Here is a 115,343-nt window from a genome sequence, read left to right as displayed (position 1 = left end):
ATATGGAAGGGAAAGAGAGCCGTTTTGGCATTCTGGCCAGCAGCTTGTACGCCGTGGTCACCACCGCAGCTTCTTGCGGCGCGGTCAACGCCATGCACGACTCGTTTACCGCGCTTGGCGGCATGATCCCGATGTGGCTGATGCAGATTGGCGAAGTGGTGTTCGGCGGCGTGGGTTCAGGTCTGTACGGCATGCTGCTGTTTGTGCTGCTGGCGGTGTTTATCGCCGGGCTGATGATTGGCCGCACGCCTGAATTCCTCGGCAAGAAAATTGACGTGCGTGAAATGAAAATGACCGCGCTGGCGATCCTTGTCACCCCGGCTCTGGTGCTGATTGGCACCGCGCTGGCAATGATGACCGACGCCGGTCGTAGCGGCATGTTCAACCCCGGCATTCACGGCTTTAGTGAAGTGCTGTACGCCGTTTCATCCGCCGCCAATAACAACGGCAGCGCCTTTGCGGGCTTAAGCGCCAATACGCCGTTCTGGAACTGTTTGCTGGCGTTTTGCATGTTCTTTGGTCGCTTCGGTGTGATTGTGCCGGTGATGGCGATTGCCGGTTCACTGGTAGCGAAGAAAATTCAACCGACCAGCTCCGGCACCCTGCCAACGCATGGCGCGCTGTTTATCGGCCTGCTGATCGGCACCGTGTTACTGGTCGGCGCTTTAACCTTTATTCCAGCCCTGGCGCTCGGCCCGGTGGCGGAATACCTGCAATTTTAAGAGTGGCGGAGACGCGTTATATGAGTCGTAAACAACTGGCGCTTTTCGAACCGAATCTTGTTCGCCAGGCGCTGATGGATTCCGTGACCAAGTTAAGCCCGCATGTGCAGTGGCGTAACCCGGTAATGTTCATTGTCTGGATTGGCAGCGTGTTAACTACCCTGCTGGCGCTGGCAATGGCGACCGGTCATCTCGACGGCAGTGCGTGGTTCACCGGCGCGATCAGCGTATGGCTGTGGGTGACGGTTCTGTTCGCCAACTTTGCCGAAGCGCTGGCCGAAGGCCGCAGTAAAGCGCAGGCCAACAGCCTGAAAGGGGTGAAAAAGACCGCGTTTGCTCGCAAACTTCGTGCCCCGCAGCATGACGCGCAAATCGACCACATTCCGGCGGAAGATCTGCGCAAAGGCGACATCGTGCTGGTGGAAGCAGGCGACATTATCCCCTGCGATGGCGAAGTGATCGAAGGCGGCGCGTCGGTGGATGAGAGCGCGATCACCGGGGAGTCCGCACCGGTGATTCGTGAGTCCGGCGGCGATTTTGCCTCGGTAACGGGCGGTACACGCATTCTCTCTGACTGGCTGGTGATCCAGTGCAGCGTTAACCCTGGAGAAACCTTCCTTGATCGCATGATCGCGATGGTGGAAGGCGCGCAACGGCGTAAAACGCCGAACGAAATCGCGCTGACCATCTTGCTGGTGGCACTAACAATAGTGTTCCTGCTGGCAACGGCAACGTTGTGGCCCTTCTCCGTGTATGGCGGCACGCCGGTGAGTGTCACCGTGCTGGTTGCCCTGCTGGTGTGTCTCATCCCAACCACTATCGGCGGGCTGCTTTCCGCGATTGGTGTCGCGGGGATGAGCCGCATGCTGGGCGCAAACGTCATTGCTACCAGCGGTCGCGCGGTGGAAGCGGCGGGCGATGTCGACGTGTTATTGCTGGATAAAACCGGCACCATCACGCTGGGTAACCGCCAGGCGTCGGATTTCCTGCCCGCCCAGGGCGTGGATGAAAAAACGCTGGCCGATGCCGCACAGCTCTCATCCCTGGCCGATGAAACGCCGGAAGGCCGCAGTATTGTTATCCTGGCGAAACAGCGCTTTAACTTGCGTGAGCGCGATATGCAGAGCCTGCAAGCGACCTTTGTGCCATTCACCGCGCAAACCCGGATGAGCGGAATTAACGTGCAGGACCGGATGATCCGCAAAGGTTCCGTCGATGCGATTCGCCGCCATATCGAAGCGAATGGCGGTCAGTTCCCGGCTGATGTCGAAGCGCTGGTCGAACGCGTGGCGCGCCAGGGAGCAACGCCGCTGGTGGTTGCCGAAGGGGCAAAAGTGCTGGGCGTGATCGCGCTGAAAGATATCGTCAAAGGCGGCATTAAAGAGCGTTTTGCCCAGTTACGCAAAATGGGTATTAAAACGGTGATGATTACCGGCGATAACCGCCTGACCGCCGCGGCGATTGCCGCCGAAGCGGGTGTCGACGATTTTCTGGCCGAAGCGACACCGGAAGCCAAGCTGGCGCTGATCCGCCAGTATCAGGCGGAAGGCAGGCTGGTAGCGATGACCGGCGATGGCACCAACGACGCCCCCGCGCTGGCGCAGGCGGATGTGGCGGTCGCGATGAACTCCGGTACGCAGGCGGCGAAAGAAGCGGGCAACATGGTGGATTTGGATTCCAACCCCACCAAGCTGATTGAAGTGGTGCATATCGGCAAACAGATGCTGATGACGCGCGGCTCGCTGACCACCTTCAGTATCGCTAACGATGTGGCGAAGTACTTCGCCATTATCCCGGCGGCGTTTGCGGCGACCTATCCGCAACTGAATATGCTCAACGTGATGCACCTGCACTCCCCGGCGTCGGCGATTTTGAGCGCCGTGATTTTTAACGCGCTGGTGATTGTGTTTCTGATCCCACTGGCATTGAAAGGGGTGAGCTACAAACCGCTGACCGCCTCTGCCATGCTGCGTCGCAACCTGTGGATCTACGGGCTGGGCGGTTTGATCGTGCCGTTTATTGGCATCAAAGCGATCGACCTTATTCTCACGTTGTTCGGCCTGGTGTAAGAGGAAGATAAAAATGGCTTTATTACGTCCCGCATTTCTGCTTTTGATACTCTTTACCCTGATTACCGGCGGGCTGTATCCGCTGCTGACCACCGCGCTGGGGCAGTGGTGGTTTCACGATCAGGCCAACGGCTCACTTATTCGTGAAGGCGACAATGTGCGTGGCTCACGCCTGTTAGGCCAGGACTTTACCCAACCGGGATATTTTCATGGTCGCCCTTCCGCCACGGCGGACGCGCCTTATAATCCTATGGCGTCCGGCGGCAGTAACCTGGCGGGTAGCAACCCGGAGCTGGATAAAGAAGTGGCGCAGCGCGTCGCACAACTGCGGGCCGATAACCCGCAAGCGGATACGCATGTACCGGTAGAGCTCATTACCACTTCGGCCAGCGGCCTTGATGGGCAGTTATCTCCGCAGGCCGCAGAATGGCAGATCCCGCGGGTGGCGCAGGCGCGCAACCTGCCGGTGCAGGTGGTGGCGAAACTGGTGGCCGAGCATACCTCAACGCCGCTGGTGAATTTTATCGGCCAACCGGTGGTGAATGTGGTGGAACTTAATCTGGCGCTGGATGCGCTCAAGGACAAATAAAGCATGACTGATGAGCCTTTGCGCCCCAATCCTGACCGCCTGCTGGAGCATGCTGCCACCGCACACCGGGGCAAGCTGAAAGTCTTTTTTGGCGCCTGCGCCGGGGTAGGGAAAACCTTTGCGATGCTGCAGGAAGCACAGCGGCTGCGGGCACAAGGGCTGGATATCCTGATTGGCGTCGTGGAAACCCACGGCCGAAAAGAGACCGCCGCGTTGCTGGAGGGGCTGGCAACGCAGCCCGCCCGGCGTATTCATCATCGCGGACGCTTAATTCAGGAGTTTGATCTGGACGCCGCCCTTGCGCGGCGTCCGGCGCTTATTTTGATGGACGAGCTGGCGCACAGTAACGCGCCCGGCTCGCGCCACCCGAAACGCTGGCAGGATGTCGAAGAGCTGCTGGAAGCGGGAATTGATGTTTTCACCACCGTCAACGTTCAGCACCTTGAAAGCCTGAACGATGTGGTCAGCGGCGTGACCGGCATTCAGGTGCGCGAAACGGTGCCGGATCCTTTCTTTGACAGCGCCGATGAAGTGGTGCTGGTGGATTTACCGCCGGATGATCTGCGCCAGCGTCTGCACGAAGGCAAAGTCTATATTGGCGGTCAGGCGGAACGCGCGATTGAACACTTCTTCCGTAAAGGCAACCTGATTGCCCTGCGCGAACTGGCGCTGCGCCGCACAGCCGATCGCGTGGATGACCAAATGCGCGCCTGGCGTGACCGCCAGGGCGAAGAAAAAGTCTGGCACACACGTGACGCGATTCTGCTTTGCGTCGGCCACGGTGCAGGCAATGAGAAGCTGATCCGCACTGCCGCACGCCTGGCAGCAAAGCTCGGCAGCGCCTGGCATGCGGTGTATGTCGAAACCCCAACGTTGCATAAGCTACCGGAACCTCAGCGGCGGGCGATTTTAAGTTCGCTACGTCTGGCGCAGGAGCTGGGCGCAGAAACCGCCACCCTTTCCGATCCGGCGGAAGACCGCGCCATTTTGCGTTACGCGCGCGAACATAATCTCGGCAAAATTCTGATTGGCAGACGCAACAAACGCCAGTGGTGGAGCCGGGAATCCTTTGCCGACAAGCTTGCCAGGCGTGCGCCGGATCTCGATCTGGTGATTATCGCGCTGGAAGATGCGCCAACTCCCCTACCCGCCCGCGCCGGGGATGTGCGACCGTTTATGGATCGCTTTCGCGTGCAGCTTAAAGGCTCCGTTGTCGCGCTTGCGCTTTGCGCCGCCATTACGTTAATTGCCATGCAGTGGCTGACGGCGTTTGATGCCGCCAACCTGGTGATGATCTATCTGCTTGGCGTGGTGCTGGTGGCGCTGTTTTTTGGCCGCTGGCCCTCCGCGTTCGCCACAGTCATTAACGTCGTCAGCTTCGATCTCTTTTTTATTGCCCCGCGCGGCACACTGGCGGTTTCTGATGTGCAGTACCTGTTGACGTTTGGCGTAATGCTGACGGTAGGCCTGGTGATTGGCAACCTGACGGCCGGTGTTCGTTATCAGGCGCGCGTGGCGCGCTACCGGGAGCAGCGCACCCGCCATCTGTATGAGATGTCAAAAGCGCTGGCGGTTGGGCGTAGCAATCAGGATATCGCCGCGACCAGCGAAACCTTTATCCACTCCACTTTTAATGCGCGCAGCAAACTGCTGCTGCCGGACAGCCACGGCCAGTTAGCGGCCGTGACGCAGACGCACGGCATGACGCCGTGGGATGACGCCATCGCCCGCTGGAGTTTTGATAAAGGCCAGCCGGCAGGCGCGGGCACCGATACGCTGCCCGGCGTGCCGTATCAAATTTTGCCGCTAAAAAGCGATCAAAAAACCCATGGCTTGTTGATTGTTGAACCGGCGAATCTTCGTCAGTTAATGATCCCGGAGCAGCAGCGCCTGCTGGAAACTTTCACCCTGCTGGTCGCCAGCGCGCTGGAGCGCCAGGCATTAGCCACCAGCGAGGAGCAGGCGCGGCTTGCCAGCGAGCGCGAAAGCATCCGCAACTCGTTGCTGGCTGCACTGTCTCACGATCTGCGCACGCCGCTGACCGTGCTGTTTGGTCAGGCGGAGATCCTGACGCTGGATCTGGCGAGCGAAGGCTCAGCACATGCGCCGCAAGCCAACGAAATCCGCCAGCATGTGCTGAATACCACGCGGCTGGTGAACAATTTGCTGGATATGGCGCGCATCCAGTCTGGCGGCTTTAACCTGAAAAAAGAGTGGCTGACCCTCGAAGAGGTAATTGGCAGTGCGTTGCGAACGCTGGAGCCAGGGCTTGGCGGCCAGCATATTGCGCTCGACCTGCCCGACCCGCTGATGCTGGTGCATGTGGACGGCCCGTTGTTTGAGCGCGTGCTGATTAATCTGCTGGAAAATGCGGTGAAATATGCCGGGCATCGCGCCGAAATCGGCATTACCGCGCACAGCACACCGGACCAGTTAACGCTGGATGTATGGGATAACGGGCCGGGGATCCCCGCAGGTCAGGAAGCGGCGATTTTCGATAAATTCGCCCGCGGTACTAAAGAGTCAGCCATTCCCGGCGTTGGGCTGGGGCTGGCGATTTGCCAGGCGATTGTCGAGGTGCATGGCGGCACCATCGCCGCCCGTAACCGCCCACAAGGCGGCGCGCTGTTTTGTGTTACACTTCCACGGGAAACACCGCCGCAACTGGATGAATTACCTGAGGATCTGTGATCAACGTTCTGATTGTTGAAGATGAACAAGCTATCCGCCGTTTTCTGCGTACCGCGCTGGAAGCCGAGGGGCTGCGCGTCCATGAAGCAGAAACATTACAGCGTGGGTTAATTGAAGCCGCCACCCGCAAACCGGACCTGGTGATCCTCGATTTGGGGCTACCGGATGGTGACGGGCTCGACTTTATCCGTGACCTGCGCCAGTGGAGCAAGATGCCGGTGATTGTGCTCTCTGCGCGTACAGAAGAGAGTGACAAAATCGCCGCGCTGGATGCGGGTGCCGACGATTATCTCAGCAAGCCGTTTGGCATTGGCGAATTGCAGGCGCGCCTGCGCGTCGCACTGCGCCGCCATGCCGCAGCTACCCCCGATGAGCCGGTGGTGACGTTTTCGGATATCCGTGTCGATCTGGCTAACCGCCGGATTCAGCGCGGTGATGAAGAGCTTCATCTCACGCCGATTGAGTTTCGCCTGCTGGCGGTGCTGCTCAATAACCACGGGAAAGTCCTGACGCAGCGCCAGCTGCTTAGCCAGGTCTGGGGCCCTAATGCCGTGGAACACAGCCATTACTTGCGTATTTATATGGGGCATCTGCGGCAAAAGCTGGAGGTCGATCCGGCGCGCCCTCGCCATTTACTGACGGAAACAGGTATCGGCTACCGGTTTATGCTCTGACGGCGTATCCTTCTGATTTTTGGGAGGGTAATCATGAGTGCCTGGTTAATTTATGCCTTGTTGTCGGCGCTGACCGCTGCGCTGGTCGCCATTTTCGGCAAAATCGGTTTACAACATCTTGATGCTAATACCGCTACCGCCATCCGCGCGGTGGTGATGGCAATTTTTCTGGTCGGCGTGGTGGTGGTTCAGGGCAAGCTGTCGCTGATTTCGACGGTTTTCGCCGATAAAAAAGCGCTGCTGTTTGTGGTGCTAAGCGGCGTGGCCGGTGCGCTGTCGTGGCTGTTCTACTTTATGGCGATCAAAACCGGGAATGTGTCGCGCGTGGCGCCGATTGATAAGCTCAGCGTGGTGTTTGCGGTGATTCTGGCGGTAGTGCTGTTTGGCGAGAAGGTTTCTCTGATTTCTGGCGCGGGTGTCGCGCTGATCACCGCCGGGGCGCTGATGGTGGCGCTGGGGTAATCGCTAACAGGCAGTAAAAAGGCTCCCGAGGGAGCCTTTTCTTTTCAGCACTTAGGCGTTTTTTAGCACTTCGCTGACAATCTCTACCGCTTCTTTTTCGATCTGCTTACGGTGTTCAGCACCGAGGAAGCTTTCACAGTAGATTTTGTAGGCATCTTCAGTGCCTGACGGACGCGCGGCAAACCAGCCGTTGTCGGTCATCACTTTCAACCCGCCAATCGATGCGCCGTTGCCCGGTGCCGCAGTAAGACGCGCAGTGATCGGATCACCAGCGAGCGTGCTGGCGCTAACCATTTCCGGGGAAAGTTTAGACAGTGCCGCTTTCTGTGCGGAAGAGGCAGAAGCCTGCAAACGGTTGTAGCTCGGCGCACCGAAACGTTCTGCCAGCTCATCGTAGTGCTGCTGCGGGTTTTTCCCGGTGACAGCGGTGATTTCCGCAGCCAGCAGACACATGATGATACCGTCTTTATCCGTTGACCACGGCGTGCCGTCAAAACGCAGGAAAGAAGCCCCCGCGCTCTCTTCGCCGCCGAAGCCGAAGCTGCCATCGTGCAGACCATCGACAAACCATTTAAAGCCGACCGGCACTTCCACCAGTTTGCGGCCCAGGTCATTCACTACGCGGTCGATCATCGCAGACGAAACCAGCGTTTTACCAACAGCAACCTCTTTGCCCCAGTGCGGACGGTGCTGGAACAGGTAATTTATCGCCACCGCCAGGTAGTGGTTCGGGTTCATCAGGCCAGCCGGTGTAACAATGCCGTGACGGTCGTAGTCCGGATCGTTGGCGAAGGCCAGATCAAACTTGTCACGCAGCGCCAGCAAGCCCGCCATGGCGCACTCGGAGGAGCAATCCATACGGATAACGCCATCTTTATCGAGATGCATAAAGCGGAACGTCTGATCGACCTGATCGTTAACGATGGTCAAATCCAGCTTGTAGTGCTCAGCAATGCGTTTCCAGTACTCAATACCGGAGCCACCCAGCGGGTCAACACCCAGTTTCAGACCCGCTTTCTGGATAGCCGCCATATCGACGATATCCGCCAGCCCTTCAATAAACGGCTGTACCAGATCTTTTTCCGTCACATGGCCGGACGCCAGCGCGGCATCCAGCGTAATGCGTTTTACGCCTTTCAGGCCGTCTGCCAGCAGTGCGTTAGCACGATCTTCCACCACTTTGGTGACGTTGGTGTCCGCCGGGCCGCCGTTCGGCGGGTTGTATTTGATCCCACCATCTTCCGGTGGGTTATGCGACGGCGTAATAACGATACCGTCCGCCTGCGCGCCGCCGTTTTTGTTGTGAACCAGGATAGCGTTTGAGATGGCAGGCGTCGGCGTGAAGCCATTATTTTCCTGCACGATAATGTCCACACCGTTGGCTGCCAGCACTTCCAGCACAGAGATAAACGCCGGTTCAGACAGCGCGTGGGTATCTTTACCCACATAGCACGGGCCGGTAATACCGTTTTTCGCACGCTCTTCGGCGATAGCCTGAGCGATGGCGAGGATATGTTGCTCGTTGAAGCTGTGGCGACCTGCGCTGCCACGGTGGCCGGATGTTCCGAACTTCACCGCATGTTCTGAATTTCCGACTTCCGGTTTCAGCACGTAATACTGCGCAGTAAGCTGAGCGACGTTGATCAAATCGCCCTGTTGTGCAGGTTGCCCCGCACGCGGATGGTTAGCCATTGCCTGGTCCTTTCAATGCAAGGATTAAATTGTGCCGCAAACTTTTTCAATCAATTCCGCGGGGAACTGCATTGATTGCATGATGTGCTCGATCATGCTGCATTTACGACCCGTATTGGTGTTGGTGATGACCCAGTAAGGGGTGTTCGGCACCTGTTTCGGCTTGGTTTGATTGCCGTTTTGCAAAAGTGTTTGCTCGTTCGCGGCAAAGTATACGCGGGTGCGCCCATGCAGAGACTCGGTGGATTCCGTAAACCCTTTTTCATCCAGTAAGTAGAGTGTAGACAGCACCAGCAGGAAACGATTCACCGCCTTTTTCTGCTCGGCGTATTCATCAGACAGAAGCAGCTCGCGAACGGCACGGACTTTGTCTTTGGCGGTGTTTGTCGGTTTAACCCCTTCAACGGTGGTGACAGTACGCGTCTCTTTTACCGGCGCGAGGGAAGCGGCAGGCTGCGATGATTGAGGAACGGCGGAAAATTTTAACATGCGCCGTAAAATGTCGGATGCGCTCTCGCCAATGTGCTTCGTGTGGCTGGCAATATAACTGTAGAGCTCATCATCAACTTCGATCGTTTTCATCTTAATCCAGTGCGATATCTTATCTGAATACAAGTGTTGGGATTATAAAGTGAAATCTCAACAGCGGATAGCGTCAAACCAGGATGGCGGCAAAAGTAAGAGTAATTCTTAACCTTGCGGCCGGGCGGCAGAATGTTCAACATAATAACCTAACCCGAATCAGTGAAAAAAAGAACTTTGCCATGAAATTGAATACGCGCGCGCAAACTGCGCAACATCCGCACAACAATTCTCCGATCGTCCTTGTTCACGGCCTTTTTGGTAGTCTCGATAACCTTGGCGTGCTCGCCCGTGAGCTGGTTCAGGATCACGAAGTGCTGCAAGTGGATATGCGTAACCACGGTCTTTCAGAACGCGCCTCAGAAATGAACTACCCGGCAATGGCGCAGGATCTGCTGGATACGCTGGACGCTCATCAGCTCGACAAAGCGACCTTTATTGGCCACTCCATGGGCGGTAAAGCCGTGATGGCATTAACAGCGCTCGCGCCGGAGCGTATTGATCAACTGGTGGCGATTGATATTGCGCCTGTGGATTACCAGGTGCGCCGCCATGACGAAATTTTTGCCGCCATCAACGCGGTCAGTGATGCAGAAGCATCCACTCGTCAGCAAGCTGCGGCCCTGATGCGCGAACATATAAATGAAGAAGGTGTCATTCAGTTCCTGCTGAAATCCTTTGTCGACGGCGCGTGGCGTTTCAACGTGCCGGTGTTATGGGAGCAATACCCGCATATTGTCGGCTGGGAAACGGTTCCGGCATGGAACAAATCGGCCCTGTTTGTTCGCGGTGGAAACTCTCCTTACGTCACTGAAGCCTACCGTGACACGCTGCTGGCGCAGTTCCCACAAGCGCGAGCGCATGTCATTGCCGGTGCCGGCCACTGGGTACATGCCGAGAAACCCGACGCGGTTTTGCGCGCTATCCGTCGCTATCTCGCTGAAAAGACGAATTGATTAAAAAGGCGGCGACTGGTCGTTTCAACGCGCCCGGTCGTTGGCGTGTCCGTTGTGCTGATGTATGATGGCGCGCTATTCAGCCCGGGCGCGCCGCCCGATTGCTTGTTTTTCCCGTAGTATGCTTAGACCATGGCTAAAGAACAAACGGACCGTACGACACTAGATCTGTTCGCGAATGAGCGTCGCCCGGGACGGCCGAAGACAAACCCGCTCTCGCGCGATGAACAGTTGCGCATCAACAAACGCAATCAGCTAAAACGCGATAAAGTTCGTGGGCTTAAGCGTGTCGAATTAAAACTCAACGTGGAAGCCGTCGATGCGTTAAACGAGCTGGCGGAAGCGCGTGATATGAGCCGCAGCGAGCTTATCGAAGAGATGCTGCTGGCGCAGCTGAAAGCATTGCGCGGCTAGCGAATCCTCCGAAACATCATCGAAATAACACTTTCATGTGTCATACAGTGCAGTCCGACGCGATAGCAGTTTCCGCGTGCTTCCCTGTTCTGCTATGATTGCCCTTATCTGTGGGCGTAGCGCCACCACCATACTCATTAAGTTTCAAGAGGTTATTTTACTCATGGCAATTACAGGCATTTTCTTCGGCAGCGACACCGGCAACACCGAAAACATCGCGAAAATGATTCAGAGTCAGCTTGGTAAAGACGTTGCCGACGTACATGACATTGCCAAGAGCAGCAAGGAAGATATCGAAGGGTATGACATTCTGTTGCTCGGCATTCCTACCTGGTACTATGGTGAAGCGCAGTGCGACTGGGATGACTTTTTCCCGACGCTGGAAGAGATCGACTTTAACGGTAAATTAGTTGCGCTGTTCGGATGTGGCGACCAGGAAGATTACGCGGAATATTTCTGCGATGCGCTGGGCACCATTCGCGATATCATCGAACCGCGCGGCGCGACCATCGTTGGTCACTGGCCGACTGCGGGCTACCATTTTGAAGCCTCTAAAGGTCTCGCCGACGACGACCACTTCGTTGGCCTGGCGATTGATGAAGACCGTCAACCCGAGATGACCTCAGAACGCGTACAGAAATGGGTAAAACAGGTTCGCGAAGAGCTGCACCTGGACGATATCATTAACGCCTGATTTTTTACGGCGTAATCTGTGGGTTACGCCGTATTGATAGATAAAAGCAATGGAAATAATTGCTACAAATTTTTAACTTTTTTCTCCATCGCTGTACAATGAGCCCTGCTAAACTGGGTGCCGTCGTAAAGGACTTTGCTGGCGACACCACGTTTTATAAGCTTACTTTACTTGAGGGCTTGCAGTTTTCATCCAGCCATGGCAGTTCTATAATGAGACGCATTACCCCAGGTGCATTCCTTATAACTTCCGCTAAGGAAGTGAATCGTATAGCAACAGGACAGATTCCGCATGACTGACAACAATACCGCATTAAAGAAGGCCGGCCTGAAAGTCACGCTTCCTCGGTTAAAAATCCTTGAAGTGCTTCAGGAACCGGATAACCATCATGTCAGTGCGGAAGATTTATACAAACGACTGATCGACATGGGCGAAGAGATCGGGCTGGCAACGGTTTATCGTGTACTGAACCAGTTTGATGACGCCGGGATTGTGACCCGTCATAACTTCGAAGGCGGCAAGTCCGTTTTTGAACTGACTCAGCAACATCACCACGATCACCTGATCTGCCTCGATTGCGGCAAGGTGATTGAATTCAGTGATGACTCCATTGAAGCGCGTCAGCGTGAAATCGCCGCGAAACACGGCATTCGCCTGACTAACCACAGTCTTTACCTTTACGGCCACTGCGCCGAAGGTGACTGCCGCGAAGATGAACACGCGCACGACGCGAAATAACAGCTTTTGAAGCCTAAAAAGCCAACCTGACGGTTGGCTTTTTTTTGCCTGCAATACCGGCTCTGAAAGAAAAACCCGGCAAGCTCGCGCCGCCGGGTTTAATCACTGCCTCACATTACGCTTTTACGCTGTCGACACGGCTAAAGCGTTTGCCGTCCGGGCTGGCAGTGCGCACCTGCACTTCCCCGCTCACTTGCGGACGCGCTTTATCATCGTAGCGCTGCCAGTTTTTACCGCCGTCGGTTGAGAACTCAACCATCATGCCAGGGAAGCTGGTATTGGCTTCAAGTTTCCCACCAACCACGCGCGCGCCCGGTACTGGCAGGCGGTAATGAATACCAGCCTTATCCAGTTTCGCCAGTTCGCGATGACCTAACAGGTTCGCAAAGCGTTGCCAGTCACGCTCCAGCGCTTTCACATCCACCAGATGTGTTTCGCCGCCTTTGTATTCACGCCCGGCTTTGTAATCCTGCTCCCAGCCCGCGCGGTGCCATGCACGTTCAGCCACCGAAACCATACGCGGATAGATCATGTACTCCATCTGGTTATCGGTGCGCACCACCTCGCTCCACAGCTGCGCAGAAAGGCCATACGCGCCCGGCCACGGTTTGTCGGACTTCGCGCTAAACGGGTTGCCATCGCGATCGAGCGAGGTTTCCGCGTTCTGCGGCATGTTGTCCGGGGCGAAGCTGAAAATCTTACGTTCATCGCTAAAACGCGTGCCCCAGTAGTAGCCGCTTTCCGCCGGGTTGACCTCATTCGGGAAGTCAAGATACACGTAATCAGGGTTGGAGACGACAACACGGAAGCCTTTGTTCGCCCAGTCATTGACCGAGTCAAAACCGCCCCAGTAGAGCGTATCCCAGAAGTTAACATTGACGTGATCGGTGGCGAACACCGACGCGTCTTTGGCATCTTTCAAACCGTCCTGCCACGCCTGCATTGTGCCGATACCGTGCGCTTTCACCAGCTTGCTGACTTCCACGCCGAAATAACTGGAGAGATGTTCAACATCGGCTACTTTGCCCTCTTTGATCATCGCCTGGCAGGCTTGCGATTTCGCCCACGGCTTATCCTGATTGCTCTGATCGATAATCCCTTTGCCCGCTTCCGGTTTTTTCTGATCCGTATAGCCTGCGCCCAGATAGATGTTTTTCGCTTCGTCACCGCCAAAATGCCAGGTGTTTAGCGGCAGCCCGGCTTCTTTATGCATCTGCTGGATTTCGCCAATCACTTTGTTCACAAAGTTACGCGACGAATCAAGGCACGGATTGAGATAGCCGGTACGGTTATAGAACTGCACACCGGTGGTGTTCGAGGTGTCAGTAGGATCCAGCAGGCGATATTGCTGCGCCTCTTTCTCTTTGCCCGCATTCATCAGACGCTCGTATCGCGCTTCCATTGAGATCACCGCAGCACGTGCATGGGCAGGCATATCGATTTCCGGGATCACTTCAATTTGTCGCGCTTTGGCATATTTGAGGATCTCGATGTAATCCGCACGGCTAAAGTGGCCGCTGCCGTTGTTATTGCTGTCCGGCCCGGAGCCCAGCTGTGGCAACAGGCACGTTTTCTCACTCAAATCATGACAACGTTTGCTGCCGATATCGGTCAATTCCGGCAGGCCAGGGATCTCAATGCGCCAGCCTTCATCATCCGTTAGATGGAAATGGAATTTGTTCAGTTTGTACGCCGACATCTGATCCAACAGGCGCAGCACCGCCGCTTTACTGTGGAAGTTGCGCCCGACATCCAACTGAATGCCGCGATAATCAAAACGTGGCGCATCTTTCGCTTCAAGCGCGGCAATTTTCATCTCGCCCGTGGCAGGGATGAGCGACAGCAGCGATTGCAGACCGTAGAACACCCCCGCCTGATCGTAGCCAGTCACTACGGTTTCTTTCGCGCCAATGTGTAACTGGTAAGCGCCAGAAACCGCCTCGTCGCCGCTAAAGGCGTTGCTGGCAATTTCAGTCCGCAGCGGATAACTGCCCTCTTTCACCCCCAGCAAGGCAAAACGCGATTTCACCGCATCTTGCGCATCGGCACTGAGTGCTGAGAGATCCAGCTTCACGCCCTTACTCAGATCGACATCCTGCCCGTGGATGTTAACGTGCTGCGGCGTTGGCACAATCTGGCCACGCAGCGACGCGAGATTTAGCGTTTTCACATCGCTATTTTTCTCAAAGCGCGCCTCGGCAGTCATCAGGATATTTTTGTCGTCCGGCGTACGTTTCCACTGGTTATCAAGCGGCGTAACGAAGCGGGATAAATCTTCCGTGTCCGTATTGGCAATGACTTTCGCCGTCGCGCCGTCGGCGGTGACGTACCAGCGCGGCAGCACGTCGGTGATAAACAACTGCCAGTATTCATTGATAATCGGGATCTCTATCGCCTGCTTCGCCGGGAAACCGGTAAATTTGCCGGTCGGCTCCAGCTTATGCAAGTCGCCCATAATGTGGGTCACTTTGAACTGATCGTTTGCTACCTCCAGCACCGGGCGAATGCTGTGAAAATAGATGGCCCACGCGTTGTCGTTTACCGCGTCGCCATTATTGGTCAGGGTGATCACCGCTTTGTTGCAGGAAGCCCAATCCGCGCCGAGCTTCGCGCAGTCAACGCCGTGTTGCGCGGCGAAATTATCTTTCACCGCATAGTTAAGATGAAACTGGCTGATAGCATCCACGGTACTCTGATTCGCCAGCGCCGCAGTGCTGCCCAGCATCGCCAGTACGGCACTGGCGAGCATACTTAAACGAACTGTTTTCATTACGTATTCCTTGTAGTTTGCCGGGCCGAACCCGGCATGCGCTCATCAGAAAATGGTAAACGGTGCGATAACCATAAACTTCACATCGCGCTCGTCCTGGAAGATGTTGCCATAACCGCCGCTGTAGCTCGGGATGTCGGAATGGTTGTCGTACTGGGTGAAGTGCAATTTGAACATCGTGCCTTTCGCACGCCCTTCCTGCAGAGTGTAAATTGCATCGAGGCTGTAAGAAGACTCTTTCAGGCGGTAGTTCGGATCGTAATAGGCATCTGGCGTTGCCATGTCTGCGGGTTTCGCATCCCAGGCGTAAGCGTAAGACGCACCCACCGTCCAGCCCGGCAGGTTCCAGTTTTTCAGGTCGTACATCGCACCGAAAAACACCGCTTTTTCACCGTTGGCGTTAAAGTCAGAGCGGTTATCCCACCAGATATCCAGCCGACCGTTGGATGAAGCATACGTAGGCGTCATACGTTGCAGGAAGTAGCCCTGCTGACCATCGGCTTTTACCCACGTGCCTTCCAGACGCAGATCGACCTGACCGACTTTGTAGCCAAATGTCAGCGCTTGCAGCCATGCAGTGCCGTCATAAATATCGTTTACGCCGCCATTACTCACTTTGTCGCGCGTGCCGTAGAACTGGTAACTGGTGCTCAGCGGGCTGCCGGCGATATCGAATTTGTAGCTGGCTTTGGCAAAATATTGATCGACATAACCCTGAGCCTGCCCAAACGCCGCTTCCAGGATCAGATCGTTTTTGAAGTCATACTTCGCACCAACCGAATGCAGGTAATCAACTTTGGTTTTTTTATCGTTTTGATAGAACTTGTCCATCTCGATATGCCACGGCGATTTGTACTCGTTGGTCCACATATAGGAGAAACTCAACGCCCCGGCATCGCCGTAGTCAAAATTCGCCCCGGCTTCCGCGCCCTGATAAGTGCCTGGCATAAAGCTCCAGTGCGGGGCTAACAGCGTCTGACCGGTTGGCTGGATGTAACCCGCGCGCGCCCATACCGGGCCATATTTAAATTTCGCCGCGGCTTTATACAGGCTGACCCCGCTCTTATCACCTGACCAGTCTTCTTTGTAGGCTTTATTGCTGGAGGAGAAGGCGATTTCGTTCGGGTGCGCGCTGTCGCCGTTTTCCGCCATTTCAATGGCGGTGAAGGCCGCAATATCCAGCCCAAACATATCGGCGGCATAACCAGACTGGAAATCCAGATTCGCGTTCCATGTCGAGTGGGAAAGGTTGGTTTTGTATTTATCTTCCAGAACATCTTTGCGGTCACGTTCACGCTGCCAGTAATAGATACCGCCCGTGAGCGTGGAATCATCGATAAAGCCTGCTGCATGAGCCTGTGGAGAGACAACCCAGCCCGACATTGCTGTGACACCGGCGATTGCCAGCGCCAGCGTACTACGTTTGCCACTAAACGTACGCATGTGTGATTCCTTCTAGACGTATTAAAAAAATCGCCGGAGATGACGAAAAAAGGTCAAATAGTTTAGGTAGTTACGAAAACCCCCGAATTCACTACCGGCTTAAGACTATTTTTCGCGACGCGAATTATCAATGTTTTTCAGTGGCAAAATGACAGGATTATGACGAAGAGCACATATTCAGTAGTGTTTTGAAACATGTTACATAAAAAAGACAAAAAGATAATAAATACAAATAAAATAAAGATATTAATGCTGATTGATAGCGATTACACACTAAAATCAACTTTTAAAACCACGAAAATGATTTTCGGGCGTTCAATAAGCGCATCAATGAGAAGACACATTAATTCGCGACGCGAATGTATATAAAGTGTAACAACCTAACGGATAAGCAAAAAAAAGCGCCGCTGAAAGCGACGCTTTAAACTAATTGTTTCTGGTTGACTTACTTAGTCACCGATTTTCGCCCAGGTATCGCGCAGACCCACGGTGCGGTTGAAGACCAGTTTGGAAGCGGTTGCATAACGGCTGTCGAGGCAGAAGTAACCTTCCCGTTCGAACTGATACGCTTTACCCGCTTCTGCTTCTTGCAACGACGGTTCAGCATAGCCTTGCTTGATCACCAGCGATTCCGGGTTGATGGTTGCCAGAAAATCTTCTGCAGCCCCCGGATTCGGTACGCTGAACAGACGATCATAAAGGCGGATCTCAACCGGCAGCGCATGTTGTGCGCTCACCCAGTGAATAACCCCTTTCACTTTGCGACCATCGGCCGGATCTTTGCTCAGCGTGTCCGCATCGTAAGAACAGAAAATAGTGGTGATGTTGCCGTCTGGATCTTTCTCCACGCGTTCTGCTTTGATGACGTAAGCGTTACGCAGGCGAACCTCTTTACCCAGCACCAAACGTTTGTACTGTTTGTTGGCTTCTTCGCGGAAGTCAGCACGATCGATCCAGATTTCACCGCTAAACGGCACGTCACGCGTCCCCATTTCCGGCTTATTCGGATGGTTCGGCATGCTAACGATTTCGCTGTCGCCCTGCGGGTAATTTTCGATAACCAGTTTCACCGGATCGATAACCGCCATTGCACGCGGTGCGTTTTCGTTCAGATCTTCACGAATGCAGGACTCCAGAGACGCCATCTCAATGGTGTTGTCCTGTTTGGTGACGCCGATACGTTTGCAGAACTCACGGATAGAGCCAGCGGTGTAACCACGGCGGCGCAGACCGGAGATGGTCGGCATACGCGGATCGTCCCAGCCTTCAACATGCTTGTCAGTCACCAGCAGGTTCAGTTTACGCTTGGACATCACGGTGTATTCCAGATTCAGGCGCGAAAACTCGTACTGGCGCGGGTGAACCGGAATGGTGATGTTATCCAGCACCCAGTCATACAGACGGCGGTTATCCTGGAACTCCAGCGTACACAGCGAATGAGTAATACCTTCCAGCGCATCGCTGATGCAGTGGGTAAAGTCGTACATCGGGTAGATGCACCACTTGTTACCGGTCTGGTGATGTTCAGCAAATTTAATGCGGTACAGCACCGGATCGCGCATCACGATAAACGGCGACGCCATATCGATCTTCGCGCGCAGGCACGCTTTACCCTCTTCGAAGCCACCCGCACGCATTTTTTCAAACAGCGCCAGGTTCTCTTCCACGCTGCGATCGCGATACGGGCTGTTTTTACCCGGCGCCGTTAGCGTGCCGCGATACTCGCGGATCTCATCAGCGGAGAGCTCGTCAACGTAGGCCAGGCCTTTGTTGATAAGCTCAATCGCGTATTCGTACAGCTTGTCGAAATAATCCGAGGAATAGCAGATGTCGCCAGACCAGTTAAAGCCCAACCATTGCACGTCGTTCTTAATAGATTCAACGTATTCGATGTCTTCTTTTGCAGGGTTTGTGTCATCGAAACGCAGGTTGCACTGCCCCTGGTAATCTTGCGCGATACCAAAGTTCAGGCAGATCGATTTCGCGTGGCCAATGTGCAAATAACCATTTGGCTCCGGCGGAAAACGGGTATGGACGGTAGTGTGCTTACCACTGGCCAGATCTTCATCAATGATCTGGCGAATAAAGTTAGTCGGGCGGGCTTCTGCCTCACTCATCACAGGTTCCTCAAGGCGTAAACAACGTATAACGGCATATGATCTAATAAGAGGACGCAGGAAACAACCTTTACTTATACAAATCACTGATGCCCGGGAGAAAGGTATTCAGCTACGTCCTGCGCTTGTCGGCAGCGTAAATCTTGCGTGGTCGGTTTAAGGATGACCGGGCTCTCAATCTCATCACCCTGTCCGTTTTGCGGAACATAACCCGGCGCTTCTATACACCAGCCCCACGAGTAGAAATTCGTCCCGTGCAAAAAGAAAATCATATTTTCCCACTGGGATTTTTTCTCCACGTCAATATGCCCTCGCCGGTCAGCACGAAACGCTTCCGGCGGCGGATAGTAACCCGGCGGTGAACGCCCGGTGCTGACCCACATCATTGCCGTTGAGATCGCTTCACCGGCTGGATTACGCACATCCACTTCATAGTGTGGGCGCAGCGTGGCGTAACGTGGAATACAGCCGCTTAACATCAGTGCGATACAGAACGCGCAAATTATCCTTTTCATCATCCTCCCCCTAATAAAAGCGACATCAGTATGGCACTGATTAAATGCAAGGCAAAAAAAAGCGGCGGAGGATATTCCCCCGCCGCTTAAGGCATGAAAGCTTACTCAGGAGCCATTAGCCTTTAATTTCATACAGCGGAGTCTGACCAGCAACCACCGCGCCCTGCGCCTTGATAACCAAGCCGCTAAAGTCGTCAATATTACTGACCACCACCGGGCTAATCATTGAACGGGCATTGGCGTTGAGGTATTCCAGATCCATTTCGAGGATCGGCTGCCCCGCCACCACTTCCGCGCCTTCTTCAACCAGGCGAGTAAAGCCCTGGCCGCCCAGCGCAACGGTATCAATGCCCATATGGACAATGATTTCCGCGCCTTTCTCGGTTTCCAGGCAGAACGCGTGGTTAGTGTTGAAGATTTTCACGATGGTGCCCGCCGCCGGAGAAACCACGATTTTATCCGTCGGTTTCACCGCCACGCCGTCACCCACTGCTTTGCTGGCAAAGGCTTCATCCGGCACTTGATCCAGCGCCACCAGTTCACCAGTGATAGGCGATACCAACTCAGCGATGGTTGTCGCGTTCGGTACCGCCTGCGGCTTTACCGTTGCCGCCGGAGCCGCTGCGGGCGCAGCATTACCTGCCGCCGGGACATCGCCTGCCGTTCTCATTGCATCGGCAATTTTTTCCGCGACGAAACCAACGATAATCTGCACACCGGTTTTGTTCAGACGAATAACACCGGAGGCGCCAAGACGTTTCGCCATGGATTCGTTCACCAGCGAAGAGTCTTTCACCGTTAAACGCAGACGAGTGATACAGGCGTCAATGCCGGTCAGGTTAGAAGAACCCCCAATCGCGGCGATGTACTGACGCGCCAGGCCACTCACATCCTGCTCGGTGTTACCGCTGACATTCACATCCTGACCATCCGCTTCATCGCCGGATACAGCCAGTTCGCGACCCGGAGTCAGCATGTTGAACCTGGTGATAGCGAAACGGAAAACCACGTAATAGATAACGAAGAACACCAAACCTTGCGGGATCAGCATCCACCACTGGGTTGCCAGCGGGTTACGCGAGGAGAGCACCATATCCACCAGACCGGCGCTGAAGCCGAAACCGGCAATCCAGTGCATGCTCGCGGCGATAAATACGGAGATCCCCGTCAGCACCGCATGGATCACATACAGTACCGGCGCAACGAACATAAAGGAGAATTCCAGCGGTTCGGTGATACCGGTAAAGAACGAGGCAAACGCGCCCGCCATCATGATACCCAGAACTTTGGCTTTATTTTCCGGACGTGCGCAGTGGTAAATTGCCAGCGCCGCGCCCGGTAAGCCGAACATCATGATCGGGAAGAAGCCGGCTTGATAACGACCCGTGATACCGACCACCGCTTTACCGGCTTCGATAGACTGCGCGCCACCAAGGAAGTTAGGAATATCGTTAATACCCGCTACGTCAAACCAGAACACAGAGTTGAGCGCGTGGTGCAAACCAACCGGAATTAACAGGCGGTTAAAGAAGGCGTAAACGCCTGCACCCACGGAGCCGAGTTTCTGAATGCTCTCACCAAATTCCACCAGACCGCTAAACACGACCGGCCAGATATACATCATGATGAAAGCAACAACGATCATCACAAACGAGGTGAGGATCGGCACCAGACGGCGGCCGCTAAAGAAGGAGAGCGCTTTCGGCAGCTCAACGCTGCTAAAGCGGTTATACAGTTCAGCAGCAATAATCCCCACCAGAATACCGACGAACTGGTTTTTGATTTTGCCAAACGCGGCCGGAACTTGATCCGCCGGGATTTTTTGGATCATTGCCACTGCTGCCGGTGAACAGAGCGTGGTCAGAACCAGGAAGCCGACAAAGCCTGCCAGCGCAGCGGCACCATCTTTGTCTTTTGACATACCGTAAGCGACACCCACCGCAAACAGCACGCCCATATTGTCGATAATGGCGGAGCCGGACTGGATGAAAAACGCTGCCAGTGCGTTTTGCCCACCCCAGCCGACCGGGTCAATCCAGTACCCGACGCCCATCAGAATTGCCGCCGCAGGCAGCGTGGCGACAGGCACCATTAGCGCGCGGCCGATCTTTTGCAGATAACCTAGAATACTCACTTTTATTCCCCCTATGAACCCGATGAGAGCTCACTGAAACAGTCGTTTTTTATTGTGTCACTAACCCTGAAATCACGGCTATTTTCTCACTACCTGACAGAGTGTGTGAAAAATTAATTCGCCTCGCAAATTAAAAGCGTATTTTCTGTGATTAAAATCACTAAGTATCGTCAATCACCCTCCCAATCACTGGCAAAGAGGTAAAACTTATTTTATGATTAAAAATATCAGGACGGATTGCTCCCTTCTCTCTGTCGCGAACCAGGTTACGCTTAACGCTGAGTTAGCACGCATTCCGCCAACTATCTTCATTTAACTTTTGAGGTGAACAATGAGACTGATTCCCCTGGCGACAGCTGAACAAGTCGGCAAATGGGCAGCCCGCCATATCGTCAATCGTATCAACGCGTTCAAACCGACCGCAGACCGTCCGTTTATTCTCGGCTTACCGACCGGTGGAACCCCGCTCACCGCGTACAAAGCGTTAGTTGAGATGCACAAAGCAGGCCAGGTCAGTTTCCAGCATGTTGTCACCTTCAACATGGATGAGTATGTCGGCTTGCCGAAAGATCACCCGGAAAGCTACCACAGCTTTATGCACCGCAATTTCTTCGATCACGTTGATATCCCGGCTGAAAATATTAACCTGCTCGATGGCAACGCGCCGGATATTGACGCAGAATGTCGCCGTTATGAAGAAAAAATCCGTTCTTACGGCAAAATTCACCTGTTTATGGGTGGCGTAGGCAACGATGGGCATATCGCGTTTAACGAACCGGCATCTTCGCTGGCCTCGCGCACCCGTATTAAAACCCTGACCCATGACACCCGCGTGGCGAACTCTCGCTTCTTTGACGGCGATGTTAATCAGGTGCCGAAGTACGCACTGACCGTGGGCGTGGGCACGTTGCTGGATGCAGAAGAAGTGATGATCCTGGTGCTCGGTGGCGTAAAAGCGCAGGCGCTGCAAGCGGCGGTTGAAGGCAACGTTAACCACATGTGGACCATCAGCTGCCTGCAGTTACATCCGAAAGCCGTCATCGTCTGCGACGAACCGTCCACGATGGAGCTGAAAGTGAAAACGTTGAAATACTTCAACGAGTTAGAAGCGGAAAATATTAAAGGTCTGTAAATCAGTTCCCGCTCCGCGAGGCGGATCCTGCGGAGCGGTATACCTAGTTAATCGGGGGTCGTTATGTATGCTTTAACCCAGGGCCGAATCTACACCGGCCATGAAATTCTGGATGACCATGCGTTGGTCATCGCCAATGGTCTGATTGAACGCCTTTGTCCGCTGGCTGAGCTGCCAACAGGAATTGAACAACGCTCGCTGAATGGTGCCATCCTTTCCCCCGGTTTTATCGACGTGCAGCTCAACGGCTGTGGCGGCGTACAGTTTAACGACACCGCAGAAGCCGTTAGCGTAAAAACGCTGGAAATCATGCAGCAAGCGAATGAAAAATCCGGCTGCACCAGCTTCCTGCCGACGCTGATTACCACCAGCGACGAATTAATGAAACAGGGCGTGCAGGTGATGCGCGATTACCTGGCTAAATACCCGCATCAGGCGCTGGGCCTTCATCTGGAAGGGCCGTGGCTGAATATTGTTAAAAAAGGCACGCACAACCCGGAATTCGTGCGTAAACCGGATCCGGCGTTAGTCGACTTCCTGTGCCAGAACGCCGATGTGATCACCAAAGTTACGCTGGCCCCGGAAATGGCGGGCACCGAAGTGATTCGCCAGTTAGCTGACGCAGGCATCGTGGTTTCTGCCGGTCACTCCAATGCCACGCTGAAAGAAGCAAAAGCCGGTTTCCGCGCCGGGATCACGTTCGCCACACATTTATATAATGCCATGCCGTACATCACCGGCCGTGAACCTGGTCTGGCAGGCGCAGTGCTTGATGACACAGACGTTTACTGCGGCGTGATTGCAGATGGCCTGCATGTCGATTACGTTAATATCCGTAATGCTAAGCGATTGAAAGGCGACAAACTTTGCCTGGTAACTGACGCGACAGCGCCAGCGGGGGCGAATATTGAGCAGTTCATTTTTGCTGGCAAAACAATATACTACCGTAATGGACTGTGCGTGGACGAAAACGGAACGCTGAGCGGTTCCTCCCTGACGATGATCGAAGGGGTGCGAAATCTGGTGGAGCATGTCGGCATTGCGCTGGATGAAGCGCTGCGTATGGCAACACTTTACCCCGCTCGCGCCATTGGCGTTGACGAAAAGCTGGGAAGTCTCGCCGCGGGGAAAGTGGCGAACCTGACGGCGTTCACGCGCGATTATAAAATCATCAAGACCATCGTTAATGGCAACGAGGTCGTCACTGCATAAAGAGACGGTATGACATCAGGCGGACAAGCTCAAATCGGTAACGTTGACCTCGTAAAGCAGCTTAACAGCGCGGCGGTTTACCGCCTGATTGACCAACACGGCCCCATTTCGCGCATTCAAATTGCCGAACAAAGCCAGCTAGCTCCCGCCAGCGTGACAAAAATCACGCGCCAGCTTATCGAACGCGGGCTGATCAAAGAAGTCGATCAGCAGGCCTCCACCGGAGGCCGCCGCGCTATCTCCATTGTCACCGAAACCCGAAATTTCCAGGCTATCGGTGTGCGCCTCGGGCGTTACGACACCACACTGACGTTGTACGATTTAAGCAGCAAAGTGTTGGCGGAAGAGCATTACCCGCTGCCCGAACGAACCCAGGAAACACTGGAACATGCGCTGCTCAATACCATCAGCCACTTTCTTGAAACCAGCCAACGCAAAATCCGCGAACTGATCGCGATTTCCGTGATTCTGCCGGGTCTGGTAGACCCGGAAAGCGGTGTCATTCGCTATATGCCGCACATTCAGGTTGAAAACTGGGCGCTGGTGGAAGCCCTGGAAGAACGCTTCAAATTGACCTGTTTTGTCGGGCATGACATTCGCAGCCTGGCGCTGGCCGAGCACTATTTTGGGGCAAGCCAGGATTGTGAAGACTCCATTCTGGTGCGTGTACACCGTGGGACAGGCGCCGGGATTATCTCTAACGGGCGTATTTTTATCGGCCGTAACGGTAACGTCGGCGAAATTGGGCACGTGCAAGTCGAGCCGCTGGGCGAACGCTGTCACTGCGGCAACTTTGGCTGTCTGGAAACTATCGCCGCCAATGCCGCGATAGAGCACCGCGTTCGTCATCTTTTAGAACAGGGCTACCAGAGTCGCCTGACGCTGGAAGATTGCTCGATCAAAACCATCTGTAAAGCCGCCAATAAAGGCGATGCGCTGGCCTGTGAAGTGATTGAATATGTTGGTCGCCATTTGGGTAAAACCATCGCCATTGCCATAAACCTGTTTAACCCGCAGAAAGTGGTGATCGCCGGGGAAATTGTCGAAGCAGAAAAAGTGCTGCTCCCGGCCATCGAGGCGTGCATTAACACTCAAGCGTTAAAAGCGTTTCGCAAAAACTTGCCGGTGGTACCTTCCGCGCTGGATCACCGCTCGGCGATCGGCGCGTTTGCGCTGGTGAAACGCGCTATGCTGAACGGTCTGCTGCTGCAACGTTTGCTGGAAAACTGACAGCATCTATCGTTAATACTTATTTTTTTATCCGGACAGTCCATGACCATTCAGAATGTAATCTGTGATATTGACGGCGTGCTGATGCACGACAACGTTGCCATACCGGGTGCTGCTGAGTTCATCACCCGCATCCTTGAAAAAGGCATGCCGCTGGTATTACTGACCAACTACCCTTCGCAAACCGGCCAGGATCTGGCGAACCGCTTTGTCTCTGCCGGTATTGATGTACCTGCCAGCGTCTTTTATACCTCGGCAATGGCGACCGCCGATTTCCTTAAGCGCCAGGAGGGGAAAAAAGCCTATGTGGTGGGCGAAGGCGCACTGATCCACGAGCTTTACAAAGCCGGTTTTACCATTACCGATATCAACCCGGATTTTGTCATCGTTGGCGAGACACGTTCCTATAACTGGGAAATGATGCATAAGGCTGCGTTCTTCGTGGCGAATGGCGCGCGCTTTATCGCCACCAACCCGGACACACACGGGCGCGGATATTATCCGGCCTGCGGCGCGCTGTGCGCCGGCATCGAAAAAATTTCCGGGCGTAAACCTTTCTATGTGGGCAAACCCAGCCCGTGGATCATCCGCGCGGCACTGAATACCATGCAGGCACACTCAGAACAGACAGTGATTGTGGGTGATAACCTGCGTACCGATATCCTGGCGGGCTTTCAGGCCGGGCTTGAAACCATCCTGGTGCTTTCTGGCGTATCGCGCATTGATGATATCGACAGCATGCCGTTTCGCCCGTCGTGGATTTATCCCTCAGTCGCGGAAATCGACGTTATCTAAATACCACCACGTCTTCGGGCGTGGTTTTTCATTTTTACGCCTGCCAAAAAGAACGCCATTCAATAAAAAGTGCATTATTTTGATGATTCATCAATAACAGCGTCTTATGCATACTCTTTTTTCAGCATTCAATAATCATCATTGCACTTTTTACTTTCAGCGCGGTAAAAGGCTTGCGCACTGCCCCGTTTTTGCGGCATTTTGACTGCAAGCACACAACATTACAGCTTTGCACTCAAGGTTAACGGAGAAGTCTATGTGTTCAATTTTTGGCGTACTGGATATTAAAACCGACGCGGTCGAATTACGTAAAAAAGCGCTGGAATTATCCCGACTGATGCGCCACCGCGGCCCGGACTGGTCCGGTGTTTATGCAAGTGATAAAGCCATTCTGGCGCATGAACGTCTCTCTATTGTCGACGTTAACGCCGGGGCACAGCCGCTCTACAACGAAAAGAAAACACATGCGCTGGCAGTGAACGGTGAAATTTATAATCACCAGGCGCTGCGCGCAGAATATGGCGACCGTTACGCATTCCAGACCGGTTCTGACTGCGAAGTGATCCTCGCGCTGTATCAGGAAAAAGGGCCGGAATTCCTCGACGAACTGCAAGGCATGTTCGCTTTCGCGCTATACGACAGTGAAAAAGATGCTTACCTGATTGGCCGCGACCATATCGGTATCATTCCGCTGTACATGGGCCACGACGAACACGGCAACTTGTACGTGGCGTCAGAAATGAAAGCGCTGGTGCCGGTTTGCCGCACCATTAAAGAGTTCCCGGCAGGCAGCTACTTGTGGAGCAAAGACGGTGAAATTCGCTCTTATTATCAGCGCGACTGGTTTGACTACGATGCAGTAAAAGACAACGTGACCGACAAAGCAGAACTGCGCCAGGCGCTGGAAGACGCGGTGAAAAGCCACCTGATGTCCGATGTACCGTACGGCGTGCTGCTTTCCGGCGGTCTGGACTCTTCGGTCATTTCCGCAATCACCAAAAAATTCGCTGCCCGTCGCGTTGAAGATCAGGAGAAATCAGAAGCCTGGTGGCCGCAACTTCACTCCTTCGCTGTTGGTCTGAAAGGCGCGCCGGATCTGAAAGCGGCGCAGGAAGTCGCCAACCATCTTGGCACCGTGCACCATGAAATTCATTTCACCGTGCAGGAAGGGCTGGATGCGATTCGCGATGTGATTTACCACATTGAAACCTATGACGTGACGACAATTCGCGCCTCAACGCCGATGTACCTGATGTCGCGTAAAATCAAAGCGATGGGCATCAAAATGGTGCTCTCCGGCGAAGGTTCCGATGAAGTGTTTGGCGGTTATCTCTATTTCCATAAAGCGCCAGATGCCAAAGAGTTGCACGAAGAAACCGTGCGTAAACTGCAGGCCCTGCATATGTTTGACTGCGCCCGTGCAAACAAAGCGATGTCCGCCTGGGGTGTGGAAGCGCGTGTACCGTTCCTGGATAAAAAATTCCTCGACGTGGCGATGCGTATCAACCCGGAAGACAAAATGTGCGGCAGCAACGGCAAAATGGAAAAACACATTCTGCGCGAATGTTTTGAATCCTACCTGCCGGCAAGCGTGGCATGGCGTCAAAAAGAACAGTTCTCCGACGGCGTCGGTTACAGCTGGATCGATACGCTGAAAGAAGTTGCCGCGCAGCAGGTGACAGATCAACAACTGGCAACGGCCAGCTACCGTTTCCCGTACAATACGCCAGCATCGAAAGAAGCGTATCTGTACCGTGAAATTTTTGAAGAGCTGTTCCCGCTGGCGAGTGCCGCGGAATGCGTTCCTGGCGGTCCATCCGTTGCTTGTTCTTCCGCAAAAGCGTTTGAATGGGACGAAGCCTTCAAAACCATGAACGATCCGTCAGGTCGCGCGGTAGGTATTCACCAGTCAGCTTATTAATAATTAATGGTTATTCTTACAGGCCCTGCGGGGCCTGTTGTTTTTTGTGCGCTGATTTAATGAATAAAATCTATTTTCGCCCAATAAAGCGTCATGCTGTTCGCAACCTAACCAAACAGTCACATTCCGGCAATTTTCGATGAAAAAGGTATTGACGCTGTAAGGCCCAATACGCATAATGCGCCCCGCAACGCCGATAAGGTAACGCGAAAAAAGATGGCTACGTAGCTCAGCTGGTTAGAGCACAGCACTCATAATGCTGGGGTCACAGGTTCGATTCCCGTCGTAGCCACCATCTTTTTTGCGGGAGTGGCGAAATTGGTAGACGCACCAGATTTAGGTTCTGGCGCCGCAAGGTGTGCGAGTTCAAGTCTCGCCTCCCGCACCATTCCCAAGTAAGCGTTGCACGGATGGGGTATCGCCAAGCGGTAAGGCACCGGTTTTTGATACCGGCATTCCCTGGTTCGAATCCAGGTACCCCAGCCATCTCTTCTTCGACTCCTGCGAAACGCACTAGTCGTTGGGGTATCGCCAAGCGGTAAGGCACCGGTTTTTGATACCGGCATTCCCTGGTTCGAATCCAGGTACCCCAGCCAGTCGATGACTGGGAAAGCAGTAAAACTTGGCTACGTAGCTCAGCTGGTTAGAGCACAGCACTCATAATGCTGGGGTCACAGGTTCGATTCCCGTCGTAGCCACCATATTTAAGGTCTAATGTTAAAACGTTAAGCCTGAAAAAGATTTGTTGGGGTATCGCCAAGCGGTAAGGCAGTGGATTCTGATTCCACCATCCCGAGGTTCGAATCCTCGTACCCCAGCCATCTCAAAGACGTTTGCTTTCGCGAACGCGCTTTTGGGGTATCGCCAAGCGGTAAGGCAGTGGATTCTGATTCCACCATTCCGAGGTTCGAATCCTCGTACCCCAGCCAACAAAACAAAAAAGCTCGCATCGGCGGGCTTTTTTGTTTTCTGCACATCCCCGGATGTTGGTAGTTAATCACTGCATAAAACGTATGGTAATTTACCCGCCATTCTCCTCTGAGTCAGCATGATGAACTATCAAAATACAGCCCTGTTAATTTATGCCCCACTTTATGTACTCTTTGTGGTCACCGGTTTTGGTCTTGCTTTTATGGGTCTCTCCGCGCCGATCTTTTATGGCCTCTGTATGGGGTTGGTCTTCCCGGTTGTCATATCCATGCGTCTGCATACGCTGAGCGAAAGCGGCCAGGCCCTGCTGCTGAAGGAGACAACTCACTGGACGGTGTATGTGCAGGGCATTCCGGTGCAGGAAACACGCTCATCGCTGAAAAACCCCTGCTTCTCAACGCCACAGCGCCTGCAGCAATTCTGTATGCGGACACTGCTCGCCAGGCTCGTGCTGCAAGTTGCGTCTGTCGCGCTACTGGTGCAACAGGCCAGCGCAAACCCGTTCTCCACGAGCTATGGGGCGGCGGCCTTCGTGGCGCTGATTATTCTGCTGGTGCCGCTTTACCGCACAGTGCGGTTGCTGCGCAAAATGCACAATGGCGAATGGGCGCTGCAACAGCTTGAAGGGATTGACGGGTATCAGGCTTTTTTTATCGACAAAAAAGGCGCGCACACGGCACTGGATAAGTTATTGGCAATTATGTGAGTACTGCGGGCGCTGCGCCCGCAGTCCTTTTACAATCCTAATGCGTACTTCAGCGCCTGCCGTTTCAACACGCCAGCGCGTTCCGCCGCCATCAGACCGATATTGCGCAGCAGTCGCACCGGGCCGAGGGAGTTACTAAACCCGGCGTAAAATAGATCCATCCCGCTTTGCATAATAAAGTTATCCGCCATGCGTCGCGTCTGATAACGCTTTAACACCGCGTGGCTGGCCCAGGTTTCCGCCTGCGTACGCGCGCTGGTCAATACATCCAGCAACGCATCCACATCGCGATACCCCAGATTAACGCCCTGCCCGGCCAACGGATGAATGGTATGCGCTGCGTCGCCCACCAACGCCAGCCCCGGCCTGACATACTGCAGCGCATGGCGGCGAGTCAGCGGAAAAGAGGCTGCGGCGACCGGTTTAACGGCACCTAAGCGCGCCGGGAAATGTCGGGCAATCTCTTGCTCCAGCTGCGCCATCGTTAATGTCTGTAACTGGCGGATACGCGCCGGGGTGTCATACCACACCAGCGACGCCCAGTTATCAAACAGCGGTAAAAAGGCATGCGGGCCATCAGGCGTAAAATGCTGCCAGGTGCTGTCACCCGCTTCGTGTTCGCATTGAACGGTGATCAACATACAGGATTGCTGATACTGCCAGGCGTGAATGCCAATCCCCGCCGCTTGCCGTACCCATGAATTCGCGCCATCAGCGCCCACTACCAGCTTCGCCGTTAACGTGTCACCATCCGCAAACGTTAATTGCTGACCTTCGTTGTATGCATGCAATGCAGTTAATTCTTTCGCCGTGAGCAGCGTTACCTGCGGGTGCGCCTGTAACGCCTCCCACAGCGTGCGCTGAAGCACCGTGTTTTCCACCATATAACCGAGCAGCGGCAACTTCAGCTCGCGAGCGTCGAACACCACATGCGCATTTTCCCACTCCCAGGTTTCCAGTTGCCGATAAGGGTGGCAGCGCATGGCCTGAATGTTCTCCCAGACGCCCAGGCCGCGCAGCAACGCCACCGATGCGGCACTGATTGCCGAAATGCGTACGTCCGGCGGCAACGTTGCATCAAACGCCGCGGGTTCCTGTTTTTCAATCACGGTCACGGCAAAACCATGTTGTGCCAGCCCCAGCGCCAGCGCTCCGCCGACCATTCCGCCGCCAACGATGGCAACTTCAGTGGATTGATTTGTCATGGCTACTTGTCCTTCAACGAGAATCCGTTAAGTTTACCGGATTTTTTACCCCTTGAGACTGACAACCGTCATACTGGTCAGCACGCGACCAAAGCATTACAATACGCGGCCTGCAATCCTGGCTGATACCCGTCATACTCAGCGTATACGAACTTAAGCAAGAGCAAGTCGATGACAAAAAAACTCCACATAAAAACCTGGGGCTGTCAGATGAACGAATACGATTCATCGAAGATGGCCGATCTGCTGGATGCCACTCACGGCTATCAACTGACCGAGGTGGCGGAAGAAGCGGATGTGCTGCTGCTTAATACCTGCTCAATCCGTGAAAAGGCTCAGGAAAAAGTCTTCCATCAGTTGGGCCGCTGGAAGCTGCTGAAAGAGAAAAACCCCGATCTGATTATCGGTGTTGGCGGCTGCGTGGCGTCTCAGGAAGGCGATCATATTCGCCAGCGCGCGCACTATGTCGACATTATTTTTGGGCCGCAAACCCTGCACCGCTTGCCGGAAATGATCAACTCCGTGCGCGGCACCCGAAGCCCGGTGGTCGATATCAGCTTCCCGGAAATTGAAAAATTCGATCGTTTGCCGGAACCACGCGCCGATGGCCCGACCGCGTTTGTGTCGATCATGGAAGGCTGTAACAAATACTGTACTTACTGCGTGGTGCCTTATACCCGTGGTGAAGAAGTCAGCCGCCCTGCCGACGACATCCTGTTTGAGATCGCCCAACTGGCGGCACAAGGTGTCCGTGAAGTGAACCTGCTCGGCCAGAACGTAAACGCCTGGCGCGGTGAGAACTTTGACGGCAGTATCGGCACCTTTGCCGAGTTGCTGCGTCTGGTGGCGGCCATTGATGGTATCGACCGCATCCGTTTCACCACCAGCCATCCGATTGAATTCACCGATGACATCATCGAGGTCTATCGCGACACGCCGGAGCTGGTGAGCTTCCTGCATCTGCCGGTGCAAAGTGGTTCCGACCGCATACTGAACCTGATGAGCCGCACGCATACCGCGCTGGAATACAAAGCGATCATCCGTAAGCTGCGCGAAGCGCGCCCGGACATTCAGATTAGCTCCGATTTTATCGTCGGCTTCCCGGGTGAAACCACCGAAGACTTCGAAAAAACCATGAAGCTGATTGCCGATGTTAACTTCGATATGAGCTACAGCTTTATCTTCTCCGCACGCCCGGGCACGCCCGCTGCCGATATGGTAGATGATGTGCCGGAAGAGGAGAAAAAACAGCGCCTGTACATTCTGCAAGAGCGTATTAACCAGCAGGCAATGGCCTGGAGCCGCCGTATGCTCGGCACCACCCAGCGCATCCTGGTGGAAGGCACATCGCGCAAGAACATCATGGAACTTTCTGGTCGTACCGAAAATAACCGCGTGGTGAATTTCGAAGGCAAGCCGGAGATGATCGGTAAATTTGTCGATGTAGAAATCGTTGATGTCTACCCGAACTCTCTGCGCGGCGTGCTGGTGCGTACCGAAGAGGAAATGGGGCTGCGCGTGGTGGAATCCCCGCAATCTGTTATTGCCCGTACGCGTAAAGAGAACGACCTCGGCGTCGGTCTGTACCAACCGTAATGCCATCGGCCTGCCATATCTGGCAGGCCTTGCTTTTCCCCTCGCCGACCCCAACATCTTGCGCAATGCTTGCGACTTCTTTATATGCCGTGAATAATTCCCTAATGGGCATAGCCCTCGACTTATCGAAAAGAGGAACAGTTTGAATATAGATACGCGTGAAATTACCCTTGAGCCAGCGGACAACGCACGTCTGCTAAGTCTGTGTGGCCCGTTTGACGACAACATCAAACAACTGGAGCGGCGACTGGGCATCGAAATCAACCGCCGCGATAATCACTTCAAACTCACCGGACGCGAAATTTGCGTTAATGCCGCCGCCGATATTCTGCGCACCCTGTATGTCGATACCGCCCCAATGCGCGGTCAGATCCAGGATATCGAACCGGAACAGATCCATCTGGCTATCAAAGAAGCGCGCGTGCTGGAGCAGAGCGCCGAAAGCGTGCCGGAATACGGCAAAGCTATCCATATCAAAACCAAGCGTGGCGTGATTAAACCGCGCACGCCGAACCAGGCGCAGTACGTCGCCAATATTCTTGATCATGACATCACCTTCGGCGTGGGTCCGGCGGGCACCGGTAAAACCTACCTTGCCGTCGCCGCTGCAGTGGATGCGCTGGAACGCCAGGAAGTGCGCCGCATTCTGCTGACACGCCCGGCGGTGGAAGCGGGTGAAAAACTCGGCTTCCTGCCCGGCGATCTCAGCCAAAAAGTCGATCCTTATCTGCGCCCACTGTATGACGCGCTGTTTGAGATGATTGGCTTTGAACGCGTCGAAAAGCTGATTGAGCGCAACGTTATTGAAGTCGCGCCGTTAGCCTATATGCGAGGCCGTACGCTAAACGACGCGTTTATTATTCTTGATGAGAGCCAGAACACCACCATCGAACAGATGAAGATGTTCCTGACGCGTATTGGTTTTAACTCCAAAGCGGTGATCACAGGCGACGTCACGCAGATCGACCTGCCGCGCAGCACCAAATCCGGTTTGCGTCACGCCATTGAAGTGCTGGCGAACGTCGACGAAATCAGCCTTAACTTCTTCCACAGCGAAGATGTGGTGCGCCATCCGGTGGTTGCCCGCATCGTTATCGCCTATGAAGCCTGGGAAGAGGCCGAACAGAAACGTAAAGCAGAACTGGCCGCCGAGCGCAAACGCGAAGCCCAGGAGCAGGAGCAGAAATGAGTCAGGTGATCCTTGATTTACAGTTGGCGTGTGAAGATAACAGCGGTCTGCCGGAAGAAGCACAGTTTCAGAAATGGCTTGACGCCGTTATCCCGCAGTTTCAGGAAGAAGCAGAAGTCACCATTCGCCTGGTCGACAATGCGGAAAGCCACGAACTGAACCTGACCTACCGCGGGAAAGATAAGCCGACTAACGTGCTCTCTTTCCCGTTTGAAGCACCACCTGGCATCGAAATGCCGCTGCTTGGCGATTTGATTATTTGCCGCCAGGTTGTGGAACAGGAAGCCCAGGAGCAAGGCAAACCGCTGGACGCGCACTGGGCGCACATGGTGGTGCACGGCAGTTTACACCTGCTCGGTTACGACCATATTGCAGACGATGAAGCCGAAGAGATGGAAGGGATCGAGACAGAGATAATGCTTGCTCTGGGCTATGAGGATCCGTACATTTCCGAGAAAGAGTAAGTTGGCGCGCAGATTGCTGCGCTCCACTCGCCTGAAATGCCGTCCGGCGCTGAGTTTACGCGCGACGAGCGACAGATTAACCAACACGAGAACCCACACGACGCCATGAGCGACGATAACTCACACAGTAGCGACAACACCAACAACAAAAAGGGATTCTTCTCCCTTTTACTCAGCCAGCTCTTTCACGGCGAACCGAAAAACCGTGATGAACTGCTGGAACTGATCCGAGACTCCGGGCAGAACGAGCTTATCGACAACGATACGCGCGACATGCTGGAAGGGGTAATGGATATTGCGGACCAGCGCGTTCGCGACATCATGATCCCCCGCTCCCAAATGATTACCCTGAAACGCAACCAGACGCTGGACGAATGTCTCGATGTCATTATCGAGTCTGCCCACTCGCGTTTTCCGGTGATCAGCGAAGACAAAGATCACATCGAAGGGATCCTGATGGCTAAGGATTTGCTGCCTTTTATGCGCAGCGACGCCGAAGCGTTCAGCATGGAAAAAGTGTTACGCCAGGCGGTAGTGGTGCCGGAAAGCAAGCGTGTCGATCGCATGCTGAAAGAGTTCCGTTCCCAGCGCTACCATATGGCTATCGTTATTGATGAGTTCGGCGGCGTTTCTGGTCTGGTCACGATTGAAGATATTCTCGAGCTTATTGTCGGCGAAATCGAAGACGAATATGACGAAGAAGAGGATATCGATTTCCGCCAGCTTAGCCGCCATACATGGACAGTACGCGCACTGGCGCCGATTGAGGATTTCAATGAAACCTTCGGCACCCACTTCAGTGATGATGAAGTAGACACCATTGGCGGTCTGGTGATGCAGGCGTTCGGTCACTTGCCTGCGCGCGGCGAATCGATTGACATTGATGGTTACCAATTCAAGGTCGCTATGGCTGATAGTCGACGTATTATTCAGGTCCATGTCAGAATGCCGGATGATTCTCCGCAACCGAAACTGGATGAGTAATGTAAATGGTATTTGCCGCATTGTTTGAGCGCCAGCGCATACGTCTGTTGCTGGCGTTGTTATTCGGAGCCAGCGGAACGCTGGCTTTTTCTCCTTATGATTTCTGGCCCGCCGCACTTATCTCCCTGATTGGTCTACAGGGTTTAACCCTGAATCGCCGCCCGTTGCAGGCTGCCTGGATTGGCTATTTCTGGGGGCTTGGTCTGTTTGGCAGCGGTGTGCACTGGGTGTATGTCAGTATCGCCCAGTTTGGCGGCATGCCAGGCCCGGTCAATATTTTCCTTGTGGTACTGCTGGCGGCCTATTTGTCGCTCTACACCGGGCTGTTCGCCGGTATTTTGTCACGTCTGTGGCCACATACCACCTGGTTGCGACTGGCCGTTGCCGCGCCCGTCGTCTGGCAAATCACCGAGTTCCTGCGAGGCTGGGTGCTAACCGGTTTCCCGTGGCTCCAGTTTGGTTACAGCCAGATAGATGGGCCGCTGAAAGGCCTCGCGCCGGTGCTTGGCGTTGAAGCAATCAATTTCTTACTGATGGTGGTCAGCGGTCTGGTGGTGCTGGCGGTAGTGCAGCGTCGCTTGCGCCCGCTGGTTGTCGCCGTCGTGCTGTTCGCTCTGCCCTTCCCGCTGCGTTATATCCAGTGGTATCAACTGCTGCCGGAGCGCACCACTCAGGTATCGATGGTGCAGGGGAACATTCCACAATCGATGAAGTGGGACGAAAACCAGTTGCTCAATACGCTGAAAATCTACAGCGAAGCCAGTGAACAAGTGATGGGTAAATCGCAGCTGATTATCTGGCCGGAGTCCGCCATTCCCGATCTGGAAATTAACCAGCAACGCTTTTTAAGCGCCATGGATAATTTACTGCGGGCAAATAACAGTACGCTTATCACCGGGATTGTCGATGCACGTCTCAATAAGCAAAACCGTTACGATACCTACAACACCATCATTACGCTGGGCAAAGACAACGCGTACAGCTACAGCTCAAGCGATCGCTACAACAAAAATCATCTGGTGCCGTTTGGCGAGTTTGTGCCGCTGGAGTCGATTCTGCGCCCGCTGGCACCGTTCTTCGATTTACCGATGTCCTCCTTCAGCCGTGGCGCTTATGTACAGCCTCCGCTGACGGCGCATGGGCTAACGCTGACGGCGGCAATCTGCTATGAAATCATCCTTGGTGAGCAGGTGCGTGATAATTTCCGCCCGGATACCGATTTCCTGCTGACCATCTCGAACGACGCCTGGTTTGGCAAATCCATCGGCCCGTGGCAGCACTTCCAGATGGCGCGGATGCGTGCGCTGGAGCTGGCGCGACCGCTGTTGCGTAGTACCAATAACGGCATCACTGCGGTCATTGGCCCACAGGGTGAAATCCAGGCGATGATCCCGCAATTTACCCGTGAAGTGCTGACGGCAAAGGTGACACCGACCTCTGGCCTCACGCCGTATGCCCGCACGGGTAACTGGCCGCTGTGGATTATCACCGCGCTGCTGGGCTTTGGCGCCCTGGTGATGGGCTTGCGTCAGCGCCGCCGTTAATCCCTCTCCTCGTTGTTCTGCCCGGTGACGGTCTGCTTACCGGGCATCCTCTCTTCGCTACGCAAAATTTACGATTAAGCCGTTTTTGGCATGCGGTTTGCTTATATCTATCAGGCAGCTATGTAACCCGCTTATGTGCAACTTAGGTCGCACCAGCAGGAAACAGTAGCAGCACCAATCTGGTGCAATGGAAGATTTTTGCCTCTAAACGGTGCGGCGCGCCTCGCAAAAATAAACAATACCGCAGCAAAATCTTTACATTAAGCCAGACTGAATGTAACAAACACACACGACACTGCACGATATTGTCGCAGAACAACAAAAACACAATACACACAATGGGTATCAATACGCGTCTCTGGCGCTGACGATAAAGGAGTCTGGATATGCAATTACGTAAACTGGCCGCCGCGATGCTGGTGATGGGACTGTCCGCCGGTCTGGTGCATGCTGAAGATGCAAAACCTGCCGACGCAGCGCCGGCCGATCAACAAGCTACGCTGGCTAAAATTGCTAAAAACGGCGTTATCGTCGTCGGTCATCGCGAATCTTCCGTACCGTTCTCCTACTACGACAATGAACAAAAAGTTGTGGGTTACTCCCAGGACTACTCCAACGCTATTGTTGAAGCCGTGAAGAAAAAACTGAACAAGCCGGATCTGGCGGTAAAACTGATTCCAATCACTTCACAAAACCGTATCCCGCTGCTGCAAAACGGCACCTTCGATTTTGAATGTGGTTCCACCACTAATAACGTTGAACGTCAGAAACAAGCGGCGTTCTCTGACACCATTTTCGTGGTTGGCACACGTCTGCTGACCAAAAAAGGCGGCCCGATTAAAGACTTCGCCGACCTGAAAGGCAAAGCTGTGGTGGTAACTTCCGGTACGACGTCAGAAATTCTGCTGAACAAGCTGAACGACGAGAAGAAAATGGATATGCGCATTATCAGCGCGAAAGACCATGGCGACTCGTTCCGTACGCTGGAAAGCGGCCGCGCAGTGGCCTTTATGATGGATGACGCCCTGCTGGCGGGTGAACGTGCGAAAGCGAAAAAACCGGATAACTGGGATATCGTTGGCACACCGCAATCGAAAGAAGCCTACGGATGTATGCTGCGTAAAAACGATCCGGAGTTCAAAAAGCTGATGGATGACACCATCGCGCAACTTCAAACCTCGGGTGCTGCGGAAAAATCCTTCGATAAATGGTTTAAAAACCCGATTCCGCCGAAAAACATGAACCTCAATTTCGATCTCTCTGACGATATGAAAGCGCTGTTCAAAGAACCGAATGACAAAGCTCTGAACTAATTACAACCATTAGGGGCGGGTTTACCTGCCCTCTCGATTGTCGAAGTAGCACGGACAGACTATATGCTGAGTGGCCGTTCCCCACTCAACACGAAAACTCGCTCTTCATACAATCTTCGAGGGTAGCGCTGCTACCCTTTTTTTTCCGGAGTAGATTTATGTCCATAGACTGGAACTGGGGAATATTTCTTGAACAGGCCCCGTTCGGCAACACCACCTATCTTGGCTGGCTATGGAGTGGTTTTCAGGTCACCATTGCGCTTTCCGTGACGGCCTGGATTATCGCTTTCCTGGTCGGTTCCCTGTTTGGCATCCTGCGCACCGTCCCTAACCGTTTCTTGTCCGGCATTGGCACCCTTTATGTCGAACTGTTCCGCAACGTGCCGCTGATCGTGCAGTTTTTTACCTGGTACCTGGTAGTGCCGGAACTGCTGCCAGAAGATATCGGCATGTGGTTCAAATCAGAGCTGGATCCGAATATCCAGTTCTTCCTCTCATCAATGGTCTGCCTGGGGCTGTTTACCGCCGCTCGCGTTTGCGAGCAGGTACGCGCCGCGATTCAGTCGCTACCGCGCGGGCAGAAAAACGCCGGTCTGGCGATGGGGCTGACGCTGCCGCAAACCTACCGTTATGTATTGCTGCCTAACGCCTATCGCGTGATTGTGCCGCCGATGACCTCGGAGATGATGAACCTGGTGAAAAACTCGGCCATCGCCTCCACCATCGGCCTGGTGGACATGGCAGCGCAGGCAGGGAAATTGCTGGATTACTCGGCACATGCCTGGGAATCGTTTACGGCAATCACCGTTGCGTATGTCTTAATTAACGCTTTCATTATGTTGGTGATGAACCTGGTTGAACGCAAAATTCGCCTGCCGGGCAATATGGGGGGCAAATAATCATGTACGAATTTGACTGGAGTTCAATCGTCCCTTCGTTGCCGTACCTGGTAGCGGGTCTGATCGTCACGCTGAAGATCACGGCGATTGCGATTGTTTTCGGTATCGTCTGGGGAACGCTGTTGGCAGTAATGCGCCTGTCCACTTTCGCCCCGCTGCGCTGGTTCGCCAAGAGCTACGTTAACGTGTTCCGCTCCATTCCGCTGGTGATGGTGCTGTTGTGGTTCTATCTGATCGTGCCGGGTTTTCTGCAAAACGTGCTCGGTCTGTCACCCAAAACCGATATCCGCCTGATTTCAGCAATGGTGGCTTTCTCGATGTTTGAAGCGGCCTACTATTCAGAAATCATTCGCGCAGGCATCCAGAGTATCTCCCGCGGGCAGTCCAGTGCCGCACTGGCGCTCGGTATGACGCACTGGCAATCGATGAAACTCATCATTCTGCCGCAGGCATTTCGCGCTATGGTTCCGTTGCTGCTTACGCAGGGCATCGTGCTGTTTCAGGACACCTCGTTGGTCTATGTCCTGAGCCTCGCGGATTTCTTCCGCACCGCATCTACTATTGGCGAGCGCGATGGTACGCAGGTTGAAATGATCCTGTTTGCCGGTGCTGTCTATTTTGTTATCAGTTTGAGTGCTTCGCTGTTGGTCAGCTGGCTGAAGAAAAGGACCGTCTAATGATATCCCTGAAAAATGTTTCTAAATGGTATGGTCACTTTCAGGTGTTGACCGATTGCTCCACCGAAGTGAAAAAAGGCGAAGTGGTGGTGGTTTGCGGGCCGTCCGGCTCCGGTAAATCCACGCTGATAAAAACCGTCAACGGGCTGGAACCGGTGCAAAAAGGCGAGATTGTCGTCAATGGCACCAAAGTGAATGACAAGAAAACCGATCTGGCGAAGCTGCGTTCTCACGTCGGGATGGTGTTTCAGCACTTTGAATTGTTCCCGCACTTGTCGATTATCGAAAACCTGACGCTGGCGCAGGTAAAAGTGCTGAAGCGTGATAAAGCCGCTGCAAGGGAAAAAGGGCTCAAGCTGCTTGAGCGCGTTGGTTTGTCAGCGCATGCGAATAAGTTCCCGGCGCAGCTCTCCGGTGGCCAGCAGCAGCGTGTGGCGATTGCCCGTGCGCTCTGTATGGATCCAGTGGCGATGCTGTTTGATGAACCGACTTCCGCGCTCGATCCCGAGATGATCAACGAAGTGCTGGACGTAATGGTCGAACTGGCGAACGAAGGCATGACCATGATGGTGGTAACCCACGAAATGGGCTTTGCCCGCAAAGTGGCGAACCGGGTGATCTTTATGGATGAAGGGAAAATTGTCGAAGATTCAGAGAAGGACGCCTTCTTCGATAATCCAAAATCCGAACGTGCTAAAGACTTCCTCGCAAAAATCCTGCATTAACAGCCTGCGCCTGCCCGCTTCGGGCAGGCGATTTTGGGATTACGGTTCGAACGGGCGGCGCTGGAATTGGTCATGTCCACATTTCGGGCATAACGGCAACACATCCGGCGTGTAGACCGCCAGATGAAAATGACACTTCTCGCAAACCAGATTCCCAAGCCCTACCACTTCGCCACTGTGATACACGCCGTGGTGGTTGAGATCCTGAAACACTTCACGCCACTCAAGCTGCGTTTTATCGGTGATATCCGCCAGCTCCTGCCAGATACTCTCTTTAATCACCCGCATAAATACGCTGTCGGTGACCTCCTCCTGGCTTTCGCTGTAACTGAGGGCGAACTCCTCCAGATCGCGGCGAATTGCGCGCATCAGTTCGTCAACTTCCGTGCGCGTTAACTCGCCGGTTTGCGCCACGCGCAGGCGCGCTTGTTCAACCAGGGCATCAATATCACGCTCTCCATTGCGTAAACGCTCGGTCAACGCCGCCACCAGTTCACGGTAAAAATGAGCAACCTTGTTCATCGTTTCGCCTCCCGGTTCAGTAACTCTCTCTAATGGTAGACGTTATTTCTTGCTCGCTGTGCCGACTCGCCCGCACTGTCGACAAAAAAGTAGCCGCCAAAGGCGGTGGCAATTTCATTCCCGCCTCGCGGAAAGGCTGTTTTGAGAGTGGCGTTTGGGCTATGCTATGCCTTTCGAAAAATCACGTAACAACGCTACATTTGTAGCTGTAGCAAAAACAGGACTACTGGCTGCCATGCAAGAGCAATACCGCCCGGAAGAGATAGAATCCAAAGTACAGCGCCACTGGGAAGAGAAGCGCACATTTGAAGTCACTGAAGACGAGAGCAAAGAGAAATACTATTGCTTGTCGATGCTCCCCTATCCTTCTGGCCGACTACACATGGGCCACGTCCGTAACTACACCATCGGCGATGTGATCTCCCGTTACCAGCGCATGCTGGGTAAAAACGTACTGCAGCCGATTGGCTGGGATGCGTTTGGTCTGCCCGCTGAAGGCGCAGCGGTAAAAAACAACACCGCACCGGCACCATGGACCTACGACAACATCGCGTACATGAAAAACCAGCTAAAAATGCTGGGCTTCGGCTATGACTGGAGCCGCGAGCTGGCGACCTGCACCCCGGAATATTACCGTTGGGAACAGAAGTTCTTTACCGAGCTGTACAAAAAAGGGCTCGTCTATAAAAAAACCTCTGCGGTGAACTGGTGCCCGAACGACCAGACCGTGCTGGCAAACGAACAAGTTATCGACGGCTGCTGCTGGCGCTGTGATACCAAAGTTGAGCGTAAAGAGATCCCGCAGTGGTTTATTAAAATCACCGCTTACGCCGACGAGCTGCTGAATGACCTGGATAATCTGGATCACTGGCCGGATACCGTGAAAACCATGCAGCGTAACTGGATTGGCCGTTCTGAAGGCGTGGAGATCACCTTCGACGTGCAGAACAGCGACCAGAAACTGACGGTCTACACCACTCGCCCGGACACGTTTATCGGCGCAACTTACCTTGCCGTTGCGGCGGGTCATCCGCTGGCGCAGCAGGCTGCCGCGAGCAAACCTGAGTTAGCGTCCTTTATCGATGAATGCCGTAACACCAAAGTTGCGGAAGCCGATATGGCGACGATGGAGAAAAAAGGCGTTGATACCGGCCTGAAAGCCATTCACCCGCTGACCGGCGAAGCCATCCCGGTGTGGGCTGCAAACTTTGTGCTGATGGAGTACGGTACTGGCGCGGTGATGGCCGTTCCGGGTCACGATCAGCGCGACTACGAATTTGCGACTAAATACAATCTGCCGATCAAGGCGGTCATCCTCAACGCAGACGGCAATGCGCCGGATCTTAGCGAACAAGCGATGACCGAAAAAGGTGTGCTGTTTAACTCCGGCGAATTCGACGGCCTTGACTTTAACGCCGCTTTTAACGCCATTGCCGACAAACTGGCGGCCAAAGGCGTGGGCGAGCGCAAAGTGAATTTCCGTCTGCGCGACTGGGGCGTGTCCCGTCAGCGTTACTGGGGCGCACCAATCCCGATGGTGACGCTGGAAGACGGTACCGTTATTCCAACACCGGAAGATCAACTGCCGGTTATCCTGCCGGAAGATGTAGTCATGGACGGCATCACCAGCCCAATTAAAGCCGATCCTGAGTGGGCCAAAACTACCGTTAACGGCCAACCGGCACTGCGCGAAACTGATACCTTTGACACCTTTATGGAGTCGTCCTGGTACTATGCGCGCTATACCTGCCCGCAGCACAACGAAGGCATGCTGGACCCGAAAGCGGCAAATTACTGGCTGCCGGTAGATATTTATATTGGCGGTATCGAACACGCCATCATGCACCTGCTCTACTTCCGCTTCTTCCACAAACTGATGCGCGACGCGGGCATGGTGAACTCCGATGAGCCTGCGAAACAGCTGCTGTGCCAGGGCATGGTACTGGCCGATGCGTTCTATTACGTGGGTGAAAACGGTGAGCGTAACTGGGTTTCGCCGAAAGATGCCATTGTTGAACGTGACGAAAAAGGGCGCATTGTCAAAGCGACCGATCCGGCGGGCCACGAGCTGGTTTATACCGGCATGAGCAAAATGTCCAAGTCGAAAAACAACGGTATCGACCCGCAGGAAATGGTTGAGCGTTACGGCGCGGATACCGTGCGTCTGTTCATGATGTTTGCATCCCCAGCCGATATGACGCTGGAGTGGCAGGAATCCGGTGTGGAAGGCGCGAACCGCTTCCTGAAACGCGTCTGGAAACTGGTTTACGAACACACCGCTCAGGGTGCTGTTGCCGCGCTGGATCTGGCTGCGTTGAGTGAAGATCAGCAAGCCCTGCGCCGTGACGTGCATAAAACCATCGCGAAAGTTTCCGATGACATCGGTCGCCGTCAGACCTTTAACACCGCTATCGCGGCGATTATGGAGCTGATGAACAAACTGGCGAAAGCGCCGCAGGAGAGCGAACAAGATCGCGCCTTAATGCAGGAAGCTCTGCTGGCGGTGGTACGTATGCTTAACCCGTTCACCCCACACGCAAGCTTCACGCTGTGGCAGGCGTTGGGCGGCGAAGGCGATATCGACAACGCACCGTGGCCGGAGGCTGATGAGAACGCGATGGTGGAAAACACCACGCTGGTCGTCGTCCAGGTTAACGGTAAAGTGCGTGGTAAAATTACTGTTGCCGTTGACGCGACGGAAGAACAGGTGCGTGAACGTGCAGGCCAGGAACATCTGGTGGCAAAATATCTTGATGGCGTGACCGTGCGTAAAGTGATTTACGTACCGGGTAAACTGCTTAATCTGGTCGTTGGCTAAGCGCGGGAGGAAGCGTGCGATATCTGGCTACATTGTTCGTATCACTGGCGGTGCTCATCACCGCCGGATGTGGCTGGCATCTGCGTAATACCACGCAGGTGCCAACTGAAATGAAAACGATGTTCTTTGACTCCGGGGATCCGAATGGCCCGCTGAGCCGCGCGATCCGCAGCCAGTTGCGCCTGAATGGCGTCGAATTGTTGGAGAAAACGTCCACTCGTCAGGATGTGCCTTCTTTGCGTCTGGGCGCCGTAACATTCTCTCGTGACACGGCTTCTGTTTTCCAGGATGGCCGAACTGCGGAATATCAACTGGTGCTGACCGTAAACGCCAGCGTGCTGATCCCGGGTCATGATATTTACCCGATCAATACCAAAGTTTATCGTTCCTTCTTCGATAACCCGCAAACGGCACTGGCAAAAGCGGCAGAGCAGGAGATGATCGTTCAGGAGATGTATGACAAAGCAGCCGAACAGCTAATTCGTAAGCTGCCTAGCGTACATACGGCAGACGCGAAAAGCACACAGGACGCCGCCACCTCGACGACTGGCTCCTCTTCCACACAACCGGGTAGCTAATGCTCAGGTTGTATCCTGAACAACTCCGCGCGCAGCTTAATGAAGGGCTGCGCGCGGCGTATTTACTCCTCGGTAATGATCCGCTGCTGTTACAAGAGAGCCAGGACGCTGTGCGTCAGGTCGCCTCTGAACAGGGGTTCATCGAACACCATACCTTCACACTGGATGCCAGCACGGATTGGGATGCGATTTTCTCCATCTGCCAGGCATTGAGTCTGTTCGCCAGCCGCCAGACGTTACTGTTACAGCTGCCCGAAAATGGCCCAAACGCTGCTATCAATGAACAACTGGCAAAGCTGGTTAGCCTGCTGCATGACGACCTCATTTTGACGGTGCGCGGGAACAAGCTGACCAAAGCGCAGGAAAATGCGGCATGGATAACGCAGTTAAATAATCGTGCCGTGCAGGTAAGCTGCCAGACACCGGAACAGGCGAACCTGCCGCGCTGGGTTGCCGCCAGGGCAAAGCAAAACAAGCTGGAACTGGATGACGCCGCCAATCAGTTACTTTGTTATTGTTACGAAGGAAACTTACTGGCACTGGCGCAAGCGCTGGAACGCCTGGCGCTGCTGTGGCCGGATGGCAAACTCACCCTACCCCGCGTGGAACATGCGGTGAACGATGCTGCGCACTTCACCCCTTTCCACTGGGTTGATGCGCTACTTGCCGGGAAAAGCAAACGCGCATTGCACATTCTCACCCAGTTGCGACTGGAAGCGTGTGAACCCGTGATCCTGCTGCGTACCGTGCAACGCGAATTGCTGTTGCTGGTGACGTTGAAACGCCAGTCAGCACATACGCCATTGCGTGCGCTGTTTGATAAGCATCGGGTGTGGCAAAACCGCCGGGGCGTGACGGGCGATGCGCTTAATCGCCTGAGCCTCGACCAGTTACGCCAGGCGGTTCATTTGCTGAGCCGCATTGAGCTGATTGTGAAGCAGGATTTTGGTCAATCGGTCTGGGCCGAGCTTGAAGGGCTTTCTCTGCTACTCTGTCATAAGGCACTGGCAGACGTTTTTATTGATGGTTGATATGAATCAGTTGCAGGCACTGTTTGGCGGTACATTCGATCCGGTCCATTATGGGCACCTGAAACCTGTGGAAGCGCTGGCGAACCAGATTGGCCTTTCCAGGGTGATAATCATGCCCAATAACGTGCCGCCGCACCGTGCACAACCCGAAGCCAGCAGCCAGCAACGCAAAAAAATGGTCGAACTGGCGATTGCCGATAAGCCCTTATTCACCCTTGATGAACGCGAACTGCGCCGCGACACTCCTTCATATACGGCGCAAACTTTGCAGGAGTGGCGGGAAGAGCAAGGTGCGCAGCGCCCACTGGCGTTTATCATCGGTCAGGATTCACTGCTGACTTTCCCCACCTGGCACCACTACGAGTCCATTCTGGATAACTGCCATCTGATTGTCTGCCGCCGCCCTGGTTACCCGCTGACAATGGAGCAGGAAACGCATCAGCAGTGGCTGGAAGCCCACCTCACCACCAATCCTGAAGATCTGCATGTTTTACCTGCCGGACGGATTTACCTTGCCGAAACCCCGTGGTTCAACATTTCGGCGACGCTTATCCGTGAACGGCTGGAGCACGGCGAAAAGTGTGATGATTTGCTCCCCGAATCCGTCATGGCATATATCAACGAGCAGGGTTTGTACCGCTGAGCACCGCCGTCATGGCAGCGATAAGCCGATCATTCTCCCCTTCACTTCGCACCGCCACACGGTGATAGCGCGCATCCAGCCCTGGGTAATTGGCACAGCTACGAATCAAAATGTGGCGGGAAAGCAATGCCTGTTGTAACTCTATCTCCGGCACGTCACAGCGCATAAAAAGATAATTTGCACAACCTGGCCAGACCGTTAACCCCGGCAGCGCGTTCAGCGCGGCGAATAAACGCGGACGTTCTTTATTAAGCCAGTTCCAGCTTGCCTGCTGATAGTCGCAGTCCTGTAAAATCACCTCACCAGCGAGCGCAGCGAAGGCATTGATGGACCACGGCATCTGCGCATCGCGCATAGACCTGACTTGCTGTTCCTTGCTGCCCAGCACATACCCTAATCGCAAGCCAGGAATGGCGTAAAACTTGGTGAGTGAACGCAGCACCCAAACGTGCGGATTCTGTGCCAGATAAGGAATAAAACCTTCGCGTTCGGGAATAAAATCCATAAAGGCTTCGTCGAGGACAAGCGTAATTCCCAGCGCTTTGCAACGTGCGGCAATCGCGTGCAGCAAAGCGTCGTCCGGCAGCAAGCCGGTGGGGTTATTCGGTGTACAGAGAAATAAACAGTCAAGATCGGCGGTAAGGGCGCCCAGCAGCGCATCGCTAAGCTGCCAACCATCAATCTCACGCAATTGATAGTCGCTAATCGTACATCCCACCAACGCCAGCGCCCGGCGGTATTCCGCAAACCCTGGCGTTATCAGCATCGCTTTACGTGGCTTAAGCATGTTGACCAGCGCAAAGATCGCTTCCGTTTCACCGTTCCCGGCAAGTATCCATGAAGCCGGAACCTGGTGATGAGCCGCCAGAGCCTGATGCAAACGCTGATACTCGACATCCGGATAGCGCTCGGCGAGAGACAAATTATTTTGCAACGCATGTTTAAGCGATGCCGGCATGCCAGCCGGATTAATGTTGGCGCTGAAATCAAGCAACTGCTCCGCCGATATCCCCAACAGTTCTGCCGCCTCACGCGTGTTGCCACCGTGCGCACTGTGAAACAAAGCCATCTTCCGCTCCGGTTAAAAGCCGTTATCTTAAACGAAAAAGAGGCCGTGATTCAGGACGCAATGGTAAACTTTGCGCACAAATCCAGACGGGAGATCACAATGCGACTCTGGCTGATACGCCACGGAGAAACCGAAGCGAATGTGGCCGGGCTTTATAGCGGCCATTCACCGACTCCGCTGACACCCAAAGGGCTGGCGCAGGCGGAAGCCCTGCGCGATTTACTCGCGAATGCGCCCTTCGATTATGTGCTTTGCAGTGAACTGGAGCGCGCGCAGCAGACGGTTGCGCACGTGCTGGAATCACGCGCGCTTGCCGTTCATACCACCCCCTTGCTCAACGAGATGTTTTTCGGTGACTGGGAAATGCGCCATCATCGCGATTTAACGCGAGAAGATGCGGAAAGCTATGCCGCCTGGTGTACCGACTGGCAGCACGCCGTTCCTACCAATGGTGAAGGATTTCAGGCATTTTCTGCACGAATTGAGCAAGTTATTGCGCTGGTTGCCGATATAAAAAGTCAGCACAAGAACGTGTTGATCGCCAGTCATCAGGGGGTATTGAGTTTGTTGATAGCCCGCTTGCTCAGCATGCCTGCCGCATCGCTGTGGCATTTTCGTGTTGATCAAGGATGCTGGAGCGCTATTGATATCCATGATGATTTCGCCACGCTACGGGTATTAAATAGTCGCGCAGCATGGCACGTGGACGTTGCATAGCGTGTTTTTCACGCATCCTATTCACGCCGCTGATTCGGCCATTGACACGCCCTCACAGGCTGTTATCCTCCGCGCGCAGAGATTGTTTTACAAAAATGGCAATGCAATCGCGCGCCCGTGATGGGATGATAGCCAACTTTTAAACTTGCCGGGTCTCTCTTACCCCGACAATCGATGCAGTTCAGGTATAATGTCATGCCGTTCATTAACAGTACATTTTTCACTCACCCCAGGGGGAACACTTGCAGGGTAAAGCACTCCAGGATTTTGTTATCGACAAAATTGATGACCTGAAAGGTCAAGATATCGTAGCCATTGACGTTCAGGGTAAATCCAGTATCACCGACTGCATGATTATCTGCACCGGCACCTCTACGCGTCACGTTATCTCTATTGCGGATCATGTGGTACAGGAATCGCGTGCAGCCGGCATGATGCCGCTGGGTGTCGAAGGTGAAAGCGCCGCGGACTGGGTCGTTGTCGATTTGGGCGATGTGATTGTCCACGTCATGCAGGAAGAGAGCCGTCGCCTGTATGAGCTGGAAAAACTCTGGGGTTAATGCGTGAAACTGCAACTGGTCGCCGTCGGCACGAAAATGCCGGACTGGGTACAGACAGGTTTTAGTGAATACCTGCGCCGCTTTCCAAAAGATATGCCGTTCGAACTAATCGAAATTCCGGCGGGAAAGCGCGGCAAGAACGCAGATATCAAACGCATTCTCGATAAAGAGGGTGAACTGATGCTGGCCGCGGCCGGCAAAAATCGTATCGTTACCCTCGATATTCCGGGCAAACCCTGGGATACGCCGCAGTTGGCAAACGAACTGGAGCGCTGGAAGCAAGACGGGCGCGATGTCAGCTTGCTGATTGGCGGGCCGGAAGGGCTATCACCAGCCTGCAAAGCGGCGGCAGAACAAAGTTGGTCACTCTCTGCGCTAACGTTACCTCACCCGCTGGTGCGCGTGCTGGTTGCCGAAAGCCTGTATCGCGCATGGAGTATTACCACCAACCATCCTTATCACCGTGAGTAACGACGAGTCTTGGGTAGATTAAGCAGCGGATGAAATTACAGAATTCTTTTCGCGACTATACGGCTGAGTCCGCGCTGTTTGTGCGCCGGGCGCTGGTCGCTTTTACGGGGATTTTGCTGCTTACCGGCGTGCTGGTAGCCAACCTTTATAACCTGCAAATCGTCCGTTTTGCGGACTACCAGACCCGCTCCAACGAAAACCGCATTAAGCTGGTGCCTATCGCGCCAAGCCGCGGCATTATCTACGATCGCAACGGCACGCCGCTGGCGCTGAACCGCACCATCTACCAGGTCGAGATGATGCCGGAGAAAGTTGATGATGTGCAGCAAACGCTGGATGCCCTGCGCGATGTGGTCGATCTGAACGACGACGATATCGCCAACTTCAAAAAAGAGCGATCTCGCTCGCACCGCTTCACCTCAATACCAGTAAAAACGAATCTGACGGAAGTTCAGGTGGCGCGCTTTGCGGTGAACCAGTACCGTTTCCCCGGCGTTGAGGTCAAGGGCTATAAGCGCCGGTTTTATCCGTATGGTTCCGCGTTGACGCACGTCATTGGTTACGTGTCGAAAATTAACGATAAAGATGTCGAACGGTTGGATAAAGAGGGCAAGCTGGCAAACTACGCCGCCACCCACGATATCGGTAAACTGGGCATTGAGCGCTATTACGAAGATGTGCTGCACGGTCAGACCGGTTATGAAGAGGTAGAAGTCAACAACCGCGGCCGCGTGATCCGTCAGCTCAAAGAAGTACCGCCGCAGGCCGGTCACGATATCTACCTGACGCTGGATTTAAAACTCCAGCAATATATTGAAACGCTGCTCGCTGGCAGCCGTGCCGCCGTGGTAGTCACCGATCCACGCAATGGCAGCATTCTCGCGCTGGTGTCGATGCCAAGCTACGATCCGAACCTGTTTGTCGATGGCATTTCCAGCAAAGATTACGCTTCACTGTTAAACGATCCGAATACGCCGCTGATCAACCGCGCAACGCAAGGGGTTTACCCGCCGGCCTCCACGGTGAAACCGTATGTGGCCGTTTCCGCACTCAGCGCCGGGGTGATCACGCGCAACACCAGCCTGTTTGATCCCGGCTGGTGGCAATTACCCGGCTCGGAAAAACGTTACCGCGACTGGAAAAAATGGGGTCACGGCCACCTGAACGTCACCAAGTCGCTGGAAGAGTCCGCCGATACCTTCTTCTATCAGGTCGCCTATGATATGGGCATTGACCGCCTGGCAGAGTGGATGGGCAAATTTGGCTACGGTCACTATACCGGCGTTGACCTCTCGGAAGAGCGCGCCGGGAACATGCCAACCCGCGAATGGAAACTGAAGCGCTTTAAAAAGCCGTGGTACCAGGGCGATACCATTCCGGTAGGGATCGGCCAGGGTTACTGGACAGCAACACCATTACAGATGAACAAAGCGATGATGACGCTGATTAATGACGGCGTTGTTAAAGTGCCGCATCTGCTGATGAGCACGGTAGAAGATGGCAAGCAAGTGCCGTGGCAACAGCCTGCACAGCCGCCGGTGGGTGATATTCACTCTGGTTACTGGGAGATTGCCAAAGACGGGATGTATGGTGTAGCCAACCGCCCGAATGGTACGGGTCATAAATACTTCGCCAACGCGCCGTACAAAGTCGCGGCGAAATCCGGTACCGCCCAGGTCTTTGGTTTGAAAGCCAATGAAACCTATAACGCCCATCGTATTGCGGAACGTCTGCGCGATCATAAATTGATGACGGCGTTCGCCCCTTACGATAACCCGCAGGTCGCCGTCGCTGTCATTCTGGAAAACGGCGGCGCTGGTCCGGCGGTGGGTACGATCATGCGCCAGATCCTCGATCACATTATGCTTGGCGATAACAACACCGAGCTGCCAACGGAAAACCCGTCCACGGCAGCAGTGGAGGACCAATAACATGACGGATAATCCGAACAAGAAATCGTTCTGGGATAAAATCCACATCGATCCGGTACTGCTGCTAATTATCCTCGCGCTGCTGTTTTACAGCGCGATTGTTATCTGGAGCGCCAGCGGCCAGGATATCGGTATGACCGAGCGCAAAATCGGTCAGATCGCCATGGGGTTGATTATCATGGTTATCCTGGCGCAGGTGCCGCCACGCGTCTATGAAGGTTGGGCGCCCTATCTCTACATTTTCTGCGTCGTTTTGCTTGTCGCAGTGGATGCCTTCGGCGCTATTTCAAAAGGCGCGCAGCGCTGGCTCGATTTGGGCGTAGTGCGTTTCCAGCCTTCGGAAATCGCCAAAATTGCCGTACCGTTAATGGTGGCGCGCTTTATTAACCGCGATGTCTGCCCGCCTTCGCTGAAGAATACCGCTATCGCGCTGGCGCTGATTTTCGTGCCGACGCTGCTGGTGGCGGCGCAACCGGATTTGGGAACCTCCATCCTCGTGGTGCTCTCCGGGCTGTTTGTGCTGTTTCTTTCCGGGTTAAGCTGGCGGCTGATTGGCATTGCCGCCGTGCTGGTGGCGGCGTTTATCCCGGTGCTGTGGTTCTTCCTGATGCATGATTATCAGCGCCAGCGCGTGATGATGCTGCTCGATCCGGAAACCGATCCGCTCGGCGCGGGCTATCATATTATTCAGTCAAAAATCGCCATCGGCTCCGGCGGTCTGAGTGGTAAAGGCTGGCTGCACGGAACCCAGTCGCAACTGGAGTTTCTGCCCGAACGCCATACCGACTTTATCTTTGCAGTGCTGGCGGAAGAGCTGGGCCTCATCGGTATTCTGATTTTGCTGGCGCTGTACGTGTTGCTGATTATGCGTGGGCTGTGGATTGCCGCCCGGGCGCAAACCACATTCGGGCGCGTCATGGCCGGTGGTTTAATGTTGATTTTGTTCGTTTATGTGTTCGTAAATATTGGTATGGTGAGCGGTATCCTGCCGGTGGTAGGCGTACCGCTGCCACTGATCAGTTACGGGGGTTCTGCCCTGATCGTACTCATGGCCGGGTTTGGTATCGTTATGTCGATCCATACCCACAGGAAAATGTTGTCAAAGAGCGTATAAGAGGTGGGCAATGCGTAAGCAATGGCTTGGGATCTGCATAGCAGCAGGATTACTGGCGGCATGTTCGAACGATGATGGTCAGCAGCAGACGACCGTAGCGCCGCAACCTGCGGTGTGTAACGGCCCTGTCGTTGAAATTAGCGGTGCGGAGCCTCATTACGAAGCGCCTGTCGCCACGGCGAATCAGGATTATGAACGCGACGGTAAGCGCTACAAAATCGTGCAGAATCCGGCGAATTTTAGCCAGGCGGGATTGGCTGCTATTTATGATGCCGAACCCGGCAGCAATTTGACTGCTTCCGGCGAAGCGTTCGATCCAATGCAGCTTACCGCAGCACACCCGACGCTGCCCATTCCGAGCTATGCGCGTATCACCAACCTGGCGAATGGTCGCATGATTGTGGTCCGCATTAACGATCGCGGGCCCTACGGCAACGATCGCGTGATTTCCCTGTCACGTGCGGCGGCAGATCGACTGAACACCTCCAATAACACCAAAGTGCGTATTGACCCGATTATCGTTGCGCAGGATGGCTCTCTTTCCGGCCCGGGTATGGCGTGTACGAAAGTTGCACAGCAAACCTACGCGTTGCCTGCGCGTCCCGATCTTGGCGGCGGTCTCGGCAGCGTCTCTTCGGCCCCACAGCCGTTAGAGCCGCAGGGCAATGTGCACGCTATCAGTAACGACACGCTGAAAAGCGACGATACAACCGCGGCGCCAGTGCGTAGCGGCGGCTTCCTGGGCGCACCAACCCCACTTGCCTCTGGCGTGCTGGAAGGAAGCACCGATACTGCGACCGCGACAGCAGCGCAACCTGCTACAGCATCTGTAACGCCAACGGCTACGCCGGCCGCACAGACTGCTCCGGCTGCGCAAACTTACACACCAACGCGCACTTCGCCCGTTACCGCACCAGGCTCAGTACAGGGCAACGTACATACGGCCGCACCAGCCAGCAGCGCTGCGGCAGTAAGCAGCAGCGGTTATATGGTGCAGGTGGGTGCCGTCAGCGATCAGACGCGTGCGCAGCAATACCAGCAGCGCCTGGCGCAGCAGTTTGCGGTTCCTGGCCGCGTCACGCAAAACGGGGCTGTCTGGCGCGTACAGTTAGGGCCGTTCAGCAACAAAGCGGACGCCAGCGCCTTGCAGCAGCGCCTGCAAAACGAGGCGCAGTTGCAGTCATTCGTCACGAACGCCCAGTAACCTTGCTAAGGCGTCTGACTTTGTCAACTTATGTCAGCAACATTAACAAAGTCATGCTGAAAGTCAGATGCCTGCAGGTATAGCTTTTGCTATAGTAAGGCACTTTTTTTAACTCCATCACGGATGTCGTTGTTCGACCATGAAGACCACTTTTTCCGCTCGTTTTATGCAGCGCCTGGCGCTCACCACGGCGCTGGCTGCAGCTTCTCTTTCCGCTGCGCATGCCGATGACCTGAATATTAAGACCATGATCCCGGGCGTTCCGCAGATTGACGCGGAATCCTATATCCTGATCGACTATAACTCCGGCAAAGTGCTGGCTGAGCAAAACGCTGATGCGCGCCGCGATCCGGCAAGCCTGACCAAGATGATGACCAGCTATGTTATTGGCCAGGCCATGAAAGCGGGCAAATTCAAAGACAGCGATCTGGTCACGATTGGTAACGACGCCTGGGCCACCGGCAACCCGGTGTTCCGTGGTTCTTCGCTGATGTTCCTGAAACCAGGTATGCAAGTGCCGGTATCCCAACTGATCCGTGGAATCAACCTGCAATCCGGTAACGATGCTTGCGTGGCAATGGCCGATTATGTGGCGGGCAGCCAGGATGCGTTTGTCGGCCTGATGAACAACTATGTTAAAGCGCTGGGCCTGCAAAACAGCCACTTCCAGACCGTACACGGCCTGGATGCGGACGGTCAGTACAGCTCCGCGCGTGACATGGCGCTGATTGGTCAGGCGCTGATCCGCGATGTGCCGAACGAATACTCCATTTATAAAGAGAAAGAGTTTACCTTTAACGGCATTCGCCAGACCAACCGTAATGGCCTGCTGTGGGATAACAGCCTGAATGTCGACGGGATTAAAACCGGCCACACCGATAAAGCGGGTTATAACCTGGTGGCATCAGCAACCGAAGGCCAGATGCGCCTGATCTCTGCTGTGATGGGTGGTCGCACGTTTAAAGGCCGTGAAACCGAAAGCAAGAAACTGCTGACCTGGGGCTTCCGTTTCTTTGAAACCGTAAGTCCGATCAAAGCCGGTAAAGAGTTCGCTTCAGAGCCGGCATGGTTTGGCGACAGCGATCGCGCTTCGCTGGGCGTTGATAAAGACGTGTACCTGACCATTCCGCGTGGTCGCATGAAAGATCTGAAAGCCAGCTATGTGCTGAACACCAGCGAACTGCACGCACCGCTGCAGAAAAATCAGGTGGTTGGCTCTATCAACTTCCAACTGGATGGTAAAACCATCGAGCAACGCCCGCTGGTGGTGCTCCAGGAGATCCCGGAAGGCAATTTCTTCGGCAAAATCATTGATTACATTAAATTGATGTTCCATCACTGGTTTGGCTAAAAATTGAACACTTGAAAGTGTGATTTCCGTCCCCATATACTTAGCATCTCAGAAAAACTCCTGCCCTTGCGGCAGGAGTTCTTATTTTTTACGCCGGAGCTGACATGAAAACCAATCTTAAAGAACTGCTTGAATTCCCGACTCCCTTTACTTACAAAGTGATGGGTCTGGCGAAACCAGAGCTGGTTGATCTGGTGGTTGAAGTGGTACAGCGCCATGCGCCAGGTGATTACTCTCCGCAGGTAAAACCGAGCAGCAAAGGCAATTACCACTCGGTATCCATCACCATTAACGCTACGCATATTGAGCAAGTAGAGACGCTGTACGAAGAACTCGGCAATATCGAAATTGTTCGTATGGTGCTGTAATTGTTCATCACGTTACCCGGAGCCATTCGGGTAACGTCTTCGCTGTGATATACTCCCCCCACTCTTTTTCTCTCCCGGGGATGCCGTTTTGTCTCAGGACACCATTCTTATCCGCAATCTTGGCTTGCAGCCTTATGATCCTATTTCTCGGGCGATGCATGAATTCACCGATGCTCGCGACGAGACGACGCCGGATGAAATCTGGCTGGTAGAACACCACCCCGTCTTTACGCAAGGCCAGGCCGGCAAAGCCGAACACGTGCTGGCACCAGGCGATATTCCCGTGATCCAGAGCGATCGCGGCGGGCAGGTAACCTACCATGGGCCAGGCCAGCAGGTCATGTATGTATTAATTAATCTGAAGCGGCGAAAAGTGGGCGTTCGCGAACTTGTCACATTGCTAGAAAATACGGTTATCAATACGCTGGCAACACTCGGGATTGACGCACAGGCGCGTGCTGACGCACCCGGCGTATATGTGCAAGGCAAGAAAATCTGTTCTCTGGGGCTGCGGATCCGTAAAGGGTGCTCATTTCATGGGCTGGCGCTGAATATCGATATGGATTTGGCGCCGTTTATGCGTATCAATCCTTGCGGGTACGCGGGTATGGAAATGACCCAGGTCAGCCAACTGGTGGAAAATAGCGATATGGATAAATTAAGGACGATTCTCATCCAACAATTTTTAGCGCTACTAAACAATCCACCGCATCAATATATGAACGCTTAATATATCATGTATAGAAGCCCGCATTTTGTGCGGGTAGTTATTTATTTGGCCTGTTAGCGCTTTACAATAGAAGCCATATTCTCTATTTTCAACCTGCCTGCTTTGTCGGGATAATTAGCATTAAAGCACGTTGCCAGGCTTTGTATACGCGCTCCAGTCCAATCTTTTTTGCATGTATTGTCTGGCCTTGCGATGAAAAACTACGTCATGATGACGAGAGACAGGATGTTTACTCAAGTTAATAATCAACAAAAAAAATAAATTCAACTATCATTCAGTTTTTGAATGAATACGGAGCACAAGCGTGGATAATAATAACCTGCAGGAAAAGCGAATAACCGTGCGCCCCGACGATGATAAGCCGCAAGTCTTCAGAACGCTGCGCAATATTGATCTCAATTTATTGACCATTTTTGAGGCAGTATATGTTCACAAAGGGATAGTCAACGCGGCGAAAGTGCTCAATTTAACGCCTTCCGCAATTAGCCAGTCTATTCAAAAATTACGCGCAATATTTCCCGATCCGCTTTTCATTCGTAAAGGCCAGGGCGTGACGCCTACGGCTTATGCTTCCCATCTGCACGAATATATCAGCCAGGGGCTGGAGTCTATTCTTGGCGCATTAGATCTGACCGGCAGTTATGACAAACAACGTACGATTACCATCGGCACGCCACCATCGATTGGTGCATTAGTTATACCTGTTATCTTCCAGGCAATAAAAGAGAGTTCGCCGCATCTGATGATGCGTAATATTCCCGTTAACGATGCGGAAAGTCAGCTCAGCCAGTTTCAAACCGATTTAATTATTGATACGCACATTGCAGGCTCTCGTACCATTAATCATCACGTTCTTTATAGCGACCGCGTCATGCTGGTATGCCGTAAAGGGCACCCTTGTTTAAATGGGCCAATCAATGAAGAAGTTTTGCAACAGTACGAACACACGCTGCTGATGTTGGAAGGGCAAAATCTCAGCGGGCTTCGCCAACGCGTACAGGATCTTTTCCCGGAGCGTCAGGTAAGCTTCAGCAGTTACAATATGTTTACGATTGCGGCACTGATCGGCAACAGCGATATGCTCGGGTTAATGCCGGCGCGGCTGTTTGAGTTATTCAATGGCTGTTGGCCGCTGGTTGAAATTGATTACCCACCAATCAGTAACGAGCAGCTTGAAATCTCACTCTTTTACAATAAGTTGAGCCTGCGCGACCCGGTACTGGAAAGCGTCATTAATGTTATCCGACGGGCTTTTTAACGCCCGTCCGTGCCTGGCGAAAGCGCTAACCCTTATTGGGCATTCGGCACAAAACAACAACTATTTTACAAATTGCCCCGTTGTCAGGCTGCTTTCTATCCCCCATCAATGGTATACTGCACGCAACTTAATTCAAAAATAGTTGATAAATACAACATTCATTTGAATTGAAATGCTTACTTCGTTATCCGCAACTGGAACACGCACGCTATGAGTAAACCCATTGTGATGGAACGCGGTGTTAAGTACCGCGATGCCGATAAAATGGCGCTTATCCCGGTTAAAAATGTGGCGACAGAGCGCGAAGCCCTGTTAAGAAAACCGGAATGGATGAAAATCAAACTCCCGGCCGACTCTTCCCGTATCCAGGGTATTAAAGCAGCCATGCGTAAAAACGGGCTGCACTCTGTGTGCGAAGAGGCTTCCTGCCCGAACCTTGCTGAGTGTTTCAACCACGGTACGGCAACCTTTATGATCCTTGGCGCTATCTGCACGCGCCGCTGTCCGTTCTGCGATGTGGCACATGGCCGCCCTGTGGCACCGGATGCCAACGAACCGCAAAAACTGGCGCAAACCATTGCTGATATGGCGCTGCGTTATGTAGTAATCACCTCTGTTGACCGTGACGATTTGCGTGACGGTGGTGCTCAGCATTTTGCTGATTGCATTACTGCAATCCGCGAAAAAAGCCCATCGATCAAAATCGAAACGCTGGTGCCAGATTTCCGTGGTCGTATGGATCGTGCGCTGGATATCCTCACTGCCACGCCACCGGATGTGTTTAACCACAACCTGGAGAACGTGCCGCGTGTTTACCGCCAGGTTCGCCCGGGCGCAGATTACAACTGGTCGCTGAAACTTCTGGAGCGTTTTAAAGAAGCTCATCCGGAAATCCCAACGAAATCCGGCTTGATGGTTGGCTTAGGCGAAACCAACGCAGAGATCATCGAGGTCATGCGCGATCTGCGCCGTCACGGCGTGACGATGCTGACGCTGGGTCAATATCTACAGCCAAGCCGCCACCACCTGCCTGTGCAGCGCTATGTCAGCCCGGATGAGTTTGACGAAATGAAAGAGGAAGCGCTGGCGATGGGCTTTACCCATGCAGCCTGTGGTCCGTTCGTTCGTTCCTCTTACCATGCAGATCTGCAGGCAAAAGGCATTGAAGTGAAGTAGTACTTGCTTACACTGCAAACAAAAAAACCGGCTTCTGCGCCGGTTTTTTTTCGCCTGTCAAAGCCGCTGTTACTCTTTGTGAGAGAGTTTTTCTGCTGTGACTTCGTCAGCTTTTTTCGCTGCATCATCATCATTCATGGCTTTTTTAAAGCCTTTGATGGCTGCGCCCAGGTCACCGCCGAGCGTACGCAATTTTTTGGTTCCAAACAGCAGAACAACCAGTGCGGCCACAACCAGCAGTTTGGTAATACTAATCTCACCCATAGATACCTTCTTTCTTAAAACAGGCTGCATAAAACGCCATTATAACCGGACTTCATTAACGGTCATTCGACGCGCGCACACAATAGCAATGTGTAACGAGATGAATCAAGCATTGTTTAAAAAAACATCACAATAAATGCGGTACAGCGAAACGGCGATTGCGTAACACCGGCAGTTTCTCGCGTGTCTGCGCCACGCGTTCAGGCGTGACCTCTGCGAAAATCAGCTGTGGCGCTTCTGCTGCTGCCGCAACCGTCACGCCCTGCGGATCAACAACCCGGCTCTGCCCGATATTCTTATTGCCGCATTCGCCGGCCGCGACAATATAACATGTTGTGTCCAGCGCCCTTGCCGATAGCAGCGTCGACCAATGCTGCTCCTTGAGCGGACCGCGTACCCAGGCAGCAGGCAACACCAGCAGTTCAGCACCCTGCAGCGCCAGCGACAACGCCAGTTCCGGGAAGCGCAAATCGTAGCACGTCATCAACCCGACCTTCATGCCCTCCACATCAATCAACGGAGGAATATCGTACCCGGCGTCCACTCGCAGCGACTCCTGCATATTGAATGCGTCATACAAATGCAGCTTGGCATACTGCGCGATCACCTCTCCACCGCGCAATACCACCAGCGTATTAATTGCCCTGCCTTCGGTTGACGGAACATGCACCGTCAACACCGTCGTCAACGCGTTACGCTGGCTCTCCGTACGCAACAGGCTCAGAAAGCCGCCATCCAGCGTCTGCGCCGATTTGACCGAAAGGTGGGGGTCGGCATCATCTCTTGCCAGTAATGCCTCTGGCAGCACCAGCAGCGACGCCTGACGCGCTGCCGCTTGTGCCATCAACGCAACACACGTCTGCGCATTGGTCCGCCAGTCTGGCGTGACCGCAAATTGCCCGGCTGCAACAATCATCTTTAGTCCTCTCGCTTCGTCACGATAGCCAGAAAATAGCCATGACGCTAAACTCAACACTCTAACAAATCAAATAGCAGGATCTCACGGTGTTACAACTTCTTTTAGCGGTATTTATTGGCGGTGGAACCGGCAGCGTTGCGCGCTGGATGTTAAGCATGAAACTTAATCCGGCACATCAGGCGATCCCTGTTGGTACGCTCACCGCCAACCTACTTGGCGCGTTTATTATCGGTATGGGTTTGGCGTGGTTCAATCGTATGACGCACATCGATCCCGTCTGGAAAGTGTTGTTAACCACCGGCTTTTGTGGTGGGCTGACGACCTTTTCTACCTTTTCCGCTGAAGTGGTGTTTTTGCTACAGGAGGGACGAATTAACTGGGCGCTGCTGAATGTGGCGGTAAACCTGCTGGGTTCGTTTGCCATGACGGCGCTGGCGTTTTGGTTGTTTTCCTCGGTTAACGCAAATTGAAAGCATAAAAAAACCCGCCTTACGGCGGGTTTTGGAATTCTTACTGTACGTACGTAGCTGAATTAAACAGGCATTACGTTCGCAGCAGATGGGCCTTTGGCACCGTTAGTGATTTCAAACTCAACGCGCTGGCCTTCAGCCAGGGTTTTGAAACCATTGCTCTGGATTGCAGAGAAGTGTACGAACACGTCTTTGCTGCCATCTTCCGGAGTAATGAAACCGAATCCTTTGGATTCATTAAACCACTTAACGTTACCTTTAATCTTAGACATCAAAATTACCTTTACATGAAAAATCGACACAAATGCTGTGTCGGGTATCAGTACAACAATTGTGACGACTTTTGTCCAGTCGTTATTCGTGAAAAAGTGATAAATGTCGCTAACTTTTTTGCAAAAGTGAGTTTATTCCGCGTTTTAGGCAATGATTAAAATTTGCACACCGCGTTAACACAGCATTTGCAGTTAAAACTGAAAGCGCATCCAGGCAAAGTAAACGTTACCGTTGTTATAGGTGCCCGGAATGTAGGTCATCTGGAAGGTCGCCGGGCCATAGCCGATAGATGCCAGCGGTAACAACACCGGAATGGGAATGTACTTCCAGTTATCACGCGCGGTAAACCCGGCCGTATACCCCAATCCCAGACGGAAATTATCATCTGCCAGCGGGCGCCATGTTTTTTCCCACCCGTAGCCGCCAATCGGTTCCCATTTGTTATAGGAATCTTTAAACGCCATCAGGTAAAGGCCATGCCAGTTCCCTTTTTCGTCCCAGCGGGACTGACCAAAACCCGCGCCCCACGGACGTTCGTTATAGCGGTCCGTTTTTTCCTTGTCATAGGCGAAACGCGCATGCCAGGTGATAGCAGGAACATAGAGATCATAATGCTCTGGCTGCTGCCAGGTTTGCTTCACATTGTCAGTAAAACTCGAGAACCAGGAGTTCTCTGCAGCAACTGCTGTGGTAACCACCGAAAACGGACAAAACAAAGACAAAAAAATAGCTAAAAACTTCTTATTTACAGACACCGTATTTATTCCATATTACGCAACGACGTTTATTCTTGGGCATGTTATCTGAATAGTTCCTTAACAAGATCGGATTAATTCTGAAAAAATCTACGGAATAATCGCAGTATTACCTCACTTAACACAGAATAGCGTTAGATGCGCCCCATCACAGGGGCGCAAAAAAATGACTAACGTTTGCGATGCAGTAAGAAATAAACCGCCGGAATAACCAACATCGACAGCAAGGGTGCCGTTATCATGCCGCCAATCATAGGAGCAGCGATACGGCTCATCACCTCCGAACCGCTGCCACCGCCCCACATAATGGGAAGCAGCCCTGCCATAATCGTCGCAACTGTCATTACCTTTGGCCGCACGCGGAGTACCGCACCTTCATGGATAGCCTGTAGCAACACCTTATTCCCCCCATCCGGTTCACGCGTGCGATATTTCTGAAGTGCATGATTAAGATAGAGCACCATAATAACGCCGAACTCCGCCGCCACCCCGGCCAGAGCAATAAAGCCTACTGCTCCCGCAACGGACAAATTATATCCCAGCAGCCACAATAACCAGACACCACCAATCAACGAGAATGGCAATGTCCCCATTATTAACAGGGCATCAGATATACGCTTAAAGGTAATAAATAGCAGGACGAAGATAATCATTAGCGTTACCGGCAAAACGATTTTCAATTTTGCCGTGGCGCGTTCCAGATATTCAAACTGTCCGGACCACGAAAGCGTTACCCCTTGCGGCAGTTTCACCTGCTGCGCCACCCGCTGCTGCATCTCATCCACTGCTGATTTCAAATCGCGACCGCGCAGGTCAACGTATATCCAGTTCGAGAGGCGCGCGTTCTCGCTTTTCAGCATCGGAGGCCCCTCTTTCACCACGATATCCGCCAGTTCACCTAACGCAATCTGGCTGCCATTTTCCGTGATCACCGGCAATTTTCGCAAATCATCAACGTTATCACGTATTTCTCGCGGGTAACGCACATTGATGGGATACCGCTCCCGGCCCTGTAGCACTTCACCAATATTTTCTCCCCCCACCAACGTTGAGACCAACGACTGCAACTCTTTTACCGACACACCATAGCGCGCGGCTTGCTGCCGGTTAATGTTGATATCGACGTAGCGCCCGCCCGCCAGACGCTCCGCCAGTGCCGATGTTACGCCCGGCACGGTTTTCACCACCTGCTCGATTTGCTGCGCCACACGTTCAATATCAGCAATATTATTGCCGTTCACCTTAATCCCCACCGGGCTTTTAATGCCGGTTGCCAGCATATCCAGGCGGTTACGGATAGGGGGCACCCAGACATTGGCGATGCCCGGCACGCTAACGGTTTTATCCAGTTCTTCCACCAGCTTTTCTGGGGTCATCCCCGCTCGCCACTGGTCGCGCGGTTTAAAGCGAATGGTGGTTTCCAGCATGGTCAACGGCGCGGGATCGGTTGCACTCTCCGCTCTGCCAGCCTTACCAAATACGCTCGCCACTTCCGGCACACTTTTAATTAGCCGGTCGGTTTGCTGCAATAAATGTCCGGCTTCGCGCGCAGAGATCCCCGGTAACGTCGACGGCATATACAGCAAATCACCTTCGTTAAGCGGTGGCATAAATTCACTGCCCAAACGGCTCAACGGCCATAACGTTGCCAGCAGCAACAGCAGCGCCACCGCCAGCGTCGCTTTCGGCCACGCCAGCACTTTATCCAGCAGCGGCTCATACATGCGGATCAGGAAACGGTTGATCGGGTTGGCTTTCTCATCAGGAATTTTGCCGCGAATAAACAAGCCCATCAGCACCGGAACCAGCGTGATACCAAGCCCGGCTGCCACCGCCATCGCCCAGCTCTTGGTGAACGCCAGCGGCGAGAACATACGCCCTTCCTGCGCTTCCAGCGAAAACACCGGAATAAACGACAAGGTGATAATTAGCAGGCTGCAAAACAACGCCGGCCCCACTTCGACTGCCGCCTGTTCTGAAAAACGCCAGTAATCTGCGCCGGTCGGCTGGCGGTCAGGATTATCGTGCCGCCACTGCTCCATCACCTTGTGCATGTTTTCAATCATCACAATGGCCGCATCGACCATCGCACCAATCGCAATCGCAATCCCGCCAAGCGACATGATATTGGCGTTGATACCCTGGTAATGCATGACGATAAACGCGCCAAGTATCCCCAATGGCAGCGACACAATCGCCACCAATGCCGAACGGAAATGGAACAGGAATAGCGTGCAAACCAGCGCAACAACGATAAATTCCTCAATCAATTTATGCGTCAGCGTTTCGACTGCACTTTCAATCAGTGTCGAGCGATCGTAAACCGGCACGATCGCCACACCGTCGGGCAGCGTTTTTTGCACATCATTGAGTTTCGCTTTCACCGCATGAATGGTATCGAGCGCATTTTTGCCATAACGCATAACGATAATGCCGCCCGCGACTTCACCTTCGCCATTATATTCCGCCACACCGCGGCGCAGTTCCGGCCCAAGGCGCACCGTCGCCACATCGGAAAGCATCACCGGCACACCGTCCCGGCTGGCAATGACTATCTGGCGAAAATCTGCCAGTTGCCGCAAATAGCCAGTGGTACGCACCATAAATTCGGCTTCGCCCATCTCCAGCAACGCGCCGCCGCTCTCCTGATTCGCCGCCTGCACAGCACTGACAATCTGTTCATGGGTGATATTCAGCGCCCGCATTTTCGCGGGATCCGGCACAATCTGATACTGCCGCACCATACCGCCAACACTTGCCACTTCCGCGACGTTCGATACCGTTTTGAGTTCAAATTTCAACGTCCAGTCCTGCAACGCGCGCAAATCCGCCAGATTATGTTTACCGCTGCGATCCACCAGCGCGTACTCATAAATCCAGCCCACACCGGTCGCATCCGGCCCTAACCCAACGCTCACGCCCGCAGGTAACGATGACTGGATTTGACTTAAATTCTCCAGCACGCGAGAACGCGCCCAGTAGAGGTCGGTGTCATCATCGAACAGCACATAGACATAGGCATCGCCAAACATCGAATAGCCGCGCACCGTTTTCGCCCCCGGAACGGAGAGCATGGCGGTAGTCAGCGGGTAAGTGACTTGATCTTCTATAAGTTGCGGCGCTTTGCCTGGATAGCTGGCGCGAATGATCACCTGTACATCAGAGAGATCCGGCAGCGCATCCAGCGGCGCGCGCTGGATTGACCAAATCCCCCAGCCGGTGAGCACCAGTGCGGCCAGCAGGATTAACAAGCGGTTGCGCAGCGAGGCGCGAATGACGGCAGCAATCATTTCATTGCCTCCTGCGTGGGCATCAGATGAGTAATGACAGCGCCCTGTTCATCGTCCAGCGTAAAACTGAACATCACCTTATCGCCCACTTTGATGGCGGGTTCAGGCTGCTTAAGCACGAAATCCATTGTCATCGCGCCCCAGTTCAGCGCCGGGATCGGCTGGTGCGATAACGTGATGCTGCCCGCCTCAATCGCTTTCACCACACCGGTTGCGTCGTAGGTTTGCACTTTCTTCGCGGGAGCTTGCGGCGCCTGTTGGTGCGGCAGTGCGCTACGCAAGCTCGCTTCTGAGTCAATCAGGAACTGGCCAGACGTCACAACGTTATCGCCCTCCTGTAATCCGGACAGCACTTCGGTCCAGCCCTGTGCCGTACGCCCGGTGGTGACGTTAACCGCCTGGAAATGCCCGTCACCCGTCGCCAGTAACACGCGGCTTGCCGCACCGGTTTCAATCAGCGCCTCTTCCGGAACAGCCAGCACGTCAGGCTGCTGCGCCGAAGCAGGTTGCGTGACGGTAAGGAACATGCCGGGTTTGAGTTTTTGCTGCGGGTTATCCAGCACGATGCGGGCTTTCAGCGTCCGGGTGGTGGTTTCAAGCTGTGGCAGCAACTCACTGACGCGGCCGTGAAACTGCTCGCCCGGCCAGCTGCCTGAGGTGGCAATGATTTCACTACCCGCAGTAAGTGCCTGCGCCTGGCTTTGCGGGTAATTAACCACCAGCCAGACAGGATCAAGGCTCGCCAGCTCAAAGAGAACTTGCGTAGCGGCAACTTGCGCACCTTCGCGGGAATCAAGCTTGACCACATAACTGTCACGATCGGCGCGCAGCGTGAGCCGGGTTTGCGGTTTTCCGCTGCGTTCAACGGTGCGAATAATGGCATCTGGCATGAACTGCAACGCCAGCCGCTCGCGGGCAGCCCGCGTCAGTTCACCATCGCCCAACTGGCGCACCGCCAGATACTCTTGCTGCGCCGTGGTCCATTGCGGGATCCACAACTGCGCCAGCGCTTCGCCTTTTTTCACCCACTGCTGTGGCGCGCGGACCAACAGTTTTTCAACCACGCCCGCCGCCGGAGACGGCACGCTCTGAATACTGCGCTCATCGGTGGTTACCGTGGCGAAGGCAGAAAACGCGTCGGCAAGCGCACGTTTTTCCACCTTCGCCGTGGTCATCCCAAGATTTTGCTGCTGCTGCGCACTGACGCTAACACTGTCGCTGGCGGGTGTTTCATCGGCATAACGTGGCACCAACGGCATATCCATAAACGGTGATTTACCTGGCTTGTCAAAACGTTGATCCGGCACCATCGGATCGTACCAGTAGAGCACTTTTCGTTGCGGCGTCGGCTCGCCGGAAGCCGCAGGCGCACTGTGCTGGCGACCAGCGAAATACCCAACGCCCGCCGCCAGGCAAGCCGCAATCACGACGGCTACAATCGTTTTCTTCATTACCTTAACTCCTGAGGGATCAGCCAGCGGATTGCGGCCCATTTCTGCGCCATCTCTTTCTCGGCCTGGTTCGCGGCCAGTTCGCTATCGAGCACATTACGCCGGGCCTCCAGTAACGCGGAGAGATCCGACTGCCCGGAACGGTATTGCGCCGCCAGTAACGTGGCACGCTGGCGAACCAGCGGCAGCACCTCGTCACGCTGGCGCATCCACAGGGTTTGTGCGGCGTTATATTCAGCAACGAGTGAATGCAGTTGTGCGGCGTGATCGCGCTCAGCCAGCGCCAGTTGGTCGTTGGCTTGCATGGTGCGGGAAACATCGGCGGCGTGATCTTTGTCCTGCCGGTGGGACTGGAACAACGGCAAATCGACGGTAAACATTACCCCGGCCATGTCTTCGTACCCTTCGGCGCGGCGTCCGTACCACACTTCTACCTCGACATCCGGAATGGCAGCGATGGCGGATTCAGCGGAACGCGCTTTCGCGCTGTTTGCCGTGCTGGCAGCAGCGATAATGTCCGGATGCTGTGCGATGCCCTGCTCCAGCGTTTTTTCATCCGCAGGCAGACGTTGATACCGTGGAAGCTCGCCGGAAACGGCGCTCACATCCTGGCCGGTCAACTGCGTCAGGCGGGTTTGTGCCAGTTGCACATCGCGTTCGGCAAGTGTGAGCTTATCGCGCATTGCGCTCAGACCGACCCGAAAAGCCAGCACGCTGTCTGGTGCAGCATTGCCAGCACCCACGCTGGCACGCTGCGCGCCTTGCTGGCGTTCGGTTTCTGCCAGCAGTTTACGTGCGGTCTGCAACGCCTGTTGTGAAAGCGCTAAGTCGAGCCACGCCTGGGCAGTGTCGCGCTGTAAGTTGGCGCGCACGACGGCGGATTTGGCGCTGACACTTTGCGCTTCGGCTAACAAGGTATCGGCTTTGCGATCGCGTTTTTCGGCGCTGACATACTGCTGCATGATGCCAATCCGCTGCATCGTCATCCCTTCGCGGGTTAAACGGCGATCGTTGTTGCCCTGAACCGGGACGTTTTCAATACCGAATTTCAGCTTCGGGTCGGGTAACTGGCGGGCAGAATCTGCCATCGCATCCAGCGCCTGCGCCTCATTGCGGTTAGCGGAAAGTTCTGCGGAATAGCGCTCAGCGGCGGCAAGGGTTTGCGTCAGCGTCAGTGACTCCGCCTGCGCGGCGGAGCACATCAGTCCAAGCAACACCCCGCCGAGCCACTGGCTCAGCGAGTAACGTTTCATTGTTGCCCCCGGTTAGCGTTGCGGCGTTAATGAAACGAGCTGGTAGCCGTTTTCGCTTTGCACAAAAGTGAAGTCGACCTTATCGCCCACTTTCAGCGGCGCAAACGTGCTGCCTTTGGCCAGTGCAAACTGCATGGTCATTGGCGGCCAGTTCAATGCGGGAATAGCTTTATGGGCGATCGAAATCGCATCGGGGGTGATTTTTTTGATGACGCCCTGGCTTTGGTAGGTTTGCATTTGGCTATGCATCGCCGGGTGCTGCGACATATCGTGCATACCGTGCATTGCAGGCATATCTTCCGCGTGAGCGGCCAGGGAGAAAAACAGCACGCCAGAGAGCATGCAAAGAAGAGAAGAACGCATAATAAAACTCCTGTTAAACAATTAAATTAATAAAATTCAATGCATTAACAGGTTTTTATTCACGGAACCGGCAAAAACGAATCGTTGCCGGCGGGCCTATCGCAGGAGGGGTTAACGACCATCCGTCATGCGCGACGGAGGCACAAACTGGTTCCGCGACCGCCAGCGTCAGCGAAACGGGCAGCGCCACCAGTGAAGCGTGATCGGTGTCTTTTTGCGCCAGATCCGGAACACAATGTTTTTCGCACAGCGGCGTTTTCATGATGTCCATTTGCGGCGCACTGTCAGACATCGCCATTCGATGGTCCATATGCTGAACCATCACATTTTCACCCTGCACGCTTAAATCACAGTTATGCGAAGCAATCGCCACCTGGCTTTGAATAAGCAGCCAACCAAACGCCATCAGCAGCATCAACAGATGCCGCTTAATAAAGCGTAATCGGTATAGCCAGCCTGCGTGCATAACGTCGCCATGGGGGAAAGAAAAGTAACGGCGAGTATAAGCAGCATCTTTTTTATTTTTAAAGTGTTTTTTAACTAATTTACGTCCGGAAATAAAGCGCAACCGAAACCGTTAAAGTCATTAACTTATAGGCACCTTTTAAATAACAAATTTATCATTTCCAATTAATCCCAATTATTGCTTAAGCAGTATTAATTAAGTGGAGTGATAACAATTTGACGCGATTATTCGCTCAACACATCGCTTTGTTGATTTTAATCATCTACCCGCTGGCTATTATTCGGCACATTGCGTTGCCAGTTTTTTTACTTACTTTTCATTCAGGTCAACCTCCGGGGCCAACAACATGTTATTAACACTCATTGAACTGCTGATAGGCGTGGTGGTGATTGTCGGCGTGGCACGCTACATCATCAAAGGCTACTCCGCCACCGGCGTACTGTTTGTCGGCGGTCTGGCGCTATTAATTGTCAGCGCGCTGATGGGCCACAAAATATTACCCGGCAGCGCCACCAGCACTGGCTATAGCGCTACCGATATTGTCGAATACATTAAAATCCTGCTGATGAGCCGCGGTGGCGATCTCGGCATGATGATCATGATGCTGTGTGGTTTTGCCGCTTATATGACCCACATCGGTGCTAATGACATGGTGGTGAAGCTGGCTTCGCGCCCGCTGCGCTTTATCAACTCGCCTTACCTGCTGATGATTGCCGCCTATTTTGTCGCTTGCCTGATGTCGCTGGCGGTCTCTTCCGCAACCGGCCTTGGCGTGCTGTTGATGGCGACCCTGTTCCCGGTGATGGTAAACGTGGGCATTAGCCGCGGTGCAGCGGCAGCGATTTGCGCTTCTCCGGCAGCAATCATTCTTTCGCCCACCTCCGGTGACGTGGTGCTGGCTGCGAAAGCCGCCGAGATGCCGCTTATCGACTTCGCGTTTAAAACCACCCTGCCTATCTCCATCGCGGCGATTATTGCCATGGCGATTGCCCACTTTTTCTGGCAGCGCTACCTGGATAAAAAAGAACATATCGTCAGCGAAATGCTGGATGTGAAAGACATCACCACCAGTGCCCCCACGTTCTACGCCATCCTGCCGTTTACGCCGATTATCGGCGTGCTGATTTTCGACGGCAAATGGGGCCCCGAGCTGCATATCATCACCATTCTGGTGATTTGCATGTTGCTGGCGGCCGTACTGGAGTTTTTACGTGGTTTCAATACACAAAACGTCTTTTCCGGGCTGGAAGTGGCTTATCGCGGCATGGCAGACGCATTTGCTGGCGTGGTGATGTTGCTGGTCGCCGCCGGGGTTTTCGCCCAGGGCTTAAGCACCATTGGCTTTATTCAGAGTCTTATTTCGATTGCTACGTCGTTCGGTTCGGCGAGCATCATTTTGATGCTGGTGCTGGTCACGCTGACCATGCTGGCGGCAATGACCACCGGCTCCGGTAACGCGCCGTTCTACGCCTTTGTCGAGATGATCCCTAAACTGGCGCATGAATCAGGTATCAATCCGGCTTATCTTTCGATTCCGATGTTGCAGGCGTCCAACCTCGGGCGCACCATCTCTCCGGTTTCCGGTGTGGTGGTTGCCGTGGCGGGGATGGCGAACATTTCCCCCTTTGAAGTGGTGAAACGGACATCGGTGCCAGTGATCGTCGGTCTGATTGTGGTAATCATCGCTACCGAAGTATTGGTTCCGGGTGTCGCAGTACATTAATTTATAAACGCCATTTATGAAAAAGCGCCTGCCCGGCGCTTTTTTTATGGTTTAATAACGCATGGCAATTACCCGGATACATCCATCAGGAACTGATATGTTTATAAAGGGACTCTTCACCTGCGCAAGCCTTGCCGCGACACTGTTCTCCGCCGCTTATGCCGCACCGCTCAAGCCCACACAGTATGGTGACTTTGACCGCTATGTTCTGGCGCTCTCCTGGCAAACCGGTTTTTGCCAGAGCCTGCATGCGCAAGGTCGCAATGAGCCCGATGAGTGCAGGCCGCAAAAAGAACCCGCTAACAAAGCCGATTATCTGACCGTGCATGGTCTGTGGCCAGGTCTGCCAAAATCCATCGCCGCGCGCGGCGTCGACGATCGCCGCTGGATGCGTTTCGGCTGTGCCACGCGTCCGATTCCAAATATGCCTGAGGCGAAAGCTAGCCAAAAATGTGCCGCAGCGGAAACCGGCCTGTCGCTGGAAGTGGCCAACAAACTCAACGCCGTCATGCCGGGCGCGGGCAGCACCACCTGCCTTGAGCGCTATGAATATGCCAAACACGGTGTCTGTTTTGGCTTCGATCCGGACGACTATTTCGGCGCAATGGTACGCCTGGACACCGAAATCAAACAGAGCGCACTTGGCCAGTTTCTGGCAGAAAACTACGGGAAAACCGTCACCCGCGAGGCATTTAACGCAGCCGTCGCGAAAGCGTATGGCGATCAAAGCGTAAAAGCGGTGAAACTGACCTGTAGTGGTAACCCGGCGTGGCTGACGGAAATGCAGATAGCCATCAAAGCCGACGCGATAAACGCCCCGCTCGCGGCAACGTCTTTACTGCCGCAGCCGCATCCCGGCAACTGTGGAAACAGCTTCGTGATTGATAAAGCGGGATACTGAAGAACCATAATTCCGGCAAATGTGCGCAACATCACTTCACAGCACGCTGTCGTGTCAGTATCATCCCTTGTAGACAAACCCTCGCTGCCAGTCGGCGAGGGTTTTTCTTTGGATCAATCACCTGACATGGAGTACCAGATGTCCAGACCTGCCATTATCATTAATGAGCGAGACGCCGAGCGCCTCGACCGTCTGCTTGAGCAGCCCGCTCACGCTAACCTGCCGGTCGCGGATGCGCTAAATGAAGAGTTGGATCGCGCCCAGATGTGCGCGCCAGAAGCGATGCCACACGATGTGGTAACCATGAACAGCACGGTAAAATTCCGTGAACTGAAAAGCGGCGAAGAGCGCGTGCGCACGCTGGTTTATCCGGCGAATGTGACCGACAGCGCCAGCCAGCTTTCGGTGCTTGCGCCTGTCGGCGCAGCGCTGCTGGGCTTGCGCGTTGGCGATACCATCCACTGGGAACTGCCAGGCGGCACCACCACCGACCTTGAAGTGCTCGAACTGCTGTACCAGCCCGAAGCCGCAGGCGATTTCATGCGCTAAGCCCCGCCCTGCGTTGTTGTGCAGAGGATGCGCCCGCATCCTCTTTCCGTTCCCGCCCGTTTATTCTTCAGATTTGCCATCCAGGCAGCAAAATATTCCTCCCGTTTATGATTCAATCAGAAGGACATAACCTACAGGGAGAAGCGTTTATGTATCAGACAATCATTATGCCGGTCGATGTTTTCGAAATGGAGTTAAGCGACAAAGCCGTGCGTCACGCTGAATTTCTCGCGCAGAGTGAAGGCGTTATCCATCTTTTGCATGTGTTACCCGCCTCTGCCAGCCTGAGCCTGCACCGTTTCGCCGCTGATATACGCCGTTTCGAAGAGCATCTGCATCAGGAAGCGCAAACGCGCCTCAGCACCATGATCACACATTTCCACATCGATTCGTCACGCATTCATATTCATGTCCGTTTTGGCAACGTGCGCGATGTGGTCAATGAGTTAGCCGAAGAGTTGAGCGCCGATATGGTGGTGATTGCCTCGCGCAATCCTTCCATCTCCACCCACCTGCTCGGCTCGAATGCCGCGAATATCGTGCGCCACGCGCATATTCCGGTGCTGGTGGTCAGATAAATACGCTCAGGCGTAAAAAAAGAGGCTACCGAAGGTAGCCTCTTTACATTTGCAGGTATTGTTTACTTTCTTATTTTTGCTTACGCAGTTTTCGTGCGGATAAGGTAGTCAAACGAACTCAGAGACGCTTTGGCACCTTCACCCGTGGCAATAATGATCTGTTTGTACGGCACCGTGGTGCAGTCGCCTGCGGCAAACACGCCTTTCACGCTGGTTTCGCATTTCGCGTCGATGATAATTTCGCCCATGCGGTTGCGCTCAATCGCGCCTTCCAGCCAGGTGGTGTTCGGCAGCAGACCAATCTGCACAAAAATCCCTGCCAGCGCCACGCTGTGAACATCGCCGCTCACACGGTCGCGGTACTCAAGGCCGGTCACTTTGCTGCCGTCGCCTTTCACTTCGGTGGTCTGCGCGTTCAGAATAATGTCGACGTTTTTCAGGCTGCGCACTTTATCCTGCAATACCTGATCAGCTTTCATTTCCGGGGCGAATTCGAGCAATGTCACGTGCTCGACAATCCCCGCCAGATCGATAGCTGCTTCCACGCCGGAGTTACCACCGCCGATCACCGCCACGCGCTTGCCTTTAAACAGCGGGCCGTCGCAGTGCGGGCAGTAAGTCACGCCTTTGGTACGATACTGATCTTCGCCCGGCACATTCATATTGCGCCATTTCGCGCCGGTGGCAATGATAATGCTGCGTGCTTTCAGCACTGCGCCGGAGGCGGTTTGGATCTGATGCAGACCGCCTTCCACCGCTGCCGGAACCAGCTTGCTGGCGCTCTGGCTGTCAATCACATCGACGTCGTAATCCGAGACGTGCGCTTTCAGCGCGCCCGCCAGTTTCTGGCCTTCGGTTTTCGGCACAGAAATGTAGTTTTCAATATCTACGGTATCCAGTACCTGACCGCCGAAACGCTCGCCCATCAGGCCGGTACGAATGCCTTTACGCGCCGAATAAACCGCCGCTGCTGCACCCGCCGGGCCGGAACCGACAATCAGCACATCGTAAGCGTCACGTTTGTTCAGCTCTTCCGCCGCGCGTTTTTCCGCGCCGGTGTCGATTTTGGCAACGATTTCGCTCAGCGTCATACGCCCCTGACCGAACTCCTGACCATTCACAAACACCGCCGGAACACCCATCACGTTGCGATCGGTAATTTCGTTCTGGAACGTACCGCCATCAATCGCCGTGTGCTTGATACGCGGGTTCAGCACTGCCATCAGGTTCAGCGCCTGCACCACGTCCGGGCAGTTATGGCAGGAGAGCGAATAGTAGGTTTCAAACTCAAAATCGCCGTCGAGATCGCGGATCTGCTCAAGCAAAGCCTGCGCCTCTTTTGACGGATGACCACCGGTCCACAGCAGCGCCAGCACCAGTGAAGTAAATTCGTGGCCCAACGGCGAACCAGCAAAACGCGGGCCGCTATTCGAGCCAGGGTTGGTAATCAGGAACGACGGTTTACGCACCGCCAGGCTGTTGTCTTCTTTAAAGGAGACCTTGTCTGACAGTTCAGCGATTTCGCCCAGCAGTTCTTTGATCTCTGCCGATTTCGCGCTGTCGTCCAGCGTAGCAATCAGCTCAACAGGCTTGGTCAGTTTCTCAAGATAGGCTTTGAGCTGGGTTTTCATAGTAGTGTCGAGCATAACGTTCTCCCTTAAAACATCATCATGCAAGCCAAATCATTTAAGGCTGCATCAATGCAACTTGCATCATGGTGCTGAATAAAACGGGCACCCAAAAGTACCCGTTAACAATAGTAATTTCCGGAGTATTTCGCGCCAGAGCAAGACGGCTAGCCTGAGAGTCCCCGGGAGCTTACACCAGTAAGTGACCGGGGCGAGCAGGCGACGCCAACACCGCTATGGCGTGAAAGACGACAGGAAATTTAGATTTTACCAACCAGATCCAGGGACGGAGCCAACGTCGCTTCACCCTCTTTCCATTTCGCCGGGCACACTTCACCTGGGTGAGAAGCCACGTACTGTGCTGCTTTGATTTTACGCAGCAGGTCAGATGCGTCGCGGCCGATGCCTTCAGCGGTGACTTCGATAGCCTGGATAATGCCCTGCGGGTCAACAACGAAGGTAGCACGATCGGCCAGACCTTCATTCTCACGCATGTTGTCGAAGTTACGGGTCAGGGCGCCAGTCGGGTCGCCGATCATCGCGTATTTGATTTTCGCGATAGTTTCGGAGCTGCTGTGCCACGCTTTGTGGGTGAAGTGGGTGTCGGTGGAAACAGAGTAAACGTCCACGCCCAGTTTCTGCAGCTCTTCGTAGTGATCAGCCACGTCGCCCAGTTCAGTCGGGCATACGAAGGTGAAGTCAGCCGGGTAGAAGAAGAAGACGCTCCAGCGGCCTTCGGTATCTTTCTCGGTTACTTCGATGAACTCACCGTTTTTGAACGCCTGGTTTTTAAAAGGTTTAATCTTGGTATTAATTAAGGACATCTATACTTCCTCCGTGTTTTCGTTGGGGTGTAAGTTAACGAACTTCGATTGATTGAGCCAATGCGTTTGCTTTATCAAATCAATAAGTGTTAGCTAACAACCCGCAACGAGCAACCTTGTGAACGGCTGAATTGCCAAAAGTAAAAAGGCCACCGCGACGGGTGGCCTCGATACCTGAAATACCCGTGGGTAACTTCAGCGCCAGCAAGCTGGCTTTGCGTTGCGCTCATAACCTGTTGGTCATCAAGCGTTGTTGATTACACCACTGCGGGCACGTGAGAACAATGCCTTACCCGGCGGTCTTACCGATGGTTGTGATAGGTTTTCTCTACCCTTGCTCTTTCCCAATGTTTTTATAAGGATTTTTATGCTCAAGCGCCTGTTAATGCTGACCCTGCTCCCGCTGACTCTGCACGCCGAAGAACTGCCCGCGCCGGTAAAAGCCATTGAAAAGCAAGGCATCACCATCATCAAATCCTTTGACGCACCGGGCGGCATGAAAGGCTATCTAGGAAAATATCAGGAGATGGGCGTCACCATTTACGTCACGCCGGACGGCAAACACGCCATTTCCGGCTACATGTACGACGACGCGGGCACCAACCTGAGCGAAAAGCTGATGGCCAAAGAGATTTACGCGCCGGCAGGCCGCGCGCTGTGGCAGCAGATGGAAAAAGCCGACTGGCTGCTGGATGGCAAAAAAGAGGCACCGCGCGTGGTGTACGTCTTTGCCGACCCGTATTGCCCGTACTGCAAACAGTTCTGGCAGCAGGCGCGCCCGTGGGTGGAATCCGGCAAAGTGCAGATCCGCACGTTGCTGGTTGGCGTGATCAAACCGGAAAGCCCGGCGGCCGCGGCAGCGATTATGAGCGCGAAAGATCCGGCGAAAAGCTGGCACGACTTTGAGCAGTCGAACGGCAAAATGGCGCTGACGTTACCGAAAAGCGTACCGCCGGAAATGACGAAAAAGCTCAATATCAACCAGAAAATCATGGACGATCTCGGCGCAAACGCCACGCCTGCCATCTACTACATGAATGAAGACAATGTGTTGCAGCAGGAAGTCGGTTTGCCGGACGCGGAAAAACTGAAAACGATTATGGGCGAGAAGTAAAAGCAGTCACGGCGGTGCAGCCAGCACCGCCGTTTACGTGTTACAGCTTACACAGGCGCTCTGCCGCCGCCAGCAGCGTCGATTCCTGTTTGGCAAAGCACAGGCGAATCAGCTTGTGCGGGAAGGGATCGGCGCAGAACACCGACAGCGGGATCGCCGCCACGCCTACTTCTTTGGTCAGCCACTGGCAAAAACTCACATCATCCAGATCGGAAATCGCGCTGTAATCCGCCAACAGGAAGTAGGTGCCTTCACACGGCAGAATCTCCAGCTTGCTGTGGCTGAGCGCATTGACCAGCACATCGCGCCGCGCGCGGTAAAATTCCGGTAGCTCACGATAATGTTCCGGCTCGGCGCGCAGCATATCCGCCAGCGCCAGCTGCGCCGGGGTATTCACTGAGAACGTCAGATATTGGTGCACTTTGCGCAGCTCCGCGCTAATAGCGGCAGGTGCCACGCAGTAGCCCACTTTCCAGCCGGTCATATGGTAGGTTTTGCCAAATGATGACACCGCCACCGCCCGCTCGCGCAGTTGCGGATGCGCCAGCACGCTGGCATGGCCCTCTTCGGCAAAACAGATGTGCTCATAAACTTCATCGCTCAGCACATAGATTTCGCGCTCGGCAATCGCCTGCCACAACGCGGCGAAATCCGCCTTTTGCCACACTGTCGCCGACGGGTTGTGCGGAGTGTTCAAAATCACCAGCCGCGTGCGATCGCTGAGCAGCCCCGCAAACTGCTGCCAGTCGATGCGAAAATGCGGCGGTTGCAGCGCAATGCGTTTCAGCACCCCGCCGGAAAGCTCGACCGCAGGCGCATAGCTGTCGTAGCTCGGATCAAAACAGATAACTTCATCGCCCTGGCGCACCAGCGCGGTGATCGCCGCGTACAGCGCTTCTGTCGCCCCGGCGGTAACGGTAATGTCCGTATTCACGTCCGGTTTATGGCCGTACAGCTCGGCTGTTTTATCGGCAATCGCTTCGCGCAGCGCCTGCACACCGGTCATTGGCGCGTACTGATTCGCCCCCTGCGCTACGTGGAACGCTAAACGCTCCTGCAAATAGCGCGGGCCGTCGAAATCCGGGAAGCCTTGCGACAGATTAATCGCCTGGTGCTGCTGCGCCAGGGCGCTCATTTGCGTAAAGATGGTTGTGCCAAGCGCGGGAAGTTTACTTTGTGGAATCAGTGCGTTATTGCTCATTATTATCTGCCTGCCTGTGATACGCGTGTTGCCGCCACTATAACACGATGCTAGTATTTGGCAATCAAGACGCTTAGACGTCTATACGATAACAATATTCCTTATAAGGAAGGGTGATGACAGACAACCTGCAACTCCAACAACTCGTTGCCGCCTGCCACTGGATCGGCGCGAAAGGCTGGGCGCCCGCTACCGGCGGGAATATGTCGGTTCGCCAGGATGCCGACTGGTGCTGGCTGAGCGAATCCGGCAAAGACAAAGGCAGCCTGACCACGGCGGATTTTTTGCAGGTATCGATTGCCGATAACCATGCCCCTTCCGGCCGTAAACCCTCGGCAGAAACTGGCCTGCATACCCTGATTTACCGCCTCTACCCGGACGCCAACGCCGTGTTGCACGTACACACCGTGAACGCGACGGTGCTTTCACGCGTGGAGAAATCCCCTGCTCTGCTGCTGAACGGTTTTGAGATGCAAAAATCCCTGAGCGGTCAGACCACGCACCTGGACACCGTGCCGGTGGCCATTTTCGACAACGACCAGGATATCGACGCGCTGGCTGTTCGCATCGCCGACTATGCGCAGACTCATCCATTGCGCTATGGTTTTCTGCTGCGTGGCCACGGGCTGACCTGCTGGGGGCGCGATGTCGCCGAAGCCCGCCGCCACCTGGAAGGGCTGGAGTTTTTATTTGAATGCGAAATGCAGCGTCGCCTGCTGGAGAGACCATGATCCGCGCTATCGTTACTGATATTGAAGGCACCACCAGTGATATCCGTTTTGTGCATAACGTCCTGTTCCCTTACGCCCGCGAACATCTGGCGGCGTTTGTCACGGCGGAGCAGTACAACGAGCCGGTGAGCACCATCCTGGATAACCTGCGGGAAGAGATCGATCAACCACAAACCACCACCGCCGAACTGATTGACGTGCTGTTTGCTTTTATGGATGAAGATCGCAAATCAACGGCGCTGAAAGCGTTGCAGGGCATTATCTGGCGCGATGGTTATGTGAACGGCGATTTCAAAGGCCATCTTTACCCGGACGTGTTGCCCCAGCTTGAGAAATGGAAATCACAGGGTATTGATCTGTATGTATATTCCTCTGGCTCGGTTGCGGCGCAAAAACTGTTATTTGGCTACAGCGACGAAGGTGATATTACTCCTCTGTTCAGCGGGTATTTCGACACGCTGGTTGGCGCGAAACGCGACGTACAGTCGTACCGCAATATTGCGACGCAAATCGGGCTGCCGCCCGCGGCCATTTTGTTCCTCTCCGATATTCACCAGGAGCTGGATGCCGCCGAAGCGGCAGGTTTTCGCACCACGCAACTGATTCGCGGCGATGATGACGCAGCCAGCCATCATTACCAGGTTCCCTCTTTCAGCAACATTAAGCCGGAGCAGATCCCTTCATGAGCGCACTGACGATTTACACCGATACCGACGCCAGCACGCCGGTGTGGCACAGCACCGACGCCGCAGAGATCCAGCAAAAACTGAACGCCAAAGGTGTGCGTTTTGAACGCTGGCAGGCCGACCGCGATCTCGGCGCAAACCCGACACCGGAAACAGTGATCACCGCTTACCAGCACGCCATCGACAAACTGGTGGCCGAGAAAGGTTATCAGAGCTGGGATGTGATCAGCCTGCGCGCCGACAACCCGCAGAAAGAGGCGCTGCGCGCCAAGTTCCTCAACGAACACACACATGGCGAAGATGAAGTGCGCTTCTTTGTGGAAGGCGCGGGCTTGTTTTGCCTGCACATCGGCAGCGACGTTTACCAAGTGCTGTGCGAGAAAAATGACCTGATTTCCGTCCCCGCAGGAACCCCGCACTGGTTTGATATGGGATCGGAACCGAACTTCACCGCCATCCGTATTTTTGATAATCCCGAGGGGTGGATCGCGCAGTTTACCGGGAGTGAAATTGCGGGCGGGTATCCGCGATTGGCGTGATAATAAGGCTCCTTTCGGAGCCTTATTTTAAGATTTTATGTTGGCTATTTAACCTCAATACAGGCGTGTAAAAGCTCACTTTTCTGTATGTCACGTCGGTCCAATTCCCTACGCAACAGCCGTTTGATCCATCCTGCTTTGTTGTCGTCGCCGTTTTCTTTCATCGCATCAAATGACTGAACGCAAAATCGCCGCAGAAGAGTATCTGATCTAAATCGTACGGCTCCCACTACGCGCAGTTAACGCTTTTGGGAGCCTGCTCGGTTTTTCATTTTCCACGCCTTGCGATACACACCCGTTTTGCGTTGCAATTCGCGCTGTCCAATCTTATCTTTATGTACGGATTAAATCCGTACATACCTGACAAGATTATTGGTAGATCTGCATAAAGCAGACTGCCAGGGAGAGTAACGCTATGCCCGCACTGAAAAAGCAGCGCATCGATCTGCGATTGACCGACGAGGATAAAAAAATGATTGAAGAAGCGGCGGCAATGACCAACCAGACGATCACCCAATTTCTGGTGAGCAGCGCCTCGGAACGAGCCGCAGAAGTGATTGAACAGCATCGCCGTCTGGTTCTGAATGAAGCATCCTGGAACCGGGTGATGGACGCTATCGAAAACCCACCTGCACCGAACGACAAACTTAAACGCGCCGCAAAACGTCTGCAAAACAGGGAGTGAATCGTGGACAAGCTGACCATTGAGTTATTCTCAGGAGAGACAGAGTATGAAACGGGTGGTTTTGATTGTGGTGAGATCTCGCTCAACACCTTTTTAACCCAGCATCTCAAGCGCCAGCACAACGGAAAAATTTTACGCGCCTATATCCTGCAAACCGTAGCCTCCAGGCCGCGCGTTTTCGGTTATTACACATTGTCGGGCGGTAGTTTCGAGAAAGAACAACTGCCAACCAAAACGCAGCAAAAAAAGGTGCCCTATCGCACTGTTCCGTGCGTGATGTTAGGTCGTCTGGCTATCGATAAATCACTTCAGGGAAACGGCTGGGGAGAAATGCTGGTCGCGCATGCCATGCACGTGGTTTACAACGCCTCACTTGCTGTCGGTGTCCATGGGTTATTTGTTGAGGCGCTCACTGACAATGCCAAAAATTTTTATGAAAAACTGGGCTTCATTCCGTTAGCCGCTGGCAACCAGCATTCGCTGTTCTATCCGACAAAATCTATTGAGCGCCTGTTCGAAGAGTGAACGCTCTCCGGCCATAGCGAATTACCCTATACCCTTCACTATCTCTTCTGGTTCCAGCCCTACCAGTCTTGCCAGATGGACAAATTCCACCACATCTAATCTTCTTTCACCACTTTCGATTTTGGCGATGAAAGATTGCGGGCGACCAAGCGCCTCGGCAAGTTTCGCCTGCGTGATACCCCGTGTTTTACGAGCTTTTTTAAGCGCCGTGATAACGCGTCGGTACTCTTGCGCATAGACAGTTGTCATGTGCCAAACTCCTTTTCACACTTTTTAAACGGCTTCTTCGTGTCTCTTTTGCATCGCAACGCTTGCAACCTGTTAACGCTACCTCATTACTCCCCGCCGCACCTTTTTTGCCGCGAAACATTTGTGATCTCTGCGTAATAGGCCGCACCACCCACTGGCAATCTTCCCCGCCACAGGCAACACTCTGTAAGCCGCCGGCACATATAAAGGAGCAAAATATGACGGGTAATTTTTACTGGATTAACGAACCGCAGCAGTGGCGTGAAACGCAAGGCAAAGTGGAAGTGATGACCGATGGCAGCACCGATTTCTGGCGCAAAACCTGGTACGGATTTGAGCGCTTCAGCGGTCACGGTTTTGTGCGCGATGTGACGGGGGATTTCACCTTTCAGGTGCGGATACAGGCGCGGTTTTCCGAGCTGTATGACCAGGCGGGCGTGTTGTTGGTCGCGGACGAGCAGAACTGGCTAAAAGCCGGCATCGAATTTAACGATGGCGCGCCCGCCATCGGCAGCGTGCTGACACAAGGTTATTCGGACTGGGCGACCGGTATTTACGCCGGTGACGCGGGCGATTTCTGGCTGCGCCTGAGCCGCAAAGGCGACGCGCTGCGGCTGCAATACTCCACCGATGGGCGCGTCTGGCCACTGCTACGCTTGTGCCATTTCCCCCACTCGCGTTGCGCCGTTGGCGTGATGTGCTGCACACCGGAACGAGCCGGGCTGGAAGTCGTGTTTTCAGAGGTGGCGCTCACGCGGCTACTGGAGAAAGATCTGCACGACTTGAGCTAGTTTCGCCATGCTTCCACCGAGGATCACCGTTTCGTTTCCCGTTCGGTGACAACCAGCAACACAGGCGACCGAACGAGAAGTGCATATGTTTCGGTTGCCAGAAAACGGGCAGCTCGCACACCATTAGAAATACCGCTTCCCTAATTATTTACCTCATAAGTAATTTGCTTTGCTACATGATATTTCAGCGCAGCTACACCACGCCGTTAAATATTGGTAAAAATACACGATATATTATTTATAACACGCACAAAGAGGAATAAATATATTATATAAAGCTTGCGTTCCATCTTTCATTAAAAACCTTACCGATTGTATTTTATGGTCATTTTTAACGTATGTTAACTGGCTAACCAAAAAACAAAACCCACCTCTCTTTTTATTAAATCATCTATGAAGGTTTCGCTTTAGTCGCCGATAAAAATAGAGTTCACCCTGGATATGGAAAGCACCTGAGGCCGTTATGACCATTTTAAAGAAACTGTTATTTGTATTTGCCATTACGTTTATTGCCATGATCGTGCTCGGTGGTTTAAGCATCCGGGCATTAGATAATGCGCAATCGCGTTTTGATTACGTTATTGAAAATAGTTTACCGAGTATCAGTAAGCTCAGCGAGGCACTCCAGCACCGCGAAGAAGCCCGCCGGCAGATCCTGATGTCCCTGCTGATAAACGATGAAGCCGTGTTCACCAAACATATGGCGCAAGCGAAAGATGAGTTAAATAAAACCAATGAGATATTTAAATATTATCGCGAGCAACTTATTAGCGATGATATTGATGGTCAGTTATTGAAAAAAACACAGGATTCCTTTGATGACTATTTGCAAAAAGCAGAATCCATGGTTGGCGTTTATCATAGCGAAGGTATTGAAGCCGCACGCAAAATGGTGTCGGATGGCGGTATTACTGCCAATGCCTCTGTTGCGCTTAGCGCCAATTTAAAAGAGATGCTGGTGCATAATTATAAAATTGCAGCAACATACGCTGAAAATAACCATACGCAATATATCAATACCTTCTGGTTATTGGTCGGAACCATTATCTTTTTACTGGTGTTAATTGGCGTATTCGCTTCAACGATCCTTGGCTATTTAAATAAAGGTTTAAAAAACCTGCAAAATAGCATGGGAACCATCAGCAGCACGCTGGATTTGACCGTCAAAGTGGATCTCAATAAAAAAGATGAACTTGGCGCTACCGCTGCCAGTTTTAATAATCTGGTAGACAAAATCCGCGAAGTATTAAGCAGCGTGAAAGACGCCAGCAACGAAGTGGATGTCGCGGCCACCGAAATCGCCAAAAGCAATGATGATCTGTCATCGCGTACCGAATCGCAGGCCTCGTCCCTGGAGCAGACCGCTGCCAGCATGAACGAACTATCGGCCACGGTGCGGCACAATATGGACAACGCCAAAGAGGCAAATGCCTTCATTGGTCGTGTGCAAACCATGGTGAATGAAAGCCATCGTAAGTTGAGTTCACTGCAAAAATCCATCGACGATATTTCTGCTTCTTCGGCGAAAATCTCCGAAATCACCGACATTATCGACGGCATCGCTTTCCAGACTAACATCCTCGCGCTCAACGCGGCGGTGGAAGCAGCCCGCGCAGGTGAGCAGGGTAAAGGCTTTGCGGTGGTCGCCGGTGAGGTGCGTTCGTTGTCGCAACGCTCTTCTGTAGCGGCGCGCGATATTCGCGGCTTAATCGACGAGGCGATTAAAAATGTCGGCCAGGGCGTCAGCTATGCGGCCAACGTGACTACGCGGATGAACGAGGCGCTGGGCGCGGTTGATGAAACCACGGTGCTGATAAACCAGGTAAATAACTCTTCAACCGAGCAGAGCCACGGTATTGATCAGGTTAACGTGGCGGTCAGCCAGATGGAGGGCAACTTGCAGCAGAACGCCGCCATGGTTGAAGAGATGGCCACTGCCGCGAACTCGCTCAGCCACCAGGCCGGTAAACTGCTTAACGATGTCAATGCCTTTAAGCTGTAACCCACACTTGTCAGGCAAGCGCACATCCTGAGCACTTGCCTGACAATCTCATCGCTCTCTTCCCTCATAAACCTCAAAAAAATCTATTTCAGATTCATCATGATGATGCTCAGCATCAGTGCCAGACTCTGCTTTTGCAACGAAATACACATTGAAAATCAAAGGAATCTACTTTGATATGGCACGCCAGAAAACGTTGACGGTTTGCGTGGCAAAAACGATCAAATAACTATTTGAGTTAATTCGTAAGTGTGGTTTTTATATGTCTTATAAAGCGAACAGAGAGGATTAACCATCTCCCATGAAAATCATAAAAATTTCACTTCTGACAGTATCGCTATCAATTTGCAGTGCGGGCGCCGTCACGTTTAATTTAGGCAAGGACATTCAGCAATGCCTTACTTTACCTGCCTATGGCGATAAGAAAAACCAGACACAATGCAAAGACGAATTGAAAGAAAAATCAGAAAAATCATTAGAAGAAACAATCACTAAGATAAAGAAACTGATAAACAACAATTATGATACGCCATATCACCTTAATGATCCGGAAGGCAGTGAAATAAAAGATCTTTTTTGGGAGAAATTTAATAAATCTCAACAACTTTGGATCGCATCACGAAATGAGTTCTGCGCAGCGTCAGCGTTATTAGTTGGCGAGTGGGCGGCAAGCCAGGATGATTTACAGACGCAATGCATTATTAATCAAAACAATGATCGCGAGCAGTTATTAAAAGCGACCTATATAAAATAAGCCGCCAGGCACCTTTATGCCGGACTATTTTTTCTGCTGCAGGAAATAAACCCGGTGGTGATCTTCCCGGCTTCTACAGTAAGCCTAACGCTTCCGGTAAATGGCTAACAAACGCGGTTTTATCGGCTGGATAGCGCCGCGATAACTCAATAAATATCGCCGTCAGGTGATGTTTATCATCTGCGTTTAATGTTTGCAGTTCAGCGGCAATCAGCTCCAGCGCGTTGATGGCGGCGTCCTGATCCAATTGGTTTTCACCAGTAAACTCAAGGAAAATAGCTAAATCTGCGACCACTTTCGCCAGCGCAATCTCACAACGTGTTGGCAATTTCACCTCTCCTTATGGATGCATTTTCAGTTGTTTCGGCGCAAATATCACAAAGCGGAACCATCTTCTTTAACGATCAGCGCTTTCATATGTTCAATGCTGAAAACACCCCATTTACCGCCGTAGTCGTTAAAAATTTCCACCGCGAGGCGGTACTCCTCTTCGCTGATGGGCGCGTCTTCTTCGACGATATAATCGCAGATCGTTTCAAATGCTAAACCGCTTTCACCGAAATCGACGTACTCAATAGCAAAGCGCAGTTTCTCAGCGGCAACACGCCCGGCAAAACGCGCGCCAAAGACTTTGATGCCTTCGCGCATTACGATCCTCTCTTCTCCCGCGATTCGTTGACCAGCGCGCAAACCACCGGCACAGATACGGCCAGCAAAAACAGCACGATGCTGGTCATTGCGTTATCGGCGTTTTCACGCCAGTTGCCGAGCAGCGCTGAAAAGAGAAAAAATCCCGCACCGCAGAGCAGCATCGCCTTGCCAAAAAGGCGATTCGCCCGATACCAGGCCGTGTCATCCCGCAAGGTTAGCGCGGTACGCACGCCGTAAAAACGATTGGGTTTAATACGCTGTCGCGCCAGCGGAATGGCGACCGCCATTAACACCAGCATCCCAACGCTGAGGAAGAGAAAGATGTCGTTCATTGCAGGCTCCTTATGCTGAGCAGACACACCCCGGACATTTGTTATGGCAAAACATCATGTTCCCGACAACGGGATAAAGCAACGGCAATCCCTTGAGCGGGATTGCGCATGTGTTTAGCGGAGGGAAAGAAACCCGCACACCAGACGGTGCGCGGGAAAGTGCGTGGTTTAGAAGAAGGTCAACAAGCTGAGGTTAAAGCGATTGTCCTGCGATTCGCCGCTTTGATTGCCGCGCGCGTATTCCAGCGTCAACAAGGCGCTGTTCGGGCTGGCGGCCTGGCTGGCGCTCAGGCGCAAACCGGCACCGTACGCGCTACCGTGCACCTCTTTTTTCTCCAGCGCCGTCGGTTTTGCCTGGCTTACGGAACCCAGTGAACCGAAGACGTACGGCATTACTGCACTACCAAGATCGGGTGCCCAGGAGAATGCGCCCAGCGGCTGCGGCAAGCCAACTTCAGCGCGCGCGGCCAGGGCGCTATCGCCGCTGACCGTGCCGGAATCAAACGCCGAAAGCCAGCTACTGCCGCCAAGTGAGGCCTGCTCAGAGGACGGCAGTGCCTGGTCAAACGAGGTCTGCGCCAGGCCAGAAAGCGAGAGCTGTACTTTGCCATCCACCAGCGGCTGGCTGTAGTTCATGGTCAGCTCCAGCTTCTGGAAATCCGGATCGGCACCGTTTCGGCTCATCGGCAGATCGCTGGTGCCGTGGCGCGCACCCAGGCCGTCGATACCAAAAGAAGCCGTCAGGCTGGAGGCGAAACGCGCGTCAAAATCAGTGGTGTAATCCATCGACTGCGCCAGGCGCACAATGCGCAGACGATCATCGGTGAACGGTACGTCATTGTTATTGAACTGTAAATGCTGGGTTTCGTTTTGCACATCCAGCGACAGCAAGGTCGAGGTGTTGAAATCACGCGCACGCACCCAGTGGTAACCCAGGCGTGTCGACAGGCGCTGGAAATGATCGCGCGACGTCAGCCCACTGTCAGTTTTCGGTTTGGTGCGGCTGTCCACCCCTTCAACGTTCATCCACAAGCCGTCGGTGCCGAGCGGTACGACCACGCCGAGCGCCCACTGGCGGTTACGCGGCTGCGTATCCGTAAATGGGTTATCGCCGCGCGGGTAACCATTCAGGCGCGCGTATACCTGCTCGCCAAAGCCTGTCAGGTTATTAAGCTGCCCGCCAAGCCCGAGTGAGTACTTACCCAGCTCGTCGGAAAGGCCGTTATCAAAGGTCACCAACCCGGCAACCGGATCGTAGCGACCATCAACGATCAGCACCGTTGAGCCCGGTTTACTGCCCGGTTTGAGGGTCGATTTCAGCATCACGCCCGGTGTGTCGCCTGCCAGCAGCAAACGCCGCTCCAGCGCTTTACGGGTTAAATGTTTCTCGCCCACCAGCGGTTGCAACAAGCTTTCCACCCGGCTACGCGCGGTGTCCGGCAGCGCAGAGGCATCCACTTTTTCCACATAGCCGTCGGTTACCACCACGTGCAGCGGCGCACCATCTTTGATCTGTTGCGGCGGCAGGCTGACGCGCGCCAGCAAGTAGCCCGCTTTGATATACGCGGTTTCCAGTTCCTGCGCGGCGGCAAACAAATTCGCGGCAGAGACGCGGCGGCCTTTAACGTGCGATTCAATACGCGCCGTTTCGCTCGCTAATTGTGGAAAACCGCCTTCAACCAGCAGACCGGCTGGTGTGACAAACAGTTTTTCCGCGCCGTTCGGCGCAGTAAGCCCGGTGGTGGCCGGCAGCGTAATGCCGCCGCCGGTGTGCTGCTGAACCGGCGCATAAGAGGGTTGCACCAGTTGGCCCGCGCTGGGCGCCGCCATCACGGCTCCTGCGTGTAAGCTCGTGGCGATACTCAGGCTCAGCAATGTCGGTGCTAAAAGTGAAGATTGTGAAAATAAACGCATGAGTTATCTCTTATTTTTACTTGCCGGAGCAGGAAAGGGCCAAATCGGCACCCATGGAACAAACCGCACCCGCCAGACGAGGATCCGCCGTGGCGATAACCGCGTTATCTGCACTGCCAGCACTGCTGGCATCATGGGTCACCAGCATCGTGTTACCGGTCAACTGACGCGTCACATCCTGCGCCGAGACACGGTTGCCAATGGTGGCGGCTAACGGCGTCGATACCGGTGTTGATGTCGGTGTCGGGGTTGGCGTGCCCGGCTGGTCATTCACCACAAGCGTTCCGTCGATATAGTTGATGGTGTAATTACCCAGCCCGTTACCGGTGGCATTGGCAGCAATCACCGCGTAGCTGCCCGCAATGGCAGATCTGTCTGCGCCGTCACTGGTGACATCCACGTGCGCGATCGCATCGCTGTTCAGCAGGCCATTTGCGCTATAGCCCAGTTGCGCGGTACTACCGACCGTTTTGCTGCCACTATTCGCGGTGATGGTCAGCGCGGCAGGCGTGACATTCAGCGTGCCGTTGTTGTAGCTAATAACGTAGTTGGACAAACCGCTGCCGGTTGCACCGCTACCGTTAATGCCGTAGCTGCCAACGTTGGCAGTCGCCGCCGAACCTGCGCTGTTCAGCGCCACACCGGTCACCGTGTCGCCATTGAGCAGGCCGAGCACGCTGTAATCACTCAGGCTGACAAGGTCGCCGTAGGTTTTGCTGGCGTTGCCCGCGTTGATCACCAGTTGCGCTGGCGTCACGTTCAGCGAGCCTGCGCCGTAACTGATGGTGTAGTTCGACAAGCCACTGCCGTTCGCATTGCTGGCGTTGATGGCATAACTGCCCACGCCGGCGGTGATGGCGGCGCCTGCGCTGTTGAGCGCGACATTCGTTACCGTATCGCCGTTTAACAAGCCCACAATGCTGTAACCACTTAAGTTCGCCGCTCCGCCGTAAACCTTACTGGCGTTATCGGCGGTGATGGTCAGCGTCGCGGGCGTGACGGTCAGATTGCCGTTGTGATAAACAACGTTGTAGTTGGCAAGCCCGGTGCCCGTCACGTTGCTGCCCACAATGCTGTAGCTGCCAACGTTAGCCGTAGTGGCAAAACCCAGGCTGGTATAGGTCAAGCCGTTCACGGAGTCGCCATTGACCAGGCCTTGCGCGGAGTAGTTCACACTTCCCGGGAACTGGCCATACACTTTGCTGGCGTTATCCACGTTGATGGTCAGCGTGGCTGGCGTCACCGTGGCGCCAACGCCCACAACGCTGGCTATCTGCCCGTTAGCTTTAAGCGCGCTGACACCGGTGGTATCCAGCGTATAGCTGCCAACGTTATCGGTGCTCCTAAGGCCGTTCGTCAGGCTGCCGCTGATAGCGTTCCAGAAGCCGGCACCGTAGTAAGTTGTAATCGGATTCGCGCCATAGATGGCGGTTTGCGCCACGCCAACAATGCCGGACACGCCGAACAGCGCCGGCATGGCGGAGCCGGTGGCCGGTGCCCAGGCTTTATTATCCAGCCCGATAAAACTCGCGCTGTTGTTCATTTGCGCAGCGGTTAAACCGGTGATCGCTTCCGCACCGTTCGCGCCGCGCCCGATGCCTGCCGCAACGTTATCACTATTCCAGTAGAGGTTCGTTAGCGTTCCGCTCCCACTTTTGGAACCTACCAGCCCGCCAATCGCGCTGGGTGTTGAATTCACGTTGATGGTGTTGGTTGCAATGCTATTGCTGATCGTTCCGGTGTTACTGCCCGCCAGCCCGCCTGCCTGCGCGTTCAAACCGGCGTTAATCACGCCGGAGGAGTAGACATTGTTGATACTCCCGGCGTTGTTGCCTGTCAGCCCGCCAACATACCCAATCGCACCGCTCATCCCGCTGCCGGTCACGCTACCGGAAACGTAGCTTGCGCTAATCGTGCCGCCCGCCATGTTGTAGCCGGTCAAACCGCCGACATACTGCAAGCCGTTGCCGCTGGTGCCGGATAGGTTCAGGGAGCCATCGAAATAACTTTGCGTAATGTTTTTGCTGTTCTGCCCGACCAGTCCTCCCCAGTAAGACCAGTTAGAGCTGTTCGTCGCGGTAATTGACGCCCCGGAACGACTGTAGGAGATCTGCCCGGCGTTGTTACCCACCAGCCCACCCATATAAGCCGTGGCGTCGGACGAGCGGGTCAATGAGCCAAGCACCGTTGAATAGGCGATAGTGCCGGTGTTGTAGGCCGCCAGCAGCCCGGCGTAGAACGGTGATGTCGAAGACGCGGTAAGCTGCGCCGAGTTCAACCCCATGTTGCGGATGGTGCCGGTGTTATAGCCGAACAAGCCAACGTAGGTATCGGCACTGCTAATGGTCAGGCTGGAGATAGTGTGCCCAAGCCCCGTAAAGATGCCGCTAAACGGCGCACTGGAAGAGACGCCAACCAGTGAAGAGGTGTAGGTGTTGCCAATGGCAAGAATGTTTTGCGCCAGCGCGTATTTGCCGCCAAGCCCGGTGCTGTCAATGGCATCGAGATCCGCCATCGTGCGGATCAGCGTGTAATTCTGCCCGCCAATGGTCAATGAAGCATTCGCACCAGGGATGGTTATCTGTTTGCCCGAGAGCAGCGTGTAATCTTTGCCAATACCGTAGTTCAGCGCCAGGCCCGCATTCGCTCCGGTCGCCGAGATATTGCCGTTGAGAATAATATTGCCTGCCGCCGCCAGCGTTAAGGTGGTGTCTGTCGTCCAGCCAAGGTTCGTGGCAAGCGTGATGTCGCCATTCTGGCTGCCGGTCGAGCCGGTAGAGACTGTGACGTTGGCGGTCGAGAGCGCGTTTTGTAACGTGGTCACGTTAATAACGCTATCGTCCGCGCTGGCGCTAAAGCCGGTACCGCTGTCTGCCGCCGTGGAGATCACCACGTTATGCGGATCGAGCAACAGATTGCCGAACTGGCCGCTTTGTGAAGATAGATCGGTGCTGCCGCTATAGGCGAGTTTGGCTTTACCGGAGACTTCCGCTTCGCCGCCTTTGCCGGTGCCCGCGCCGCGTGCGCTGATTTTACCGCTGAACGTCGTCTGGTTATCTGACCACACCACCACATCGCCGCCATTGCCCTGGGCTGTCGCATCGGCGGTGATACGGCTGGCGCTGTCAATTTGTGTGTTCGTTGCGCGTTGCGTGCTGCCTTTGCCCTGGCGCTCGCCGCCAATGTTAATGTTACCGCCGCCTGTTTTGCCGGAGGCGTCCACCTTCGCACCCGCCAGCGTAATGTTATCGCCGGTGACAGTGATTTTCCCGCCCGCGCCGTCGCTCGATTTCGCGCTCAGCGTACCGGAAAGCGCCACATTACCGCCTTCGCCGCCGCCAATGACGATGGAGCCGTTCTGGCCGCTGACGCTGTCAGCTTCAACCACGCCGCTCAGGTTGATGGCGTTACGTGCCGCATTGCGCGCCGTGGCGGCGGTCATCACCACCGAGCCGCCCTGTGCCGACACGATGCCGCTGTTATCAATTAGCGCCTCTTTCACGCCGGAGTTGCTCGGTACAGCAACCTGCAAGAAGCCGTCGCCGGAGAGATCCAGGGTGGCAGATTCCCCGGCGCCCAGCCCCACTTTGCCGACCGGAACGTTAATTAAGCCGTCGTTTTTGACGTTGCCGCCAATCAATGCCGCATAGCCGCCGCGCCCAACGTTTATCACGCCCGCGTTGCTCACTTCGGCAGACGAACCGTTGCCGGTGAAGACACGCTTCCCTTTGAGGAAGTCTTCATCTTTGATATCCAGCGTCGAAGCAACAAAGCCGCCGCCGGTTTTGACCGTGCCGCTCGGCGTAATGGCGATACCGTTCGGGTTTACCAGATAGACCTGGCCATTGGCGGTTATCGAGCCGGCAATGGTGGATTTTGTTGCACCAGTGACACGGTTAAGAATGGCGGAAGAGCTGCTCGGCTGAACGAAATCGACCGAATTGCCCTTACCGACGGAGAAACTGTTCCAGTTAACAATCGCCGTGCCGGAGTGCTGGTTCACCGTGACGGCGGAACCATTTTGCCCAATGGAGACCTGCCCCGCCGCGACATTCGCGCCGGTGGGCAACTCGCCCGCCAGCGCCGGTGCTGCGCAAAGGGCACTGACAAACAGCGCGATAAAACGTTTTGTAAAAACCGGTGGCGTGTTACTGCCCTGGTGCTGAGCTGAAGAACGGCAAAACGATGATGTCATGTGCATCATTCCTGTGATGGCAAGAAGAGTAATGGGGTGTTTACTCGCAAGTTGCTCTTTGCAAAGCAACGTTACATCCCTTGCAGATCAACAGATCTGAACTGTCGCTATCGCAGAATTATGTAAATGCGCCGTAACAATATGGTTATCGTCACCTTAAGATAAATCTTTATCATTTCGGATATATCTCGTTGCATATTTTCACAAATAAAAATAAGCGGTTGATTAACGAGAAATTTCGCTGGACGGCGACTGACGCGCGATCCGGGCAGGTGCATGGCGCGAACGAAAGAAGGCCAAAGGTAAATTCAACCTGCGTGTTGCTGTCGTCGGAGCTGGCTGAGTTTGCGGTATTTTTGCGGCGGCATACCGACATATTTCTGAAAGGTGCTGTAAAAGCGGCTGGAGGAACCAAATCCGGCGGTGAGCGCAATATCAAGAATGGTCTTGTCGGTATCGCTTAACAACGCACGCACATGGTTGATACGCATGGCGGTGATGTATTGCTTCATGGTCAGTTGCATGACGCGCTGGAAAATGCCCATCGCATAGTTGGGGTTGAGTTTCACATGCTCGGCAATGGCGTTGATTGTCAGCACCTGATCATAATTTACCGCGATAAATTCCAGCATCTGGCTTACGTAAAACTGCGCATGCCGCGAGACGCTATTTTTATGGGTGCGCGAGGTTTTATTCACCAGAATCGGCTGCCAGCCGGAGAGACTAAAACGCTTGAGCATCAGCGCAATTTCTTCAATCGCCAGTTGGCGCAATTGCTCATTGTCGCTGTTGAGTTCGTTTTGCCAGCGCTGTACTTCAAACGCGCTAAGCTGCTGGGCGGCAAGGGATTTTATCACCATGCCATGGGTGACATGGTTAATCAGTTCGCGATCCAAAGGCCAGGAGAGAAACAGGTGCATTGGCAGGTTAAAAATTGCCATCTGTTTGCATTCGCCTGGTCGCGTGAGTTGATGCGGCGTACAGGCCCAGAACAGGGTGATGTAACCCTGCTTGATGCGTACCACTTCGTTGTTAATCAGGTATTCCACATCGCCATCGAACGGCACATTCACTTCAACCTGGCCATGCCAGTGGCTGGCGGACATGGCATGCGGCGCGCGCAGTTCAATCTCCATGCGCTGGTATTCCGAATAGAGCGACAGCGGGCCGCGCGTGGTTTTCTCATCGCCGCTGCACATATCCGCTCTGGGCTTCTCTTTTGCCATTCTTCCCTTCCTGAATCATCACTTTCGCGCTTCGCTTTGCGCCGTCCTGTTCTATTTTAGTTAAAGGTATTGCCGTTAACTCTGCTTAAGCGCGTATTTTTTCCCGGAAACTCAGATCCAGCGCGGCACATTGCGCGATCTGAGTTTTCGGGAATTCCCCGCCGGGAAGACGGCAGATGACGCAGGCGACGCGTGCCACGCTCAGGACGTACAACTACACAGGGAGAACGCACATGTCTGCACCAAAAATCACTTTTATCGGCGCCGGTTCCACCGTTTTCGTTAAAAACATTCTCGGCGATGTCTTTCAACGACCAGCGCTGAAAGCTGCACACGTCGCGCTGATGGATATTGACGCCACGCGGCTGGAAGAGTCGCACATTGTGGTGAGCAAACTGATGGATTCCGTAGGCGCATACGGGGAGATTAGCTGCCATACGGATCAGAAAACGGCGTTGAAAAACGCGGATTTTGTCGTGGTCGCATTCCAGATTGGCGGTTACGAACCTTGCACCGTAACCGATTTTGAGGTCTGCAAGCGCCACGGACTGGAGCAGACCATTGCCGATACGCTTGGCCCCGGCGGCATTATGCGTGCGCTGCGCACCATTCCGCATCTGTGGCAGATTTGCGAGGACATGACCGAGGTCTGCCCGAACGCCACCATGCTCAACTACGTCAATCCGATGGCGATGAACACCTGGGCGATGTATGCCCGTTATCCTCATATCAAGCAAGTTGGGCTGTGCCACTCGGTTCAGGGCACAGCGGAAGAGCTGGCCAACGATCTCGATCTCGACCCGGCATCGCTTCGTTACCGCTGCGCCGGGATCAACCATATGGCCTTTTATCTCACGCTGGAGAAAAAGCTGGCCGACGGCAGCTATGTGAGCATCTATCCGGAGCTATTACAGGCCTACGCCGATCAACGCGCGCCAAAGCCGAATCTGCACGGCAACCCGCGCTGCCAGAACATTGTGCGTTATGAGATGTTCAAAAAGCTCGGCTACTTCGTGACCGAATCCTCCGAACATTTTGCCGAATACACGCCGTGGTTTATCAAACCGGGGCGCGAAGATTTGATAGAACGCTACCGGGTGCCGCTGGATGAGTATCCCAAACGCTGCGTTGAACAGCTGGCGAACTGGCAGAAAGAGCTGCAGGAGTTTAAAACCGCCGACCGCATTGAGGTGAAAGCCTCTCGCGAATACGCCAGCACCATTATGAACGCCATCTGGACCGGCGAGCCGAGCGTGGTTTACGGCAACGTGCGCAACGATGGACTGATCGACAACCTGCCACAGGGCTGCTGTGTGGAAGTGCCGTGCCTGGTGGACGCCAATGGTATTCAGCCGACCAAAGCCGGGAAACTCCCCGCGCATCTGGCGGCAATGATGCAGACCAATATCAACGTGCAGACGCTGCTCACCGAAGCGGTGCTGACGGAAAACCGCGATTACGTCTATTACGCCGCGCTGATGGACCCGCATACCGCCGCCGTGCTGGGTATCGATGAAATCTACGCGCTGGTGGATGACTTAATTGCCAGCCACGGCGACTGGCTTCCCGCCTGGCTGCATCGCTAACGCATAAGCCGGGCCGCGCGCCCGGCGGTTTTGCAACCCTTCCGACACTGAAAGAGGCAATCGGTACCCTATGAGTATTTCAATGACAACAAAGCTCAGCTACGGATTTGGTGCATTTGGTAAGGATTTTGCGATCGGCATCGTCTACATGTATTTGATGTATTACTACACCGATATTGTCGGTCTGTCGGTCGGCATGGTCGGGACGCTGTTTCTGGTGGCACGTATTCTCGACGCGCTGGCCGACCCGATCATGGGCTGGATAGTTGACTGTACCCGCTCGCGCTGGGGCAAATTCAAACCGTGGATCTTAATCGGCACGCTCAGCAACTCGGTGGTGCTGTATATGTTATTCAGCGCCCATCATTTTGAGGGCACCGCGCAGCTGCTCTGGGTCTGGGCGACCTATTTACTGTGGGGATTCACCTACACCATTATGGATGTGCCGTTCTGGTCGCTGGTGCCAACCATCACGCTGGATAAGCGTGAGCGCGAACAATTGGTGCCCTACCCGCGTTTTTTTGCCAGCCTCGCCGGTTTTGTCACCGCCGGGATCGCCCTGCCATTTGTTAATGCCGTCGGTGGCGCAGATCGCGGCTTTGGTTTTCAGATGCTGACGCTGGTGTTAATCGCCTTCTTTGTGCTGTCGACCATTGTGACGCTGCGCAATGTCCACGAAGTCTATTCGTCGGATAAACATCCCAGCGCCGACAGCACTCCAATGAACCTGAAACAGATGATTCAGCTAATTTTCAAAAACGATCAGCTCGCCTGTCTGCTGGTCATGGCGCTGGCTTACAACACCGCAGCCAACGTGATTGAAGGGTTTGCCATCTACTACTTCACCTATGTCATCGGCAATGTCGATCTGTTCCCCTATTACATGTCCTATGCTGGTGTCGCCAATCTGCTGATCCTGATTCTGTTCCCTAAACTGGTGAAGGTCTTCTCGCGCCGCGTGTTGTGGGCGGGAGCATCCGTATTGCCGATTGTCAGCGGCGGCGTGTTGTTGGGGATGGCGCTGATGGGGGCCACCCACGCAGGTGTTATCTTGCTGGCGGGCGTACTGTTCAGCATTGGCAAAGCTTTCTTCTGGGTGTTACAGGTGATTATGGTTGCCGACACCGTCGATTATGGCGAATACAAACTCAATGTCCGCTGCGAAAGTATCGCCTATTCGGTACAAACGCTGGTGGTTAAAGCGGGCGCGGCTTTCGCGGCGTACTTTATCGCCATCGTGCTGGGGGTGATCGGCTATGTGCCGAACGTCGCGCAATCTGCCAGCACATTAATGGGCATGCAGTTGATTATGCTGGCGCTGCCAGTCTGTTTTTTCCTTGTGTCGCTGCTGGTCTATTTCCGCTTCTACAAACTGAACGGCGATATGCTGCGCCGCATTCAAATTCATCTGCTGGACAAATATCGCCATGTGGATAACTCCGCCACACCGGCCTCCCCGCCGGTGATGGCAGATCAGGTACGCGTATGATCACCGGGCAAATCTCCTTGAACCGGCAACACAGAGAATCACCCCCACGGTAATCATTACCATCAGCGGGCTGACGGTTTCATGTAGCAACGAAGCCGACAGCCCGAGCCCGAAAAAGGGCTGCAACAACTGAAGTTGCCCAACGGCGGCAATACCGCCGAGCGCCAGCCCTTTGTACCAGAAGATAAAGCCAACCAGCATGCTGAACAGCGACACGTAAGCCACCGCGCTCCAGGCCGAAATACCGATCCCGCTGACGGTGTGGGGCATCGTGGCCAGCGTAGCAACGAGCATCAACGGCAGGGCAAGAATCAGCGCCCAACTGATCACTTGCCATCCGCCGAGCGTACGCGATAACACGGCACCTTCCGCATAACCCAGGCCGCATACCACCACCGCCGCCAGCATCAGCAGATCGCCTGTGAGTGACGCCGAAACCGCCTGCGACAGCGCAAACCCGATGACCAGCAGGCTGCCCATCACTGAGAAAAGCCAGAATGCCAGACGTGGACGCTCGCCACCACGGAGCACACCAAACACCGACGTCGCCAGCGGTAACAACCCCAGAAAGACAATAGAGTGCGCCGACGTCACCTGTTGCAGCGCCAACGCCGTGAGAAGCGGGAAGCCAATCACCACGCCGATCGTGACCAGCGACAACGAAAAAAGCTGCGCGCGCTGCGGGCGTTTAACGCGAAAAATCACAACCAGCATCAGCGCCAGCACGCCGGCAATCGATGCGCGCAGAAAGGTCAGAAAAAAGGGATCCAGCGCCAGCACAGCGATGCGCGTGGCGGGCAGCGAACCGCTAAAAATTAGCACACCCAGCAGACCGTTAACCCAACCCGATACCGAACCGGACGCGCTTTTGTTATTGGCGATATTTACCACGTTAAACCTCACTGTGCGGGTTAATGACGCAGAGCATTTCCCTGCATTGACGGCGCTAAGCGTACGGGCAACAATCCATGACAATCAAAATATTGTCATGGATACATTGCGTGAAAGCACGTTACAAAGCGATCGTCGACAGTTTCGCCAGCGCCATTCGTGAAGGCCACTTGCCGGCGGGGAGTCGACTGCCCACGCACCGGGCATTATCAGTGGAAAAACAGATCTCGCTGGCTACCGCAACGCGCGTCTACGCCGAGCTGGAATCAATGGGGCTGGTGAGTGGCGAAACCGGGCGCGGCACCTTTGTCAGAGAGATTTCATTGCCCGCCGGGCTTGGAATCGACCAGCAGGTGATTGCCACGGATATGGTGGATCTGAATTTCAATTATCCCGCGCTGCCGGATCAGGCGGAACGGCTGCGCGACGCCCTGCGCCAGCTGACCACCCGTGGCGATCTTGACGCCCTGTTGCGTTATCAGCCCCATGCCGGGAAGCTCAGCGAACGCGCGGCGATCGCCTGTTGGCTGGCGCGGACAGGTTTTACCCCCGCCGCAGATAACGTGTTGATCGTCAACGGTGCGCAGCATGGACTTGCGATTACGGTGATGGGGCTGTTGCGCCCTGGCGATGTCGTCGCCGTTGATGCCTTGACCTACTCCGGTTTTAAGGCGCTGGCCGCGCTGTTTCATCTGGAACTGGTTGCCATACCGGTAACGCCTGGCGGGCCAGATCTCGATTATTTGCAAACACTTTGCCAGCGCAGGCGCGTACGGGCGCTCTATACCATGCCAACACTGCATAACCCGCTGGGCTGGGTGCTTACGCGTGCTCAGCGCAAGATCATCGCCGACATTGCCCGCCTGCACGATCTGCTGATTATTGAAGATGCTGCTTACGCCTGGCTGGTACATCCTGCCCCGCCGCCGGTGGCATTTTTTGCCCCTGAACACACGATCTATGTCACCGGGTTTTCCAAAAACATCGCCACCGGCTTACGCGTCGGCGCAGTGGCCTGCCCGGCGCGACACAAAGCCTCGCTTGAGCGTGCCATTCGCGCCACCAGCTGGAATACCCCGGCGCTGATGAGCGCGATTGTCTGCGGCTGGTTACAGGATGGAACCGTCAGTAAACTGGAAGCCCTGAAGCGCAAAGATGCTTACCAGCGCCAGAAAATGGCCCGCGAATTACTGGCACCGCTGGAAATTATCAGCCACCCGAATGCCTATTTTGTCTGGCTGCCGCTAACAGAAGCGGTACGCGCCGAGCGCGTGGTGCGCAAACTGCTGGCGCACAACATTTCGCTTTCCACCGCCGAGCCCTTTTGCACAACGGACAATGTGCCGCACGCCCTGCGGTTAGCGCTCGGTTCCGTCAGCCTTGCAAATTTGCGTCAGGCGTTGATTACCGTGCGTCAGACTATCGACTATGAGCACAATTTATGAGCAAGCGTCAGCGGTTCAATGCTCGCTTTCGGGATAACGATTGATACCCATCGCCATCACCTGCGCCGGGTCGAACAGCGACAAACTTTCCACCTGCGAGAGCAGCAGCACTTTGCGAAAATCGAGCGCCGAGCGCGGCTCTGAAGCGAGATCGATACCATGCTTGTCGTACCAGGCGCTGTAGTTGTGCTCGACGTGCAGATCGAGCGTACTTTCATCGCGATAGCCGCTGAGCATCGGGATCAGCACAATGTTATTGGCATCGCCGCTGTCAAAGGTGGCGGTGTGGATCATGCCAATGTAAATGCGCTGCGATTTGAGCGTTATCCACGCCAGATCGCCCTTCTCCATACATTGATAAATCAGCCCTTCCACGCCGTTGGCGCGCGAAAGGTGTTTATACAGCTCGCGGCGGCCATTGCTGTCCAGCCTGGCGCTGCCGGACCAGTTCGAGCGCCACAGGCAAAACAGCACCGCAAAGGCGAGCATAATCACCACCGGCGCCTGGATACCTAAAAAGCTCCAGTTCATAAAACTCATGTGCAGGTGGTGCTGTTCCGGGCCAAACACCGCAGGCCACGCGTTCATCACCGCAGAGGTGATCAACAAGCACAGCCACAGTAACCCTGTCGCCAGAATCCCCTGCAATACAAAAACGCAGCCATACAGCGCCACCAGAAAGTACACATCCCAGCCGAAGCTGCGTTTGAATTTAAAACGGGTAGAGAGATCGTGCGAGGTATACCAGTAGCCGCAGACCATCAACACCATAAAGATTGCCGTTCCCATGCTACGCCCTCTTTAACGTGTCGACGTGGCGTTTGAAATCTTCCTGCACGCGCTGGCAATGGATATTCACCGAAGTGTTGCCATCGGCATCGACAACAATACGTTCGCCATCTTCAATCGCGTCCTGAATTTCACTGTGGCTCATCACCTGCAACAATCTGTCCGGGCTTGCGAATATTGAATACAACATTTTTTTCATCTCTCACCTCCGCAGCCAAGTATAGAAACCCTGCGGCGCGTATGGCGTTTTTCATCCCGATTCTTACTGCCGCACGGCTTTTCGCTCAGGTTGTCACTTTTACGCAACAGGTTGTCAGTTATGCGGGCGCAGCGGAGAGTCGAGGCGTGGAAACTGAAGCCACACCCTGCGGAGACCCGAAAAATGTTAACGACCCCTGCTGAAAAATATCAACGCCACACACCGTTAGCGCTGCGCGATCGCCGCTGGCCGGATAACTCGCTGACCCGCGCGCCGCGCTGGCTCTCCACCGATTTGCGCGACGGCAACCAGGCGCTCGCCGAGCCAATGGACGCCGCGCGTAAGCTGAAATTCTGGCAATTGCTGCTCGACTGCGGCTTTAAAGAGATTGAAGTGGCGTTCCCGTCCGCCTCGCAAACGGATTTCAATTTCGTGCGCCAGTTGATTGAGGAGCAACGCATTCCGGACGATGTGACCATTCAGGTATTAACCCAGGCGCGGGAAGATTTGATTATCCGCACTTTTGCTGCGCTGCAAGGCGTGAAGCGCGCCACCGTGCATCTGTATAACGCCACCGCCCCGGTATTCCGCGAGCAGGTGTTTCGCCAGAGCCGCGAAGAAATTATCGCGCTGGCGGTAAACGCCGCACGGCAAATTCGCAGCCTCTGTGAAAACGCGCCAGAAACTGAGTGGGTTTTCCAGTACTCGCCGGAAACCTTCTGTTTTACCGAAGCGGAGTTTGCGCTGGCGATTTGCGAAGCGGTCGCCGATGTGTGGGAACCGGGCGCGACACGGCCGATGATCATCAACCTGCCCGCCACGGTGGAAGTGAGCATGCCGAATGTCTATGCCGACCAGATTGAGCACTTTTGCCGCCACTTCTCGCGCCGCGAGCAGGTGTGCATCAGCGTGCATACCCACAACGATCGCGGCACCGGGATTGCCAGCGCTGAACTGGCGCTGCTCGCCGGCGCGGAGCGCGTGGAAGGTTGTCTGTTTGGCAACGGCGAGCGCACCGGCAATGCCGACCTGGTGACGCTGGCGCTGAATCTCTATACCCAGGGCATCGCGCCGGGGCTGGATTTCAGCCAGATGAAAAAGGTGGTCGAAATCGTCGAAGAGTGCAACCAGTTACCGGTAGCGCCGCGTCATCCCTATGCCGGAGAACTGGTGTTCACGGCCTTTTCCGGCTCCCACCAGGACGCGATTAAAAAAGGCTTTGCCGCGCGGCAAAACAACCCGGCTGCGTTGTGGGAAGTGCCTTATTTGCCGCTCGATCCGGCAGACATTGGCTGTAGTTATGAAGCGGTTATCCGCGTCAATAGCCAGTCGGGCAAGAGCGGCGCGGCATGGTTGCTGGAGCAGAACCACGGCCTGAATTTGCCACGCAAACTTCAGCAGGAATTCAGCCAGCATGTGCAAAACGCGGCGGATGCGGACGGAAAAGAGATGTCGCAAATGGCTATCTGGAACCTGTTTCGCCAGCGCTACGGGCTGGTGGAGCAACCGTCACTGCAACTGATTGAATATGTCTGCACCAACCAGCCGGGGCAGCGCACCACATTACAGGCGGAGATCCTTTGCCACGACAAAAAACTGAAGCTTGACGCCAGCGGCAACGGTTTTCTTTCCGCCGCCATCACCGCCCTGTGCCGCAGCTTGCAGGTGGAGATTAACATTGAGAGCTACCACGAACATACGCTCGGCAAGCACAGCGACAGCCGCTCGGTGGCCTATGTCTGCTGTGAGGATAAACACGGCGCGCGCGCCTGGGGGGTCAGTATCGATAGCGACATTACCCGTGCGTCGTTGCAGGCGGTGTTAAATGCCGCTCAGCCCTTCATTACGAGGTAAAGTAATCGCCGGGCGGCACGCCCATCACCCGGCGAAACATGGCGCTGAACGCGCTGGGATTGGCATAACCGCACTCAAGCGCCACCTGCGTGACCGGCTCGCCATGCGCCAGCCGGGTTAACGCCGCCAGCAAACGCGCCCGGCGTAACCATTCGCTGAATTGCAAGCCGGTCTGCTGATAGAAATGGCGCGACAAGGTTCGCCCGCTCATGTTGACCTGGCGAGCGGCATTTTCCAGCGTCCACTCACCCGACGGATCGCGCCGCACCGCGTCACAAAGCTGTTTTAACCTCGCGGAAGTGGGTTCCGGCAGGCAAAACGGTAGCGTATTCATCAGACGGATTTCATCAAGGATCAGTTCATAAATGCGCTCCGCGCGGCTGCCAGCCTGATACGCCTGCGGCAATTCCAGCGCATTGAGAATCAAGGCGCGCAGCAAATCGCTGACGCGCACCACCTGGCATACTACCGGTAAATCAGCCCGCGCCAGCGGTTCGACAAACACGCCGCGCGCCTGCACTTCACCATCAATGCGCAGCGCATGGGACACTTGCGCCGGGATCCACACACCGCGACCTGGCGGCACAATCCACATGCCCTGCTGCGTTTCCACGCGGATCACCCCGCTTAAGGTATGAATCAGCTGATCGCACGGATGGGTATGCCAGTGCTCATGCTCCCCGTGCCGGTAGTCATGGGCGTAAGGGATCACCGCGCGGTGATAAAAATCGAGGGCGAATGTCTGTTTCACGGCGTGTCCATTGTTATTTTGCAGGGTGACATTACCTTAATCACCGCCGTAGCTGCTGTCATTTATTTCTCCCGGCACAGCGGGCAGTTATGGCAATACTCGACCGGCGTTGAGGCTTTGTAATAAAAACAACAGGTGCGGCGAAAACGCACCATCTTGCCCGCCGCGTTCTTTTGCGCAGGCCGGCGAAAGCGCTTCAGCGGATTCCAGGGCGCAGCAAACAGATCAGATGCGACTGCGTCCAGCAACAACGCGAAAAGCGCGATGCAAAGACAGCAGGAACAAACGCAACACATAAGCAAAATTACTTAAATTTTGTGTAAGCGGTCTACCCTTTAACAAGCAGATCCTGTGGCTTATCCCGCTTGTTTCCACCGAAAGGAAAGACCAATGCAAACACTCTCCGGGCCATCGCGCGCGACGCTTGCGCTTTACGAACTCTTTAACCCGCTGCCCACCGGCTTTTTTGTGGCGGCGTGGATCTTCGATATTCTGTACCTCAAAACCTTTCAAATCATGTGGACCGACGCGGCAAGCTGGCTTATCGCCATCGGTCTGTTGATTGCTATCCTTCCCCGACTCATCAACCTTGTGCAGGTTTGGGTAACGCAGCGCCACAGCGTTACGAACGCGAAAAAAATCCATTTCTGGCTCTGGCTGATAGCTATCGTGCTGGCGATTTTTAACGCCTTTGTACACAGCCGGGATGCGTACGCGGTGGTACCGCTTGGCGTACTCCTCTCAACGGCGGTGGTGATTTTGCTGCTGATTGCCCATGTTCAACTCGCCCTGCGCACGCGCGTCCAGTAAGGAAAAAACCATGAATATGCCTAATCGCTTACTGGCTGTTGGCGCACTCGCCGCCCTGCTCACCGCTTGCGATCAGGGTGCAAACGTAGACCCGATGAAGCAAGTTGGCCCCGATCCTGAGCTACCTAAAGCGCAGAATTTCCTGTTACCGCCGATGCAGGTGCCGGAAGGCGTGGCGTGGAAAGCGGGAGAAACGCCAAAAGTACCAGCGGGGTTAAAAATTGAAAAAGTGGCGGATGGCTTGCTGCATCCGCGCCAGCTGTACGTTCTGCCGAATAACGACATTCTGGTCGCCGAGGCCAATGCCCCGGAAAAACCGACCACACGCCCGAAACAGCTGATTATGGGCCTGGTGCAAAAAGCCTCCGGCAAAGGCGGCCCCGGCGGCAACCGCATCACGTTGTTGCGTAACGCTGGAGGAACATGGCAGAAACACACGTTTATTGAAAATCTGCACTCACCCTTTGGTATGCAGTTGATTGGTAACACTTTGTGGGTCGCCAATGCCGACAGCCTGGTCAAATTCCCGTATCAGCAAGGGGAAACCACCCTCAGCGCGCCGGGAGAAACCGTTACCGAACTGCCCGGCGGGCCAATTAACCATCACTGGACGAAATCCCTGCTCGCCAGCCCCGACGGCAGCAAACTCTATGTAGGCGTGGGTTCTAACAGCAACATCACCGAAAACGGCATCGGCGCGGAATATCGTCGGGCGGCGGTGCTGGAAGTGGATGCCGCCACCGGCGCAAGCCGCATTTATGCCAGCGGGCTGCGTAACCCAACCGGGTTGCAATGGGAGCCTGAAAGCGGTGCGTTATGGGCGATCGTCAACGAACGCGACGAAATTGGATCCGATCTGGTGCCGGACTATATGACCTCGGTAAAAGAGAAGGGTTTTTACGGCTGGCCGTATAGCTACTTTGGACAGCACGTGGACGAACGCGTTAAGCCGCCACGCCCGGACTTAGTGGCGCAGGCCATCAAGCCGGATTACGCGCTTAGCTCACACGTCGCACCACTTGGCTTGTTGTTCTATACCGGTGACAACATGCCGCAGTATCGCGGCGGCGCGTTTATCAGCGAGCACGGAAGCTGGAACCGCACACCGCTCAATGGCTACCAGGTGGTGTGGGTGAAATTTGAGAACGGCAAACCGGTTGGGCAACCGCAGCCGGTCGTGACCGGTTTTCTTACCGATGACCAGAAGCAGGTGCGCGGGCTGCCGGTCGGGCTGGGGATGGATAAACAAGGCGGCGTGCTGATTGCCGACGATGCCGGCAACGCCATCTGGCGAATCAGCGCGCGCTAATCTTGTCGCTGCCTGTTGCCTGCTTTATAACGTTCAGACACGCTTAATGGATGAACACGATGGATAGCAGATTGCAGGCAGCGATTGCGCTGCGCAAACAGGGTCAACACGATAAAAGCCGTCAGGCGCTGCAAGCGCTGGCAGAAGAGCCTGCGCTGCGTGCACAGGCGTTGCTCAATATCGCCTGGTCGTATGATAACGAAGGCAAAGAGCGCGACGCCGAGCCTCACTACCTGGCAGCGCTCGAAGCCGGATTACGCGGCGAAGACAAGTTCGAGGCGCAGTTTGGGCTGGCGTCAACGTGGCGCTGCCTGGGGAAATATGCGCAGGCGAAAACGCTGTTTGAGGAGATCATGGCAAGCTGGCCGCAGGCCACAGAAGTGCGGCCTTTTTATGCCCTGTGTTTGCATAATCTTGGCGAGCACGACAGCGCTATTGCCGTGCTGCTGGCGTCGATTATCCAGCATCCCGACGCCCGCACCGAACCCTACAAAGCGGTGCTGCATCACTACGCGCAGCACCCGCATCAACGCTGGTGATCGGTGTAGCAGTGCCGTTTGCCGCAGTGGACGGCGCGCTGAGGCTAGCTTGCCTGATGGGTTAAACCGTCAATAATCACCTGCTTCATCCCTTGCGAGCAGGGTTCCACGCGCCCGCGCACACCGTACACCTGCGCCAGGCTTTCCGGCGTTATCACCTCTCCCGGCACGCCGTTCGCCACGAGCTCGCCTTGTTTGAGGATCAACACATGGTCGCCGTGGCGCAGCGCGATATTGATATCGTGCACCACCACCACGGTGACGATATTGCGGCTGCGCGTTTCCCGCTTCACCAGATCCATTACGTGGAACTGGTAGTTGAGATCCAGCGCGCTGAGCGGCTCATCGAGCAACAGCAGTGCAGGCTGGCGAATCAATGATTGTGCCAGCCCGACTAACTGCTTCTGCCCGCCGGAGAGCTGGTCGAGGTAGTGCAGCGCCAGATGTTCAATACCGAGCTGGCGCAATAGCGACATCACTTCGGCCTGCTTTGCTGCGCTGTGTAAACCGCCGGAAGCCCGCTGCGCGACGATAATCGACTCCAGCACATGCAGATGAACGCCCGCCGGCAGCGATTGCGGCAGGTAGACGACCTGCTCCGCGCGCCTGGCAAACGGCTGGCTGAGCAGGTCGTCGCCATCCAGCAGCAATTCCCCTTGCGCCTTGTTCAGCCCGGCCATCGCCCGCAGCAACGTTGATTTGCCGCTGCCGTTTGGCCCAAGCAGGATTGTCACTTTGCCGCGCGGCAAATTAGCGATATTGAGATCGCGAATGATCTGCCGCTTGTGATACCCCGCGCCAAACCCGCGCAGGCTCAGGCCGCTCTGGCTCATACACTCCCCCGATGGCGCACAATGATGGTGATAAAAAACGGCACGCCAACCAGCGAAGTGACAATGCCCACCGGAATAATCACGCCATCGATCAGATTTTTGGAAACAATAGAGGCCAGCGACAACACCAGCGCGCCAATCAACGCGCTACCGGGCAGATAAAAGCGGTGATCCTCGCCAAACACCATGCGGGCAATGTGCGGAGCGACCAGCCCGATAAAACCGATCGGGCCGACAAACGCCACCGACAGCGCCGATAAAATACTTATGCGCAACAGCGTCGCCAGCCGCAGGCGACGCACGTTGATGCCAAAACTTATCGCCCGGTCTTCGCCGAGGCGCAGCGACGTCAGCTTCCACGAGCTGAGCATCGACAGCGGCATGATCACCGCCAGCGCCAGCAGCAAAATGCCGAGTTTCTCCCACGACGCGCGGGCAATGCTGCCCATAGTCCAGAACACCAGCCCCTGCAGCGTGTCTTCGTTGGCGATAAATTGCAGCATTGACACCAGCGCGTTAAAGGTAAACACCAGCGCGATACCAAACAGCACCACGCCTGAAGTGGCCACCTGCGTCCAGCGGGTAATGCCGTCCAGCAACAGCGCCGCCAGCAGCGCGAAAATAAACGCGTTCGCCGAGATAAACCACTGCGCCGGAACGCCGGGAATGCCGATGCCAAGCACAATCGCTAATGCCGCGCCAAACGCCGCCGCCGACGACACGCCCAGCGTAAACGGGCTTGCCAGCGGGTTGTTGAGGATGGTCTGCATCTCCGCGCCCGCCAGCCCCAGCGTCAGCCCAACAATGATCGCCATCAGCGCGTACGGCATGCGGATATCCCAGACAATCACCCGCGTTCCGGCATTAGCGCTCGCCGGGTCAACCAGCGTTTGCCACAGCGTCTCCAGCGGCAAGCCGGAGGGGCCAAGAGTGAAATCCAGCAGCATCGCCGCAGCGATGAATACCACCAGCAGCGCCAGCAAACTGACGCGGCGGCGAAGGATCACGCGGTAGTTGAGCATCAGGCTGTCCGCAGCCGTCTCCTGCCTCTGCTCGCTTGTTTCCAGCGTGGTACTCATTTGCCCTGCTGCCAGCTATAGACGAAGTGGTTATCCGGCAGTGTGGTGAAGTTTTTGATGATGTGATGGTAGGTCGCATCCGGGTTCAAATCCGCAAACGCGTGCGGATAGATATCTTTCGCCAGATATTCCATGCCGACAATATTGTACGGATGGTTATAGAAGTGGTGGTAAACGCCATACACACGTTTGGCGCTGACCGCCGGGATCTGCGCGACACCAGTACGTTGCAGCAGCACCTGCGCCTGGTTGTTCACCTCACTTTGCGACACATTCAGACCGAGCGGCAGCACCTGGCTGTTGCCCCGTTTTGAGCCGGTCATGATATAGACATCCGGGTTGATGCTGATGATTTTCTCCAGCGAGATAAACCCGGTTGCGCCCGGCAGCAGTTCCGAGCCAAGGTTCTTCGCGCCGACCGCTTCAACCAGCCCGCCCCAACCGCTGTGGCCGTGGGTAAAGCAGCAGCTATCCGCGTTACCGGCCAGCGCTTCGACAAATACTTTCGGTTTCGGGTTGATGGCCGCCGTTTTCTGCTCAATCGCCGCCAGTTGCTGACGATAATAGGCGGTGTAGGCCGCCGCGTTGCTTTCGCGGTTCATCACTTTGCCCAGCAGATCGATACTCGGTGCGGTGTCTTTTGCCGGGTTCACTTCATAATCAACAAACACCACCGGAATGTGCAGCGCAGTCAGTTTAGCCAGTACGCCACTATCGGTTAACGCCGGTTTCGCGCGCAACTGGGCAATCATCAGGTCCGGCTGTTTTGCCAGCACACTTTCCAGATCAACATTGCCTTTATCGCTAAAGCCCATGTCCATAATGCGGGTCGCTTCCGGCCACTGGGTTTTCAGCATTTCCCAGGTGGCAATATCCTGTTTTTTCGCCAGGTTGTTCCATGCCACCAGCCTTTTAAACGGGTTGTCGCGATCCAGCAGCGCCATCGTCATGATGTCGCGCCCGTCCTGCAAAATAATGCGCTGCGGCTCGTGTTCAATGGTCACGTTGCGGCCATCGAAATCGGTAACGGTGAGCGGATATTGCGTGGCGTGTGCCAGCATGGGGACAGCGAGAAGAGCGGAGAGCGCGAGCGTAAAGATTGATTTCCCTTGCATAAAAAAACAACCCTGCTGATAGTCAGATATTAATGATTTTGATAATTATTATCATGTCAAATTAAACGAAACATATACAACATCAAAAAATATGCTGGCTGCAACCCCGCGTTAACATCCTGATTCGTTTTCTCTTTTGCTGACATCGTTTCTTACGGATTTTCACCGCCGCGATGGATTACCTTCGTGCTTTGCCAAAAACCTGCGGAAACCGCCGATGAAATACTCCCTGCTTCTCTTGCTGATAACCTTTATCTCCAGCGTGCGGGCTGATGATGCCGTCAAACTTTACTGCCCGACACGCGGCGACCTGACGGTCTCTTTTTTTAACTACAACCTGATAACCATGAAGTGGAGCGACCATTTCCAGGTCGCGGCGGGCAAAGAGCGCAGCAAAACCAAAGCGGGCGTGCCATTCTGGAGCACCACGTTTGGCAACGGCGACAACTTAGCCTTTTTCCCGGATTCCGGTCAGTACTATCTGTTTTATGCCGGCGCGAACGCGCCTGAGCAGTGCAGCGAGCTGGGTAGTTTTGTCTATCCGGTGATCACGCCGCCGCGCTATGACAAAAACGCCGCGGCGCCGCAAAGCCAGGTCAGCACCATCGACAAGGATGTGATTTTGCTGCATCCGGCAACATAAATTCCCCCTACCCAATTCTCTAGCCTCCCTTTGTGGCACGCTGCAAGACGTGTATGCTGCCCCGGCGCTAACGCTTACAGGGAGCAACCATGCAAAAGGTTATTGTGCTGCTTTTTATCGTGCTATTGGGTGGCTGCACGACGACGACCCCGATGCCGAAATGGGACAAAATCACTGAACTTGAAGTGCGCCAGGATCGCATCACCGCTTATTCCAGCCATTACGCCTACAACTTCATCCGTAACGATCCCCATGCTGATGCCTACGCCCGGTACGCAGAGTTTTATCAGGAATTTGCCAGCCATGTTCCCGGCGTTGCCGTGAACTTTGTGGTGAAAGATGAAAAGGTGACGGCTGAGTACAAAGCGCTCGTTGATGCCTCAGGCCTTAGTGCCGCGCAAATTGAGCGCCTGCGTTATCACTATGGCGCAAACATTATTGAACCGAATAAAAAGCTGGTGGTGACCTTCAGAGCGCAGGGGGATGTGGTCTATATTCTGCAACACCCGCCCGGCCCCGACACCCGTGCGCTGGAAAAACCGGTGACCGTGACAATTAACGACACCACCGAACAAAATGTCTCGTGGGTGGCCCCCTTACTGATCCCCGCGTTTCCGTTAATTATGATCTACGGCTGCGCCACCGGGCCCTGTGTGTGATCGACACGGTTGATCACATAAGCACCGCCATCTGACAAGCAGACGGCGGTATTGACGCCCGATAACGTTTATCCGGCCTGTCGGTTTACGCTTAGCGTGGCTGGAATATCCCGTTAGCCACATCGGCAGGCATCACCAGGCCGCTGTCCAGCACCCAGCCGCTGATAAGTGCCGCCGGTGTAACATCAAACGCCGGGTTGTAAACCCGCGCGTTTTCCGGCGCCCAGTTCACTGCACCAAAACTCCCGGCCACGCCGGTCACCTCTGCGGCAGCGCGCTGCTCGATGGGAATGACATCCCCGTTCGGGCAGTGCGGATCAAGCGTCGTTTGCGGCGCAGCCACATAAAACGGTACGTTGTGGAATTTCGCCAGCACCGCCAGCGAGTAAGTGCCGATTTTGTTCGCCACATCGCCATTGGCGGCAATGCGATCTGCGCCCACCCATACCGCATCCACCTGCCCTTTCGCCAACAGGCTGGCGGCCATTGAATCGGTAATTAACTGATACGGCACGCCCAGCTCGCCCAGTTCCCAGGCCGTTAGCCGTCCGCCCTGCAACAGAGGACGGGTTTCATCCACCCACACATTGGTAATTTTTCCCTGCTGATGCGCCCGCGCAATAACACCCAGCGCGGTGCCGACGCCCGCTGTCGCCAGCCCGCCGGTATTGCAGTGGGTCAGCAAGCGGCTGCCCGGCATCACCAGTGCGCTACCGGTCACCGCAATGTTGTCGCACAACTGTTTGTCTTCCTCGATAAGCCGCAGCGCTTCGGCAGTTAACGCCGCCACAACGTGCTCCTGCGTAAGCGCCTGTTTCATGCGATCGAGGTTATTCATCAGGTTCACCGCCGTGGGGCGCGCCGCGCGTAACGTTTCCAGCGCCTGCGCCAGTTGGTCGCGGTTGGCGCCCTGCTCTGCCAGCAGCGCCAGTAACAAGCTCGCAGAAAGGCCAATCAACGGTGCTCCGCGCACGCGCAGGGCATGAATATGACCGACAAGTTCTTCTACCGTACTGGCCGGTAGCCACTGTTTCTGCTGTGGTAAGGCCTGTTGGTCGAGAATATATAATTGATTGTCGGCGACTCGCAGGCTGGTGGTCTGTAATGGCTGCATTGCGTTAAATCCCTGTTGCGTTGTTGTAGCGTATTGTGTCAGGATGAATTCCGGATGTATAGACGTCTAAATGGCTTTATTAGCAAAAGAGGATCGAGGCAATGTCGCAATACCGTACCTTCTCCGCCCGCGATGCCGTGGCGTATGCACAACAATTTGGCGGCCTGGACAACCCGTCCGAACTGGTGGACGCGCAGGAGGTGGGCGATGGTAACCTCAATCTGGTGTTCAAAATTTTCGATACCCAGGGCGTGAGCCGCATCATCATTAAACAGGCACTGCCCTATGTGCGCTGCGTCGGTGAGTCCTGGCCGTTAACGCTGGATCGCGCCCGGCTGGAGGCGCAAACGCTGGTGGAACACTACCAGCATAGCCCGCAGCACACGGTGAAAATCCACCACTTCGACCCGGAACTGGCGGTGATGGTGATGGAAGATCTCTCCGATCATAAAATCTGGCGCGGCGAATTGATAAACAACGTCTATTACCCGCAAGCCGCTGCGCAACTGGGTGAATACCTGGCGCAGGTACTGTTTCACACCAGCGATTTTTATCTGCATCCGCATACCAAAAAAGCGCAGGTCGCGCAGTTCATCAACCCGGAAATGTGCGAAATCACTGAAGATTTGTTCTTCAACGATCCCTACCAGGTTCATGAGCGCAACAACTATCCGGCTGCGCTGGAAGCGGAGGTCGCCGCCCTGCGCGATGACGCACAACTTAAACTGGCGGTCGCAGCGCTTAAACACCGCTTCTTCTCCCACGCCGAAGCGCTGTTGCACGGCGATATTCACAGCGGCTCGATTTTTGTCGCCGAGGGTCGCCTGAAAGCGATTGACGCCGAGTTTGGTTACTTCGGCCCGATCGGTTTTGATATCGGCACCGCCATCGGCAACCTACTGCTCAACTACTGCGGTTTGCCGGGGCATCTGGGCATTCGCGATGCGGCCAGCGCGCGTGAACAGCGTCTGGCCGATATTCAAACCGTGTGGACCACCTTCGCCGAGCGCCTTCAGGCGCTGGCGAGTGAGAAAACCCGCGACGCAGCGCTGGCACAACCGGGTTATGCCAGCGCTTTCCTGAAAAAAGTATGGACCGACGCGATCGGTTTTTGCGGCACCGAGCTCATTCGCCGCAGCGTCGGACTTTCGCACGTCGCCGATATCGACACCATTAAAGACGAAGAGATGCGCCACGCCTGCCTGCGCCATGCGATTACGCTCGGCAAGGCACTGATTGTCATTGCTGAGCGCATTGATAACGTCGATGAGCTGATTGCCCGCGTGCGTCAGTACAGCTAGCGCAGCCTCTCCCCCTTACGGGGAAGAGGAAATTGCTACCCCAGATACTCAATCACCGACAGCCCGCCGTTGTAATCGGTGCTGTAGATAATCCCGTTCGCATCAACAAACACATCGCAAGACTGGATAACGCGTGGGCGTGCAGGCCGCGTATCCATCATCTTCGCTGGCGCGGCAGGCACCAGCGCGCCGGTTTCCACCGGACGATACGGGTTGGAGATATCGTAAGCCCGCACGCCCGCGTTCTGGTACGTGGCGAAAATCAGGGTCGAACTGATAAAGCTGCCGGGGCGGTTTTCGTGCAGGTTGTGCGGCCCGAAATGCGCCCCTTTCGCCACATAATCGGTTTCGTCCGGCTGCGGAAAGGTGGAGATGCTTACCGGATTTGATGGCTCACGAATATCAAACAGCCAGATCAGCTTCTCGCCATCTTCCTGATTGTCGAGCACCGCTTCATCCAGCACTACCAGCAAATCCCTGTCCGGCAGTGGCAGCGCGGTGTGCGTGCCGCCGCCAAACGGCGGGCTCCAGTTGCGGTGGCTGATCAGCTTTGGCTGCGTTCTGTCTTTCACATCCAGCAGCGTTAAACCGCCATCGCGCCAGCTACCGTACGCCGTATCCCCGGCGATAATCGCGTGGTGTAACGCATAGCGTTTGCCTTCCGGCCACGCTGGCGTTTCCCCTGCGGCCTGGTTCATACCCGGTAGCCACCAGCGCCCGGCAACCTGCGGTTTGCGCGGATCGGCCAGATCAATGGTCAGGAAGATGTAGTCGGTAAAACCGTCGATCAGCGCCGAGACATACGCCCAGCGCCCGCCCACATACCAGATGCGATGAATGCCGATGCCGTTGAGCGACAGAAAACTGATTTCACGCGGTTTATCGGGCGTGGAGATATCAAAAATACGCAGCCCGGCGCTCCAGCCTTTGTCCTGCACATCGCTAACCGTCTCGCCGACCGAACGGGTGTAATAGACCTTTTCATCGGCAAAGCGCGCATCGGCGAACAGATCGCGGGCGTTGATCACCAGCAACAAGTCGTCGTGGGCTTGCAGATGCACATTCCAGGTGCCCGGCGGTGCCGGTAGGTAACCGGCGGGTTTCGGGTTTTTCGGATCGCGCACATCCACAATCGAAAAACCCTGCGACACCATATGCCCGATATAGGCAAAGCCGCGATGCACCATCAGTTGCACGCCATCCGGGCGACCGCCCTGATCGCTGTGGCCAATCAGCCGCATATTGCGGCTGTATTCGGGACGCGGTAACTCACTCGCCATGTCCGTTCCTTACTTGTTTTTCGCTTCCAGCGTGGCGAACCACGGCGCGATAAAATCTTCCGTCTGGCCCCAGCCCGGAATAATTTTGCCAAGCGACGCCACGTTCACCGCGCCCGGCTGGCTTGCCAGCAGCGCTTGCGGAATAGCAGCGGCTTTAAAGTCATATGTCGCTGGCGTCTGTTCACCGGCAATTTTGTTGGCGATCAGGCGCACGTTGGTGGCACCAATCAGTTTCGGATCCACCGCCACGCTCACTTTCCACGGGCTGCCCGACTCGCGCATCAGTTGCAGATCCTGGTTGGAAACGTCGATGCTGTAGAGTTTGATCTCGGTGCGACCGTTCTCTTTCAGCGCTTTATACGCACCCTGGCTGAACGCATCCCAGGTGCCCCAAATCGCATCGATCTGCCCTTTCGGGTACTTCGCCAGTACCGCGCCCACTTTGTTGGCCGTGTCGCCCTGCACATCAGAAGAGACCGCGCCAATTGACTCCAGCTCTTTAATACCAGGATTGGCTTTTAGCAGCTCGGCGTAGGCGGTCTGGCGACGCTCCATCGGCGGGAAACCGGCAACCCATAATTTGATAATGTTGGCTTTGCCGTTGAAATCTTTCACTAGCTCGCCAAAGGAGAGTTTGGTCAGCGAGGCGTCATCCTGCTGCGTAACCGTCACCCCCGGAATATCACCGTTAACGGCGGTATCAAACACCGCCACTTTGATGCCCGCAGCAACGGCTTTTTTAATCAGATCGGTGGAGTACGGATCGCGCCCCTGCGACAGAATAATGCCGTCATATTTCTGGCTTATCGCCTGGTTAACGAAGTCCTGGAATTTGGCGTCATCGCCGTTACTCAAAAAGGTGCTGATTTTAAAGCCGAGCTTTTTGCCTTCCTGCAACGCGCCGGAGACAAACTGCGTGGTGTTATCGTCCGAACCAAGGTTGCGGATAAGCGCAATGCGTATCGGGCCGTGATGGTTAGCAATGGCGTCCGGCACCGGCGCAGGTGTGGTGGCGTGGCCTGGCAGCGCGCTCAGTAAGCCCAGCGCCAGCAGTGAGAGTGCAATTTTTTTCATCTGTTTTCCCCTGGAGAATTAACGACGCTGGAAGTAAGTCAACGCAAGAGCACCGGCCAGCACCAGCCCCTTAATAATGTCCATCGCGTAATAGGGCACGGAGAGCATCACCAGCCCGTTTTGCAGCACGCCGAGAATAACCGCCCCCACCAGCGTGCCGAGCGCATTCGGTTTGCCGGAACCGGCGAGCGAAAAACCGATCCACGCCGCCGCTACCGCATCCATCAAATAACCGCCGCCGGCGTTGACCTGCGAAGAGCCAATGCGTGACGCCAGCAGAATGCCGCCAAGCCCGGCGAGCAGCGAAGCAATGACATACGCCGCCACTTTGTAGCGCGTGGTGCGAATGCCGGAAAGACGCGCCGCTTCCGGATTGCCGCCAATGGCATACATGCGGCGACCGTGGGTGGTCAGCGACAAACCCAACTGCGCAACCACCGTCACCACCAGCATAATGATCACAATGGTGGGCACCTGGCCGAGCAGGCCAAACGCTGCCGGAATGGTGCCTTCTGCCATCTCCCCGCTCGGCAACACCATATTTTCGGTAATCGAGCCGCCATAGCTGTAGGTCATCGCCACGCCCTGAATGACAAACAGGCTGCCGAGCGTTGCCAGCATGTCCGGGATACGCAGCACCACAATCAAAAAGGCGTTAAACAAGCCCACCAGCGTACACAGTGCCAGCGTGATAATGATCGCTTCGGTAGTGCCGACGCCGTGCCAGACAAACAGCGAAATCACCAGCGCGTTCGCCAGCGAAGCGGTCGAGCCGACCGACAGATCAAACCCGCCGATGGTCAGCGAAATGGAGACGCCAATCGCAATCACCGTAACGATGGCGATCGAACGCAAAATGTTGATGATGTTGAACGGATCGAGGAAGTTGTCCGACGCCACGCCGAAAATGGCGACAAGCGCGACCACGGTAAGCAACATGCCCCATTTATAAAGAAAATCAAAAAACTGCTGGCGGGACGTTACCGCCGCATTGACTGAAAGGGCCTTACTCACGGCGCCGTTCCTCCGGTGGAATAATAAAGAAGCGTCTCTTCGCGGGCATCCTCGCCCTGCACTTCTGCCACAATGCGCCCATCCCACAGCACACAAATCCGATCACACAACCCCACCAGTTCGGCGAATTCGCCCGAGGCGTAAATCACCCCTTTGCCTTCGCGCGCCAGCCCGTCAATCAACTGGAACAGGTCGGTTTTCGCTTTCACGTCCACGCCTTTGGTTGGTTCATCAAAAATCACTACATTGGCGTTACCGCGAAGCCATTTGCCAATCGCCACTTTCTGCTGATTGCCGCCGGAAAGACGGCGCAGCGTCTGCCCCGGCCCGCTGGTGCGCACGCCGACGCGGGCAATCACTTCCTGCGCCCAGCGCCAGGCCTGGCGATGCACAAAAAATCCCCAGCGCGAGAAACTGTTATCCCCGCTGATCGACAAATTCATGCTCACCGACTCATCAATAAAGATGCCCTCTTTGCGCCGCTCTTCCGGCACCAGCGCCAGCCCGCGCATCACCGAATCTGCCGGATCGCGCGGTCGCCACGGCTGGCTATTCAGTTCACCGCGGGTGATACGGCTTTTGCTCGCGCCGAACAAGGCTTTGCACAGCTCGGTTTTTCCGGCCCCCGCCAGCCCGGCGATGCCCAGAATTTCCCCTTTGCGCAGGCGCAACGAGATATCTTTCAGCACTCCTTCGTCGTGCAAACCGTCAATGCTTAACAGCACCTCTTCGCTGTGCGGCGGGCGCGCAGGCGGGTAGATGTCGCTCAGCTCATGACCGAGCATTTTCTCGACAATCTCTTCACCGCTCAGCTCACGCATTGGGCCGGATTCAATTAATTTGCCGTCGCGCAGCACCGTTAAGGTGTCGCAAATCGCTTTCAGTTCATGGATGCGGTGCGAGATAAACACCACGCCAATGCCCTGCTGTTGCAGGCGTTTAACCACGGTGAATAAGCGTTCACTTTCGTGCTGGTCGAGCGGGGCGGTAGGCTCATCAAGAATTAAAAAGCGGCAGTGATGCGAAAGCGCGCGTGCCAGCAAAATCTGCTGCTTTTCTGCCAGCGTGCAGCTATCAATTGAGCGTTTCACATCAAGCTCGACGTCCAGTTGCGCCAGCGCCTCGCGCGCCGATTTTCGAATCTCGCCCCAGCGGTAGCGGTGCCCGGCGTCCGCCAGCGTATCGAGCATGATGTTCTCGGCAATGCTTAAACCGGGGATCAGCGCCACATCGACTTCCTGCTGCACCAGATGAATGCCGAACTGTTTGGCATCACGCGGGGTACGAATCGACACCGCCTGGTTGTTGATGGCGATTTCCCCTTCGTAATGGTCATACGTGCCGCACAGCACCGCCATCAGCGTCGATTTCCCTGCACCGTTCGCACCGGTTAAGGCATGCACCGAACCGCCGCGCAGGGTGAAATCCACATGCGACAGCGCTTTAAAGCCGCTAAAGGCCAGGCTAATGCCGCGCATTTCGAGGTGGTTGCTGCTCATTCGCAAGGTGTTCCTGCAATTAATAGGTTGATTTAACGAATTTTTCACAGCCTCGCTTGACTGGCAACGACAGAAAATGCATAAGATAAAGCTAAAAATTATTAGCCATCCGGATGTCCAGACATAACATCGGGTTAGCGATCACGCACAAGGACACAACACATGAACAGTACTGATATCCGCGTCGTACCCGGCCCGGCCAACTACTTTTCCCACGGCGGTAGCCTCGCGCGGCTGCACGATTTCTTCAGCGAAGAACAACTGGCGCGCGCAGTATGGATCTATGGCGAGCGCGCCTTTGCCGGGGCTAAAGCGTTTTTGCCGCAAGGGTTTAACGCGCCAGGTGCAAAACACATTTTGTTTAAAGGCCACTGTAGCGAACACGACGTGAGCGAACTGGTACAGCAGGCGGGCGACGATCGCGCAGTGGTGATTGGGCTTGGCGGCGGCGCGCTGCTGGATACCGCCAAAGCGGTGGCGCGCCGTCTCGGTTTGCCGGTGGTTGCCATTCCGACCATCGCCGCCACCTGCGCGGCCTGGACGCCGCTGTCGGTCTGGTATAACGATGCCGGCCAGGCGCTGCACTTTGAGATCTTCGACGACGCCAATTTCCTGGTGCTGGTGGAACCGCAAATCATCCTCAACGCACCTGCCGAATACTTGCTGGCGGGCATCGGCGATACGCTGGCGAAATGGTATGAAGCGGTGGTGCTAGCGCCGCAGCCGGAAACGCTGCCGCTCACCGTGCGTCTGGGCATTAACGGCGCGCTGGCAATCCGCGATGTGTTGCTGCAGAGCAGTGAACAAGCCCTTGCTGACCAGCAGCGCGGCGAGCAGACGCAGGCATTTCGCGATGTGGTGGATGCAATTATTGCCGGTGGCGGGATGGTTGGCGGGCTGGGCGAGCGTTACACCCGCGTCGCCGCCGCCCACGCGGTACACAACGGTTTAACGGTGCTGCCGCAAACAGAGAAGTTCCTGCACGGCACCAAAGTGGCGTATGGCATTCTGGTGCAAAGCGCCCTGCTCGGCCAGGACGATGTGCTGGCACAGTTGATTAACGCCTATCAGCGCTTCAACCTGCCGACAACGCTTGCGGAACTGGAGGTGGATATTAATAACCGCGCGGAGCTGGATAAAGTGATTGCTCACACTCTGCGCCCGGTGGAGTCGATTCACTACCTGCCGATGGAACTCTCCGCCGATACGCTGCGCGCGGCGTTTGAAAAAGTGGAAGCGCTGTCGCGCTGATCGTTCTTGCTGGCGTAATGCCACCGGTAAGGAGCTTACCGGCGGCATTTTCTTTTACGCCCGCAGCGGTGTGCCGCGAACCGGGCGATCGCCCGCGACAAAGTAATCCGCATTGCTGCGCGGCAGCGGCGTGCGGCCACGGATATTATCGGCGATCTTCTCGCCAATCATAATGGTGGTGGCATTGAGGTT

General features: G+C 54.7%; 108 protein-coding genes and 7 tRNA genes (2 of these 115 cut by a window edge). 72 read left to right on the top strand and 43 right to left on the bottom strand.

Features of this window, described 5'->3' with window-relative positions; genetic code table 11:
- The 6 genes in view from kdpA to ACFX4U_RS14305 are tightly spaced (at most 33 nt apart) and all read left to right on the top strand, a layout consistent with a single transcriptional unit that may run on beyond the window.
- Positions 1 to 722, top strand: partial view of a potassium-transporting ATPase subunit KdpA gene (kdpA, locus tag ACFX4U_RS14330; protein WP_313510145.1) — the final stretch only. It extends 955 nt beyond the left edge of the window; the window shows 722 of its 1,677 coding nt (coding positions 956-1,677); the start codon falls outside the window, past its left edge; its stop codon occupies positions 720 to 722.
- 20 nt (positions 723 to 742) lie between these two features.
- Positions 743 to 2,791, top strand: coding sequence for a potassium-transporting ATPase subunit KdpB (gene kdpB, locus ACFX4U_RS14325; RefSeq protein WP_313510142.1), 2,049 nt, complete (start codon positions 743 to 745; stop codon positions 2,789 to 2,791).
- Between the two features lie 13 nt (positions 2,792 to 2,804).
- Entirely contained in the window at positions 2,805 to 3,380 is a 576-nt protein-coding gene (kdpC, locus tag ACFX4U_RS14320) for a potassium-transporting ATPase subunit KdpC (RefSeq protein WP_086871568.1), read from the top strand.
- Between the two features lie 3 nt (positions 3,381 to 3,383).
- On the top strand, positions 3,384 to 6,071 hold the full coding sequence (gene kdpD / locus ACFX4U_RS14315) for a two-component system sensor histidine kinase KdpD (protein WP_313510137.1): 2,688 nt from the start codon (positions 3,384 to 3,386) through the stop codon (positions 6,069 to 6,071).
- Positions 6,068 to 6,745: a two-component system response regulator KdpE gene (gene kdpE, locus ACFX4U_RS14310; protein WP_305736734.1), complete on the top strand. Its 678-nt coding sequence runs from the start codon at positions 6,068 to 6,070 to the stop codon at positions 6,743 to 6,745. Before kdpD ends, kdpE begins: the two co-directional genes overlap by 4 nt.
- A gap of 33 nt (positions 6,746 to 6,778) precedes the next feature.
- Complete coding sequence (locus tag ACFX4U_RS14305) at positions 6,779 to 7,207, top strand: EamA family transporter (RefSeq protein WP_017455922.1); 429 nt, start codon at positions 6,779 to 6,781, stop codon at positions 7,205 to 7,207.
- A 51-nt stretch (positions 7,208 to 7,258) separates the two neighbouring features.
- On the opposite strand, the gene pgm is transcribed toward ACFX4U_RS14305, so the two are convergent.
- Both pgm and seqA read right to left on the bottom strand, forming a co-directional pair.
- Positions 7,259 to 8,899, bottom strand: a complete 1,641-nt coding sequence (gene pgm, locus ACFX4U_RS14300) for a phosphoglucomutase (alpha-D-glucose-1,6-bisphosphate-dependent) (RefSeq protein ID WP_313510134.1) — start codon at positions 8,897 to 8,899, stop codon at positions 7,259 to 7,261.
- Between the two features lie 24 nt (positions 8,900 to 8,923).
- Positions 8,924 to 9,481, bottom strand: a complete 558-nt coding sequence (gene seqA, locus ACFX4U_RS14295; protein WP_313510132.1) for a replication initiation negative regulator SeqA — start codon at positions 9,479 to 9,481, stop codon at positions 8,924 to 8,926.
- Positions 9,482 to 9,663: 182 nt separating this feature from the next.
- On the opposite strand from seqA, the gene ybfF reads away from it, so the two are divergent.
- The 4 genes from ybfF (at position 9,664) to fur (ending at position 12,283) form a co-directional block, all read left to right on the top strand.
- The gene (ybfF, locus tag ACFX4U_RS14290) at positions 9,664 to 10,437 is read left to right on the top strand and encodes an esterase (RefSeq protein ID WP_313510130.1); all 774 of its coding nucleotides are present in this window, start codon (positions 9,664 to 9,666) and stop codon (positions 10,435 to 10,437) included.
- 132 nt (positions 10,438 to 10,569) lie between these two features.
- Positions 10,570 to 10,851, top strand: coding sequence for a LexA regulated protein (gene ybfE, locus ACFX4U_RS14285; protein ID WP_017455918.1), 282 nt, complete (start codon positions 10,570 to 10,572; stop codon positions 10,849 to 10,851).
- A 163-nt stretch (positions 10,852 to 11,014) separates the two neighbouring features.
- A complete protein-coding gene (gene fldA, locus ACFX4U_RS14280; protein ID WP_170956365.1) occupies positions 11,015 to 11,545 on the top strand; it encodes a flavodoxin FldA in 531 nt (176 codons plus the stop codon).
- Between the two features lie 291 nt (positions 11,546 to 11,836).
- Positions 11,837 to 12,283, top strand: a complete 447-nt coding sequence (gene fur, locus ACFX4U_RS14275; protein ID WP_007373881.1) for a ferric iron uptake transcriptional regulator — start codon at positions 11,837 to 11,839, stop codon at positions 12,281 to 12,283.
- A gap of 115 nt (positions 12,284 to 12,398) precedes the next feature.
- On the opposite strand, the gene ACFX4U_RS14270 is transcribed toward fur, so the two are convergent.
- The 5 genes from ACFX4U_RS14270 to nagE form a co-directional block, all read right to left on the bottom strand.
- Positions 12,399 to 15,053, bottom strand: coding sequence for a beta-N-acetylhexosaminidase (locus ACFX4U_RS14270; protein WP_313510127.1), 2,655 nt, complete (start codon positions 15,051 to 15,053; stop codon positions 12,399 to 12,401).
- Between the two features lie 45 nt (positions 15,054 to 15,098).
- Positions 15,099 to 16,496, bottom strand: a complete 1,398-nt coding sequence (chiP, locus tag ACFX4U_RS14265; protein WP_020457031.1) for a chitoporin — start codon at positions 16,494 to 16,496, stop codon at positions 15,099 to 15,101.
- Positions 16,497 to 16,945: 449 nt separating this feature from the next.
- Positions 16,946 to 18,613, bottom strand: a complete 1,668-nt coding sequence (glnS, locus tag ACFX4U_RS14260; protein ID WP_349350604.1) for a glutamine--tRNA ligase — start codon at positions 18,611 to 18,613, stop codon at positions 16,946 to 16,948.
- A gap of 83 nt (positions 18,614 to 18,696) precedes the next feature.
- On the bottom strand, positions 18,697 to 19,128 hold the full coding sequence (locus ACFX4U_RS14255) for a lipoprotein (protein ID WP_313511132.1): 432 nt from the start codon (positions 19,126 to 19,128) through the stop codon (positions 18,697 to 18,699).
- 115 nt (positions 19,129 to 19,243) lie between these two features.
- Positions 19,244 to 21,262 (bottom strand): N-acetylglucosamine-specific PTS transporter subunit IIBC, encoded by a 2,019-nt coding sequence (gene nagE / locus ACFX4U_RS14250; RefSeq protein WP_313511131.1) that lies wholly within the window; start codon positions 21,260 to 21,262, stop codon positions 19,244 to 19,246.
- Positions 21,263 to 21,593: 331 nt separating this feature from the next.
- Here nagE and nagB point away from each other — a divergent pair, with 331 nt between their 5' ends.
- The 13 genes from nagB to ACFX4U_RS14185 all read left to right on the top strand — a co-directional run bounded on the left by nagB (position 21,594) and on the right by ACFX4U_RS14185 (position 29,188).
- Positions 21,594 to 22,394 (top strand): glucosamine-6-phosphate deaminase, encoded by an 801-nt coding sequence (gene nagB / locus ACFX4U_RS14245; RefSeq protein WP_017455911.1) that lies wholly within the window; start codon positions 21,594 to 21,596, stop codon positions 22,392 to 22,394.
- 63 nt (positions 22,395 to 22,457) lie between these two features.
- Positions 22,458 to 23,606: an N-acetylglucosamine-6-phosphate deacetylase gene (nagA, locus tag ACFX4U_RS14240; RefSeq protein WP_313511130.1), complete on the top strand. Its 1,149-nt coding sequence runs from the start codon at positions 22,458 to 22,460 to the stop codon at positions 23,604 to 23,606.
- 9 nt (positions 23,607 to 23,615) lie between these two features.
- Positions 23,616 to 24,836, top strand: a complete 1,221-nt coding sequence (locus tag ACFX4U_RS14235; RefSeq protein WP_305736741.1) for an N-acetylglucosamine repressor — start codon at positions 23,616 to 23,618, stop codon at positions 24,834 to 24,836.
- A 42-nt stretch (positions 24,837 to 24,878) separates the two neighbouring features.
- The gene (locus tag ACFX4U_RS14230) at positions 24,879 to 25,631 is read left to right on the top strand and encodes an HAD-IIA family hydrolase (protein WP_131406278.1); all 753 of its coding nucleotides are present in this window, start codon (positions 24,879 to 24,881) and stop codon (positions 25,629 to 25,631) included.
- Positions 25,632 to 25,887: 256 nt separating this feature from the next.
- Entirely contained in the window at positions 25,888 to 27,552 is a 1,665-nt protein-coding gene (gene asnB, locus ACFX4U_RS14225; protein WP_313511127.1) for an asparagine synthase B, read from the top strand.
- Positions 27,553 to 27,770: 218 nt separating this feature from the next.
- A tRNA-Met gene (locus ACFX4U_RS14220) sits at positions 27,771 to 27,847 on the top strand.
- Positions 27,848 to 27,855: 8 nt separating this feature from the next.
- Positions 27,856 to 27,940: transfer RNA gene (locus tag ACFX4U_RS14215), tRNA-Leu, on the top strand.
- Positions 27,941 to 27,963: 23 nt separating this feature from the next.
- A tRNA-Gln gene (locus ACFX4U_RS14210) sits at positions 27,964 to 28,038 on the top strand.
- Positions 28,039 to 28,073: 35 nt separating this feature from the next.
- Positions 28,074 to 28,148 (top strand) — tRNA-Gln (locus ACFX4U_RS14205).
- A gap of 28 nt (positions 28,149 to 28,176) precedes the next feature.
- A tRNA-Met gene (locus ACFX4U_RS14200) sits at positions 28,177 to 28,253 on the top strand.
- Positions 28,254 to 28,298: 45 nt separating this feature from the next.
- Positions 28,299 to 28,373 (top strand) — tRNA-Gln (locus tag ACFX4U_RS14195).
- A gap of 33 nt (positions 28,374 to 28,406) precedes the next feature.
- Positions 28,407 to 28,481, top strand: a tRNA-Gln gene (locus ACFX4U_RS14190).
- 119 nt (positions 28,482 to 28,600) lie between these two features.
- Positions 28,601 to 29,188 carry a hypothetical protein gene (locus tag ACFX4U_RS14185; protein WP_313506600.1) on the top strand — a complete coding sequence of 196 codons (588 nt, stop codon included), beginning with the start codon at positions 28,601 to 28,603 and terminating at the stop codon, positions 29,186 to 29,188.
- Positions 29,189 to 29,217: 29 nt separating this feature from the next.
- Here the strand turns inward: ACFX4U_RS14185 and ubiF are convergent, their stop codons facing one another.
- A complete protein-coding gene (gene ubiF, locus ACFX4U_RS14180) occupies positions 29,218 to 30,393 on the bottom strand; it encodes a 3-demethoxyubiquinol 3-hydroxylase (RefSeq protein WP_305736744.1) in 1,176 nt (391 codons plus the stop codon).
- 171 nt (positions 30,394 to 30,564) lie between these two features.
- Between ubiF and miaB the strand changes: the two genes are divergently transcribed.
- The 9 genes from miaB to gltL all read left to right on the top strand — a co-directional run bounded on the left by miaB (position 30,565) and on the right by gltL (position 39,784).
- Entirely contained in the window at positions 30,565 to 31,989 is a 1,425-nt protein-coding gene (miaB, locus tag ACFX4U_RS14175) for a tRNA (N6-isopentenyl adenosine(37)-C2)-methylthiotransferase MiaB (RefSeq protein WP_305736745.1), read from the top strand.
- A gap of 142 nt (positions 31,990 to 32,131) precedes the next feature.
- Positions 32,132 to 33,178 (top strand): PhoH family protein, encoded by a 1,047-nt coding sequence (locus tag ACFX4U_RS14170; protein WP_200551585.1) that lies wholly within the window; start codon positions 32,132 to 32,134, stop codon positions 33,176 to 33,178.
- The gene (gene ybeY / locus ACFX4U_RS14165) at positions 33,175 to 33,642 is read left to right on the top strand and encodes an rRNA maturation RNase YbeY (RefSeq protein ID WP_090118909.1); all 468 of its coding nucleotides are present in this window, start codon (positions 33,175 to 33,177) and stop codon (positions 33,640 to 33,642) included. The genes ACFX4U_RS14170 and ybeY overlap by 4 nt, the downstream gene beginning before the upstream one ends.
- A 105-nt stretch (positions 33,643 to 33,747) precedes the next feature.
- Complete coding sequence (corC, locus tag ACFX4U_RS14160; RefSeq protein ID WP_040016553.1) at positions 33,748 to 34,626, top strand: CNNM family magnesium/cobalt transport protein CorC; 879 nt, start codon at positions 33,748 to 33,750, stop codon at positions 34,624 to 34,626.
- A 5-nt stretch (positions 34,627 to 34,631) separates the two neighbouring features.
- The gene (gene lnt, locus ACFX4U_RS14155) at positions 34,632 to 36,170 is read left to right on the top strand and encodes an apolipoprotein N-acyltransferase (protein ID WP_305736746.1); all 1,539 of its coding nucleotides are present in this window, start codon (positions 34,632 to 34,634) and stop codon (positions 36,168 to 36,170) included.
- 386 nt (positions 36,171 to 36,556) lie between these two features.
- Positions 36,557 to 37,483 carry an amino acid ABC transporter substrate-binding protein gene (locus tag ACFX4U_RS14150; protein WP_017455899.1) on the top strand — a complete coding sequence of 309 codons (927 nt, stop codon included), beginning with the start codon at positions 36,557 to 36,559 and terminating at the stop codon, positions 37,481 to 37,483.
- A gap of 158 nt (positions 37,484 to 37,641) precedes the next feature.
- On the top strand, positions 37,642 to 38,382 hold the full coding sequence (locus ACFX4U_RS14145) for an amino acid ABC transporter permease (RefSeq protein ID WP_305736747.1): 741 nt from the start codon (positions 37,642 to 37,644) through the stop codon (positions 38,380 to 38,382).
- 2 nt (positions 38,383 to 38,384) lie between these two features.
- Positions 38,385 to 39,059, top strand: coding sequence for a glutamate/aspartate ABC transporter permease GltK (gene gltK / locus ACFX4U_RS14140; protein WP_131406268.1), 675 nt, complete (start codon positions 38,385 to 38,387; stop codon positions 39,057 to 39,059).
- Positions 39,059 to 39,784: a glutamate/aspartate ABC transporter ATP-binding protein GltL gene (gltL, locus tag ACFX4U_RS14135; RefSeq protein WP_017455896.1), complete on the top strand. Its 726-nt coding sequence runs from the start codon at positions 39,059 to 39,061 to the stop codon at positions 39,782 to 39,784. The genes gltK and gltL overlap by 1 nt, the downstream gene beginning before the upstream one ends.
- A gap of 39 nt (positions 39,785 to 39,823) precedes the next feature.
- On the opposite strand, the gene ACFX4U_RS14130 is transcribed toward gltL, so the two are convergent.
- The gene (locus tag ACFX4U_RS14130) at positions 39,824 to 40,306 is read right to left on the bottom strand and encodes a zinc ribbon-containing protein (RefSeq protein WP_313506598.1); all 483 of its coding nucleotides are present in this window, start codon (positions 40,304 to 40,306) and stop codon (positions 39,824 to 39,826) included.
- Positions 40,307 to 40,541: 235 nt separating this feature from the next.
- On the opposite strand from ACFX4U_RS14130, the gene leuS reads away from it, so the two are divergent.
- The 4 genes from leuS to nadD are packed head-to-tail and all read left to right on the top strand — an operon-like array spanning position 40,542 to position 45,376.
- On the top strand, positions 40,542 to 43,124 hold the full coding sequence (leuS, locus tag ACFX4U_RS14125) for a leucine--tRNA ligase (protein WP_349350605.1): 2,583 nt from the start codon (positions 40,542 to 40,544) through the stop codon (positions 43,122 to 43,124).
- Between the two features lie 14 nt (positions 43,125 to 43,138).
- Complete coding sequence (gene lptE, locus ACFX4U_RS14120; RefSeq protein ID WP_313506596.1) at positions 43,139 to 43,702, top strand: LPS assembly lipoprotein LptE; 564 nt, start codon at positions 43,139 to 43,141, stop codon at positions 43,700 to 43,702.
- Entirely contained in the window at positions 43,702 to 44,733 is a 1,032-nt protein-coding gene (gene holA, locus ACFX4U_RS14115; protein WP_065369008.1) for a DNA polymerase III subunit delta, read from the top strand. The genes lptE and holA overlap by 1 nt, the downstream gene beginning before the upstream one ends.
- 1 nt (position 44,734) lies before the next feature.
- Positions 44,735 to 45,376 (top strand): nicotinate-nucleotide adenylyltransferase, encoded by a 642-nt coding sequence (gene nadD / locus ACFX4U_RS14110; protein WP_313506608.1) that lies wholly within the window; start codon positions 44,735 to 44,737, stop codon positions 45,374 to 45,376.
- Here nadD and cobD read toward each other — a convergent pair.
- Entirely contained in the window at positions 45,351 to 46,445 is a 1,095-nt protein-coding gene (gene cobD / locus ACFX4U_RS14105; protein ID WP_313506595.1) for a threonine-phosphate decarboxylase CobD, read from the bottom strand. The two genes, nadD and cobD, sit on opposite strands and share 26 nt — an antisense overlap.
- 99 nt (positions 46,446 to 46,544) lie before the next feature.
- On the opposite strand from cobD, the gene ACFX4U_RS14100 reads away from it, so the two are divergent.
- The 11 genes from ACFX4U_RS14100 to lipA all read left to right on the top strand — a co-directional run bounded on the left by ACFX4U_RS14100 (position 46,545) and on the right by lipA (position 57,325).
- Positions 46,545 to 47,162, top strand: a complete 618-nt coding sequence (locus tag ACFX4U_RS14100; RefSeq protein WP_313506594.1) for an adenosylcobalamin/alpha-ribazole phosphatase — start codon at positions 46,545 to 46,547, stop codon at positions 47,160 to 47,162.
- 242 nt (positions 47,163 to 47,404) lie between these two features.
- Positions 47,405 to 47,722: a ribosome silencing factor gene (gene rsfS, locus ACFX4U_RS14095; protein WP_017455887.1), complete on the top strand. Its 318-nt coding sequence runs from the start codon at positions 47,405 to 47,407 to the stop codon at positions 47,720 to 47,722.
- A 3-nt stretch (positions 47,723 to 47,725) separates the two neighbouring features.
- Positions 47,726 to 48,193: a 23S rRNA (pseudouridine(1915)-N(3))-methyltransferase RlmH gene (gene rlmH, locus ACFX4U_RS14090; protein WP_017455886.1), complete on the top strand. Its 468-nt coding sequence runs from the start codon at positions 47,726 to 47,728 to the stop codon at positions 48,191 to 48,193.
- Between the two features lie 29 nt (positions 48,194 to 48,222).
- Positions 48,223 to 50,124, top strand: a complete 1,902-nt coding sequence (mrdA, locus tag ACFX4U_RS14085) for a peptidoglycan DD-transpeptidase MrdA (protein WP_305736754.1) — start codon at positions 48,223 to 48,225, stop codon at positions 50,122 to 50,124.
- A 1-nt stretch (position 50,125) separates the two neighbouring features.
- Positions 50,126 to 51,238: a peptidoglycan glycosyltransferase MrdB gene (gene mrdB, locus ACFX4U_RS14080; RefSeq protein WP_020457005.1), complete on the top strand. Its 1,113-nt coding sequence runs from the start codon at positions 50,126 to 50,128 to the stop codon at positions 51,236 to 51,238.
- Positions 51,239 to 51,248: 10 nt separating this feature from the next.
- Entirely contained in the window at positions 51,249 to 52,442 is a 1,194-nt protein-coding gene (gene rlpA, locus ACFX4U_RS14075) for an endolytic peptidoglycan transglycosylase RlpA (protein ID WP_313506592.1), read from the top strand.
- Between the two features lie 139 nt (positions 52,443 to 52,581).
- Positions 52,582 to 53,793 (top strand): D-alanyl-D-alanine carboxypeptidase DacA, encoded by a 1,212-nt coding sequence (dacA, locus tag ACFX4U_RS14070; RefSeq protein ID WP_017455882.1) that lies wholly within the window; start codon positions 52,582 to 52,584, stop codon positions 53,791 to 53,793.
- A gap of 104 nt (positions 53,794 to 53,897) precedes the next feature.
- A complete protein-coding gene (gene ybeD, locus ACFX4U_RS14065) occupies positions 53,898 to 54,161 on the top strand; it encodes a DUF493 family protein YbeD (RefSeq protein ID WP_017455881.1) in 264 nt (87 codons plus the stop codon).
- A gap of 88 nt (positions 54,162 to 54,249) precedes the next feature.
- Entirely contained in the window at positions 54,250 to 54,891 is a 642-nt protein-coding gene (gene lipB, locus ACFX4U_RS14060) for a lipoyl(octanoyl) transferase LipB (protein ID WP_305736756.1), read from the top strand.
- A 304-nt stretch (positions 54,892 to 55,195) separates the two neighbouring features.
- Positions 55,196 to 56,149 (top strand): YbeF family transcriptional regulator, encoded by a 954-nt coding sequence (locus ACFX4U_RS14055; protein ID WP_305736757.1) that lies wholly within the window; start codon positions 55,196 to 55,198, stop codon positions 56,147 to 56,149.
- Positions 56,150 to 56,359: 210 nt separating this feature from the next.
- Entirely contained in the window at positions 56,360 to 57,325 is a 966-nt protein-coding gene (gene lipA, locus ACFX4U_RS14050) for a lipoyl synthase (RefSeq protein WP_200551574.1), read from the top strand.
- Between the two features lie 69 nt (positions 57,326 to 57,394).
- Here the strand turns inward: lipA and tatE are convergent, their stop codons facing one another.
- Entirely contained in the window at positions 57,395 to 57,589 is a 195-nt protein-coding gene (tatE, locus tag ACFX4U_RS14045; RefSeq protein WP_017455877.1) for a twin-arginine translocase subunit TatE, read from the bottom strand.
- Positions 57,590 to 57,716: 127 nt separating this feature from the next.
- Entirely contained in the window at positions 57,717 to 58,505 is a 789-nt protein-coding gene (locus tag ACFX4U_RS14040) for a deaminated glutathione amidase (RefSeq protein WP_313506591.1), read from the bottom strand.
- Positions 58,506 to 58,594: 89 nt separating this feature from the next.
- Here ACFX4U_RS14040 and crcB point away from each other — a divergent pair, with 89 nt between their 5' ends.
- Positions 58,595 to 58,978, top strand: a complete 384-nt coding sequence (crcB, locus tag ACFX4U_RS14035; RefSeq protein ID WP_017455875.1) for a fluoride efflux transporter CrcB — start codon at positions 58,595 to 58,597, stop codon at positions 58,976 to 58,978.
- Between the two features lie 62 nt (positions 58,979 to 59,040).
- On the opposite strand, the gene cspE is transcribed toward crcB, so the two are convergent.
- The 7 genes from cspE to ACFX4U_RS14000 form a co-directional block, all read right to left on the bottom strand.
- The gene (gene cspE, locus ACFX4U_RS14030; protein WP_007373839.1) at positions 59,041 to 59,250 is read right to left on the bottom strand and encodes a transcription antiterminator/RNA stability regulator CspE; all 210 of its coding nucleotides are present in this window, start codon (positions 59,248 to 59,250) and stop codon (positions 59,041 to 59,043) included.
- Positions 59,251 to 59,442: 192 nt separating this feature from the next.
- Entirely contained in the window at positions 59,443 to 59,973 is a 531-nt protein-coding gene (pagP, locus tag ACFX4U_RS14025; RefSeq protein ID WP_349350659.1) for a lipid IV(A) palmitoyltransferase PagP, read from the bottom strand.
- Positions 59,974 to 60,176: 203 nt separating this feature from the next.
- Complete coding sequence (locus ACFX4U_RS14020) at positions 60,177 to 63,296, bottom strand: efflux RND transporter permease subunit (RefSeq protein WP_313506588.1); 3,120 nt, start codon at positions 63,294 to 63,296, stop codon at positions 60,177 to 60,179.
- Complete coding sequence (locus ACFX4U_RS14015) at positions 63,293 to 64,747, bottom strand: efflux RND transporter periplasmic adaptor subunit (protein WP_313506587.1); 1,455 nt, start codon at positions 64,745 to 64,747, stop codon at positions 63,293 to 63,295. The genes ACFX4U_RS14020 and ACFX4U_RS14015 overlap by 4 nt, the downstream gene beginning before the upstream one ends.
- Entirely contained in the window at positions 64,747 to 66,000 is a 1,254-nt protein-coding gene (locus tag ACFX4U_RS14010; RefSeq protein WP_313506586.1) for a TolC family protein, read from the bottom strand. Before ACFX4U_RS14010 ends, ACFX4U_RS14015 begins: the two co-directional genes overlap by 1 nt.
- 12 nt (positions 66,001 to 66,012) lie before the next feature.
- Entirely contained in the window at positions 66,013 to 66,363 is a 351-nt protein-coding gene (locus tag ACFX4U_RS14005; protein WP_313506585.1) for a copper-binding protein, read from the bottom strand.
- Positions 66,364 to 66,418: 55 nt separating this feature from the next.
- Positions 66,419 to 66,829 carry a DUF2946 domain-containing protein gene (locus ACFX4U_RS14000; RefSeq protein WP_305736764.1) on the bottom strand — a complete coding sequence of 137 codons (411 nt, stop codon included), beginning with the start codon at positions 66,827 to 66,829 and terminating at the stop codon, positions 66,419 to 66,421.
- Between the two features lie 346 nt (positions 66,830 to 67,175).
- Between ACFX4U_RS14000 and dcuC the strand changes: the two genes are divergently transcribed.
- The 4 genes from dcuC to uspG all read left to right on the top strand — a co-directional run bounded on the left by dcuC (position 67,176) and on the right by uspG (position 70,580).
- Positions 67,176 to 68,552: an anaerobic C4-dicarboxylate transporter DcuC gene (gene dcuC / locus ACFX4U_RS13995; protein WP_045508942.1), complete on the top strand. Its 1,377-nt coding sequence runs from the start codon at positions 67,176 to 67,178 to the stop codon at positions 68,550 to 68,552.
- A 97-nt stretch (positions 68,553 to 68,649) separates the two neighbouring features.
- Complete coding sequence (rna, locus tag ACFX4U_RS13990) at positions 68,650 to 69,453, top strand: ribonuclease I (protein WP_305736765.1); 804 nt, start codon at positions 68,650 to 68,652, stop codon at positions 69,451 to 69,453.
- A gap of 138 nt (positions 69,454 to 69,591) precedes the next feature.
- Positions 69,592 to 70,002 (top strand): nucleoside diphosphate kinase regulator, encoded by a 411-nt coding sequence (rnk, locus tag ACFX4U_RS13985; protein WP_017455866.1) that lies wholly within the window; start codon positions 69,592 to 69,594, stop codon positions 70,000 to 70,002.
- Positions 70,003 to 70,151: 149 nt separating this feature from the next.
- A complete protein-coding gene (gene uspG, locus ACFX4U_RS13980; RefSeq protein ID WP_305736766.1) occupies positions 70,152 to 70,580 on the top strand; it encodes a universal stress protein UspG in 429 nt (142 codons plus the stop codon).
- Between the two features lie 80 nt (positions 70,581 to 70,660).
- Here the strand turns inward: uspG and ahpF are convergent, their stop codons facing one another.
- Both ahpF and ahpC read right to left on the bottom strand, forming a co-directional pair.
- A complete protein-coding gene (gene ahpF / locus ACFX4U_RS13975; protein WP_313506584.1) occupies positions 70,661 to 72,226 on the bottom strand; it encodes an alkyl hydroperoxide reductase subunit F in 1,566 nt (521 codons plus the stop codon).
- Positions 72,227 to 72,468: 242 nt separating this feature from the next.
- On the bottom strand, positions 72,469 to 73,032 hold the full coding sequence (gene ahpC, locus ACFX4U_RS13970) for an alkyl hydroperoxide reductase subunit C (protein ID WP_086871483.1): 564 nt from the start codon (positions 73,030 to 73,032) through the stop codon (positions 72,469 to 72,471).
- 367 nt (positions 73,033 to 73,399) lie between these two features.
- Between ahpC and dsbG the strand changes: the two genes are divergently transcribed.
- On the top strand, positions 73,400 to 74,146 hold the full coding sequence (gene dsbG, locus ACFX4U_RS13965; RefSeq protein WP_313506583.1) for a thiol:disulfide interchange protein DsbG: 747 nt from the start codon (positions 73,400 to 73,402) through the stop codon (positions 74,144 to 74,146).
- Between the two features lie 40 nt (positions 74,147 to 74,186).
- On the opposite strand, the gene ACFX4U_RS13960 is transcribed toward dsbG, so the two are convergent.
- The gene (locus ACFX4U_RS13960) at positions 74,187 to 75,347 is read right to left on the bottom strand and encodes a pyridoxal phosphate-dependent aminotransferase (RefSeq protein ID WP_313506582.1); all 1,161 of its coding nucleotides are present in this window, start codon (positions 75,345 to 75,347) and stop codon (positions 74,187 to 74,189) included.
- A 116-nt stretch (positions 75,348 to 75,463) separates the two neighbouring features.
- On the opposite strand from ACFX4U_RS13960, the gene ACFX4U_RS13955 reads away from it, so the two are divergent.
- The 5 genes from ACFX4U_RS13955 (at position 75,464) to ACFX4U_RS13935 (ending at position 78,513) form a co-directional block, all read left to right on the top strand.
- Positions 75,464 to 76,078, top strand: coding sequence for a methylthioribulose 1-phosphate dehydratase (locus tag ACFX4U_RS13955; protein WP_313506581.1), 615 nt, complete (start codon positions 75,464 to 75,466; stop codon positions 76,076 to 76,078).
- Entirely contained in the window at positions 76,075 to 76,764 is a 690-nt protein-coding gene (mtnC, locus tag ACFX4U_RS13950) for an acireductone synthase (RefSeq protein WP_313506580.1), read from the top strand. The genes ACFX4U_RS13955 and mtnC overlap by 4 nt, the downstream gene beginning before the upstream one ends.
- Entirely contained in the window at positions 76,761 to 77,303 is a 543-nt protein-coding gene (locus ACFX4U_RS13945) for an acireductone dioxygenase (protein ID WP_313506579.1), read from the top strand. Before mtnC ends, ACFX4U_RS13945 begins: the two co-directional genes overlap by 4 nt.
- Before the next feature lie 415 nt (positions 77,304 to 77,718).
- On the top strand, positions 77,719 to 77,988 hold the full coding sequence (locus ACFX4U_RS13940) for a DUF1778 domain-containing protein (RefSeq protein WP_020456982.1): 270 nt from the start codon (positions 77,719 to 77,721) through the stop codon (positions 77,986 to 77,988).
- Between the two features lie 3 nt (positions 77,989 to 77,991).
- Positions 77,992 to 78,513 (top strand): GNAT family N-acetyltransferase, encoded by a 522-nt coding sequence (locus ACFX4U_RS13935; protein ID WP_313506578.1) that lies wholly within the window; start codon positions 77,992 to 77,994, stop codon positions 78,511 to 78,513.
- A 21-nt stretch (positions 78,514 to 78,534) separates the two neighbouring features.
- Here the strand turns inward: ACFX4U_RS13935 and ACFX4U_RS13930 are convergent, their stop codons facing one another.
- Positions 78,535 to 78,762, bottom strand: a complete 228-nt coding sequence (locus tag ACFX4U_RS13930) for a helix-turn-helix transcriptional regulator (RefSeq protein WP_313506577.1) — start codon at positions 78,760 to 78,762, stop codon at positions 78,535 to 78,537.
- Between the two features lie 218 nt (positions 78,763 to 78,980).
- Here ACFX4U_RS13930 and ACFX4U_RS13925 point away from each other — a divergent pair, with 218 nt between their 5' ends.
- The 3 genes from ACFX4U_RS13925 (at position 78,981) to ACFX4U_RS13915 (ending at position 82,309) form a co-directional block, all read left to right on the top strand.
- A complete protein-coding gene (locus tag ACFX4U_RS13925) occupies positions 78,981 to 79,553 on the top strand; it encodes a DUF1349 domain-containing protein (protein ID WP_313506576.1) in 573 nt (190 codons plus the stop codon).
- Positions 79,554 to 80,016: 463 nt separating this feature from the next.
- Entirely contained in the window at positions 80,017 to 81,555 is a 1,539-nt protein-coding gene (locus tag ACFX4U_RS13920; RefSeq protein WP_380218122.1) for a methyl-accepting chemotaxis protein, read from the top strand.
- Positions 81,556 to 81,856: 301 nt separating this feature from the next.
- On the top strand, positions 81,857 to 82,309 hold the full coding sequence (locus ACFX4U_RS13915) for a DUF1311 domain-containing protein (protein ID WP_313506574.1): 453 nt from the start codon (positions 81,857 to 81,859) through the stop codon (positions 82,307 to 82,309).
- 73 nt (positions 82,310 to 82,382) lie between these two features.
- Here the strand turns inward: ACFX4U_RS13915 and ACFX4U_RS13910 are convergent, their stop codons facing one another.
- From ACFX4U_RS13910 to melR, 6 genes are all read right to left on the bottom strand, one after another.
- On the bottom strand, positions 82,383 to 82,643 hold the full coding sequence (locus ACFX4U_RS13910) for a hypothetical protein (RefSeq protein ID WP_313506573.1): 261 nt from the start codon (positions 82,641 to 82,643) through the stop codon (positions 82,383 to 82,385).
- A gap of 41 nt (positions 82,644 to 82,684) precedes the next feature.
- Complete coding sequence (locus tag ACFX4U_RS13905) at positions 82,685 to 82,957, bottom strand: MafI family immunity protein (RefSeq protein WP_305736779.1); 273 nt, start codon at positions 82,955 to 82,957, stop codon at positions 82,685 to 82,687.
- On the bottom strand, positions 82,957 to 83,292 hold the full coding sequence (locus ACFX4U_RS13900; protein ID WP_305736780.1) for an SdpI family protein: 336 nt from the start codon (positions 83,290 to 83,292) through the stop codon (positions 82,957 to 82,959). The genes ACFX4U_RS13905 and ACFX4U_RS13900 overlap by 1 nt, the downstream gene beginning before the upstream one ends.
- A 168-nt stretch (positions 83,293 to 83,460) precedes the next feature.
- Entirely contained in the window at positions 83,461 to 85,122 is a 1,662-nt protein-coding gene (locus ACFX4U_RS13895; RefSeq protein ID WP_313506572.1) for a ShlB/FhaC/HecB family hemolysin secretion/activation protein, read from the bottom strand.
- A 100-nt stretch (positions 85,123 to 85,222) separates the two neighbouring features.
- The gene (locus ACFX4U_RS13890) at positions 85,223 to 89,401 is read right to left on the bottom strand and encodes an MBG domain-containing protein (RefSeq protein WP_313506571.1); all 4,179 of its coding nucleotides are present in this window, start codon (positions 89,399 to 89,401) and stop codon (positions 85,223 to 85,225) included.
- Positions 89,402 to 89,709: 308 nt separating this feature from the next.
- On the bottom strand, positions 89,710 to 90,627 hold the full coding sequence (gene melR / locus ACFX4U_RS13885) for a transcriptional regulator MelR (protein WP_313506570.1): 918 nt from the start codon (positions 90,625 to 90,627) through the stop codon (positions 89,710 to 89,712).
- A 233-nt stretch (positions 90,628 to 90,860) separates the two neighbouring features.
- On the opposite strand from melR, the gene ACFX4U_RS13880 reads away from it, so the two are divergent.
- Complete coding sequence (locus ACFX4U_RS13880; protein WP_305736784.1) at positions 90,861 to 92,213, top strand: alpha-glucosidase/alpha-galactosidase; 1,353 nt, start codon at positions 90,861 to 90,863, stop codon at positions 92,211 to 92,213.
- Positions 92,214 to 92,283: 70 nt separating this feature from the next.
- Positions 92,284 to 93,702, top strand: a complete 1,419-nt coding sequence (gene melB / locus ACFX4U_RS13875; RefSeq protein WP_313506569.1) for a melibiose:sodium transporter MelB — start codon at positions 92,284 to 92,286, stop codon at positions 93,700 to 93,702.
- Here the strand turns inward: melB and ACFX4U_RS13870 are convergent, their stop codons facing one another.
- On the bottom strand, positions 93,703 to 94,593 hold the full coding sequence (locus tag ACFX4U_RS13870) for a DMT family transporter (RefSeq protein ID WP_313506568.1): 891 nt from the start codon (positions 94,591 to 94,593) through the stop codon (positions 93,703 to 93,705).
- A 110-nt stretch (positions 94,594 to 94,703) separates the two neighbouring features.
- Between ACFX4U_RS13870 and ACFX4U_RS13865 the strand changes: the two genes are divergently transcribed.
- Positions 94,704 to 96,038, top strand: a complete 1,335-nt coding sequence (locus tag ACFX4U_RS13865) for a PLP-dependent aminotransferase family protein (protein WP_313506567.1) — start codon at positions 94,704 to 94,706, stop codon at positions 96,036 to 96,038.
- 15 nt (positions 96,039 to 96,053) lie between these two features.
- Here the strand turns inward: ACFX4U_RS13865 and ACFX4U_RS13860 are convergent, their stop codons facing one another.
- Both ACFX4U_RS13860 and ACFX4U_RS13855 read right to left on the bottom strand, forming a co-directional pair.
- On the bottom strand, positions 96,054 to 96,827 hold the full coding sequence (locus ACFX4U_RS13860; RefSeq protein WP_313506566.1) for a hypothetical protein: 774 nt from the start codon (positions 96,825 to 96,827) through the stop codon (positions 96,054 to 96,056).
- A gap of 1 nt (position 96,828) precedes the next feature.
- The gene (locus tag ACFX4U_RS13855) at positions 96,829 to 97,026 is read right to left on the bottom strand and encodes a hypothetical protein (protein WP_305736789.1); all 198 of its coding nucleotides are present in this window, start codon (positions 97,024 to 97,026) and stop codon (positions 96,829 to 96,831) included.
- Between the two features lie 183 nt (positions 97,027 to 97,209).
- Here ACFX4U_RS13855 and leuA point away from each other — a divergent pair, with 183 nt between their 5' ends.
- Complete coding sequence (leuA, locus tag ACFX4U_RS13850) at positions 97,210 to 98,880, top strand: 2-isopropylmalate synthase (protein ID WP_313506565.1); 1,671 nt, start codon at positions 97,210 to 97,212, stop codon at positions 98,878 to 98,880.
- Here the strand turns inward: leuA and ACFX4U_RS13845 are convergent.
- Positions 98,870 to 99,631, bottom strand: a complete 762-nt coding sequence (locus tag ACFX4U_RS13845; protein ID WP_349350606.1) for a helix-turn-helix transcriptional regulator — start codon at positions 99,629 to 99,631, stop codon at positions 98,870 to 98,872. The two genes, leuA and ACFX4U_RS13845, sit on opposite strands and share 11 nt — an antisense overlap.
- Before the next feature lie 62 nt (positions 99,632 to 99,693).
- Positions 99,694 to 99,786 (bottom strand): (2Fe-2S)-binding protein, encoded by a 93-nt coding sequence (locus ACFX4U_RS13840; RefSeq protein ID WP_380219024.1) that lies wholly within the window; start codon positions 99,784 to 99,786, stop codon positions 99,694 to 99,696.
- Positions 99,787 to 100,021: 235 nt separating this feature from the next.
- Here ACFX4U_RS13840 and ACFX4U_RS13835 point away from each other — a divergent pair, with 235 nt between their 5' ends.
- The 3 genes from ACFX4U_RS13835 to ACFX4U_RS13825 are packed head-to-tail and all read left to right on the top strand — an operon-like array spanning position 100,022 to position 102,289.
- Complete coding sequence (locus ACFX4U_RS13835; protein WP_313506563.1) at positions 100,022 to 100,441, top strand: DUF2231 domain-containing protein; 420 nt, start codon at positions 100,022 to 100,024, stop codon at positions 100,439 to 100,441.
- A 10-nt stretch (positions 100,442 to 100,451) separates the two neighbouring features.
- Positions 100,452 to 101,750, top strand: coding sequence for a sorbosone dehydrogenase family protein (locus ACFX4U_RS13830; protein WP_313506562.1), 1,299 nt, complete (start codon positions 100,452 to 100,454; stop codon positions 101,748 to 101,750).
- Between the two features lie 59 nt (positions 101,751 to 101,809).
- Positions 101,810 to 102,289: a tetratricopeptide repeat protein gene (locus ACFX4U_RS13825; protein ID WP_305736794.1), complete on the top strand. Its 480-nt coding sequence runs from the start codon at positions 101,810 to 101,812 to the stop codon at positions 102,287 to 102,289.
- A gap of 44 nt (positions 102,290 to 102,333) precedes the next feature.
- Here the strand turns inward: ACFX4U_RS13825 and ACFX4U_RS13820 are convergent, their stop codons facing one another.
- From ACFX4U_RS13820 to ACFX4U_RS13810, 3 genes are read right to left on the bottom strand one after another with little or no spacing between them, the layout of a single operon-like run.
- Entirely contained in the window at positions 102,334 to 103,122 is a 789-nt protein-coding gene (locus ACFX4U_RS13820) for an ABC transporter ATP-binding protein (protein WP_313506561.1), read from the bottom strand.
- A complete protein-coding gene (locus ACFX4U_RS13815) occupies positions 103,119 to 104,147 on the bottom strand; it encodes an iron ABC transporter permease (protein WP_313506607.1) in 1,029 nt (342 codons plus the stop codon). Before ACFX4U_RS13815 ends, ACFX4U_RS13820 begins: the two co-directional genes overlap by 4 nt.
- A gap of 50 nt (positions 104,148 to 104,197) precedes the next feature.
- Entirely contained in the window at positions 104,198 to 105,316 is a 1,119-nt protein-coding gene (locus ACFX4U_RS13810) for an ABC transporter substrate-binding protein (protein ID WP_313506560.1), read from the bottom strand.
- A 217-nt stretch (positions 105,317 to 105,533) separates the two neighbouring features.
- Between ACFX4U_RS13810 and ACFX4U_RS13805 the strand changes: the two genes are divergently transcribed.
- Together ACFX4U_RS13805 and ACFX4U_RS13800 are read left to right on the top strand one after the other, a co-directional pair.
- Positions 105,534 to 105,959 (top strand): hypothetical protein, encoded by a 426-nt coding sequence (locus ACFX4U_RS13805; protein WP_313506559.1) that lies wholly within the window; start codon positions 105,534 to 105,536, stop codon positions 105,957 to 105,959.
- Positions 105,960 to 106,048: 89 nt separating this feature from the next.
- Positions 106,049 to 106,618, top strand: coding sequence for a hypothetical protein (locus ACFX4U_RS13800; RefSeq protein ID WP_313506558.1), 570 nt, complete (start codon positions 106,049 to 106,051; stop codon positions 106,616 to 106,618).
- Positions 106,619 to 106,709: 91 nt separating this feature from the next.
- On the opposite strand, the gene mtnA is transcribed toward ACFX4U_RS13800, so the two are convergent.
- Positions 106,710 to 107,732 (bottom strand): S-methyl-5-thioribose-1-phosphate isomerase, encoded by a 1,023-nt coding sequence (gene mtnA, locus ACFX4U_RS13795; protein ID WP_313506557.1) that lies wholly within the window; start codon positions 107,730 to 107,732, stop codon positions 106,710 to 106,712.
- Between the two features lie 101 nt (positions 107,733 to 107,833).
- On the opposite strand from mtnA, the gene mtnK reads away from it, so the two are divergent.
- On the top strand, positions 107,834 to 109,033 hold the full coding sequence (mtnK, locus tag ACFX4U_RS13790; protein WP_313506556.1) for an S-methyl-5-thioribose kinase: 1,200 nt from the start codon (positions 107,834 to 107,836) through the stop codon (positions 109,031 to 109,033).
- 35 nt (positions 109,034 to 109,068) lie between these two features.
- Here mtnK and ACFX4U_RS13785 read toward each other — a convergent pair whose 3' ends face one another.
- From ACFX4U_RS13785 to ACFX4U_RS13770, 4 genes are read right to left on the bottom strand one after another with little or no spacing between them, the layout of a single operon-like run.
- On the bottom strand, positions 109,069 to 110,313 hold the full coding sequence (locus ACFX4U_RS13785) for an LVIVD repeat-containing protein (protein WP_313506555.1): 1,245 nt from the start codon (positions 110,311 to 110,313) through the stop codon (positions 109,069 to 109,071).
- 9 nt (positions 110,314 to 110,322) lie between these two features.
- Positions 110,323 to 111,387 (bottom strand): sugar ABC transporter substrate-binding protein, encoded by a 1,065-nt coding sequence (locus tag ACFX4U_RS13780; protein ID WP_305736802.1) that lies wholly within the window; start codon positions 111,385 to 111,387, stop codon positions 110,323 to 110,325.
- An 18-nt stretch (positions 111,388 to 111,405) separates the two neighbouring features.
- The gene (locus ACFX4U_RS13775; RefSeq protein ID WP_313506554.1) at positions 111,406 to 112,401 is read right to left on the bottom strand and encodes an ABC transporter permease; all 996 of its coding nucleotides are present in this window, start codon (positions 112,399 to 112,401) and stop codon (positions 111,406 to 111,408) included.
- Positions 112,398 to 113,900: a sugar ABC transporter ATP-binding protein gene (locus ACFX4U_RS13770; protein ID WP_313506553.1), complete on the bottom strand. Its 1,503-nt coding sequence runs from the start codon at positions 113,898 to 113,900 to the stop codon at positions 112,398 to 112,400. The genes ACFX4U_RS13775 and ACFX4U_RS13770 overlap by 4 nt, the downstream gene beginning before the upstream one ends.
- 162 nt (positions 113,901 to 114,062) lie before the next feature.
- On the opposite strand from ACFX4U_RS13770, the gene ACFX4U_RS13765 reads away from it, so the two are divergent.
- Positions 114,063 to 115,151, top strand: coding sequence for an oxidoreductase (locus tag ACFX4U_RS13765; protein WP_305736805.1), 1,089 nt, complete (start codon positions 114,063 to 114,065; stop codon positions 115,149 to 115,151).
- Positions 115,152 to 115,205: 54 nt separating this feature from the next.
- Here ACFX4U_RS13765 and betA read toward each other — a convergent pair whose 3' ends face one another.
- Positions 115,206 to 115,343, bottom strand: the final stretch of a protein-coding gene (gene betA, locus ACFX4U_RS13760) for a choline dehydrogenase (protein WP_313506552.1). It continues 1,542 nt past the right edge of the window; only the last 138 of its 1,680 coding nucleotides appear in the window; its start codon lies off the right edge, out of view; it ends in the stop codon at positions 115,206 to 115,208.

This window comes from Kosakonia sp. YIM B13588, from assembly GCF_042788165.1.
Taxonomy (GTDB): Bacteria; Pseudomonadota; Gammaproteobacteria; order Enterobacterales; family Enterobacteriaceae; genus Kosakonia; species Kosakonia sacchari.
Note: the sequence above shows the minus strand (reverse complement) of the source record. Positions and strands in the feature narration are given on the sequence as shown.

Bases quoted from the DNA above. Each gene is read 5' to 3' on its own strand.
- ACFX4U_RS14305 (WP_017455922.1), top strand. From the start codon at position 6,779: ATGAGTGCCTGGTTAATTTATGCCTTGTTGTCGGCGCTGACCGCTGCG.
- dcuC (WP_045508942.1), top strand. From the start codon at position 67,176: ATGTTATTAACACTCATTGAACTGCTGATAGGCGTGGTGGTGATTGTC.
- ACFX4U_RS14150 (WP_017455899.1), top strand. From the start codon at position 36,557: ATGCAATTACGTAAACTGGCCGCCGCGATGCTGGTGATGGGACTGTCC.
- fur (WP_007373881.1), top strand. From the start codon at position 11,837: ATGACTGACAACAATACCGCATTAAAGAAGGCCGGCCTGAAAGTCACG.
- mtnA (WP_313506557.1), bottom strand. From the start codon at position 107,732: ATGCAGCCATTACAGACCACCAGCCTGCGAGTCGCCGACAATCAATTA.
- nagA (WP_313511130.1), top strand. From the start codon at position 22,458: ATGTATGCTTTAACCCAGGGCCGAATCTACACCGGCCATGAAATTCTG.
- ACFX4U_RS14185 (WP_313506600.1), top strand. From the start codon at position 28,601: ATGATGAACTATCAAAATACAGCCCTGTTAATTTATGCCCCACTTTAT.
- glnS (WP_349350604.1), bottom strand. From the start codon at position 18,613: ATGAGTGAGGCAGAAGCCCGCCCGACTAACTTTATTCGCCAGATCATT.
- ACFX4U_RS13925 (WP_313506576.1), top strand. From the start codon at position 78,981: ATGACGGGTAATTTTTACTGGATTAACGAACCGCAGCAGTGGCGTGAA.
- dacA (WP_017455882.1), top strand. From the start codon at position 52,582: ATGAAGACCACTTTTTCCGCTCGTTTTATGCAGCGCCTGGCGCTCACC.
- ACFX4U_RS13835 (WP_313506563.1), top strand. From the start codon at position 100,022: ATGCAAACACTCTCCGGGCCATCGCGCGCGACGCTTGCGCTTTACGAA.
- kdpD (WP_313510137.1), top strand. From the start codon at position 3,384: ATGACTGATGAGCCTTTGCGCCCCAATCCTGACCGCCTGCTGGAGCAT.
- rnk (WP_017455866.1), top strand. From the start codon at position 69,592: ATGTCCAGACCTGCCATTATCATTAATGAGCGAGACGCCGAGCGCCTC.
- ACFX4U_RS13960 (WP_313506582.1), bottom strand. From the start codon at position 75,347: ATGAGCAATAACGCACTGATTCCACAAAGTAAACTTCCCGCGCTTGGC.
- ACFX4U_RS14020 (WP_313506588.1), bottom strand. From the start codon at position 63,296: ATGATTGCTGCCGTCATTCGCGCCTCGCTGCGCAACCGCTTGTTAATC.
- gltL (WP_017455896.1), top strand. From the start codon at position 39,059: ATGATATCCCTGAAAAATGTTTCTAAATGGTATGGTCACTTTCAGGTG.
- holA (WP_065369008.1), top strand. From the start codon at position 43,702: ATGCTCAGGTTGTATCCTGAACAACTCCGCGCGCAGCTTAATGAAGGG.
- mrdA (WP_305736754.1), top strand. From the start codon at position 48,223: ATGAAATTACAGAATTCTTTTCGCGACTATACGGCTGAGTCCGCGCTG.
- cspE (WP_007373839.1), bottom strand. From the start codon at position 59,250: ATGTCTAAGATTAAAGGTAACGTTAAGTGGTTTAATGAATCCAAAGGA.
- ACFX4U_RS13920 (WP_380218122.1), top strand. From the start codon at position 80,017: ATGACCATTTTAAAGAAACTGTTATTTGTATTTGCCATTACGTTTATT.
- ybeY (WP_090118909.1), top strand. From the start codon at position 33,175: ATGAGTCAGGTGATCCTTGATTTACAGTTGGCGTGTGAAGATAACAGC.
- lnt (WP_305736746.1), top strand. From the start codon at position 34,632: ATGGTATTTGCCGCATTGTTTGAGCGCCAGCGCATACGTCTGTTGCTG.
- asnB (WP_313511127.1), top strand. From the start codon at position 25,888: ATGTGTTCAATTTTTGGCGTACTGGATATTAAAACCGACGCGGTCGAA.
- ACFX4U_RS13820 (WP_313506561.1), bottom strand. From the start codon at position 103,122: ATGAGCCAGAGCGGCCTGAGCCTGCGCGGGTTTGGCGCGGGGTATCAC.
- leuA (WP_313506565.1), top strand. From the start codon at position 97,210: ATGTTAACGACCCCTGCTGAAAAATATCAACGCCACACACCGTTAGCG.
- mtnK (WP_313506556.1), top strand. From the start codon at position 107,834: ATGTCGCAATACCGTACCTTCTCCGCCCGCGATGCCGTGGCGTATGCA.
- ACFX4U_RS14145 (WP_305736747.1), top strand. From the start codon at position 37,642: ATGTCCATAGACTGGAACTGGGGAATATTTCTTGAACAGGCCCCGTTC.
- ACFX4U_RS14230 (WP_131406278.1), top strand. From the start codon at position 24,879: ATGACCATTCAGAATGTAATCTGTGATATTGACGGCGTGCTGATGCAC.
- ACFX4U_RS13855 (WP_305736789.1), bottom strand. From the start codon at position 97,026: ATGAAAAAAATGTTGTATTCAATATTCGCAAGCCCGGACAGATTGTTG.
- rna (WP_305736765.1), top strand. From the start codon at position 68,650: ATGTTTATAAAGGGACTCTTCACCTGCGCAAGCCTTGCCGCGACACTG.
- ACFX4U_RS13765 (WP_305736805.1), top strand. From the start codon at position 114,063: ATGAACAGTACTGATATCCGCGTCGTACCCGGCCCGGCCAACTACTTT.
- ahpC (WP_086871483.1), bottom strand. From the start codon at position 73,032: ATGTCCTTAATTAATACCAAGATTAAACCTTTTAAAAACCAGGCGTTC.
- cobD (WP_313506595.1), bottom strand. From the start codon at position 46,445: ATGGCTTTGTTTCACAGTGCGCACGGTGGCAACACGCGTGAGGCGGCA.
- uspG (WP_305736766.1), top strand. From the start codon at position 70,152: ATGTATCAGACAATCATTATGCCGGTCGATGTTTTCGAAATGGAGTTA.
- mrdB (WP_020457005.1), top strand. From the start codon at position 50,126: ATGACGGATAATCCGAACAAGAAATCGTTCTGGGATAAAATCCACATC.
- tatE (WP_017455877.1), bottom strand. From the start codon at position 57,589: ATGGGTGAGATTAGTATTACCAAACTGCTGGTTGTGGCCGCACTGGTT.
- ACFX4U_RS13805 (WP_313506559.1), top strand. From the start codon at position 105,534: ATGAAATACTCCCTGCTTCTCTTGCTGATAACCTTTATCTCCAGCGTG.
- ACFX4U_RS13915 (WP_313506574.1), top strand. From the start codon at position 81,857: ATGAAAATCATAAAAATTTCACTTCTGACAGTATCGCTATCAATTTGC.
- ACFX4U_RS14270 (WP_313510127.1), bottom strand. From the start codon at position 15,053: ATGAAAACAGTTCGTTTAAGTATGCTCGCCAGTGCCGTACTGGCGATG.
- fldA (WP_170956365.1), top strand. From the start codon at position 11,015: ATGGCAATTACAGGCATTTTCTTCGGCAGCGACACCGGCAACACCGAA.
- ACFX4U_RS14005 (WP_313506585.1), bottom strand. From the start codon at position 66,363: ATGCGTTCTTCTCTTCTTTGCATGCTCTCTGGCGTGCTGTTTTTCTCC.
- corC (WP_040016553.1), top strand. From the start codon at position 33,748: ATGAGCGACGATAACTCACACAGTAGCGACAACACCAACAACAAAAAG.
- ACFX4U_RS14040 (WP_313506591.1), bottom strand. From the start codon at position 58,505: ATGATTGTTGCAGCCGGGCAATTTGCGGTCACGCCAGACTGGCGGACC.
- ACFX4U_RS13895 (WP_313506572.1), bottom strand. From the start codon at position 85,122: ATGGCGGCGCCCAGCGCGGGCCAACTGGTGCAACCCTCTTATGCGCCG.
- ACFX4U_RS13785 (WP_313506555.1), bottom strand. From the start codon at position 110,313: ATGGCGAGTGAGTTACCGCGTCCCGAATACAGCCGCAATATGCGGCTG.
- kdpB (WP_313510142.1), top strand. From the start codon at position 743: ATGAGTCGTAAACAACTGGCGCTTTTCGAACCGAATCTTGTTCGCCAG.
- seqA (WP_313510132.1), bottom strand. From the start codon at position 9,481: ATGAAAACGATCGAAGTTGATGATGAGCTCTACAGTTATATTGCCAGC.
- ACFX4U_RS13860 (WP_313506566.1), bottom strand. From the start codon at position 96,827: ATGGGAACGGCAATCTTTATGGTGTTGATGGTCTGCGGCTACTGGTAT.
- ACFX4U_RS13940 (WP_020456982.1), top strand. From the start codon at position 77,719: ATGCCCGCACTGAAAAAGCAGCGCATCGATCTGCGATTGACCGACGAG.
- ybfE (WP_017455918.1), top strand. From the start codon at position 10,570: ATGGCTAAAGAACAAACGGACCGTACGACACTAGATCTGTTCGCGAAT.
- ybeD (WP_017455881.1), top strand. From the start codon at position 53,898: ATGAAAACCAATCTTAAAGAACTGCTTGAATTCCCGACTCCCTTTACT.
- ACFX4U_RS13905 (WP_305736779.1), bottom strand. From the start codon at position 82,957: ATGCGCGAAGGCATCAAAGTCTTTGGCGCGCGTTTTGCCGGGCGTGTT.
- melB (WP_313506569.1), top strand. From the start codon at position 92,284: ATGAGTATTTCAATGACAACAAAGCTCAGCTACGGATTTGGTGCATTT.
- ACFX4U_RS13780 (WP_305736802.1), bottom strand. From the start codon at position 111,387: ATGAAAAAAATTGCACTCTCACTGCTGGCGCTGGGCTTACTGAGCGCG.
- rlpA (WP_313506592.1), top strand. From the start codon at position 51,249: ATGCGTAAGCAATGGCTTGGGATCTGCATAGCAGCAGGATTACTGGCG.
- ACFX4U_RS14015 (WP_313506587.1), bottom strand. From the start codon at position 64,747: ATGAAGAAAACGATTGTAGCCGTCGTGATTGCGGCTTGCCTGGCGGCG.
- ACFX4U_RS14000 (WP_305736764.1), bottom strand. From the start codon at position 66,829: ATGCACGCAGGCTGGCTATACCGATTACGCTTTATTAAGCGGCATCTG.
- ACFX4U_RS14130 (WP_313506598.1), bottom strand. From the start codon at position 40,306: ATGAACAAGGTTGCTCATTTTTACCGTGAACTGGTGGCGGCGTTGACC.
- ACFX4U_RS13930 (WP_313506577.1), bottom strand. From the start codon at position 78,762: ATGACAACTGTCTATGCGCAAGAGTACCGACGCGTTATCACGGCGCTT.
- ACFX4U_RS13880 (WP_305736784.1), top strand. From the start codon at position 90,861: ATGTCTGCACCAAAAATCACTTTTATCGGCGCCGGTTCCACCGTTTTC.
- ybfF (WP_313510130.1), top strand. From the start codon at position 9,664: ATGAAATTGAATACGCGCGCGCAAACTGCGCAACATCCGCACAACAAT.
- ACFX4U_RS13770 (WP_313506553.1), bottom strand. From the start codon at position 113,900: ATGAGCAGCAACCACCTCGAAATGCGCGGCATTAGCCTGGCCTTTAGC.
- ACFX4U_RS14010 (WP_313506586.1), bottom strand. From the start codon at position 66,000: ATGAAACGTTACTCGCTGAGCCAGTGGCTCGGCGGGGTGTTGCTTGGA.
- nagB (WP_017455911.1), top strand. From the start codon at position 21,594: ATGAGACTGATTCCCCTGGCGACAGCTGAACAAGTCGGCAAATGGGCA.
- leuS (WP_349350605.1), top strand. From the start codon at position 40,542: ATGCAAGAGCAATACCGCCCGGAAGAGATAGAATCCAAAGTACAGCGC.
- chiP (WP_020457031.1), bottom strand. From the start codon at position 16,496: ATGCGTACGTTTAGTGGCAAACGTAGTACGCTGGCGCTGGCAATCGCC.
- dsbG (WP_313506583.1), top strand. From the start codon at position 73,400: ATGCTCAAGCGCCTGTTAATGCTGACCCTGCTCCCGCTGACTCTGCAC.
- ACFX4U_RS13840 (WP_380219024.1), bottom strand. From the start codon at position 99,786: ATGGTGCGTTTTCGCCGCACCTGTTGTTTTTATTACAAAGCCTCAACG.
- miaB (WP_305736745.1), top strand. From the start codon at position 30,565: ATGACAAAAAAACTCCACATAAAAACCTGGGGCTGTCAGATGAACGAA.
- ACFX4U_RS13900 (WP_305736780.1), bottom strand. From the start codon at position 83,292: ATGAACGACATCTTTCTCTTCCTCAGCGTTGGGATGCTGGTGTTAATG.
- ACFX4U_RS13955 (WP_313506581.1), top strand. From the start codon at position 75,464: ATGACAGACAACCTGCAACTCCAACAACTCGTTGCCGCCTGCCACTGG.
- gltK (WP_131406268.1), top strand. From the start codon at position 38,385: ATGTACGAATTTGACTGGAGTTCAATCGTCCCTTCGTTGCCGTACCTG.
- kdpC (WP_086871568.1), top strand. From the start codon at position 2,805: ATGGCTTTATTACGTCCCGCATTTCTGCTTTTGATACTCTTTACCCTG.
- melR (WP_313506570.1), bottom strand. From the start codon at position 90,627: ATGGCAAAAGAGAAGCCCAGAGCGGATATGTGCAGCGGCGATGAGAAA.
- ACFX4U_RS14100 (WP_313506594.1), top strand. From the start codon at position 46,545: ATGCGACTCTGGCTGATACGCCACGGAGAAACCGAAGCGAATGTGGCC.
- ACFX4U_RS13825 (WP_305736794.1), top strand. From the start codon at position 101,810: ATGGATAGCAGATTGCAGGCAGCGATTGCGCTGCGCAAACAGGGTCAA.
- ahpF (WP_313506584.1), bottom strand. From the start codon at position 72,226: ATGCTCGACACTACTATGAAAACCCAGCTCAAAGCCTATCTTGAGAAA.
- lipA (WP_200551574.1), top strand. From the start codon at position 56,360: ATGAGTAAACCCATTGTGATGGAACGCGGTGTTAAGTACCGCGATGCC.
- nadD (WP_313506608.1), top strand. From the start codon at position 44,735: ATGAATCAGTTGCAGGCACTGTTTGGCGGTACATTCGATCCGGTCCAT.
- pgm (WP_313510134.1), bottom strand. From the start codon at position 8,899: ATGGCTAACCATCCGCGTGCGGGGCAACCTGCACAACAGGGCGATTTG.
- ACFX4U_RS13890 (WP_313506571.1), bottom strand. From the start codon at position 89,401: ATGACATCATCGTTTTGCCGTTCTTCAGCTCAGCACCAGGGCAGTAAC.
- ACFX4U_RS13830 (WP_313506562.1), top strand. From the start codon at position 100,452: ATGAATATGCCTAATCGCTTACTGGCTGTTGGCGCACTCGCCGCCCTG.
- ACFX4U_RS14255 (WP_313511132.1), bottom strand. From the start codon at position 19,128: ATGAAAAGGATAATTTGCGCGTTCTGTATCGCACTGATGTTAAGCGGC.
- ubiF (WP_305736744.1), bottom strand. From the start codon at position 30,393: ATGACAAATCAATCCACTGAAGTTGCCATCGTTGGCGGCGGAATGGTC.
- ACFX4U_RS14235 (WP_305736741.1), top strand. From the start codon at position 23,616: ATGACATCAGGCGGACAAGCTCAAATCGGTAACGTTGACCTCGTAAAG.
- ACFX4U_RS13810 (WP_313506560.1), bottom strand. From the start codon at position 105,316: ATGCAAGGGAAATCAATCTTTACGCTCGCGCTCTCCGCTCTTCTCGCT.
- mtnC (WP_313506580.1), top strand. From the start codon at position 76,075: ATGATCCGCGCTATCGTTACTGATATTGAAGGCACCACCAGTGATATC.
- ACFX4U_RS13800 (WP_313506558.1), top strand. From the start codon at position 106,049: ATGCAAAAGGTTATTGTGCTGCTTTTTATCGTGCTATTGGGTGGCTGC.
- ACFX4U_RS13945 (WP_313506579.1), top strand. From the start codon at position 76,761: ATGAGCGCACTGACGATTTACACCGATACCGACGCCAGCACGCCGGTG.